General features: G+C 71.2%; 101 protein-coding genes, 1 tRNA gene, 1 other RNA gene, 1 pseudogene and 1 riboswitch. Of the genes and pseudogenes, 46 read left to right on the forward strand and 58 right to left on the reverse strand.

Annotation, left to right across the window (positions count from 1 at the left end):
* Positions 1-125: 125 nt before the first annotated feature.
* The 3 genes from serA to V6R91_RS24160 all read right to left on the reverse strand — a co-directional run bounded on the left by serA (position 126) and on the right by V6R91_RS24160 (position 2,768).
* Positions 126-1,745, reverse strand: a complete 1,620-nt coding sequence (gene serA / locus V6R91_RS24150; RefSeq protein WP_336397393.1) for a phosphoglycerate dehydrogenase — start codon at positions 1,743-1,745, stop codon at positions 126-128.
* Positions 1,746-1,908: 163 nt separating this feature from the next.
* The gene (locus V6R91_RS24155; protein WP_271063095.1) at positions 1,909-2,241 is read right to left on the reverse strand and encodes a hypothetical protein; all 333 of its coding nucleotides are present in this window, start codon (positions 2,239-2,241) and stop codon (positions 1,909-1,911) included.
* A gap of 17 nt (positions 2,242-2,258) precedes the next feature.
* On the reverse strand, positions 2,259-2,768 hold the full coding sequence (locus tag V6R91_RS24160; RefSeq protein WP_336397394.1) for a hypothetical protein: 510 nt from the start codon (positions 2,766-2,768) through the stop codon (positions 2,259-2,261).
* 69 nt (positions 2,769-2,837) lie between these two features.
* Here V6R91_RS24160 and V6R91_RS24165 point away from each other — a divergent pair, with 69 nt between their 5' ends.
* Entirely contained in the window at positions 2,838-3,812 is a 975-nt protein-coding gene (locus tag V6R91_RS24165) for a hypothetical protein (RefSeq protein WP_336397395.1), read from the forward strand.
* 186 nt (positions 3,813-3,998) lie between these two features.
* On the opposite strand, the gene V6R91_RS24170 is transcribed toward V6R91_RS24165, so the two are convergent.
* The 12 genes from V6R91_RS24170 to otsB all read right to left on the reverse strand — a co-directional run bounded on the left by V6R91_RS24170 (position 3,999) and on the right by otsB (position 19,090).
* Complete coding sequence (locus V6R91_RS24170; RefSeq protein ID WP_336397396.1) at positions 3,999-5,348, reverse strand: alpha-L-fucosidase; 1,350 nt, start codon at positions 5,346-5,348, stop codon at positions 3,999-4,001.
* Positions 5,345-6,799, reverse strand: a complete 1,455-nt coding sequence (locus V6R91_RS24175; RefSeq protein WP_336397397.1) for a sulfatase family protein — start codon at positions 6,797-6,799, stop codon at positions 5,345-5,347. The genes V6R91_RS24170 and V6R91_RS24175 overlap by 4 nt, the downstream gene beginning before the upstream one ends.
* The gene (locus tag V6R91_RS24180) at positions 6,799-7,698 is read right to left on the reverse strand and encodes a carbohydrate ABC transporter permease (protein WP_336397398.1); all 900 of its coding nucleotides are present in this window, start codon (positions 7,696-7,698) and stop codon (positions 6,799-6,801) included. Before V6R91_RS24180 ends, V6R91_RS24175 begins: the two co-directional genes overlap by 1 nt.
* A complete protein-coding gene (locus V6R91_RS24185; RefSeq protein WP_271062975.1) occupies positions 7,691-8,605 on the reverse strand; it encodes a carbohydrate ABC transporter permease in 915 nt (304 codons plus the stop codon). Before V6R91_RS24185 ends, V6R91_RS24180 begins: the two co-directional genes overlap by 8 nt.
* A 58-nt stretch (positions 8,606-8,663) precedes the next feature.
* Positions 8,664-9,935, reverse strand: coding sequence for an ABC transporter substrate-binding protein (locus V6R91_RS24190; RefSeq protein ID WP_336397399.1), 1,272 nt, complete (start codon positions 9,933-9,935; stop codon positions 8,664-8,666).
* Positions 9,936-10,152: 217 nt separating this feature from the next.
* Positions 10,153-11,463 carry a sulfatase-like hydrolase/transferase gene (locus tag V6R91_RS24195; RefSeq protein ID WP_336397400.1) on the reverse strand — a complete coding sequence of 437 codons (1,311 nt, stop codon included), beginning with the start codon at positions 11,461-11,463 and terminating at the stop codon, positions 10,153-10,155.
* Between the two features lie 74 nt (positions 11,464-11,537).
* Positions 11,538-12,803: an alpha-L-fucosidase gene (locus tag V6R91_RS24200; protein ID WP_336397401.1), complete on the reverse strand. Its 1,266-nt coding sequence runs from the start codon at positions 12,801-12,803 to the stop codon at positions 11,538-11,540.
* A gap of 270 nt (positions 12,804-13,073) precedes the next feature.
* Positions 13,074-14,102, reverse strand: coding sequence for a ketol-acid reductoisomerase (ilvC, locus tag V6R91_RS24205; RefSeq protein WP_067245754.1), 1,029 nt, complete (start codon positions 14,100-14,102; stop codon positions 13,074-13,076).
* A gap of 62 nt (positions 14,103-14,164) precedes the next feature.
* A complete protein-coding gene (gene ilvN, locus V6R91_RS24210; RefSeq protein WP_067245751.1) occupies positions 14,165-14,674 on the reverse strand; it encodes an acetolactate synthase small subunit in 510 nt (169 codons plus the stop codon).
* Positions 14,675-14,677: 3 nt separating this feature from the next.
* Positions 14,678-16,480, reverse strand: coding sequence for an acetolactate synthase large subunit (locus V6R91_RS24215; RefSeq protein ID WP_067245747.1), 1,803 nt, complete (start codon positions 16,478-16,480; stop codon positions 14,678-14,680).
* Positions 16,481-16,543: 63 nt separating this feature from the next.
* Entirely contained in the window at positions 16,544-18,277 is a 1,734-nt protein-coding gene (gene ilvD / locus V6R91_RS24220) for a dihydroxy-acid dehydratase (RefSeq protein ID WP_067245744.1), read from the reverse strand.
* A 9-nt stretch (positions 18,278-18,286) separates the two neighbouring features.
* Positions 18,287-19,090 (reverse strand): trehalose-phosphatase, encoded by an 804-nt coding sequence (gene otsB, locus V6R91_RS24225; protein ID WP_336397402.1) that lies wholly within the window; start codon positions 19,088-19,090, stop codon positions 18,287-18,289.
* Between the two features lie 142 nt (positions 19,091-19,232).
* On the opposite strand from otsB, the gene V6R91_RS24230 reads away from it, so the two are divergent.
* Positions 19,233-19,883 (forward strand): GyrI-like domain-containing protein, encoded by a 651-nt coding sequence (locus V6R91_RS24230; protein ID WP_336397403.1) that lies wholly within the window; start codon positions 19,233-19,235, stop codon positions 19,881-19,883.
* Between the two features lie 14 nt (positions 19,884-19,897).
* On the opposite strand, the gene V6R91_RS24235 is transcribed toward V6R91_RS24230, so the two are convergent.
* Positions 19,898-20,188 carry a DUF3467 domain-containing protein gene (locus V6R91_RS24235; protein WP_067245735.1) on the reverse strand — a complete coding sequence of 97 codons (291 nt, stop codon included), beginning with the start codon at positions 20,186-20,188 and terminating at the stop codon, positions 19,898-19,900.
* A 23-nt stretch (positions 20,189-20,211) separates the two neighbouring features.
* Positions 20,212-21,627 (reverse strand): alpha,alpha-trehalose-phosphate synthase (UDP-forming), encoded by a 1,416-nt coding sequence (locus V6R91_RS24240; RefSeq protein WP_336397404.1) that lies wholly within the window; start codon positions 21,625-21,627, stop codon positions 20,212-20,214.
* 161 nt (positions 21,628-21,788) lie between these two features.
* Here V6R91_RS24240 and V6R91_RS24245 point away from each other — a divergent pair, with 161 nt between their 5' ends.
* From V6R91_RS24245 to V6R91_RS24255, 3 genes are read left to right on the forward strand one after another with little or no spacing between them, the layout of a single operon-like run.
* Positions 21,789-22,868 carry a Bug family tripartite tricarboxylate transporter substrate binding protein gene (locus V6R91_RS24245; RefSeq protein ID WP_336397405.1) on the forward strand — a complete coding sequence of 360 codons (1,080 nt, stop codon included), beginning with the start codon at positions 21,789-21,791 and terminating at the stop codon, positions 22,866-22,868.
* Complete coding sequence (locus V6R91_RS24250; protein ID WP_336397406.1) at positions 22,865-23,443, forward strand: tripartite tricarboxylate transporter TctB family protein; 579 nt, start codon at positions 22,865-22,867, stop codon at positions 23,441-23,443. Before V6R91_RS24245 ends, V6R91_RS24250 begins: the two co-directional genes overlap by 4 nt.
* A complete protein-coding gene (locus V6R91_RS24255) occupies positions 23,443-24,981 on the forward strand; it encodes a tripartite tricarboxylate transporter permease (RefSeq protein ID WP_231821112.1) in 1,539 nt (512 codons plus the stop codon). Before V6R91_RS24250 ends, V6R91_RS24255 begins: the two co-directional genes overlap by 1 nt.
* 51 nt (positions 24,982-25,032) lie before the next feature.
* Here V6R91_RS24255 and V6R91_RS24260 read toward each other — a convergent pair whose 3' ends face one another.
* Together V6R91_RS24260 and V6R91_RS24265 are read right to left on the reverse strand one after the other, a co-directional pair.
* Positions 25,033-25,692, reverse strand: coding sequence for a response regulator (locus V6R91_RS24260; RefSeq protein WP_336397407.1), 660 nt, complete (start codon positions 25,690-25,692; stop codon positions 25,033-25,035).
* Positions 25,689-27,275, reverse strand: coding sequence for a sensor histidine kinase (locus V6R91_RS24265; RefSeq protein WP_336397408.1), 1,587 nt, complete (start codon positions 27,273-27,275; stop codon positions 25,689-25,691). Before V6R91_RS24265 ends, V6R91_RS24260 begins: the two co-directional genes overlap by 4 nt.
* Positions 27,276-27,439: 164 nt before the next feature.
* Between V6R91_RS24265 and V6R91_RS24270 the strand changes: the two genes are divergently transcribed.
* Complete coding sequence (locus V6R91_RS24270) at positions 27,440-28,444, forward strand: tripartite tricarboxylate transporter substrate-binding protein (protein ID WP_271061352.1); 1,005 nt, start codon at positions 27,440-27,442, stop codon at positions 28,442-28,444.
* Here the strand turns inward: V6R91_RS24270 and V6R91_RS24275 are convergent.
* Positions 28,437-29,726, reverse strand: a complete 1,290-nt coding sequence (locus tag V6R91_RS24275; protein ID WP_336397409.1) for an MFS transporter — start codon at positions 29,724-29,726, stop codon at positions 28,437-28,439. The two genes, V6R91_RS24270 and V6R91_RS24275, sit on opposite strands and share 8 nt — an antisense overlap.
* Positions 29,727-29,971: 245 nt before the next feature.
* Between V6R91_RS24275 and V6R91_RS24280 the strand changes: the two genes are divergently transcribed.
* Both V6R91_RS24280 and V6R91_RS24285 read left to right on the forward strand, forming a co-directional pair.
* Positions 29,972-31,171, forward strand: coding sequence for an aminotransferase-like domain-containing protein (locus V6R91_RS24280; protein WP_336397410.1), 1,200 nt, complete (start codon positions 29,972-29,974; stop codon positions 31,169-31,171).
* Between the two features lie 9 nt (positions 31,172-31,180).
* Entirely contained in the window at positions 31,181-31,465 is a 285-nt protein-coding gene (locus V6R91_RS24285) for a hypothetical protein (protein WP_067243547.1), read from the forward strand.
* Positions 31,466-31,477: 12 nt separating this feature from the next.
* Here V6R91_RS24285 and V6R91_RS24290 read toward each other — a convergent pair whose 3' ends face one another.
* The 3 genes from V6R91_RS24290 to V6R91_RS24300 are packed head-to-tail and all read right to left on the reverse strand — an operon-like array spanning position 31,478 to position 34,117.
* Positions 31,478-32,686 carry an acetyl-CoA C-acetyltransferase gene (locus tag V6R91_RS24290; protein WP_336397411.1) on the reverse strand — a complete coding sequence of 403 codons (1,209 nt, stop codon included), beginning with the start codon at positions 32,684-32,686 and terminating at the stop codon, positions 31,478-31,480.
* Positions 32,683-33,333 (reverse strand): CoA transferase subunit B, encoded by a 651-nt coding sequence (locus tag V6R91_RS24295; RefSeq protein ID WP_336397412.1) that lies wholly within the window; start codon positions 33,331-33,333, stop codon positions 32,683-32,685. The genes V6R91_RS24290 and V6R91_RS24295 overlap by 4 nt, the downstream gene beginning before the upstream one ends.
* 1 nt (position 33,334) lies before the next feature.
* Positions 33,335-34,117 carry a CoA transferase subunit A gene (locus tag V6R91_RS24300; RefSeq protein WP_336397413.1) on the reverse strand — a complete coding sequence of 261 codons (783 nt, stop codon included), beginning with the start codon at positions 34,115-34,117 and terminating at the stop codon, positions 33,335-33,337.
* Between the two features lie 102 nt (positions 34,118-34,219).
* On the opposite strand from V6R91_RS24300, the gene V6R91_RS24305 reads away from it, so the two are divergent.
* Genes V6R91_RS24305 through V6R91_RS24320 form a run of 4 tightly spaced genes read left to right on the forward strand, consistent with a single transcriptional unit; the run spans position 34,220 to position 37,061 of the window.
* Positions 34,220-35,014, forward strand: a complete 795-nt coding sequence (locus tag V6R91_RS24305; RefSeq protein ID WP_067243557.1) for an IclR family transcriptional regulator — start codon at positions 34,220-34,222, stop codon at positions 35,012-35,014.
* Between the two features lie 58 nt (positions 35,015-35,072).
* On the forward strand, positions 35,073-35,504 hold the full coding sequence (locus V6R91_RS24310) for a MarR family winged helix-turn-helix transcriptional regulator (RefSeq protein ID WP_336397414.1): 432 nt from the start codon (positions 35,073-35,075) through the stop codon (positions 35,502-35,504).
* The gene (locus tag V6R91_RS24315) at positions 35,501-36,736 is read left to right on the forward strand and encodes an MFS transporter (protein WP_067243551.1); all 1,236 of its coding nucleotides are present in this window, start codon (positions 35,501-35,503) and stop codon (positions 36,734-36,736) included. The genes V6R91_RS24310 and V6R91_RS24315 overlap by 4 nt, the downstream gene beginning before the upstream one ends.
* A gap of 49 nt (positions 36,737-36,785) precedes the next feature.
* Entirely contained in the window at positions 36,786-37,061 is a 276-nt protein-coding gene (locus V6R91_RS24320; RefSeq protein ID WP_067243552.1) for a hypothetical protein, read from the forward strand.
* Positions 37,062-37,073: 12 nt separating this feature from the next.
* Here the strand turns inward: V6R91_RS24320 and V6R91_RS24325 are convergent, their stop codons facing one another.
* Positions 37,074-37,541: a hypothetical protein gene (locus V6R91_RS24325; RefSeq protein WP_336397415.1), complete on the reverse strand. Its 468-nt coding sequence runs from the start codon at positions 37,539-37,541 to the stop codon at positions 37,074-37,076.
* A 79-nt stretch (positions 37,542-37,620) separates the two neighbouring features.
* Positions 37,621-38,289 carry an SIMPL domain-containing protein gene (locus tag V6R91_RS24330; protein ID WP_336397416.1) on the reverse strand — a complete coding sequence of 223 codons (669 nt, stop codon included), beginning with the start codon at positions 38,287-38,289 and terminating at the stop codon, positions 37,621-37,623.
* A 79-nt stretch (positions 38,290-38,368) separates the two neighbouring features.
* Between V6R91_RS24330 and V6R91_RS24335 the strand changes: the two genes are divergently transcribed.
* Both V6R91_RS24335 and ssrA read left to right on the forward strand, forming a co-directional pair.
* Positions 38,369-40,087, forward strand: a complete 1,719-nt coding sequence (locus V6R91_RS24335) for a carboxypeptidase regulatory-like domain-containing protein (protein WP_336397417.1) — start codon at positions 38,369-38,371, stop codon at positions 40,085-40,087.
* Positions 40,088-40,214: 127 nt separating this feature from the next.
* Positions 40,215-40,584, forward strand: a transfer-messenger RNA (tmRNA) gene (gene ssrA, locus V6R91_RS24340).
* Between the two features lie 111 nt (positions 40,585-40,695).
* On the opposite strand, the gene V6R91_RS24345 is transcribed toward ssrA, so the two are convergent.
* Genes V6R91_RS24345 through V6R91_RS24360 form a run of 4 tightly spaced genes read right to left on the reverse strand, consistent with a single transcriptional unit; the run spans position 40,696 to position 44,081 of the window.
* Complete coding sequence (locus tag V6R91_RS24345; protein ID WP_336397418.1) at positions 40,696-41,562, reverse strand: protein phosphatase 2C domain-containing protein; 867 nt, start codon at positions 41,560-41,562, stop codon at positions 40,696-40,698.
* 23 nt (positions 41,563-41,585) lie between these two features.
* Positions 41,586-42,641: a phosphogluconate dehydrogenase (NAD(+)-dependent, decarboxylating) gene (gnd, locus tag V6R91_RS24350; RefSeq protein ID WP_219085580.1), complete on the reverse strand. Its 1,056-nt coding sequence runs from the start codon at positions 42,639-42,641 to the stop codon at positions 41,586-41,588.
* 49 nt (positions 42,642-42,690) lie between these two features.
* Positions 42,691-43,260, reverse strand: a complete 570-nt coding sequence (locus tag V6R91_RS24355; protein WP_336397419.1) for a hypothetical protein — start codon at positions 43,258-43,260, stop codon at positions 42,691-42,693.
* The gene (locus tag V6R91_RS24360) at positions 43,257-44,081 is read right to left on the reverse strand and encodes an inositol monophosphatase family protein (RefSeq protein WP_271063048.1); all 825 of its coding nucleotides are present in this window, start codon (positions 44,079-44,081) and stop codon (positions 43,257-43,259) included. The genes V6R91_RS24355 and V6R91_RS24360 overlap by 4 nt, the downstream gene beginning before the upstream one ends.
* A 94-nt stretch (positions 44,082-44,175) precedes the next feature.
* Between V6R91_RS24360 and V6R91_RS24365 the strand changes: the two genes are divergently transcribed.
* The 3 genes from V6R91_RS24365 (at position 44,176) to V6R91_RS24375 (ending at position 45,498) form a co-directional block, all read left to right on the forward strand.
* Positions 44,176-44,251: transfer RNA gene (locus V6R91_RS24365), tRNA-Lys, on the forward strand.
* A 103-nt stretch (positions 44,252-44,354) separates the two neighbouring features.
* The gene (locus V6R91_RS24370; protein WP_336397420.1) at positions 44,355-44,726 is read left to right on the forward strand and encodes a hypothetical protein; all 372 of its coding nucleotides are present in this window, start codon (positions 44,355-44,357) and stop codon (positions 44,724-44,726) included.
* Between the two features lie 16 nt (positions 44,727-44,742).
* The gene (locus tag V6R91_RS24375) at positions 44,743-45,498 is read left to right on the forward strand and encodes a hypothetical protein (RefSeq protein WP_336397421.1); all 756 of its coding nucleotides are present in this window, start codon (positions 44,743-44,745) and stop codon (positions 45,496-45,498) included.
* Positions 45,499-45,682: 184 nt separating this feature from the next.
* Here V6R91_RS24375 and V6R91_RS24380 read toward each other — a convergent pair whose 3' ends face one another.
* Together V6R91_RS24380 and V6R91_RS24385 are read right to left on the reverse strand one after the other, a co-directional pair.
* Complete coding sequence (locus V6R91_RS24380) at positions 45,683-46,405, reverse strand: alpha/beta fold hydrolase (protein WP_336397422.1); 723 nt, start codon at positions 46,403-46,405, stop codon at positions 45,683-45,685.
* 127 nt (positions 46,406-46,532) lie between these two features.
* Positions 46,533-46,682, reverse strand: a complete 150-nt coding sequence (locus tag V6R91_RS24385) for a hypothetical protein (protein ID WP_336397423.1) — start codon at positions 46,680-46,682, stop codon at positions 46,533-46,535.
* 539 nt (positions 46,683-47,221) lie between these two features.
* Between V6R91_RS24385 and V6R91_RS24390 the strand changes: the two genes are divergently transcribed.
* The 5 genes and pseudogenes from V6R91_RS24390 (at position 47,222) to V6R91_RS24410 (ending at position 50,659) form a co-directional block, all read left to right on the forward strand.
* Complete coding sequence (locus tag V6R91_RS24390; protein ID WP_336397424.1) at positions 47,222-47,743, forward strand: NUDIX hydrolase; 522 nt, start codon at positions 47,222-47,224, stop codon at positions 47,741-47,743.
* A 28-nt stretch (positions 47,744-47,771) separates the two neighbouring features.
* Positions 47,772-48,104, forward strand: a pseudogene (locus tag V6R91_RS24395) (DUF7882 family protein); the annotation flags it as partial.
* Positions 48,105-48,651: 547 nt separating this feature from the next.
* The gene (locus V6R91_RS24400; protein ID WP_336397426.1) at positions 48,652-49,269 is read left to right on the forward strand and encodes an alpha/beta hydrolase; all 618 of its coding nucleotides are present in this window, start codon (positions 48,652-48,654) and stop codon (positions 49,267-49,269) included.
* An 80-nt stretch (positions 49,270-49,349) separates the two neighbouring features.
* Positions 49,350-49,619, forward strand: coding sequence for a hypothetical protein (locus tag V6R91_RS24405; RefSeq protein WP_442928175.1), 270 nt, complete (start codon positions 49,350-49,352; stop codon positions 49,617-49,619).
* Positions 49,620-49,654: 35 nt separating this feature from the next.
* Complete coding sequence (locus V6R91_RS24410; RefSeq protein ID WP_336397427.1) at positions 49,655-50,659, forward strand: adenosine deaminase; 1,005 nt, start codon at positions 49,655-49,657, stop codon at positions 50,657-50,659.
* Positions 50,660-50,665: 6 nt separating this feature from the next.
* On the opposite strand, the gene hflX is transcribed toward V6R91_RS24410, so the two are convergent.
* Positions 50,666-52,171: a GTPase HflX gene (gene hflX, locus V6R91_RS24415; protein ID WP_231821126.1), complete on the reverse strand. Its 1,506-nt coding sequence runs from the start codon at positions 52,169-52,171 to the stop codon at positions 50,666-50,668.
* A gap of 74 nt (positions 52,172-52,245) precedes the next feature.
* Between hflX and V6R91_RS24420 the strand changes: the two genes are divergently transcribed.
* Positions 52,246-52,887, forward strand: coding sequence for a class I SAM-dependent methyltransferase (locus tag V6R91_RS24420; RefSeq protein ID WP_336397428.1), 642 nt, complete (start codon positions 52,246-52,248; stop codon positions 52,885-52,887).
* Between the two features lie 21 nt (positions 52,888-52,908).
* On the opposite strand, the gene dapF is transcribed toward V6R91_RS24420, so the two are convergent.
* On the reverse strand, positions 52,909-53,781 hold the full coding sequence (dapF, locus tag V6R91_RS24425) for a diaminopimelate epimerase (protein WP_271060983.1): 873 nt from the start codon (positions 53,779-53,781) through the stop codon (positions 52,909-52,911).
* Between the two features lie 103 nt (positions 53,782-53,884).
* Between dapF and V6R91_RS24430 the strand changes: the two genes are divergently transcribed.
* Positions 53,885-54,523, forward strand: coding sequence for a ClpP family protease (locus V6R91_RS24430; protein WP_336397429.1), 639 nt, complete (start codon positions 53,885-53,887; stop codon positions 54,521-54,523).
* 1 nt (position 54,524) lies between these two features.
* Positions 54,525-55,127 carry a ClpP family protease gene (locus V6R91_RS24435; protein ID WP_271060982.1) on the forward strand — a complete coding sequence of 201 codons (603 nt, stop codon included), beginning with the start codon at positions 54,525-54,527 and terminating at the stop codon, positions 55,125-55,127.
* 47 nt (positions 55,128-55,174) lie between these two features.
* Here V6R91_RS24435 and V6R91_RS24440 read toward each other — a convergent pair whose 3' ends face one another.
* From V6R91_RS24440 to V6R91_RS24510, 15 genes are all read right to left on the reverse strand, one after another.
* Entirely contained in the window at positions 55,175-55,555 is a 381-nt protein-coding gene (locus tag V6R91_RS24440; RefSeq protein ID WP_271060981.1) for a helix-turn-helix domain-containing protein, read from the reverse strand.
* Between the two features lie 65 nt (positions 55,556-55,620).
* Positions 55,621-56,160, reverse strand: a complete 540-nt coding sequence (locus V6R91_RS24445; RefSeq protein WP_336397430.1) for a dihydrofolate reductase family protein — start codon at positions 56,158-56,160, stop codon at positions 55,621-55,623.
* Positions 56,161-56,203: 43 nt separating this feature from the next.
* Positions 56,204-56,647, reverse strand: coding sequence for a GNAT family acetyltransferase (locus V6R91_RS24450; protein WP_336397431.1), 444 nt, complete (start codon positions 56,645-56,647; stop codon positions 56,204-56,206).
* Positions 56,644-57,621 carry a tRNA (adenosine(37)-N6)-dimethylallyltransferase MiaA gene (gene miaA / locus V6R91_RS24455; protein WP_336397432.1) on the reverse strand — a complete coding sequence of 326 codons (978 nt, stop codon included), beginning with the start codon at positions 57,619-57,621 and terminating at the stop codon, positions 56,644-56,646. The genes V6R91_RS24450 and miaA overlap by 4 nt, the downstream gene beginning before the upstream one ends.
* On the reverse strand, positions 57,618-59,165 hold the full coding sequence (gene miaB / locus V6R91_RS24460) for a tRNA (N6-isopentenyl adenosine(37)-C2)-methylthiotransferase MiaB (protein WP_067243650.1): 1,548 nt from the start codon (positions 59,163-59,165) through the stop codon (positions 57,618-57,620). Before miaB ends, miaA begins: the two co-directional genes overlap by 4 nt.
* A 107-nt stretch (positions 59,166-59,272) precedes the next feature.
* On the reverse strand, positions 59,273-59,659 hold the full coding sequence (locus V6R91_RS36405) for a regulatory protein RecX (protein WP_442928176.1): 387 nt from the start codon (positions 59,657-59,659) through the stop codon (positions 59,273-59,275).
* Between the two features lie 404 nt (positions 59,660-60,063).
* Positions 60,064-61,116: a recombinase RecA gene (recA, locus tag V6R91_RS24470; protein ID WP_067243572.1), complete on the reverse strand. Its 1,053-nt coding sequence runs from the start codon at positions 61,114-61,116 to the stop codon at positions 60,064-60,066.
* Between the two features lie 272 nt (positions 61,117-61,388).
* Positions 61,389-61,613 carry a DUF3046 domain-containing protein gene (locus V6R91_RS24475; RefSeq protein WP_067243652.1) on the reverse strand — a complete coding sequence of 75 codons (225 nt, stop codon included), beginning with the start codon at positions 61,611-61,613 and terminating at the stop codon, positions 61,389-61,391.
* Positions 61,614-61,653: 40 nt separating this feature from the next.
* Positions 61,654-61,962 carry a helix-turn-helix domain-containing protein gene (locus V6R91_RS24480; RefSeq protein WP_025103227.1) on the reverse strand — a complete coding sequence of 103 codons (309 nt, stop codon included), beginning with the start codon at positions 61,960-61,962 and terminating at the stop codon, positions 61,654-61,656.
* 144 nt (positions 61,963-62,106) lie between these two features.
* Positions 62,107-62,595, reverse strand: coding sequence for a CinA family protein (locus V6R91_RS24485; protein ID WP_271060975.1), 489 nt, complete (start codon positions 62,593-62,595; stop codon positions 62,107-62,109).
* On the reverse strand, positions 62,592-63,176 hold the full coding sequence (gene pgsA, locus V6R91_RS24490; RefSeq protein ID WP_271060974.1) for a CDP-diacylglycerol--glycerol-3-phosphate 3-phosphatidyltransferase: 585 nt from the start codon (positions 63,174-63,176) through the stop codon (positions 62,592-62,594). The genes V6R91_RS24485 and pgsA overlap by 4 nt, the downstream gene beginning before the upstream one ends.
* Entirely contained in the window at positions 63,176-65,962 is a 2,787-nt protein-coding gene (locus tag V6R91_RS24495) for an FtsK/SpoIIIE family DNA translocase (RefSeq protein WP_336397434.1), read from the reverse strand. Before V6R91_RS24495 ends, pgsA begins: the two co-directional genes overlap by 1 nt.
* 83 nt (positions 65,963-66,045) lie before the next feature.
* Positions 66,046-67,722, reverse strand: coding sequence for a ribonuclease J (locus V6R91_RS24500; RefSeq protein WP_067243578.1), 1,677 nt, complete (start codon positions 67,720-67,722; stop codon positions 66,046-66,048).
* A gap of 106 nt (positions 67,723-67,828) precedes the next feature.
* Entirely contained in the window at positions 67,829-68,806 is a 978-nt protein-coding gene (dapA, locus tag V6R91_RS24505; protein ID WP_231821135.1) for a 4-hydroxy-tetrahydrodipicolinate synthase, read from the reverse strand.
* A gap of 28 nt (positions 68,807-68,834) precedes the next feature.
* On the reverse strand, positions 68,835-69,266 hold the full coding sequence (locus V6R91_RS24510; RefSeq protein ID WP_336397435.1) for an EF-Tu/IF-2/RF-3 family GTPase: 432 nt from the start codon (positions 69,264-69,266) through the stop codon (positions 68,835-68,837).
* Positions 69,267-69,309: 43 nt separating this feature from the next.
* On the opposite strand from V6R91_RS24510, the gene V6R91_RS24515 reads away from it, so the two are divergent.
* Positions 69,310-69,849: an NUDIX hydrolase gene (locus V6R91_RS24515; protein ID WP_336397436.1), complete on the forward strand. Its 540-nt coding sequence runs from the start codon at positions 69,310-69,312 to the stop codon at positions 69,847-69,849.
* A 22-nt stretch (positions 69,850-69,871) separates the two neighbouring features.
* Here the strand turns inward: V6R91_RS24515 and V6R91_RS24520 are convergent, their stop codons facing one another.
* From V6R91_RS24520 to V6R91_RS24530, 3 genes are read right to left on the reverse strand one after another with little or no spacing between them, the layout of a single operon-like run.
* Complete coding sequence (locus V6R91_RS24520) at positions 69,872-70,633, reverse strand: SDR family NAD(P)-dependent oxidoreductase (RefSeq protein ID WP_336397437.1); 762 nt, start codon at positions 70,631-70,633, stop codon at positions 69,872-69,874.
* Positions 70,633-71,109 carry a dihydrofolate reductase gene (locus V6R91_RS24525; protein ID WP_067243589.1) on the reverse strand — a complete coding sequence of 159 codons (477 nt, stop codon included), beginning with the start codon at positions 71,107-71,109 and terminating at the stop codon, positions 70,633-70,635. The genes V6R91_RS24520 and V6R91_RS24525 overlap by 1 nt, the downstream gene beginning before the upstream one ends.
* Positions 71,106-71,915 (reverse strand): thymidylate synthase, encoded by an 810-nt coding sequence (locus tag V6R91_RS24530; RefSeq protein ID WP_271061683.1) that lies wholly within the window; start codon positions 71,913-71,915, stop codon positions 71,106-71,108. Before V6R91_RS24530 ends, V6R91_RS24525 begins: the two co-directional genes overlap by 4 nt.
* Before the next feature lie 122 nt (positions 71,916-72,037).
* Here V6R91_RS24530 and V6R91_RS24535 point away from each other — a divergent pair, with 122 nt between their 5' ends.
* Genes V6R91_RS24535 through V6R91_RS24545 form a run of 3 tightly spaced genes read left to right on the forward strand, consistent with a single transcriptional unit; the run spans position 72,038 to position 73,548 of the window.
* Positions 72,038-72,502 (forward strand): TlpA family protein disulfide reductase, encoded by a 465-nt coding sequence (locus V6R91_RS24535; RefSeq protein WP_336397438.1) that lies wholly within the window; start codon positions 72,038-72,040, stop codon positions 72,500-72,502.
* Complete coding sequence (locus V6R91_RS24540; protein WP_336397439.1) at positions 72,499-73,077, forward strand: DUF4395 domain-containing protein; 579 nt, start codon at positions 72,499-72,501, stop codon at positions 73,075-73,077. The genes V6R91_RS24535 and V6R91_RS24540 overlap by 4 nt, the downstream gene beginning before the upstream one ends.
* A gap of 45 nt (positions 73,078-73,122) precedes the next feature.
* Complete coding sequence (locus V6R91_RS24545; protein ID WP_067243596.1) at positions 73,123-73,548, forward strand: OsmC family peroxiredoxin; 426 nt, start codon at positions 73,123-73,125, stop codon at positions 73,546-73,548.
* 84 nt (positions 73,549-73,632) lie between these two features.
* On the opposite strand, the gene V6R91_RS24550 is transcribed toward V6R91_RS24545, so the two are convergent.
* Positions 73,633-74,076: a hypothetical protein gene (locus V6R91_RS24550; RefSeq protein WP_271061686.1), complete on the reverse strand. Its 444-nt coding sequence runs from the start codon at positions 74,074-74,076 to the stop codon at positions 73,633-73,635.
* Between the two features lie 156 nt (positions 74,077-74,232).
* Here V6R91_RS24550 and V6R91_RS24555 point away from each other — a divergent pair, with 156 nt between their 5' ends.
* Together V6R91_RS24555 and V6R91_RS24560 are read left to right on the forward strand one after the other, a co-directional pair.
* Positions 74,233-75,234 carry an ATP-binding cassette domain-containing protein gene (locus V6R91_RS24555; RefSeq protein WP_336397440.1) on the forward strand — a complete coding sequence of 334 codons (1,002 nt, stop codon included), beginning with the start codon at positions 74,233-74,235 and terminating at the stop codon, positions 75,232-75,234.
* A complete protein-coding gene (locus V6R91_RS24560) occupies positions 75,231-76,061 on the forward strand; it encodes an ABC transporter permease (protein WP_271061688.1) in 831 nt (276 codons plus the stop codon). The genes V6R91_RS24555 and V6R91_RS24560 overlap by 4 nt, the downstream gene beginning before the upstream one ends.
* Before the next feature lie 67 nt (positions 76,062-76,128).
* On the opposite strand, the gene V6R91_RS24565 is transcribed toward V6R91_RS24560, so the two are convergent.
* The gene (locus V6R91_RS24565) at positions 76,129-79,290 is read right to left on the reverse strand and encodes an ATP-binding protein (protein WP_336397441.1); all 3,162 of its coding nucleotides are present in this window, start codon (positions 79,288-79,290) and stop codon (positions 76,129-76,131) included.
* Positions 79,287-80,033, reverse strand: coding sequence for a 4-hydroxy-tetrahydrodipicolinate reductase (dapB, locus tag V6R91_RS24570; RefSeq protein WP_219085596.1), 747 nt, complete (start codon positions 80,031-80,033; stop codon positions 79,287-79,289). The genes V6R91_RS24565 and dapB overlap by 4 nt, the downstream gene beginning before the upstream one ends.
* Before the next feature lie 61 nt (positions 80,034-80,094).
* Here dapB and V6R91_RS24575 point away from each other — a divergent pair, with 61 nt between their 5' ends.
* Both V6R91_RS24575 and V6R91_RS24580 read left to right on the forward strand, forming a co-directional pair.
* A complete protein-coding gene (locus V6R91_RS24575; RefSeq protein WP_271061690.1) occupies positions 80,095-80,571 on the forward strand; it encodes a GNAT family N-acetyltransferase in 477 nt (158 codons plus the stop codon).
* Positions 80,561-81,202, forward strand: a complete 642-nt coding sequence (locus V6R91_RS24580; protein ID WP_336397442.1) for a class I SAM-dependent DNA methyltransferase — start codon at positions 80,561-80,563, stop codon at positions 81,200-81,202. The genes V6R91_RS24575 and V6R91_RS24580 overlap by 11 nt, the downstream gene beginning before the upstream one ends.
* Before the next feature lie 34 nt (positions 81,203-81,236).
* On the opposite strand, the gene V6R91_RS24585 is transcribed toward V6R91_RS24580, so the two are convergent.
* The 3 genes from V6R91_RS24585 to V6R91_RS24595 form a co-directional block, all read right to left on the reverse strand.
* Complete coding sequence (locus tag V6R91_RS24585) at positions 81,237-81,839, reverse strand: histidine phosphatase family protein (RefSeq protein ID WP_067243616.1); 603 nt, start codon at positions 81,837-81,839, stop codon at positions 81,237-81,239.
* Positions 81,840-81,942: 103 nt separating this feature from the next.
* On the reverse strand, positions 81,943-82,980 hold the full coding sequence (locus V6R91_RS24590) for an aldo/keto reductase (RefSeq protein ID WP_067243656.1): 1,038 nt from the start codon (positions 82,978-82,980) through the stop codon (positions 81,943-81,945).
* A gap of 195 nt (positions 82,981-83,175) precedes the next feature.
* Positions 83,176-85,452: a polyribonucleotide nucleotidyltransferase gene (locus tag V6R91_RS24595; RefSeq protein ID WP_271062551.1), complete on the reverse strand. Its 2,277-nt coding sequence runs from the start codon at positions 85,450-85,452 to the stop codon at positions 83,176-83,178.
* 426 nt (positions 85,453-85,878) lie between these two features.
* Between V6R91_RS24595 and V6R91_RS24600 the strand changes: the two genes are divergently transcribed.
* The 9 genes from V6R91_RS24600 (at position 85,879) to V6R91_RS24640 (ending at position 96,717) form a co-directional block, all read left to right on the forward strand.
* On the forward strand, positions 85,879-86,940 hold the full coding sequence (locus V6R91_RS24600; RefSeq protein ID WP_271062552.1) for a LacI family DNA-binding transcriptional regulator: 1,062 nt from the start codon (positions 85,879-85,881) through the stop codon (positions 86,938-86,940).
* Entirely contained in the window at positions 86,937-87,881 is a 945-nt protein-coding gene (locus V6R91_RS24605; protein WP_336397443.1) for a carbohydrate ABC transporter permease, read from the forward strand. Before V6R91_RS24600 ends, V6R91_RS24605 begins: the two co-directional genes overlap by 4 nt.
* 2 nt (positions 87,882-87,883) lie before the next feature.
* Positions 87,884-88,711: a carbohydrate ABC transporter permease gene (locus V6R91_RS24610; protein WP_336397444.1), complete on the forward strand. Its 828-nt coding sequence runs from the start codon at positions 87,884-87,886 to the stop codon at positions 88,709-88,711.
* Between the two features lie 41 nt (positions 88,712-88,752).
* Positions 88,753-90,027 carry an ABC transporter substrate-binding protein gene (locus tag V6R91_RS24615; protein ID WP_271062554.1) on the forward strand — a complete coding sequence of 425 codons (1,275 nt, stop codon included), beginning with the start codon at positions 88,753-88,755 and terminating at the stop codon, positions 90,025-90,027.
* 91 nt (positions 90,028-90,118) lie between these two features.
* The gene (locus V6R91_RS24620) at positions 90,119-91,279 is read left to right on the forward strand and encodes an ADP-ribosylglycohydrolase family protein (RefSeq protein ID WP_336397445.1); all 1,161 of its coding nucleotides are present in this window, start codon (positions 90,119-90,121) and stop codon (positions 91,277-91,279) included.
* Positions 91,276-92,667: an ADP-ribosylglycohydrolase family protein gene (locus tag V6R91_RS24625; protein ID WP_336397446.1), complete on the forward strand. Its 1,392-nt coding sequence runs from the start codon at positions 91,276-91,278 to the stop codon at positions 92,665-92,667. The genes V6R91_RS24620 and V6R91_RS24625 overlap by 4 nt, the downstream gene beginning before the upstream one ends.
* Positions 92,664-94,640, forward strand: a complete 1,977-nt coding sequence (locus V6R91_RS24630) for an SUMF1/EgtB/PvdO family nonheme iron enzyme (RefSeq protein WP_336397447.1) — start codon at positions 92,664-92,666, stop codon at positions 94,638-94,640. Before V6R91_RS24625 ends, V6R91_RS24630 begins: the two co-directional genes overlap by 4 nt.
* The gene (locus tag V6R91_RS24635) at positions 94,637-95,845 is read left to right on the forward strand and encodes a CaiB/BaiF CoA transferase family protein (protein ID WP_336397448.1); all 1,209 of its coding nucleotides are present in this window, start codon (positions 94,637-94,639) and stop codon (positions 95,843-95,845) included. The genes V6R91_RS24630 and V6R91_RS24635 overlap by 4 nt, the downstream gene beginning before the upstream one ends.
* Positions 95,842-96,717 carry an HpcH/HpaI aldolase/citrate lyase family protein gene (locus V6R91_RS24640; RefSeq protein ID WP_271062519.1) on the forward strand — a complete coding sequence of 292 codons (876 nt, stop codon included), beginning with the start codon at positions 95,842-95,844 and terminating at the stop codon, positions 96,715-96,717. Before V6R91_RS24635 ends, V6R91_RS24640 begins: the two co-directional genes overlap by 4 nt.
* Here the strand turns inward: V6R91_RS24640 and V6R91_RS24645 are convergent.
* Positions 96,714-98,648, reverse strand: a complete 1,935-nt coding sequence (locus tag V6R91_RS24645; RefSeq protein WP_336397449.1) for a GDSL-type esterase/lipase family protein — start codon at positions 98,646-98,648, stop codon at positions 96,714-96,716. The two genes, V6R91_RS24640 and V6R91_RS24645, sit on opposite strands and share 4 nt — an antisense overlap.
* A 139-nt stretch (positions 98,649-98,787) precedes the next feature.
* On the opposite strand from V6R91_RS24645, the gene V6R91_RS24650 reads away from it, so the two are divergent.
* The 4 genes from V6R91_RS24650 (at position 98,788) to V6R91_RS24665 (ending at position 101,618) form a co-directional block, all read left to right on the forward strand.
* On the forward strand, positions 98,788-99,408 hold the full coding sequence (locus tag V6R91_RS24650) for a DedA family protein (RefSeq protein WP_271062520.1): 621 nt from the start codon (positions 98,788-98,790) through the stop codon (positions 99,406-99,408).
* A gap of 10 nt (positions 99,409-99,418) precedes the next feature.
* Positions 99,419-99,595, forward strand: a complete 177-nt coding sequence (locus tag V6R91_RS24655; protein WP_336397450.1) for a DUF5302 domain-containing protein — start codon at positions 99,419-99,421, stop codon at positions 99,593-99,595.
* Between the two features lie 116 nt (positions 99,596-99,711).
* Positions 99,712-100,950 (forward strand): hypothetical protein, encoded by a 1,239-nt coding sequence (locus V6R91_RS24660; protein WP_336397451.1) that lies wholly within the window; start codon positions 99,712-99,714, stop codon positions 100,948-100,950.
* A 75-nt stretch (positions 100,951-101,025) separates the two neighbouring features.
* A riboswitch (FMN riboswitch) is annotated at positions 101,026-101,171 on the forward strand.
* A gap of 12 nt (positions 101,172-101,183) precedes the next feature.
* On the forward strand, positions 101,184-101,618 hold the full coding sequence (locus tag V6R91_RS24665) for a 6,7-dimethyl-8-ribityllumazine synthase (protein WP_336397452.1): 435 nt from the start codon (positions 101,184-101,186) through the stop codon (positions 101,616-101,618).
* The last annotated feature ends 163 nt before the right edge of the window (positions 101,619-101,781 follow it).

A 101,781-nucleotide genomic window follows, 5' to 3' on the forward strand; every position in this document is an offset into this window, starting at 1 on the left:
CCCCCCGCCCCCGCCCGCCCCCCCCCCCCCCCCCCCCCCCCCCCCCCCCCCCCCCCCCCCCCCCCCCGCCCCCCCCCCCCCCCCCCCCCCCCCCGCCGCAGCTCCGGCGGGCCGCAGGACGGTCGTCAGACCTCGGTGATCTCGATCTGGCGGAAGACGTCCGCGTCGATCTCCGCCCGGACCTCGTCCAGAAGCTCCTCCGCGACCGGGGAGTCGAGCGTGAGCACGCTCAGCGCCTGGGCCCCGGCCGCCTCGCGGGCGATCTGCATCCCGGCGATGTTGATCCCGGCCTCCCCGAAGCGCTGGCCGTAGACCGCCACGATGCCGGGGCGGTCGGTGTAGACCATCACGACGTGGTGCTTCTCGATCGGCAGCTCGACCGCGAACTCGTTGATGCCCACCAGCTTCTCGACCTGCTTGGGTCCGGTCAGCGTGCCGGACACCGCCAGCTGCGATCCATCGGAGAGCGCTCCGCGCAGAGTGATGACGTTGCGGTACTCCTCGGACACGTCGTCCTGCAGCAGCCGCACCGCGACACCGCGCTGCTCCGCGAGCAGCGGCGCGTTCACGTAGGACACCGTCTCGCTGACGATGTTCGTGAAGACGCCCTTGAGCGCGGCGAGCTTGAGCACGCTCACGTCGTAGGCGTTCAGCTCGCCGTGCACCTCGACGTCGAGGCTGGTGAGCGGCGACTGGGCGAGCGCGGAGAAGATCTGGCCGAGCTTCTCCACGAGCGGGATGCCCGGGCGCACGTAGGGGTCGATCACGCCGCCGGCGACGTTCACCGCGTCGGGGACGAGATCGCCGCCGAGCGCGAGTCGCACCGAGCGGGCGACCGAGATCCCGGCCTTCTCCTGCGCCTCCTCCGTGCTCGCGCCGAGGTGCGGGGTGACGACGACGTTCGGGAGGTCGAGCAGGGCGCGGGCGCTCCCGCCCTCGGCCGGGGGCTCGGAGGTGAAGACGTCGAGGCCGGCGCCGGCGATCTCGCCCGCGACGAGGGCCTCGTGCAGGGCCTCCTCGTCGATCAGGCCGCCCCGGGCGACGTTGATGACGAAGGCGGTCTTCTTCATCGCCGCGAACTGCTCGGCGCCGATCATGCCCGTGGTCTCGGGCGTCTTCGGCATGTGGATGGTGAGGAAGTCGGACTCCGCGACGAGCTCGTCGAGCGAGACCAGCTGGACGCCCATCTGCTGGGCGCGCGCGCTGGTGACGTAGGGGTCGTAGGCGATGACGCGCATGTCGAAGGCCGCGAGGCGGGCCGCGACCAGTGCGCCGATGCGCCCGAGGCCGACGATGCCGACGGTCTTCTCGAACAGCTCGGCACCGGTGAAGGAGCTGCGCTTCCACGCGCCCGAGGACAGCGAGGCGTGCGCGGCGGGGATGCGGCGCGCGAGGCTCAGGATGTGCCCGACGGTGAGCTCGGCGGCGGAGACGATGTTGGAGGTCGGCGCGTTCACCACCATGACGCCTGCGGTGGTCGCGGCCTTGATGTCGACGTTGTCGAGGCCGACGCCCGCACGGGCCACGACCTTGAGCTTCGGCGCGTGCGTGAGGGCCTCGGCGTCGATCCTCGTGGCGGAGCGGATGAGAACCGCATCCGCCTCGGCGAGCGCGTCGAACAGCGCCGGGCGATCGGTGCCGTCCACCTGGCGGACGTCGAAGTCCGGCCCCAGGGCATCGACGGTGGCCGGAGAGAGGACTTCGGCGAGGAGGACGACGGGCTTCGGCGCGTTCTGATCGGGCACGGTGGGTATCCTTCGGTGCGGGCACACGGCGCGGGGCAGCGCGCAGAGCGGTTCGGGGCCGATGCGCCGCACTCCGTCGGGGGCGCGATCGGTCACACTCTACCGGCTCGCGCGCCCCTCCCCCGACCGTGTGACGACGCCCGCGGCGTCCGGCCGCGAAGGATCAGGCGCCGCCGCCGGAGAGCGCCTTGACCGTGTACCCGACCACGTCGACCCAGAAGACCGCCACGACCCCGAGCCCCGCGAGCAGCACGATCGCGAGCACGCCGAGACCGCGGCGCCGGGTGATCAGGATCGAGACGACGAAGACCAGCACGGGCAGGAGGATCGCGATGACCAGCGCCGCCCACGACGTGGCGTCGATCCCGAGACCCGCCACGGTGACGAGGTAGGCGATGGCGTTCCACACGGCGTAGGCGTAGAACAGCCCGGCGATCCCCAGCAGCGTGTAGAAGAGCCACCGCGGACGCCGGAGGTCCTGGGCCGTCGTCGTCATCGCGGTTCCTTCCCCAGTCACGATCCCACCAGCCCGAACATCACGAACGGCCAGGGCACGAGCAGCACCATCCCGATCACGAGGGCGAGCACGCGGATCCACGACGCCTTGCCCCGGGTCAGCACCCAGGCGGCGACGAACCAGAGCAGCGGCGCGGCCACGGCCAGCCACACGGCGGGCGTGTACATGGGCGCCGGGACGAGGAGCCCGGCGAGCGGGCTCAGCCTCATGCCGCCCACGATCCACCCGACGGCGAAAAGGAGGTAGACGCCGCCGATGATCCCGGTGACGAGGAGCATCGCGTTGCTGAGCCCGGCGGGCTCCCCCACCTCGCCGTCCTCGCCGCCGTCCTCGGCGGTCGCCTCGGTCGCACGCTCGGTCGGCGGTTCCGTCGCGGGCCGGTCCGGCTCGGTCCGGACGTCCTCGCTCCCCCGGCCGACGGCCTTCCAGCCCGCCGGCAGCACGGGGGCCGGACCGTCGGGCTCGTCGCCGTCCCAGCGGAGCGCCTCATCGGGGTCGGGTGTCATGCACCCAGCGTAGCGACGCCGCGCGCGGCACCACTAGGCTCGGTGTCGCACTCCGGGGAAGGGACCACCGTGGCCGAGAAGAGCAGCAAGAAGGACGCGTCCGTCGAGCCGACAGCGCAGGCGAAGGGCGCCGCAACGGCCGGCGCCGCAGACGCCCCCGCGGACCCGCCGGCGAACTGGAAGCCGACGGCGACCGCCAAGGCCACCGCGACGCGGTTCCGGTGGATCGCCGGCGCGCTCTGGGCGCTCGCGATCATCGGCGAGGCCGTGGCGATCTTCTGGCTGCTGCGGCAGCGCGTCTTCGTCGGCGAGGACGGCACGCTGGTCCGCAACCCCGACACGGGCCTGCTCGAGGAGCAGGGCGTCACCGCGCAGTTCCCGCAGTGGGCCTTCATCACGCTGCTCGTGATGCTCGCGGTGATCGCGGCGCTGTCGATCATCGGCTCGATCCTCTGGAAGAAGGCGAACCGGCTGGATCCGGCGCGCAAGTCCGACACCGTGCGGTTCTTCGTGCAGAACCAGCTCGGCGCGATCATCGCCGTCGTGGCGTTCCTGCCGCTGATCATCCTGATCTTCCTCAACAAGGACATGGACAAGGGGCAGAAGACGACGGCGGGGATCGTCGGCATCGCCCTGGCCGCTCTCGCCGTGGTCCTCGGCATCGACTTCAACCCGCCGTCGGTGGAGAAGTACACCGCCGACCAGTCCACGGTGATCCAGCTCCTCGGCAAGGACGAGGTGGTCTGGGTCGACGGCGGCTCGGTCTACCACGTGTGCGACGAGGTGTCCGACATCCAGACCGGCAGCGAGAAGCGCACCGGCACCACCGCGGAGGCCGTCGAGGCCGGCAAGATCCGCCTCACGCTGAAGTTCGCCTCCGAGATGCGCACGTGCGGCCTGGCGGTCCCGGAGAACTCCGACGAGATCACCGACGCCCTGCGGGCGATCCAGGGCGGGCAGGTCGACACCCCTCTGCCCACTCCGGTCTGGGGCGACCCGGCCGACGCGCCGATCCAGATCGAGGACGCCGCTCCGGCGGAGTGACCCTCGTCCCGCGACGCGTCACCCTCGGGTCCCCGCGACGCGTCACCCTCGGGTGAGGACTCCTCGTCCCCGCCGAGACCCCCTCCGCACGCCGAAACCCCCTCCAGGATCGCGCTGCCGGAGGGGGTTTCGGCGGTCTGAGGGGGTCTCGCGAAGGGGAACGACGAGAGACGACGACCGGAGGGCTCAGACGCCGGGGGCGGTGAGCACCGCGACGGGCTCGGACCGGAGAGCCTCCGGGACGGACACGATCCGCGCCGCCCCCTCCGTGACGACCTCCGCCGCCGACCCGTCCGCCCAGCGCAGGGCGGCGCCATCGAGCTCCGACGGCATCTCCGCCTCGCCGTGCGCCGGGTCGAGCAGGTGCAGGTGCACCGCGTCCGCGGAGCGGGTGTAGGCACGCGGCGCGCCCGTCCGCTCTCCCGCGCGAATCCACGGCCGCGTGCCGTAGACCGCGTCGCCGTTGCGCCGCAGCCAGCCGCCCAGCTCCCGCATCGCGCGGCGCTGCAGCTCGGGGATCGCGCCGGACGCGTCCGGCCCGACGTTGATCAGCAGGTTGCCGTTCTTGGACACGACGTCCACGAGCAGACGGATCAGCGCGGCGCCGGACAGGGAGTGCCGTTCGTCCTCGGCCTGATTGAACCCGAACGAGTAGCCGAGCCCGCGCGTCGACTCCCACGGCTCGTCCACGATGTCCGGGACGTGCGTGTACTCGCGGGTGAGGAAGCCATGGTAGGGAACGCCCCAGCGGTCGTTGACGACCCCGTCGGGAACGGCGTCGAAGTACCTCCGCAATAGCGCCGCCACCGCGTAGTCCTCCGAGCCCTTGCCGCCGTCGGGCCACTCGATGTCGTTCCACAGCACGTCCGGCCGGAAGCGCGCGACGAGCTCCTCGAGCTGGGCCGCGGCGTACCGGGCGAAGGGAGCGTCGTTGCGGCGGTACCGGAAGAGATCGGTGTCCGACTCGATGGGCGGGAAGTCGCTCACGTGCCAGTCGAGGGCCCCCGAGTAGTAGACCCCGAAGCGCGCCCCGGCGCGGCGGGTCGCGTCGTGGAATTCCGCGATGAGGTCGCGACGGGGGCCGCGCCGCAGCGCATTGAACCCGGTGGTCTCCGTCCCCCACAGGCAGAATCCCTCGTGGTGCTTCGTCGTCGGGACGACGTAGCGCGCTCCCGCGTCGACGAGCTCGCCGACGAAGGAGTCCGCATCGAAGGCCGACGCGTCCCACAGGTCTGCGAGGTCCTCGTACGAGGTGCCGGGCCCGTACAGGCTCTGATGGCGCTCCCACGTCGGGCTCCCGGCGATCCGCACGGTGTTGCCGTACCACTCGGCGTACTGGTGCCACGCGTACGCGTCCTCGGTCGGGATGTTCACGCCCTCGCCGTGCTGCACCGCCCAGGCGGGCACGGAGTAGAGCCCCCAGTGCACGAAGAAGCCCAGCTTGGCGTCCCGGTACCACTCCGGAACGCCCTGGGTCGGATACTGCGGCGCGGCGGCGCCGAAGTCCGGTCCCGTCCGCTGCTCGAAGTTCATCATGCCGGGGTGTCCTCCTCGTGTCGTCGATTCGCGGCGGGCGACGCCTGCGCATGCCCCGTGCCGAAGCCGGTCGCGGCGACGTACTCGTCGTACATGCGGGCAGCGCGCCCGCGCTGCTCCGCCCAGCGGTCCTCCCTCTCGCCGGGGTCGGCGGCGAGGTCGTAGAACTGCCCGTCCGGGGCGCCCGGGGCGACGGGTGCCCCGACGGGATCGCTGAAGCCACCGGACCCGGTCGAGAAGATCGCCTTCGCCGGCCCGGAGCGCAGCGCGAGCGCCCCGTCGAACGCCTGCTGGCCGATCAGCCGAGGCGCCGGGCGCGGGTCTTCCGCCCGGAGGCCGGGAAGGATCACGCCGTCGCCGCCCACCGCCGTCGCTCCGGCGAGCGCGGCCGCGGTCGGGAGGACATCGAGCAACGAGACCGGTTCATCGATCTCCGCCCGGTCGATGCCGGGGCCGGCGAGGATCAGCGGGACGCGGTGGCCGCCCTCCCAGATGTCGGCCTTCTGGCCCCGCCAGGCGCCGTTGGGCCGATGCCGTTCGACGTCGCCGTCCTCGGGAAAGATCATCGGCGCGCCGTTGTCGCTCGTGAAGACCACGACCGTGTTCGACAGCTCCCCGATCTCCTCGAGGGCCGCCAGGAGCTCCCCCATCATCCAGTCGACCAGGTGGACGGAATCCCCGCGCGCGCCCGCCCGTGACGCTCCGCGGACGAACGCCGGAGGCACGCACGGCCGGTGCGGCGCGGCCGAGGCGACGTACGCGAAGAACGGCGCCCCACCCGCCTGCGCGCGGATCCAGTCGGCGGCCTCGCGGGCGAAGCGGACGTCGACCTGGTCGTCCTGCCAGTCCTCGACCTGCAGGCCGGGGCGCTGCGAGGTGATGAGCGGGCTCTTCTCCCGGTCCGGCACTCCGAGCGTGCGGTCCTGGTCCAGGAAGCAGTAGGGAGGCATGTCGAGCGAACCGGTGATGCCGAAGAAGCGGTCGAAGCCGTGATCGAGCGGCCCGTCCCGGAACGGCTTCGCATAGTCGATGTCTCGGCCGTCGCCCTGCATGTCGGACACGAACTCCCCGTCGAACGCGGAGGGCCTGGACCCGTCGTGCAGCGTCCAGCCGAGGCCGAGGTGCCACTTCCCGAAGGCGCCGGTCCGGTAGCCCGCGTCCCGCAGCACCGTCGCGAGGGTCGTCTGACCGTCGCGCAGGATGGATGGATCCGCGCCGCCCAGGACGCCTTCCTGGAGCGGGCTGCGCCAGGGGTACTCGCCGGTGAGCAGGCTGTAGCGGCTGGGAGAGCAGACCGCCGACGACGCGTGCGCGTCGGTGTAGCGGACGCCGCGCGCGGCGAGCGCGTCGATGACCGGCGTCGGGATGGCCTCGGCCCCGTAGCAGCCGAGGTCGCCCCACCCCAGGTCGTCCGCCAGGAAGACGAGGACGTTCGGGCGCCGCGCGACCATCAGCGTCCCGCCAATCCGACCGTCGCGATGCCCTTCACGAGGTGCTTCTGGAGCAGGATCACGACGAGCATCGTCGGCGCGATCGAGATCACCGAGGCCGCGATGATGAGGTTCCACGCGGCGCCGTGCTCCCCCACGAACGTCGACAGGCCCAACGGCACGGTCCCGAGCTCCCGGACGTCGTTGACCGCGATGAGCGGCCACAGGAAGCTGTTCCAATAGGTGATGAAGGTCCAGACCGCCAGCACCGCGAGCGAGGGCTTGGCCAGGGGCAGGATGATCTTCCAGAACGTCCGCCAGTTCGAGCAGCCGTCCATGCGGGAGGCCTCGACGAGCTCGTAGGGCAGCGTCGTGAAGAACTGCCGGAGCAGGAACGTCCCGAACGCACCGAAGGCCCACGGCAGGATGAGCGCCTGCCAGGTGTTGATCCAGCCGAGCTTCTGCATCAGCAGGAACATCGGGATGACCAGCACCTCCTGCGGGATCATCATCGTCGCGAGGTAGGCGAGCATCGTCTGGTCGCGGCCGCGCCAGCGCAGGATCCCGAAGGAGTACGCGGCCAGGGAGGACACGACGAGCACGATGATCGTGCCCAGGACCGAGACCATCAGGCCGTTCAGGATGTATTTCATGAACGGCGCGGCCGTGAAGACGTCCACGTAGTTCTGCCAGCGCAGCTCGCTGCCGAACAGCGAGGGCGGGCTCTGGAAGATCTCGCCGTTCGGCTTCAGCGACGACGTGATCGTGAAGATGATCGGGAACAGGAACAGCAGCGTCACGACGAGCAGCAGCACCTCGCTGCCGACCGCGAACGTGCGACGCCCCGTCGCGCGGCTGCTCCGCACGGCGCTGCGTGCAGTGCCCGCGCGGGCGGCTCGGGTCATGGTCGACTCACTCATAGTGCACCCACTTCTTCTGGCCGCTCCACTGGATGAGCGTCACGACGAGGATCAGGCCGAACAGCACCATGGCGGGCGCCGCGGCGGCGCCCAGCTGCCCGCCCTGGAACGCCGTCTGATAGACGTTCATCACGACGGTGATGGTCGAGGTGCCCGGGCCTCCCGCGGTCATGATGTAGGGCTCGTTGAAGATCTGGAACGCCTGGATGAGCGTCACGGTCGAGGCGAAGAAGATCGCCGGGGTCATGAGCGGGATCTTGATCTGGAAGAGCTGGCGGATCCGTCCGGCCCCGTCCAGGGAGGCGGCGGCGAGCACGTCGTCCGGGAGCTGGTCGATCGCCGCGGAGAAGATCAGGAGGTTGTAGCCGAAGCCCTGCCAGATGATGACCGCGACCACCGCCACGAGTGCGGTGGAGCTCGATCCCAGGACGTTCGGGAGGTCGATGCCGAACGCGCCGGCGAGCCAGTCGACGACGCCTCCGGGCTGGTAGAGCAGCTTCCAGATGATCGCCGTCGCGACCGACGGGGTCACCACGGGGAGGAAGAAGAGGACCCGGTAGAGCTGACGGAACCGGCTCGTGGAGATCCAGAACGCCATCGCGACCGTGAGCACCAGGTTCAGCGGCACCACGATGGCCGTGAAGACGATCGTGTTCACGAGCGCCGCGGGGAAGTCGCTCCCCGGGGCGAAGAGCGCCGCGTAGTTGTCCCCGCCCGCGAAGCTCACGTCGCCCCACGTCGGCCAGTGGAACAGGCTAGTGACGATCGCGAGCACCGAGGGGAACGCCACGAACACCGTGAGCCCGATGGCACTGGGGCTGAGGAACGCCAGGGCGGCGCCCTGCTCCCCCTGCCGCCTTCTCTTGCGGCGTCCGCGCTGCGGCGTGCCGGCGGTGATGGCCGTCATGGGTACCTTTCGATCGGCGGAGCGGGGACCCGCTGGTCCCCGCTCCGGCGCTTCGTGCTTACTTCGAGGAGCTCTGGACCTTCTCCAGCGCCTCGTCCGGGCTGGTGCTGCCGGTGTAGGCGAGGATGAACTCGCGAGCGATCAGCTTCGTGGTCTGGTCCCAGGCCGCCGTGCTGATGAACGGGGTCGCCATGTCGCTGGACGCGGTCATCACGGCCTTCGCCTGCTCGGAGTATCCCGGGGTCTTCGTGTCGACCGTGGCGGCGAGCGCCTCGTAGAACGCGGCCTCCGGAGCCAGGCGCGCCGGCGAGGTGCCGCCCTCGGCCGCCGCGGTCTGCGCCTCCTCGCCGGTCAGGACGGCGATCGCCTTGGCCGCCTCCTCCTTGTGCTCGCAGGTCTTCGAGATCGCGAAGCCGGAGTTCGCGGAATAGGTGCCGCCGCCGTTCGCGCCCTGCGGGAGCGCCACGACGCCCACGTTGAAGGTGGCGTCCGTCGCGTCGGAGGCGATGTTCCACGTGCCGTCGACGGCCATGCCGACGTTGCCGGCGACGAACTGCTGCTCACCCCACGGGACGTCCGACGCGCTGGCGGGGACGAGGGCGACCTTCTGGTCCGTGGCCAGTCCGCTGTACCAGGAGAAGCTCTCCTTCATGTCGGCGTTGGTGAGGTCCAGCTCTCCGCCGTCGGTGATCGGCCGGGCGCCGTTGTTCGCGAGCAGGAGGGAGAACATGTGCAGGTCGGAGAAGGACTCGCCGAAGCCGGGCTTGCCGGTCTTCTCGGTGAGCGTCTTGGCCGCGGCCTCGAAGTCCTCGATCGACCAGTCGTTGGTCGGCTCGGGGATGCCCGCGGCGGCGAACATGTCCTTGTTGTAGTAGAGGACCAGGGTGCCGAGCCCGTAGGGAACCGCGTACTGCTCGCCGTCCACCTGGAGCGCCTTGAGCGCGCCCGGGTTCCACTCGGACTCGTCGAATCCGGCCTTCTCCATCAGCGGGCCGATGGGCTCCAGCGCGTCCTTGAACGCCGGCAGGCGCAGGCTCTGCATGCTGACGATGCAGGGAGCCGTGCCCGCGGCGAGCTGCGACTGCAGCTTGGTGAAGTAGTCCGCGAACGGGACGGTCGACAGGTTGACCGAGATCGCGGGCTCGGCGTCGGTCACATCCGCGGCCAGGCCCTTCCACACGTCGTTGCGCGAGCCCTGATCCCAGAAGCCCCACTCCAGCGTGACGTCGCCGCCGTCGGCGGATCCGCCGTCGGACGAGCACCCGGCGAGGGCGCCGACCACAGCGGCCGCGGCAACAGCGGCCGCCGCGGTCCTGGTGAACTTTGACATGGCTTCTCCTTCATCGCAGAGGGCGGTCGGCCTCGGGGGTCCCGGCCGATCGATGTGTGGACAGACGACCTTCGGATGTCCGTGAGAAGACTACCCGAACATCGGATGTTTGACGAAATAATGCTCTGCAGGTTTCATCAACCCCAGGGAAACACGGGGGCCTGTGCCCGAGAAGGCAGTGAAAGGGCGAGCCGCGGACACAGATACGTCGGAGCACTCACCGGCCAGCTCCCGGCATCACCGAGACCCAGTCCCCGTGGTGGCGCCGGAAGCGGTCGAGCTCGCGCTGAAGTCGTTCGACGACATCGGGCCGTGAGGAGGCCAGGTCCCGCCGCTCCCCCGGGTCGGCCGCCAGGTCGAACAGCGCCGTCTCGACGGCGGGCGGTCCGTCCATCCCCTCGCGGGCAGAGGAGACGAGCTTGTAGTCCCCCTCGCGCACTGCCCACTGCCCGTCGTAGGTCCAGCACAGAGGGCGGACCTCCTCCGTGCGCTCGCCCCGCCAGCGGGGCAGGACGCTGCGTCCGTCCAGGTCGTCGCCCACGTGCTCCTCGCCGTCCACGGCGTGCAGCACGGTCGGCAGCAGATCCATCATCGCGCCGGGCTCGTCGTCGACCCGCGGGGCGAGACTCCCGCACCAGCGCACGATCGCCGGGACGCGGATGCCGCCTTCGAAGACCGATCCCTTCGAGCCGCGCAGCCCGCCGGTCGACCCGCCATGATAGGAGACCTCCTCGCCATCGAGCCAGTTGCGGCTCTCCCGGGAGGGCCCGTTGTCCGACGAGAAGAAGACGATGGTCCGTTCCTCGAGCCCGTGGGCCTCGACCCGGTCGAGGATCACCTGGATCGCATCGTCCATGGCGGTGATCATCGCCGCCATGATCCGCCGGTCCTCGGGCAGGTGGGCGTACCGCTCGACATACTCCTGCGGGGCGTGCATCGGATAATGCGGCGCATTGAAGGGGACGAAGCAGAAGAACGGCCGGTCGGCGTGGCGGTCCACGAAGTCGGCCGCCCGACGGCCGATCTCGGTCGTGAGGTACCGGCCGTTCGCCCAGACCTCGTCCTCGTTCTCCCACAGGTCGTGGATCGGGTTGTGCTGGCCCCAGTAGTAGATGTGCGAGTAGTAGTCGACGCAGCCGGCGCGGAAGCCGAAGTACTCGTCGAACCCGTAGCGGGTCGGACCGTACTCCGCCGCCGCGCCCAGGTGCCACTTGCCGAAGATCCCCGTGGCGTAGCCGCGCTCACGCAGCGCCTCCGCCAGTGTGCGCTGCGGCGGGAGACCCGGCGTCCGCCGCGTCCCCGCGAGGATCGACTCCACCCCCGCGTGCGCCGGGTAGAGCCCCGTCAGCAACGAGGCCCGGGACGGCGAGCACACCGGCGAGTTGGCGTACCAGTCCGTCATGCGCACGCCCTCGGCCGCCAACCGGTCGAGCGCCGGGGTCCGCACGTCGGGCGAGCCGTAGCAGCCGAGATCCCCCCATCCCAGGTCGTCCGCGTAGATCACGATCACGTTCGGCTGGGCGGGCATCCAATGTTCCTTCCTCGCAGACCGGGGGGCTCGTCCAGTCTGGCACAGACATCGGATGTCTTTGCGCCGGCAGATCAGTCGTCGCCGACGGTGAGCTCGATGACGGGCACGAGCACATCCGGGCGACGGATCGGGAGGTGCACGCTCAGCGACCCCTCCGCCTCACCCGCAGGGGTCATCAGATCCGCCTGTCGCGCGGGGTCGCTCGCGGAGGTCCGCAGCCACGACCCGTCGTTCAGCAGACGCGCGAACGACACCTTCCCCGCCAGGCCCGGCAGATGCACGACGCCGAGCGGCCAGCGGAACAGGTGCAGGTAGAGACGATCCCCGCGGCGCGTGTAGACCCCTTCCCGAGGAGGGGTGAGCGGTGAATGACCGGCACCGACGATCGCCCGGCGGTGAAGGCGTAGCCATTCGCCGATCTCGGCGAGCACCTGTTCGTCGCGACGGGAGATCGCGCCGCGGCCGTCCGGTCCGATGTTCAGCAGCATGTTGCCGCCCATCGCGACCGAGTCCGCCAGCATCTGCACCAGCAGGGTCGCGGACTTCTGGTCGTGATTGTCGCGGTGGTAGCCCCACGACCCGTTGATCGTCTGACACGCCTCCCACACCTGGGGCTCCCCGTCCCGCATCAGGGGCGCCGTGGGCTGGTACTGCTCCGGCGTCACCAGATCCGCGGGGATCCCCAGGCGGTCGTTCACGAGCATGTCCGGCCGGAGCCGCCGACACAGGGCCAGCAGTCCCTCGGCGTCCCAGTCCTCCGGCCCCTTCCCCGCCCAGCCGTCGCTACTGTCCGGGTAGGTGAAGTCGAAGAAGAGGTAGTCGACGTCGCCGTAACGCGTCAGCAGCTCCTCGACCTGGCCGTGCAGGAAGGCTCGGTACCGGCCCATGTCCCGCTGTTCGTTGCGCCCGTGCTCGGCCTGCGCACCGCGGAGGGGATGATTCGCGTCGACGGTGAAATCCGGGTGATGCCAGTCCAGCAGCGAGTGGTAGAAGCCGACCCGCAGGCCCTCGTCGTGCACCGCGTCCACGAACTCCCGCACCAGGTCCCGCCCGCACGCCGACACCGACGTGAAATCCGTCAGCGCCGAGTCCCACAGGCAGAAGCCGTCGTGGTGCTTCGTCGTGAGCACGACGTACCCCATGCCGGTGGCCTTGGCGCGGCGCGCGATCTCCCGGGCATCGAAGAGGTCGGGGTCGAAGTTCTCGAAGTACGCACGGTACTCCTCCGAGGCGAGCCGCTCGTAGCTCTGGACCCACTCGTGTCTCGCCGCCGTGCTGTACAGGCCGAAATGCACGAACATCCCGAAGCGCGCCTCGTCGAACCACCGCTGTCGCATCTGCCCCTCCTCCGGACTCACCCCATCCTGGCATCGACATCGGATGTCTGGAACGGTCCGATCTGCGCACGTCGGTCGTCGAGGGAACGCAGCGACGCGAAACGCGGTGACCGCCGGAGCGGGTCACCGCGTTTCGTCTCGTCGCTGCGCTCCTCGCTCAACGACCGGGAGGGGAAGGGTCAGCGCGCGGCGCTGCCCTCGACCCAGGCCCGAAGGGCCGGCGGGCGCTCTGCGCCCCGACCAGCACCGTCCTCGCGGACCACGTCGAGGTCAGCGCGCAGCGCTGCCCTCGACGTAGTCCTCGTCCGTCTGCTGCCAGGCGAACAGGGCGCGCAGCTCCTTGCCCGTGGCCTCGATCGGGTGCCCCTGCTCCTTCTCGCGAAGGGCGAGGAACTCCGCCGCGCCGTTGTCCTGATCCTCGATGAAGCGCGTGGCGAAAGCGCCGGACTGGATGTCGGCCAGCACGTCCTTCATCCGCTCCTTCACCCCGGCGTCGATGACGCGCGGGCCCGAGACGTAGTCGCCGAACTCGGCCGTGTCGGAGATCGACCAGCGCTGCTTGGCGATGCCGCCCTCCCACATGAGGTCCACGATGAGCTTCAGCTCGTGCAGCACCTCGAAGTAGGCGATCTGCGGCTGGTAGCCGGCCTCGACCAGCGTCTCGAAGCCGGCCTGGACGAGGTGGCTCATACCGCCGCACAGCACGGCCTGCTCGCCGAACAGGTCGGTCTCGGTCTCCTCGGTGAAGGTCGTCTTGATGACGCCGGCACGGGTGCCGCCGATCGCCTTCGCGTAGGACAGCGCGGTGGCCCAGGCGTTGCCGGAGGCGTCGCGCTCGACCGCGATGATGTCCGGGATGCCGCGGCCGGCGACGAACTCGCGACGCACGGTGTGACCGGGCGCCTTCGGCGCGACGAGGATGACGTCCACGCCCTCGGGCGCGTCGATGTAGCCGAAGCGGATGTTGAAGCCGTGGGCGAAGGCCAGGGTCTTGCCCGCGGTCAGGTTCGGCGCGATCGCGTCGGCGTAGATCCCGCGCTGGTGCTGGTCCGGCGCCAGGATCATGATGAGGTCGGCCCAAGCGGTGGCGTCCGCGACGTTCTTGACCGGGAAGCCGGCCTCCTCCGCCTTGGCGATCGACTTCGAGCCCTCCTTGAGGGCGATCGCGACCTCGACGCCGGAGTCGCGCAGGTTCATCGCGTGCGCGTGACCCTGCGAGCCGTAGCCGACGATCGCGACCTTCTTGCCCTGGATGATGGACAGGTCCGCGTCGTCGTCGTAGAAGATCTCGGTGCTCACTTTGTCTTTCTCCTTGATAGTGGTTGGTTCGGGGTCCCAGGGCCCCTGAGCGTGTGGGAGGGTCAGCCGCGCAGGACGCGCTCGGTGATGCTCTTGCTGCCGCGGCCGATCGCGAGCAGCCCGGACTGGGCGAGCTCCTTGATGCCGAATGGCTCCAGGGCCCGAAGCAGCGCCTCGACCTTGCCCTTGTCGCCGGTGACCTCGATCACCAGCGCATCGGGGGCGTAGTCGACCACCGACGCGCGGAAGAGGTTGACGACCTCCAGTACGTTGGAGCGGTTGGCGTTGTCCGTGCGGACCTTGACCAGCACGTGCTCGCGGTGCACGGAGGCGGCCGGGTCCAGTTCGACGATCTTGATGACGTTGATGAGCTTGTTCAGCTGCTTCGTCACCTGCTCGAGCGGCAGGTCCTCGACGTCCACGACGACCGTGATGCGCGAGATGCCGGGCACCTCGGTCACGCCCACCGCGAGGGACTCGATGTTGAAGCCGCGACGGGCGAAGAGCCCGGCGACGCGGGTCAGCAGACCGGGGGTGTCCTCGACGAGGAGGCTCAGCACATGGGTGGACACGTCTCAGTCCTCCTCGTCGAACGCCGGCGCGTGGTCGCGCGCGTACTGGACATAGCTGTTGCTGACTCCCTGCGGCACCATCGGCCACACCATCGAGTCCGCGCTCACGACGAAGTCGATCACGACGGGGCGGTCGTTCGTCTCGAGGGCGAGGGTGATCGCGGCGTCGATCTCCTCCTCCTTCTCCACGCGGATCCCGAGGCAGCCGTAGGCCTCCGCGAGCTTCACGAAGTCGGGAACGCGGACCGAGCCGTGGCCCGTGTTGAGGTCCGTGTTGGAGTGACGGCCGTCGTAGAAGAGCGTCTGCCACTGCCGGACCATGCCGAGCGAGGAATTGTTGATGATCGCGACCTTGATCGGGATGTTGTTGATGACGCAGGTGGCGAGCTCCTGGTTGGTCATCTGGAAGCATCCGTCGCCGTCGATCGCCCACACCACGCGGTCGGGCTCGGCGACCTTCGCGCCCATGGCCGCCGGCACCGCGTACCCCATGGTGCCCGCTCCCCCGGAGTTGAGCCAGGAATTGGGGCGCTCGTACTTGATGAACTGCGCCGCCCACATCTGGTGCTGCCCGACCCCGGCGGCGTAGACCGCCTCGGGTCCGGTGAGCTCGCCGATGCGCTGGATCACGTGCTGCGGCGCGAGCAGGCCGTCCGTCGTCGGCGAGAAGCCGAGCGGGAACTCGGTGCGAAGGCCGTCGAGATACGACCACCACTCCTCGATGTCGGGCTTCTGACCGCCGGTGAGGCCGCGGAACGCCGCGTCCAGGTCCGTCAGGACGTCCTTCACGTCGCCCACGATCGGCACGTCGGCGGTGCGGATCTTGGAGATCTCGGCCGGATCGATGTCGACGTGCACGACCTTCGCGTTCGGGGCGAACAGCGCGGCCTTGCCCGTCACGCGGTCGTCGAAGCGCGTCCCGACCGCGAGCAGCAGGTCCGCCTCCTGGAGCGCGAGGACCGCGGGAACCGTCCCGTGCATCCCCGGCATGCCGAGGTGCTGCGGATGCGAGTCCGGGAAGGCGCCGCGCGCCATGAGCGTCGTCACGACGGGCGCGCCCGTCGACTCGGCGAGCTCCTTCAGCTCCGCCGAGGCACGGCCGCGGACGATGCCGCCGCCGACGTACAGCACGGGCTTACGCGACTCGGCCAGCAGCGCGGCGGCCGCCTGGATCTGCTTTCCGTGCGCCTTCGTCACCGGGCGGTACCCGGGCAGGTCGTACTTCGGCGGCCAGACGAACGGAGCCTTGGCCTGCTGGGCGTCCTTGGTGATGTCCACGAGGACCGGGCCGGGGCGCCCGGTGCTGGCCACCTCGAAGGCGGCGGCGATGGCGCCGGGGATGTCCTCGGCGCGCTTGACGAGGAAGGAGTGCTTCGTCACCGGCATCGTGATGCCCACGATGTCGGCCTCCTGGAACGCGTCGGTGCCCATCAGCGTGGAGAACACCTGGCCGGTGATCGCCACGATCGGGATCGAGTCCATGTAGGCGTCGGCGATCGCCGTGACGAGGTTGGTCGCGCCGGGCCCGGAGGTGGCGATCGTGACGCCCACCCGGCCCGAGGCGGTCGCATAGCCCTCGGCGGCGTGACCGCCGCCCTGCTCGTGACGGACGAGGATGTGGCGGACGCCGGTGGAGTCCAGCAGGGGGTCGTAGACCTCCATGATGGCGCCGCCGGGGATGCCGAAGACATCCGTGACCCCGAGGAGCTCGAGGGAACGGACGACGGCTTGGGCTCCCGTCAGTTCGGGAGCGGCTGCAGGACGGGCGGGCGGCCGTGGCACGGCCGGCGCGGAGTCAGCGGTCATGGGATTCCTTGCGATCGATGATCGGATGACGGGGTGGGCGCCGCCGGACCGGCGGCGCGGGCCTCAGCCCGTCGTGGCTCCTTCGGCGGCGGAGCGCACGAGTCGGGAGTACTTGGCAAGAACGCCTCGGGTGTAGCGCGGAGGAAGCGGCTCCCAGCCTTCCCGGCGGGAGCTCAGCTCGGCCTCCTCGACGAGTAGGTCGAGAGTCCGAGCCGCGATATCGACCCGAATCAGATCACCATCGCGCACGAAGGCGATGGGACCGGCGTCCACCGCTTCGGGTGCTATGTGGCCGATGCACAGGCCGGTTGTGCCGCCTGAGAATCGTCCGTCCGTCAAGAGTAGTACATCTTTTCCGAGCCCCGCGCCCTTGATGGCCGCGGTGATCGCCAGCATCTCCCGCATGCCGGGGCCGCCCTTGGGCCCCTCGTAGCGGATGACCACGACGTCGCCGGCGCTGATCTCTCCGGCTTCCAGCGCGTCCATCGCCGCGCGCTCGCGCTCGAACACCCGCGCGGGCCCCTCGAACACGGCGGCGTCGAAGCCGGCCGTCTTCACCACGGCGCCCTCCGGCGCGAGGCTGCCGTGCAGGATCGTCAGGCCGCCGGTGGCGTGGATCGGGTCGTCGAAGCGGCGGATGACGGTGCCGTCGACCGGCTGCGGGTCCAGCTCGCGCAGGTTCTCGGCGAGGGTCTTGCCGGTGACGGTCAGCGCGTCGCCGTGGAGCAGCCCCTCGTCCAGCATCGCCTTCATGATGACCGGGATCCCGCCGTGACGGTCGACGTCGTTCATCACGAACTGGCCGAACGGCTTGAGGTCGCCGACGTGCGGCACCTTGTCGCCGATCCGGTTGAAGTCGTGCAGGGTCAGGTCCACCCCGGCCTCGCGGGCGATCGCGAGCAGGTGGAGCACGACGTTGGTCGAGCCGCCCAGCGCCATCGCGAGCGCCACGGCGTTCTCGAACGCCTCGGGCGTGAGGATGTCCCCGGTGGTGATCCCCAGGCGCAGCAGGTTCACCACGGCCTCGCCGGAGCGGTGCGCGAACTGGTCACGGCGGCGGTCCGCGGACGGCGGCGCGGCGGAGCCCGGAAGGCTCAGGCCGAGCGCCTCGGCGACGGACGCCATCGTGTTCGCCGTGTACATGCCGCCGCACGCGCCCTCACCCGGCGCGAACGCGCACTCGATCCGCTTGAGGTCCTCCTCGCTCATCCGGCCGGACAGGCACGCGCCGACCCCCTCGAAGGAGTCGATGATCGTGATGTCCTTCTCGGTCCCGTCGGACAGCTTCACCCAGCCCGGGGCGATCGACCCGGCGTAGAGGAAGACGCTGGAGAGGTTGAGCCGGGCGCTGGCCATGAGCATGCCGGGGATCGACTTGTCGCACCCGGCGAGCAGGACGGATCCGTCGAGGCGCTCGGCCATCATCACCGTCTCCACCGAGTCGGCGATGACCTCGCGGGAGACGAGGGAGAAGTGCATCCCCTCGTGCCCCATCGAAATGCCGTCGGAGACGGAGATCGTGCCGAACTGCAGCGGGTATCCGCCTCCCGCGTGCACGCCCTCCTTCGCCCCCTGGGCGAGCCGGTCCAGGCTCAGGTTGCACGGCGTGATCTCGTTCCAGCTCGACGCGATGCCGATCTGGGGCTTGTCCCAGTCCGCGTCGCCCATGCCGACGGCACGGAGCATGCCGCGCGAGGTCGTGGCCTCGATGCCGTCGGTGACGACGCGGCTGCGGGGCTTGATGTCGATGTCTGAGCGCGCGGCGAGCGCGCCGGTGGAAGGCTCGTTCGGGGACATGCTCGCAGTCTATTCCTGCGCCGACGCCCGCTCGTGCGCGAGAACGCCGAGGAGCAGGCCCATCCCTTGTGGATCCTCCACACGAAGGACCGCGGCCGTCTCGCCCGGGCCTACGCGGACTCCGACGTCGTCGGGGCCGAGCGTGCGCATGGCGTCCTCGTCGGTGACGTCGTCGCCGGCGAACAGCACGGCGGTGGCGCCGTAGTGCTCCCGCAGCCGCGCGATCGCGGCGTCCTTGCCCTCGCTGCGCCAGGAGAACTCCCGGATGTGGTGACCGGTGCGACGCCGCCAACGCGGGATCCGCTGCGCTGCCCATTCGTCCACGAGGGTGAACGCCCGGTCCTCGTCCTCCTGCGTGGCACGCCGGGCGTGGACGCCGAACCCGAGGCTCTTGGGCTCGAAGTCGATGCCCGGGATCGGGCGGATGAGCTCCTGCACCTCGGCCTCGGTCTCGCGGCGCCCGTCCGGCTCGGCGAGCGCGGCGTCGTCGTCATCGTCGCCGCCGTCCTCTCCCGGGAACCAGTACTGCACGCCGTGCGACCCGGCGAGCGCCAGCAGCGAGTCGTCGGCGTGCTCCGCGATCTCCCGGAGGTGGTGGAGGCTGCGCCCCGAGACGTATGCGACCGTCGTGTCCGGCAGCGCGGCGAGCCGCGCGACCGCCTCGGCCACCTCCGGGAGCGCGCGCGCCGACATCGGGTCGTCGACGTGCGGAGACGCCGTCCCGTCGAAGTCGAGGGCGACGAGCAGCCGCGGAGTCCGGGCGAGGGCACTCAGCGCATGGTCGGCGGTCTCGGGCGTCCAAGGGCGGGTCATCGTTCCTCCGTGTTCGCAAGCGGTCGGTTCCAGTATCCCGTGCCGGTCCCGCGACGCGTCCGAGGACCCCACGCTCACGGACTCTCACATCCCCGCGCACGGTGACGTTGCGGCCGGGCCCCCGCTGTGCTCGGCTGTCCTCATGAGCTCTGAGCGCACCGTCGCCGACCGCCCGGCCGGGAAGGTCGATCTGACCAAGACCCTGGACGCGTACCGGGCGCGCCGCGGCGAGTTCCGTGTCGTGGACGTGCCGCCTCTGCAGTACCTGATGGTGGACGGACACGGCGATCCCAACGCCTCCCCCGACTACGCCTCGGGGATCGAGGCGCTCTATCCGCTCGCCTACGCCCTGAAGTTCGCCAGCAAGCGCGCTCTCGGGCGGGACTACGTCGTCCCACCCTTGGAGGGACTGTGGTGGGCGGAGGACATGGAGACGTTCACCGCGCGCCGCGACAAGTCCCAGTGGGACTGGACGCTGATGATCCTCACCCCCGACTGGATCGGACGGGAGGCGTTCGAGGAGGCTCTCGCCGCCGTTCGTGCGAAGAAGGCCCCGCCCGGCATCGACGACGTGCGTCTGGAGACGCTCGAGGAGGGGCTCTGCGTGCAGACGCTGCACCTCGGGCCGTACGACGACGAGGGGCCCGTCCTGGAACGGATGCACGACGAGATCATCCCGGGCGAGGGACTGCGACGGACCGGCATCCATCACGAGGTCTACTTCAGCGACGCCCGGCGGACCGCGCCCGAGCGTCTGCGCACACTCCTGCGCCAGCCCGTCGAGCGCGTCTGAGGACGACGTCCCGACTATCGACGGCCCTGCTCGGCCTCCCACGCGCTGTACTGCTTCTCCAGCGCCTTCATGATCTCCCACACCTGCGCGGCCGGAACGCGCACGCGGCTCACGAGCTCCGCATCGGCGACCGTCTGCCCGGCGTTCTCCGGATCCGGACGCATGGGCTGAGAGAGGGCGAGGAAGTCGAGCACGAAGGTCTCGCTGGTGTGCCAGACGCCGGCGAAGTCGGCGTAGTGGCCGGCGACCCGGTCGTCGGGGACCTTGACGTTGAGTCGGGGCGGGGAGGACGCGGGCTGGCTCATCACCCCATGCTATGAGGCCTGTCTCAGCCGCGGGCGGCGCGCACCTCCCCGAGAGCCGTGAGGAACGCGGAGGACCACGCCGTCACGTCGTTCTCCAGCACGCGCTTGCGCAGCGCCCGCATGCGACGCCCCTGCTCGGCCGCCGGCATCTCCACCGCCGTCATGATCGCGTCCTTGAGCCCTTCGATGTCGTGGGGGTTGACCCGCACGGCCTGGCGCAGCTCGTCCGCGGCACCGGTGAACTCGCTCAGCACGAGCACGCCGCGGTTGTCGGCACGCGTGGCGACATACTCCTTCGCGACGAGGTTCATCCCGTCGCGCAGAGCCGTCACGAGCATCACGTCGGCGGCCAGGTAGAGCGCGACCATCTCCTCCCGGGGGTGGCCCTGGTGCAGGTAGCGGATGGCGGTGTGGTCCATGGTGTCGTGGTTGCCGTTGATCCGGGCGACCGCGAGCTCGATCTCGTCGCGCAGGTGCACGTAGGCGTCCACCCGCTCGCGGCTCGGGCTCGCGACCTGGACGAAGGTGCAGTCCTCGACGGAGAGGCGGCCCTGGTCGAGGAGCTCGCCGAACGCCTTGATGCGATGCCGGATGCCCTTCGTGTAGTCCAGCCGGTCCACGCCGAGCAGGATCCGCTTGGGGTTCCCGAGCCCCTCCCTGATCTCCGCGGCGCGCGCCTGGATGTCCGGACGCGCCGCGAGCTCGCGGTACGGCCGGGTGTCGATCGAGATGGGGAACGACCGGGCGACGACCGGACGCGTCCCCCCGCCGGGCACCGGCACGGAGACCGTGGACGCCTTGATCTCGTGCTTCAGCCTCCGCCGGACCGCGGTGAGGAAGTACGTGGCGTCCTGGGCCCGCTGGAAGCCGATGACATCGGCGCCGAGCAGTCCCTGGAGCACCTGGTCGCGCCAGGGAAGCTGCGCGTAGAGCCCGTGGGCGGGGAACGGGATGTGGTGGAAGTAGCCGATGGTGAGATCGGGTCGCAGCTCGCGCAGCAGCTGCGGGACGAGCTGGAGCTGGTAGTCGTGCACCCAGACGGTCCCGCCTTCCGAGACCGCCTTCGCCGCCGCCTCGGCGAAGCGCCGGTTCACGCGGACATAGGCGTCCCACCACTCCCGGTGATACTGCGGCGGCGCGATCACGTCGTGGTACAGCGGCCAGATCGTGTCGTTCGCGAAGCCCTCGTAGTACTCCTCGACGTCGGTCGACGAGAGCGTGACCGGGATCAGGCGGATCCCGTCGATCTCGAACGGGGCGAGGTCCAGGTCAGGCTGCCCCGCCCACCCCACCCAGGCGCCGTCCACGTCGTGCATGACGGGTTCGAGAGCAGCGACGAGCCCCCCGGGTGAGCGCCGCCAGGACTCCTCGCCGTCCCCGCTCACCACCCGGTCGACGGGAAGGCGATTGGCGACGACGACGAACTCGGCAGCGGGCATGGTGCTCCTCCTCGGGGTCGGATTCCGCTTCCCAGGCTAGCGAGCGCCGGCCGTCCGGTTGACGCAACTTACGAAAGCTATGCGCGCCGCCGCCCTGCGACGCACCCTGGGTGAGCGGGTCATCGAGGATCCGCCTCGTTCATCCTCTGAAAGGACAGATGATGCACTCAGAGCCCCGCGCCGACGCGGGCCTGCAGAACGACCCGGCGGTGGCCGTGTACACCGGGGTCCTCCCCGCGGAGAGGCCTCCCCGCCGCTGGCCCCGGATCGTCGGGCGCGCCGCGTTCGCCGTGATCGCGGTGTCCTCCATCGTGGCGGCCACGGCCTTCTCCTTCACCTCCGGCAGCACCGGCGCAGACCCGCGCTCCTCGCTGACGCTCATCGCGCCGGCGGGCGTCGGCGGAGGGTGGGACGGCTTCGCCCGGGAGCAGCAGCAGGCCATGCGGATCGACGGCATCGCGAACAACGTGCAGGTCGTGAACATCCCTGGCGCCGGCGGAACCATCGGCCTCAGCGCCTTCACGGGCATGGAGCCGACGGCCAACACGCTGCTGGCCACCGGCGCTGCCATGCTCGGCGGGATCGTGCTGAACCGCTCCTCGGTCGATCTCTCCGACGTCCGCCCGATCGCCCGCATCGCCGAGGACTACTCGGTGTTCGTCGTGCGCGCGGATGCGCCGTGGGACACGGTGGACGACTTCGCCGCGGCGTGGGACGCCGACCATCGCGGGATCCGCTTCACCGGCGGATCCGCCGGGTCGATCGACCACCTGCTCATCGCCCAGTTCGCCCAGGTGCAGGACATCCCGCCGGCGGAGATCACGTACATCCCGAAGTCCGGGGGCGGCGAGGCGATCCAGACCCTCATGTCGGACACCGCGGACGTCGCCGTCACGGGCTACAACGAGGTCGCCGACCAGGTCGAGGCCGGCCGGGTGAAGGTGCTGGCGATCTCCGCGCCGCAGCGCCTGCCCGGCGTCGACATCCCGACGTTCGAGGAGGAGGGATACGGCGTGAACCTCGTCAACTGGCGGGGCCTGCTGGCCCATCCCGGCATCTCGGACGAGCAGTTCGAGGCCGTGCGTCAGATCGTCCGGGAGACGGCCGAGTCCGACGCGTGGGCGGATGCGCTCGCCCGGAACAAATGGGTGGACTCGTACCTCGACGGCGAGGAGCTCGAGAGGTTCCTCGTCGAGGACCAGGAGCGCACCGCCGCACTCGTGAAGGAGCTGGGACTGTGACCGCTGTCGACACCGCTGCCGCCGCCACGGCCAGGACCTCGTGGTGGGCCGGGCGTGCGGGGCTCGTGATCCCCGCCATCCTCTTCGCCTTCTCGACCTATCTCACGGTCGGGATCCTCACGATGCAGGTCCCCGAGGGCGCCTCCGCGCCCGGGCCGGCCTTCTTCCCGACGCTCATCGCGATCGCTGGGTTCGTCGTCTCGGTCCTGCTCGCGTTCCGGTACATCCGCACTCCGGAGCCGGCCGAGCCCGCGACCTACAGCGAGTTCGACGAGGTGTCGGACTCCGCCCGCGCCGAGGCGGAGGCCGCGGCCCGGGTGAAGTACCGGTTCTTCTCCGACTGGGTGTGCGTGGCGTGGGCGGCCGGCGGGTTCCTCGCGTTCTCGCTGCTGCTCGTGCCCGCGGGATGGATCCTCGCCGGCGCGCTGCTGTTCTGGTGCGTGGCGCGGGCGATGGGCTCCCGCAAACCCCTGCTCGACGCGGTCATCGCGCTGATGATGTCGAGCCTCGTCTACCTGGCGTTCGGCGTCGCGCTGGGTCTGGACCTGCCGTCCGGCGTCCTGGGAGGTCTGTGATGGATGCGATCGGAATGCTGATGGAGGGGTTCGCGCACGCGTTCACCCCGATGAACCTGCTGTTCGTCGTCGTCGGCTGCCTCCTCGGCACCGCGGTCGGCGTGCTGCCCGGGCTGGGGTCGTCCATGGCCGTGGCGCTGCTGCTGCCGATGACGTTCGCGCTCGATCCGACGGCCGCGTTCATCATGTTCGCGGGGGTGTACTTCGGCGGGCTGTTCGGCGACTCCACGATGGCGATCCTGCTCAACACCCCGGGACAGGCGTCGTCGATCGCCTCCACGTTCGAGGGGCACAAGATGGCGCGCGCGGGCCGGGCCCCCCAGGCCCTGGCCACCGCGGCCATCGGCGCCTTCATCGGCGGCATGGTGTCCTGTGTCGTCGTGGTCTTCCTGGCCCCGGCTCTCGCCGCGCTGTCCAGCGCGTTCGGACCGGCCGAGTACTTCGCCCTCGCGCTGTTCGCCTTCATCGCCACCTCCTCGGTGGTCGCCGACTCCGTGCTCAAGGGCATCGCGGCGCTCATCCTGGGCCTGGGGCTCGCGACGATCGGGATCGACTCGGTCTCGGGGGCGGAGCGCTTCAGCTTCGGCGTCCCGCAGCTGTTCGACGGCGTCTCGCTCGTGACCGTGACGGTGGCGATCCTGGCGCTCGGCGAGGTGTTCCACATCGCCAGCCGGATCCGCCGCGACCCCACGTCGCGGATCCTGCGCAGCAAGGGACGACCGTTCCTCAGCCGAGCGGAGTTCCGGGAGGCGATGCCGGCCTGGCTGCGCGGGACCGGGATCGGGCTGCCATTCGGCGTGATCCCCGTCGGGGGTGCGGACGTGCCGACCTTCATCGCCTATTCGGCGGAGAAGGCGTTGGACAAGCGGCGCAAGGACCCGCAGTTCGGACGCGGTGCGATCCGCGGTCTCGCCGCCCCGGAGGCGGCGGGCAACGCGACCACCGGGACGGCGATGGGCGCGCTGCTCGCGCTCGGGCTGCCCGTGTCGGCCACGGCCGCGATCATGCTCGCCGCCTTCCGTCAGTACGGACTGCAGCCGGGACCGCTGCTGTTCGAACGCGCGCCCGAACTGGTGTGGGGGCTGCTCGCGAGCTTCTTCCTGGCCATGGTCGTGCTGCTCATCCTCAACCTGCCGTTCGCGCAGCTGTGGGCGAAGCTCCTGCTGATCCCGCGCCCGTACCTCTACGGGGGCATCGCGCTGATGTGCGGCCTGGGCGTGTTCGCGACGTCCTCGTCGTCCTTCGAGCTCCTGTTGCTGCTGGGCGTCGGCCTGCTCGGGTTCGCCATGCGCCGCTTCGGGGTCCCGCTGGCGCCGCTGCTGATCGGCATGGTGCTCGGCCCGCTCGCGGAGACCAGCATGCGTGACGCGCTGCTGAGCTCCGGCGGGGACTACGGGACGTTCGTCGCCGGTCCGATCCCGCTGGTGATCTACGCACTCCTGCTCGGGGCGCTCGCGATCTCGGTGGTGGGCCGGATCCGGACCCGGAAGACGGCCGCTCCCGTCGCCGCGCCCGAGAAGGAGACCGCCGACGCCTGAGCCGTGACCCGGACCCCGCGTTCCCGTTCGCCGGAACGCGGGGTCCTCGCGTCACGGGAGCAGGTAGCGCCGCTCCGGGCGCCCCGCTCCGTAGCGCAGCCGCACCTGGACCTCGCCGCGCTCGTGCAGGTGCTCCAGATAGCGCCGGGCGCTCACCCGCGAGATCCCGATCCGGTCGGCCGCCTCCTGCGCGGACAGGTCCTCCTCCGCGGCGGCGAGCACCTCGCGCACGGCCCTCAGCGTCTCCTCGGCCAGTCCTCGTCCGGACCGGCCGGCGGCGGGGCCCGCGCCGAACACGCGGTCGACGGCGGCCTGGTCGGCCAGCCCCTCCCCCGGCGCGTCGTGCAGGTGGACCCGGTAGCGGGCCAGACGGTCGCTGAGCTCCTGACGCTCGAACGGCTTGACGAGATAGCCCGCGACGCCGCCGCGCAGCGCCTGCGCGACCGTGCGCTGCTCGCGCGCCGCGGTGATGACGATGGCGTCGAGCTCGGGACGGATCTGCCGCAGCCTCGGCAGGAGGGCCAGGCCGTGCCCGTCGGGCAGGTGCAGATCGAGGAGGACGAGATCCGGGGCGCGTTTGGCGACGGCGTCGAGCGTCGCACTGACGGTGTGCGCGATGCCGCACACGCGGAAGCCGGGCTCGTCGGCGACGAAGCCGGCGTGCAGGCCGGCGACGGTCGGGTCGTCGTCGACCACGAGGACGTCGATCACGGGTTCTTCTCTCCTTCGGCACGGTCTCCGGCGCGGCGAAGGAGCGTGGCGGTGAACACCGCGCCGTCCGTGTCCGCGCCCGTCACGTCTCCCCCGTTGCGGCGACAGACGTGCCGGACGAGGGCGAGGCCGTATCCCCGCCCTCCGGGGTCCGCGGCCTCCTTGGTGCTGACGCCGCGCGCGATCAGCAGCTCCGGATCCACGCCGGCGAAGCCCGGACCGGAGTCCTGCACGGTGACGGTGATCACCCCGTCCTCGTCGCGGACGTCGACGTCGACCTCTGCCGCCTCCTGCCCGGAGACGGCGTCGAACGCGTTGTCGATGAGGTTGCCGACCACCGTGATCAGGTCGTTCGACAGCGCAGGGGCGACGGCGCCGAGCTGTGCGTCCTCGTCCAGCAGCAGGCTCACCCGTCGCTCCGCCGCGACCGAGGACTTGGCGATGAGCAGCGCGGCGAGGGGCGGGTCCGCGATCTGCTCGGTCACGGCGTCCACCATGGCCGAGCGGGTGAGGGCGATGCCGGAGATGTAGCGGAGAGCCTGCTCCGCCTCCCCCGTCTGCAGCAGCCCCGAGACGGTGTGCATCTGGTTGGCGAACTCGTGCGTCTGGGCACGGAGCAGGTCGGTCGTCGTCCGGCTCGCCCCGAGCGCCTCCTCCAGCGCCAGCAGCTCGGTGCGGTCGCGGAGCGTCGTCACCGTGCCCACGGCCCGATCACGGGCACGGATCGGGCGGCGGTTGACCACGAGGAGGCGATCGGCCACGACGAGGGGCGCGTCCGATCCGGGTTCGTCGGCGTTCGGTGCGAGGGCGAGCCGGACGGCGGGATCGGTGTCGATCTGGTCGAGCCGCTGCCCCTCCCTGACGCTCTGCCAGCCGAGGAGCTCTCGCGCCGCCTCGTTGAGCACCGAGACGCGGCCGTCCGCGTCCACGGCCACCACACCCTCCTTCACCCCGCGGATCAGCGCCTCGCGGTGCTCGACGAGCTCGGCGATCTCCCCCGGCTCCATGCCGAGCGTCTGCCGCTTCAGCCGGCGCGACAGGAGGTAGGAGCCGCCGACGCCGATGGCCCCGAACACGGCGAGCGTGACGAGGAGGTCCGGGACCGCCGCACGGATCCGCTCGGGCCACTCCGGGTAGTCCTGGACCGCGACGGCCACGCCGATGAGGGCTCCCGTCTCGTCGAGGACCGGGGCCCGGGACAACAGCACCGGGTGCGCCTCGAGCGAGGCGGTGCCGGTCCACGACCGGTCCGGTTCCGCCCCCGCCATCTCGGGCGGTGCCGGTTTGCCGCTGCGGGTCGGGTCTGTCGAGGCGACCACGCGCCCCTCCGCGTCGACGATCGCGGTCTCCGACAGCCCCGCGACGCCGCGGGCCGATTCGGCGGCGACGAGCAGCGCCTCGGGAGGGGCGCCCCCGGCGTCGGCCTCGGGCAGCAGCGCCCGCAGCAGCGGCGAGGCGGCGAGCGACTCGGCGGTGGAGAGGGTTCGACGGCTCTCCTGCTCCTCGAAGGTCCGCAGCGACTGGCCGAGGGACAGGTAGAGGACGCCGGAGAGGGCACCCGCCAGCACCACGAGCTGCAGCACGAGCAGCTGCGCGGCGAGGCTGAGGCGGACGGGCCCGCGGGGTTCGGCCAGGAGTCCCTCCCGATAAGGTGTGCCCAGGCGGGACGTGGGTGCGGTTGTGCTCCACCCTAGATCGACCGGGCGTCGAGCGGGGCGCATCCCGCCGCGAGCAGGAGGAGGCGACGATGCGACGACCCGCGTCCTCCGCCCTCCCCGCCGCGTCGTTGTCCCGGCGCACGCTGCTGCGCGGCGCGGTCGCGGGGGCGACGGCGGCGGCCCTCGCCGGGTGCGCTCCGCTCGGACCCCAGGAGATCGACTCCCCCGCACGACGGATCCTCGTTCCCGCCGCCGTCGGGGGCGGCTACGACCTCACCGCGCGCACGGCCGCGAAGATCCTGCTCACGGAGGGCATCGTCGCCCCGTTGCCCGACGTGTTCAACGTCCCCGGCGGAGGCGGCGTCCCGGGCCTCGTCCGGACGATCGCCGCCGCGGGCGAGGAGCATCTGGCGCTCGCGATGGGGCTCGGGATCGTCGGAGCGGCGTGGGCCTCGGGGATGACGGACGAGCTCGCCGCGCTCACCCCGCTGGCCCAGGTCGCCACCGAGCCGGGGGTCGTCCTCGTGCCCCCGGACTCGCCCTTCCGCACGCTCGACGCAGCCTTGGCGGCCTGGCGCGCCGACCCGGCGGCGCTGCGGGTCAGCACCGGATCCTCCCCCGGGGGCCCCGATCACCTCCTCGTGGTGCAGGTCGCCAGGGCCGCCGGCGTGGCCCCCTCCGCGATCCGCCTCTCCGCCGCCAGCGGTGGCGGAGAGCTGCTCTCCCGCCTGCTGACGGGCGAGGCGGACCTGGCGTTCGGCGGAGCCGGAGAGCTGCGCAGACAGCTCTCCGCGGGAGTCGTGCGAGCGGTGGCCGTCTCCTCCGCCGAGCGCGTCGCCGGACTCGACGTCCCCACCTTGACGGAGTCGGGCATCGACGTGGTGTTCCGCAACTGGCGGGGCTTCGTCGCACCGCCCGGGATCGGGGCCGCGGCGCGCGAGCGGTGGATCGACGACCTCTCCCGCATGCGGCGCGCCCGCGCCTGGCGGGACGCGCTCGTCGAGAACGGATGGGACGACGCGTTCGTGACCGGCGCGGCGTTCGGGGAGCGGATCCGGCAGCAGCTCGGCGTCGTCGCCGCGACCCTCAGCTGAGCGCCGCGGCCCCGTCTCGGGCCGACCGGCGCGGGCCCCGCGCGCCGCGGTTCACCAGCGCGTTGGCGATCCCGGCGGCGACGACGACCGCCGCGGCCGCGATCGGCAGCAGCAGGGCGGTCGCGATGCCGATCTCCTGCGCGACGTTCCCGGTGACGGCCGCGCCGACCGCCTGCCCGACGATCACCGCCGACCCCAGCATCGTCATCACCGTCGCCGACCGCCCCGCGGGGCTCAGCGCGGCGCCGAAGCTGTACTGGGTCACGAGCGTGGGCCCGATCCCGATTCCCATGACGGCCAGTGCCAGGACCATTCCGGCCACGTCGGACACGGTGAGCAGGATGAGCGCTCCGCCCAGCAGGATCCCGGCGAAGACGAGCCAGCGAGCCCGCAGGGAGAACCGGGCGGGAAGGAGGACGACGCCGAGGGCCAGCACCGCCGAGCCGATGCCCATCACCCCATAGAGCAGGCCCGCGGCCTCGGGATCTCCCCGTTCGGTCATGAACGCCGTCAGAGAGGTCAGCATCGTGCCGAAGAACAGCCCGACGCCGAAGATGCCGAGGACCACGACGAGCAGACGGGGCCGGAACAGCTCCCGTGCGGAGGACGGCGCCCGCCCGTCCTCGGTCCGCTCCCGCGAGACGTGCGCGGCCGAGGGGTGCAGGGCGAAGGCCCCGACCGAGAGCACCGTGAGCGCGGCGCCGATGACCAACGGTGCCCAGGGCGCGATGAAGGAGGCCAGCAGCCCCACGAGGAACGGCCCGATGATGAACACCGTCTCGTCCGCCGCCGACTCGTACGCCATGGTGGACGACACCGATCGCGCTCGGCGCTCCTCGGGTACGCGCTCGCCGATGAGGGTGACCAGACGCGAACGCGACAGCGGCGCCACCTGCGGAGCCGTCGCACCGATGGCGAAGGCGCTGGCGAGAAGAAGGGCCTCGGGGACGCCGAGATACACGGCGGACACGAACAGCCCCAGCGCCGTCGGATTCGCCACCGCGAGGACGAGCAGCACCCGCCGCTGCCCGAACCGGTCGGCCGCTGCACCCAGCAACGGGCCGAAGCAGGCGGTCCCGATCCCGACCGCCGCCGAGGTCAGTCCGCCCAGGGACAGCGAACCGCGTCCCGCCACGGCGAGGGTGAGGACGCCGACGACCATCATGGCGAAGGGCATCCTGGCCAGGAAGGCGATGACGAAATACGGCAGGCCCGCGAGCCCGAAGACGCTCGGGGGTCGGGAGTCCGCGGCGAGCGAGGGAGAGTCTGTCTGCGTGATCATGGCGTCCGTCCGGGTGCAGGGCGGACGGCGAGGACACGTCCACGACGTGGCCCTGACCGATTCGGCCCTGGATCGAGGTGGCAGAGTGCCGCCGCATCCGTCGGGAAGCCGACGGCCGGTGGATGCACAGCTGGGTCGCGAGGGACGCGACCCGACCATTCTAGCGTTCCCGACACACGCGCTCCCGGGCGGTGTGCGGTGCCCTAGGGTGAGGGGATCATTCTCCCCGTGACGAAGGCCGGACGATGACGAGTGCCCCTCCCTCCCCCTCCACAGCATCCCTGCCCCCGCGCTCGACGCGCGTCGGGGGCGCGAAGACCTCCCCCGTCCGCGACCTCCTCGCGCTGACCGCGCGCCCCGAGGTCATCTCGTTCGCCGGCGGCCTGCCCGCCCCCGAGCTGTTCGACCTCGACGGGATCCGCGCCGCGTACGACGAGGTGCTGCGCACACCCGACGTGCTGCAGTACTCCCTGTCGGAGGGGGATCCGCGACTGCGGGAGCTGGTCGCCGAGGGATACCGGGCGGACGGGCTGGAGACGAGTCCCGCGGACCTCCTCGTGACGACCGGGTCGCAGCAGGCCCTGGGGCTGCTCTCCACCGCCCTGCTGGACCCCGGCGACGCCGTCCTCGTCGAGGAGCCCTGCTATCTCGCGGCCCTGCAGACTTTCTCGCTCGCCGGGGCCCGGATCGTCAGCGTCCCCTACGCCGGCGAGGAGCTGGACCTGGAGGCCCTGGACCGGCTCGCCGCCGCCCACGCGCCGCGGTTCTTCTACACCGTTCCCACGTTCCAGAACCCGACCGGCCGCACGCACGACGAGAGCGCCCGCGCCCGGATCGCCGAGATCGCCCAGCGCCACGGGTTCCGCATCGTCGAGGACGAGCCGTACCGACAGCTCCGCTACTCCGGCTCTCCCCTGCCGTCCCTGGCGGCGTACGCCCCCGAGCACGTCATCAGCCTCGGGAGCTTCTCGAAGGTGATCGCCCCGGGGCTGCGCATCGGCTGGCTGCGTGCGACTGCCGACGTGCGACCGTCCGTGACGATCGCGAAACAGGCCGCGGACCTGCACACCTCCACCATCGACCAGGCGGCGGCTGCGCACTACCTCGATTCCGGGCGCGCCGCCCCGGCCCTCGAGCGGATCCGCGCCGCCTACGCCGAACGCCGGGACGCGATGCGCGCGGCGCTGCCCGAGGCGCTTCCGCCCGGGAGCACCGCGAACAGTCCGGACGGCGGCATGTTCCTCTGGGTCCGGCTGCCGGAGGGCCGCGATGCGACCGCCGCCCTGCGGACCGCGCTCTCCCACGACGTCGCGTTCGTCCCCGGCGCTCCCTTCTTCGCCGGCCCGCCGGACGAGCGTGCGCTGCGGCTGTCGTTCACGACCTACTCCCCGGAGAAGATCCGCGAGGGCGTCCGCCGCCTCGGCAAGGCGCTCGCCGACGGGTAGCGTGGAGGGATGCGAAACTACCTCTTCGGCAGCGGACTGTTCGCGGCGGTGACGAGCGGCATCGCCCTGCTGCGGGGCTCCCGGGACACGCCGGTCACCTGGCGGGCCTTGCTCGCATGGCTCGCCTGGGGGATCTCGCTGGCGCTCGCCATCGGCGCCGTCGTCGACATGCGCCGCGACGCGCGCGGGATCCCGGTGCCCGACGACTCCCCGGTCGCCGCCACCCAGCGCAAGCGTGCGGAGAAGGCGGAGAAGATCGCCGCCAAGCAGGAGAAGAAGGCCGCCAAGCGCTGATCCCTTGGCGGGTCAGCGGGTGAGGATCAACGCCTCGCCCTGGCCGCCGCCTCCGCACAGCGCCGCCACGGCGGTCCCGGAGCCCCGGCGTGCGAGTTCGTGCGCCAGGTGGACCGCGAGTCGCGCGCCGCTCGCCCCGATCGGGTGCCCGATCGCGATGCCGCCGCCGTGGACGTTGACGACGTCATCGGACAGGCCGAGCTCGCTCTGGGAGCGTGCGACCACCGCGCCGAACGCCTCGTTGATCTCGACGAGGTCCAGGTCCTCCACCGTGATGCCCTGCTTCTCCAGCGCCTTCTCGATCGCACGTGCGGGCTGCGCGTGCAACGAGTTGTCCGGGCCCGCCGTCTGCCCGCTCGCTCCGACCGTCGCCAGCACGGGCCATCCGCGCTCCGCGGCGTGGGCCCGGGTGGTCACGACGAGGGCCGACGCGCCGTCCGAGATCTGCGAGGAGTTGCCAGCGGTGATCGATCCCCCCTCGGCGAACGCCGGACGGAGGACGCCGAGGGTCTCCGTCGTGGTCTCCGGACGGATGCCCTCGTCACGGGTGAGCACGAGCGGGTCCCCCTTGCGCTGCGGGACGGTGACCGGGACGATCTCGGCGTCGAAGACCCCGGCCTCGGTCGCCGCGGCGGCGCGCTGGTGCGACCGTGCCGCCACGGCGTCTTGTGCCTCCCGCGTCACCTCGAAGCGGGCGTTGTGCCGTTCCGTCGACGATCCCATGCTCTCCCGGTCGTACGCGTCGGTCAGGCCGTCGTACGCCATGTGGTCCAGCACCTCCACGGAGCCGTACGCCCATCCGTCCCGCGACCCCATCAGCAGGTGCGGCGCCCGCGTCATGGACTCCATTCCCGCGGCGACGACGGTGGTCGCGTCTCCTGTGCGGATCATTCGCGCCGCATCGATCACGGCCGTGAGCCCGGAGAGGCACACCTTGTTGACGGAGTGCGACGGCACGTCCCAGCCGATGCCCGCCCCGATCGCGGCCTGGCGGGCGGCGTTCTGTCCCGATCCGGCGGCCAGCACCTGCCCGACGATGACCGCGTCGACGTCCTCCGGCGCCACCCCGCCCTGCGCGAGTGCACCGCGGATCGCGAACGCACCGAGCTCCGGGGCGGTGAACGGGGCGAGCTGTCCCTTCAGGCGTCCCTGCGGGGTCCGCGCGGCGGCGACGATGACGACGTCGTCCGGTCCTTCTGCCTGCGCTGCGGCGTCGTTCATGCGTTCTCCACTCCCTCGGCGATCACGAGCGGCGGCTCGGTCGCATCGATCACATCCTGCACCGAGACCCCGGGAGCCGTCTCCACGAGGACGAGACCGTCCTCGGTGACGTCGATCACCGCGAGGTCCGTGATGATCCGGTCGACGACGCCCTTGCCGGTCAGCGGCAGCGAGCACTCGTCGACGATCTTGGCCGAGCCGTCCTTGGCGACGTGCTCCATGAGCACGATCACCCGGCCGGCTCCGTGCACGAGGTCCATCGCGCCACCCGGCCCCTTCACCATCTTCCCTGGGATCATCCAGTTCGCCAGGTCTCCGCCCGCAGACACCTGCATCGCGCCAAGGATGGCCGCGTCGATCTTTCCCCCGCGGATCATGCCGAAGCTCATCGCCGAATCGAAGAAGGACGTCCCCGGCAGGGTCGTCACGGTCTCCTTCCCCGCGTTGATGAGATCGGGGTCCACCTCCTCCTCCGTCGGGTACGGGCCGACGCCCAGGATGCCGTTCTCCGACTGGAGGACCACCGTCACACCCTCCGGCACGTGGTTCGGCACGAGCGTCGGGAGCCCGATCCCGAGGTTCACGTAGGCGCCGTCCCGGAGCTCCCGAGCGGCGCGAGCGGCCATCTCGTCGCGGCTGAGCGCCATCTCAGGCTCCTTCCTTCGTCGTGTCGCGGACGGTGCGGCGCTCGATGCGCTTCTCGATGCCCGTCCCGACCTCGACGACGCGGTGCACGTAGATCCCGGGCAGGTGCACGGCATCGGGGTCCAGCTCCCCGGGCTCGACGAGCTCCTCCACCTGTGCGATGCAGATCCGCCCGGCCTGCGCGGCGAGCGGGTTGAAGTTCCGCGCCGCCTTGTTGAAGACGAGATTGCCGTGACGATCGCCGCGCAGCGCGTGGACGAGGGCGTAGTCGGTGACGATGGCCTCCTCGAGCACGTAGTCGTGCTCGATGCCGGCGGGGGCGAAGCGCCGCACCTCCTTGACGGGCGACGCGACGGCCACTCCCCCGGCGCCGTCGTACCTGCGGGGCAGCCCGCCCTCGGCGACCTGGGTGCCGACGCCGGTCTGCGTGTAGAACGCCGCGATCCCCGCTCCGCCCGCCCGGAGCTTCTCGGCGAGGGTGCCCTGCGGGGTCAGCTCCAGCTCCAGCTCGCCGGAGAGGAACTTCCGCTCGAACTCCTTGTTCTCGCCGACGTAGGACGAGGTCATCTTGCGGATGCGCCCGGCGCCGAGGAGGAGCCCCAGGCCCCAGTCGTCGACGCCGCAGTTGTTGCTGACGATGCTGAGGTCGCGGGTCCCGCGGGCGTGCAGCGCCTCGATGAGCGCCATGGGGTTCCCGGAGAGGCCGAAGCCGCCGACCGCCAGCGACGCACCGTCCGGGATGTCCGCGACGGCCTCCGCGGCGGAGGCCCAGGTCTTGTCGATCACGCCGCACTCCTTCGTCGGTATCCCTCCACCGTGCGCGTCGCGATGAGCACCCGACAAGCGGATGATTGCGATGTGGACCCGCGTGTCGATACCGTCCATATCGTGGAACGCAACGACGCATCCCGTCGCACGGTGCCCGGAACCCAGGCGGTCGCCCGCGCGGCGGGCCTGCTGCGCCTCGTCTCGGCCTCCGCGGAGGGGGCCTCCCTGCAGGAGCTCTCCCGCGCCGCCGGACTCAGCCGCCCGACCGCTCACCGGCTGCTCTCCGCCCTCCGCGCGGAGGGGCTCGTCGACCAGGATGCCGAGACGGCGCGCTGGATGCCCGGCCCGGAGCTCTATCTCATGGGAACGGTGGCCGCGGCGCGGTACGACGTGACCGAGCTCGCCCGCGACATCGTCCGGTCACTGGCGGTGAAGACGGAGGAGAGCGCCTTCCTCTCGGTGCGCCGCGCCGACGAGACGGTGTGCCTCCTGCGCGAGGAGGGGTCGTTCCCGATCCGCTCCTTCGTGCTCAGCGAGGGCGTGCGCTTCCCCCTCGGCGTCGCCAGTGCCGGGCTCGCGATCCTCGCCTTCCTCCCGGACCACGATGTGGATGCCTACCTGGATCGCCACCCGGAGCTGCCCGAGCGGTGGGGCCGCGCGCACGGCGCGGGTCCGCTGCGGGCCCGCCTGGCCGACACCAAGGCGCGCGGATACGCCGTCAATCCCGGCCTCATCGTCGAGGGCAGCTGGGGCATGGGCGCCGCGGTGTTCGACCGGGACGGCCGCGCCGAGTGGGCGCTGAGCCTCACCGGCGTGGAGTTCCGCTTCGGCCCGGATCGGCTCCCCTCCCTCGGACGCACCCTCCTCGCACACGCCCACCAGCTCTCGTCGCGCCTCGCCGCCGCCCGGCGTTGACCTCTCATGGGTTCGGACTCCGGCCCCATTTACATACCATTTGATATATACTTGCGGTATGAATCGCGCCGAGATCATCCCGTCGATCGTCTTCTCCGCGCACGCGCTCACCCGCATCGCGGCCCACGCGACCGGCAACGAGGCGCCCGCCGCGCAGTGGCGCGCGCTGAGCCTGCTGGACGCCCAGGGCCCCCTCCGCGTCGGTGAGCTCGCGCGGGCGAGCCGGACGACCCAACCCGGGATCACCCGCCTGATCGGGCAGCTCGAACAGGACGGTCTCGTGACGCGCTCCCCCGATCCGGAGGACTCGCGGGCGACGGTCGTGACGGTCACCGAGGCCGGACGGGACGCGGTCCGCTCCTGGCGCCGCCAGATCCAGGAGGCGCTCGAGCCACGGTTCTCCGATCTCGACGACGACGACTGGACGGTCCTCGCCCGCGCCGCCGCCCTCCTGCACAGTCGCACCGTCTCGGAAAGGACCCCCCGTTGAGCAGTTCCCCCTCCGCCGCACCGACCTCCATCTGGCGTCAGCCTGCCCAGGTCTGGGCCGTCGCCTTCGCCTGCGTGGTCGCCTTCATGGGCATCGGCCTCGTGGATCCGATCCTCCCCGCGATCGCCGACGCGCTGCAGGCCTCGCCGGTCCAGACCGAGCTGCTCTTCACCAGCTATCTGCTCGTGACCGGTCTCGCGATGCTCGTGACGAGCTGGATCTCCAGCCGGATCGGGGCCAAGTCCACGCTGCTCGTCGGGCTCGGCCTCATCGTGGTGTTCGCGCTGCTGTGCGCCGTCAGCGGGAGCGTCGACGCCGTCATCGGCTTCCGCGCCGGGTGGGGGTTGGGCAACGCGCTGTTCATCTCCACCGCGCTCGCCACGATCGTCGGCGCCGCCAGCGGCGGCAGCAGCGCCGCGATCGTCCTGTACGAGGCCGCCCTCGGCCTCGGGATCGCCGTGGGCCCGCTGCTGGGCGGACTGCTCGGCGAGCAGAGCTGGCGCGGGCCGTTCTTCGGCGTCGTCGCGCTCATGGCGATCGCCTTCATCGCGGTGCTCGTGCTCCTGCGGGGACCGGGCGAGAAGCGCGCCCCCGTCCCGTTCTCGGCGCCGTTCACGGCGCTGCGTCGCCCCGCCCTCGCCGTCCTCGCCGTGGCCGCCCTGTTCTACAACATCGGCTTCTTCGTGCTGCTCGCCTTCTCGCCGTTCCCGCTGGGCTTCGGGGCGATGGGCATCGGACTCACGTTCTTCGGATGGGGCGTCGCCCTGGCGATCACGAGCGTGTGGCTGGCACCGCTGCTCCTGCGCCGCATGCCGCTGACGAGGATCATCCTCGTCGTCCTCCCGCTGCTGGCGGTGGATCTGATCGCGGCGGGGCTGCTGGTCTCGTCCCCCGCCGCTCTGGTGGTCTGCATCGTCGTCGGCGGTCTGCTGCTGGGAGTCATGAACACCGTGCTCACCGAGGCGGTCATGGAGGCGACGGATCTCCCCCGCGCGGTCGCGTCGTCCGCCTACTCCGCCGTGCGGTTCCTCGGCGGCGCCGCGGCCCCTCCGCTGGCCGCGCTGCTGTGGCACGCGTTCTCCGCCACCGTGCCGTACCTCTTCGCGGCCCTCTCGGTGCTCGTCGCCGCCCTCGTCGTGCTCCTCGGGCGCCGAGCGTTGCGCCACATCGACCGCGGATCGCACGACGCCGCCGAGGACGCGGAGGCGATCCTCGTCGGCGACGCGGCCTGAGCCGCCCCACCGGCCCGGCACTGTCCGTGGAGACCTCTACCCTGGAAGCATGCTGATCGGTCTCATCCGCCCCGTCGAAACCCGTACCGCCACCGTGCAGGGCCACGAACTGGACGAGATCCAGGACCTGCTCGCCGCCCAGACCCCCGAGGGCTGGGAACTGGCGTCCGCTCCCGTCACCATGGCGAAGAAGGACACGGTCCTGACCGCTGAGGGGCTCATCGTGCGCCGTGACGGCCTTCAGGAGATCGAGGCGGAGGACCTGGCCGCGCTCGAGGCGAAGGTGCCCGCCGGTCACATGCTGATCTCCGTGCGCGAGGCCTGACGCGGCTCCCGGTCACTCGACCTCGAGGTCCTCGACCTCCAGATCGTCGTCGAGCTGACAGCGGATCGCCGAGCCTGGATACTGCTCCGGCGCGACGTAGAGCAGCGCCATCGCTCCGTCGTCGAACACCACCACGCCGTCGAGCGAGATGTCGGCGGCGAGTTCGGCCTCGCGATCCACGGAATCCTCGTCGTCGCCGTAAGCGGCGGCGGTCAGCTCGGCCACCACGTCGTGCTCGCGGGCGTCGAGGACCTCCTCCGTCAGCCGGGCGAGCGCGTGACGGACGGTCTCCTGCATCCGCGCGAGGTCCGGATCGGCCGGCTCGCGCTCGTCGTCGTCCGCCTCGTCGTCGTCGTCGACGTCCAGGTCCTCCTCGTCATCGACGGCGAACTCCACGGTCACGTGCCGGTCCCCGGGGAGCACGGCCGTCGCGGTCAGCGCGCCGTCCTCGTCGGCGTCCACGTCTTCGAGATCGATCATTTCGCCTCCTCGCGATGCCATGATCGCACCGCCGCCGCGCTCGCGGAAGTGCCCGCGTGGACGATTCGGACGAGACCGCTCAGCGTGCGAGGAAGCGGGCCTCCACGGTCGCCGCGACGACGATGTCCTCGGCCTGGAACTGCATCGCGGCATCGCCCGCCGGTGCCGCGAACGCCGCCGCGGCACGCAGCCCTCCGCGCTCCTGCACGACCGGCGTCGGGCGGGACGAGATCATGCCGGTATCGGCCACCTCGATCGGCTCCACGCGTTCGTAGCCCAGGGCCGTCGCGTACGCGGTCGCGCGGGACACGGCGACGCCGACTGCCTCGGCGGCCACCTCCTGCTCGACCCGTCGACGGGTCTCCGGAGTGAGCTTCCAGACCGTGGCCCCGATGGTCACGCCCTCTCCCACGGACACCTCCGTCACCCAGACGGACATCTCGGAGAGGTCGGAGAACGTGGCCGTGAACTCCACCGTCGCGTGATAGACCGGGGCGAGGCGCTTGCCTTCGCTGTTCCACGGGCGCTCCGCACGGACCCCCATGCGCGTGCTGGACCACTCGGCGATCGCGCCGCTCTCCTCTCGGGCCGCGATCCCGTCGCGGACCGGAGCCGCGAGCGCCAGGGCACGCTCGACGACGTCCTCCCGGTGCGGGCCCTCGATCGTCACGGAAAGGTGCACGGTGGCCTGCTCGGGGGCGATGCGGACCTCGTGCTCGCCGCGCACGGTAATGGTGAGTTCGCTCATGCGGCGACTCTACGTCAGACGCTGTCATGAGAGGAGCCGAGGATTCCCCGGGCCCGGTTCGCCGTGACAACATACCGGTATGCGACGAACGACAGCGATGACGGGAATCGGCCTTCTCGTCGCGACGGCAGCCGTGGGCACCGCCCTCTCCGCCTCCGCCGCGACCACCACGTCCTGGGCGTCCTGGGACCCGCTGGAGGGCGGGCCCGGCGCGTACACGGGCGCCGTGACGATCGCCGACCAGCCCCCGCTGCGGGCGACGCTCGACTCGAACTCGCGCGGCGGCGTGGGCGTGTTCTCCGGCGGCAGCACGTGGCTCTCCGCGGACACGCCGGTCGGCCAGAAGTACGGCAGCAGCCGAGACCAGCCGTATCTCAACCTCCGCCCCCAGGCGGACGGTCCGACCACCCCTTCGGTCACCACCTATACGTTCGACACCCCGGCTCCCGGCGCCGGATGGGCCTTCGTGCTCGGCGACATCGATGCGGACCAGGTGCAGATCTCGGCCGAGGGACCCGACGGCCAGGCGCTGACCTCGGACGAGCTCGGATACCGCGATTCGTTCAACTACTGCGACCCGGCGCTGTCCGGGAAGCCGTCCTGCACGGGCGACCCCGCAGACGTCCCCGCATGGGACCCGACGACCGCGACCCTGACCGGCAACGCGGACGCGATCGACACGGCCGGAGCCGCGGCCTGGTTCGAGCCGAATGCGCCGATCTCCTCTCTCACCTTCACGTTCACCCAGCGGTCCGGCTTCCCCGTGTACCAGACGTGGTTCGCGGCGTTGAGCCGGGACATCGCCGGCACCGTGTCCGACGCCGACAGCGGCGAGCCGGTCGCCGACGTGACGATCCGTCTGCTCGGCCCGGACGGGGCCGTCATCGGGGAGACCACGACCGGCCAGGACGGCACCTACCTCTTCCCGGAGAACCTCGCCTCCGACGGGTACACGGTCGAGATCGTCCCGCCGCCCGGTCGCGTGGCCGACGTCCCCCGGCGTGCCGTGGACCTCTCGGAGTCCGACGGCGTCGCCGACTTCACCCTGGGGGATCCCGCATCCGTGACGGTGCCGGTCTCGGGCACCGTGACCGACGAGGACGGCAACCCGGTGCCCGGCGCCGTCGTGACGCTCGACGACGGCACCACGGCGACGACCGGCGACGACGGCGCCTATGTCTTCCCGGAGGTCGGACCCGGGGAGCACCGCGTCACGATCACGCCGCCGGACGGCTACACCCCGATCCGCGTGCCCGAGCCCTTCACCGTGCCGGAGCAGGATGCGCGGCCGATTCAGGACGTCGACTTCGTCCTGCAGTCCCCCTCCTCGATCTCCGGCTCCGTCGTGATCGACGGCGACGGGGTCGCCGAGGTCGTCGTCGACGTCGAGGGGCCGGTCGACCCGGATCCGGTCGTGACGGACTCGGAGGGCCGCTTCGAGGTGCCGGGCCTGGTCCCCGGCGACTACCTCGTGACGATCGATCCGCCGGCCGGTTACGTGGTCCACGGTGAGCCCACCCGTGAGGTGACGATCATCGACGGCGACGTCACGGGGATCTCGTTCGACGTCGTCCCCGCGCCGGGACCGACGCCCACCCCGACGCCTTCGCCGACCCCCTCCCCGACGCCGGGACCGACGACCTCGCCGTCGCCGACCGTCTCGCCGACTCCCGCCCCGGCGCCCGGCGGCGCGCTGCCCGCCACCGGCGCGGACCCGGCGGCGCCCCTGGCGATCGGCGGGTTCCTGCTGCTCCTCGGCACCGTCGCGCTCGTCGCCGTCCGCCGCCGACGGGCCTGACCCGGACGCATCCGTCGCCCGCGGAATGGCGCGGGCGGCGGATGCGTTGTAGTCTGTGATGCTCGGGTGCTTCGGCGCCCCTGACAACTCCACAGCGCGACAGCGGCTCCTTCGCGAGAAGGACCACGGGGCTGATCGGTTTCGACAGCGCCTGTGAATCCACGAGAAGCGGGCCGAGGATGCAGGGTTATCTCGTGAACGCTCCCTGCAAAACAATAAGTGCCAATGCAAAGCGCACTGACTTCGCCCTCGCTGCGTAAGCGAGCCCGATAGTCCGTCAGACCGTATGTGATCCCGGTACGGATTCTGGCGTCATCTAGGGATCTTGCTGTGCGGTGGCGTCCGGACACCGCACGGGACTCTTCCCGGACTGGGCCTGTCGACTTAGGTGTCTGTGACAAAGGTCGGGGCCGAGCAGAACGTCTGCACAGACTGCGCCCGGAGAAGGCGTGGAGACTCAGCGTTGGACGGGGGTTCGATTCCCCCCAGCTCCACCAGCCGCTGTCGCTGTGGAAGGCCCCTCGGCCCCGTGCAGACGGGACCGAGGGGCTTCTTCATACCGGGCCATCGGCCTGGCGCTCCGTCGTCCGGTCCATGTCGTCTCGCTATCAATCGGGCGTCGCGCCGCCGCGCGGCGAGGAGAGGGACGCCGGGGGCTCGAAGGACGCGACCACGATCGTCAGGTCGTCGAAGGGCTTTCCGCGGAACGTGCCGCGTACGCGCAGACGCTCCTCCCCCGTGCGGATCTCGGCGGCGAGCTCTTCCAGCTCGCCCGACGCGGCGCGGGCCGCGAAGGAGGCGAGATCATGCGCCCCCACCAGTTGGAAGCCTCGCGTGCCGCCGTCGGACGCGGCGAGCACGGCCACCGCTCCCCCGTCGCCGATCCGGCGTCGACCGGTCAGAGCCTCCCCGGCCGCGGCCGGGTCGGTCTGGGCGCACCAGAAGCCGCCCTGCACGTTCCGGGTCTCCTCCAGGGCGCGGAACCGCGTCGACCAGACCTCCTCGGGCGTCGGCGGGCGGGGCCCCGCCGTCTGAGCCAGGATCTCGGCCGTGCGACGCGTCACGGCGTCCTCGATGCGTCGGTCCGTGACCTCCTCAACACCTCCGTCCGCATCCAGGACCACGATCGAGGCGTCGCACAGCACGAGGTGCTCCACGTCGTCGCCGTCGACGCGCCAGGCGGCGGCCGTGGCGCTCGGCGACCCTCCGATCAGCGAGCAGCCGTCGCCGTGCGAGGCGGTCACGATGCGGATCGCCTCGGCGAGCGCGTCCGTCATCGCGACCCGGCGGTCCTCCAGGAGCTCGCCGAAGGCCGCCGCGAGGCTGCGGGCGTACCAGGCGACGCTGTGCACGCAGCCCCGGCGGACCGAGGCGTCCAATCCCGCTCCGTCGACGACGACCCCGATGCCCGGGCGCAGGACGACCGCGTCCTCGTTCTCCCGATCCGGCCCCGCGGGCCACGACACCGCGAACATGCGCGGTGCCCCTCGTCGTGCGCTCACCCGGCGTCGGCGCTGCGTCCGCCCGCCTCCAGCACGTCGCCGGCCGGGCGCTCCTGATGTCCCCCGAACTGCAGCCGCATCGCAGAGAGCACCTGGTTCGCGAACTGGTCCTCGCCGCGCGACGCGAAGCGGCCGAACAGCGCCGCGGACAGGACCGGGGCGGGAACCCCCACGTCCACCGCCGCCTTCACGGTCCAGCGGCCCTCTCCGGAGTCCGAGACCCGCCCGGCCAGCCCGTCCAGCGTCGGATTCTCGTGCAACGCCGCGGCGGTCAGGTCCAGCAGCCAGGAGGAGATCACCGAGCCGCGACGCCACAGCTCCGTGACCTTCGCCGTGTCGATCGGGAACTGGTAGAACTCCGGCTGCTCCAGCGGGGCGACCTCCGCGGAATGCTCCGCCTCGCGGACGCCCGCGTCGGCGTTGTGCAGCAGGTTCAGCCCCTCGGCGAGCGCCGCCATGGCGCCGTACTCGATGCCGTTGTGCACCATCTTCACGAAGTGGCCCGCGCCGGACGGCCCGCAGTGCAGGTAGCCGAGCTCCTCCGGGGCCAGCTCGCCCTCGCGCCCAGGTGTGCGCTCCACGTCTCCGGCGCCGGGGGCGACCGTGCGGAGGATCGGCTCGATCAGCGTGACCGCCTCCTCCGGACCGCCGACCATGAGGCAGTAGCCCCGCTCCAGGCCGAACACCCCGCCGCTCGTGCCGATGTCCACGTAGTGCAGGCCGCGCGGGCGCAGCGCCTCGGCGCGGCGGACGTCGTCGTGATAGTTGGAGTTCCCGCCGTCGATGATGACGTCTCCCGGCTCCAGCACCGCCGCCACCTCGTCGACCACCTGGCCCGTGATCCCCGCCGGGATCATCACCCACACGACGCGGGGGCCGTCGAGCTGCGTCGCCAGGTCCGCGATGCTCTCGGCCCCGACCGCTCCCTCGGCGACGAGTTCGGCGACCGCCGCCGGGTTGACGTCGTACACCACGCATTCGTGCCCGTCGCGCAGCAGCCGCCGCACGATGTTCGCACCCATCCGGCCGAGTCCCACCATGGCCAGTCGCATCACGGTCCTCCTTGTCGTCGCTCCGTCCGGCGCCGCCCGCCGGACGGTCTCAGCGTGGTGCCTCGATCAGCACCAGTCCCTGCCGCGTGTCCGAGAACGTCACCCAGCCGTCGCCGAAGAGGTAGGTCGATCCGTAGCCGTCCGCGTCCTTCTCGAACGCGAAGTCCGGGTCGATGGTGATGTAGACACCGCGGTCGCTGTCCTCACGGATCCACCCCTGCTCGACGAGCTGCTGTTGAAGCGCCGTCGCGCGCTCGGCGTCGATTGGCGCCCATCCGTACATCTGCCCGCGGTCGGATGCGTGGGTGAAGTCCGCCCAGAGGCAGAGGAGGCCGTCGGGGACCACCTCCGGCCCGACCGAGAACTCGCGCTGTTCCGAGGTCCAGCCGAGCTTCTTCAGCGCATCGACGGTCGTGGCCGAGATCAGGGTGTCGCACGTGGGCGGTCCGGTCGGCTGATCGGACGGGGTCGCGGATCCGGCCGTGTCCTCGGACGGCGAGGAGGGCGCCCCGCTTCCCGTGCCCGCGCCCGAGGCGGAGGGGCTGCAGGCGCTCAGCATCGCCATCATCCCGACCGCGAGAACGGCCGGGAGGAGTCTGCGCGGCGCCCGCGCCGTCATGCGGTGTCCGCCGGTGCCGACGGAGGTCCGCCGAGCAGGCCCAGGAAAGCGTCGTGCAAGCGCCCGTTGGTGGCGAGCGCGGAGCGTCCGGACAGAGTCTTCCGCCCGTCGAACGCCGTCGCGCGGCCTCCCGCCTCCGCGACAATGGCGAAGGCGGCGGCGATGTCGTACTCCTTCACGTCGAACTCGGCCACCATGTCGATGCGCCCCTCGGCGAGCAGCATGTAGGAGAAGACGTCTCCGTAGGCGCGGTCCCGCCAGACGCGACGGCTCAGCGTCACCAGGTCGTCGAGATGGCCGGCCTCGTCCCACTGGGCGATGCTCTGGAAGCTCACGCTCGCCTCGTCGAGGGAGGAGACGTCCGAGACGTGGATCCGGCGAGGCTCGACCTCCGTGCCCGTCCACGCGCCGAGGCCCGCGCCGGCCCACCAACGCCGCCCGAGGGCGGGCATGCTCACCACGCCGACGAGCGGCTTGTGATCCACGGCGAGGGCGATCATCGTGCCCCACAGCGGAACGCCGCGCAGGAAGTTGGCGGTGCCGTCGATCGGATCGATGATCCACTGGCGGTGCGTTCCGCCCTCTGCTCCGTACTCCTCGCCGAAGATGCCGTCCTCGGGACGCTCGGCCTGGAGAATGGCACGGATCGCGCGCTCCGTCGCCAGATCAGCGTCGGTGACGTGGGAGTGGTCCGCCTTGAGCGACACCGTCAGATCGGCCGCGTCGAAGCGCGGGAGCGACTGGGCGTCGGCGGCGTCGGCGAGGCGGAGGGCGAGCTCGAGGTCACCCCGGAAGTCGGCGGCAGCGGGGGTTTCAGACACGTCCTCAGGATACCCGGCGGGTCGGACCCGGCTCGATTTCGCGTCCTACGGATCCCCTGCTAGTGTTGTTCCTCGGCCGGGGAACACCGGCCACGCACCTCTAGCTCAATCGGCAGAGCAACTGACTCTTAATCAGTGGGTTCTGGGTTCGAGTCCCAGGGGGTGCACCACACCAACGACGGAAGGCCTGCTCGGGCGTGAATCCGAGCAGGCCTTCCGTCGTTTGCGAGTGATAGTCGGAGGCCCCGGACATACGGCGACCATAGCGGGACAATGAAATCCGTCGCCAAGCTCGCCTCGCAGCTTGTCGAGGAGTTCTCGGCCCTTGCGAAGGTACGTCACCTCAGCCACGGGGGACGTCCACCCGCGTTCATCGTCGAACTGCGCGTTGAACTCGCGCGCCCATGCTTCGATCTCCGCGATGAGCTCAGCGCTGAGCCGGTCCAGCCCGAACTCGAGTCCGTGGAGGTCGTGTCGCAGAGAAAGCACCGCTCTACGCGGAAGCACGTACGACGTTCGTCCAGCCGCCCAGTGTTCACCGGGGTGCTGGCTACGGTGCTCGAGGCCGGTGTGCGAGCTCATGCGACTATCGCGGCGGGGGGGAGCCGCGCCGACGCTTTGATCGCGGGCACCGGCCACCCGTGACCAAGAAGGAGACGCAATGCGCATCAGCAAGATCATGGCGGGCACAGCACTTCTCGCCGCTCTGGCCCTCGCTGGCTGTTCCACGGCAGCACCGGCAACCGGACAGACCCCGAAGCCCTCGGCAACGACAGCTGCGAAACCTGCCGAAACGCAGAAGCCCGCGGAGACACAGAAGCCGGCGGAGACGGACAAGCCCGCGGATGATGGCCCAACGCCCGGAGACTGCCCCGTTCTCAGCGCCGGGGGCATCATCGAGGCGGAAGAGTTCATCGACTGCGCCAAGGAGGCCCGACGCGGGTCCGCGGGGTACGCGGCGAAGGCGACCGCGGGGACGGTGGTGAGCACAATGAAGGTGAATCCTTCTGACGGGGCATACTCGCTGGAGAACGAGCTCGGTTCCACGATCCGGATCGGTGACAGCTTCTGGGTAAAGCCGACCGGGGGTGACTGGGTCGTGGGAGATCCCACCTCGTCGGACGAGAAGGTCGCCGCGCTCAGCTCAGGAGCTCAAGCGATCGACCAGTTCGATCCCACCAATCGGTTCACCATCGCCAAGGGCACGCTCAACATCGTCGGGACTCAGGAGGTTCTCGGCCAGCAGGTCTTCGCGGTCACCGGTCGGCATGAGACGGCGGGGGTGATGGTCGATATCTCCATGCAGGTCACGGCGGACTACGCCGTCCTGGGAGTCACGGAGGCCACCCCTGACCTGACCGCGACGACCGAGGTCACGGAGTGGAACGCGAAGCAGGACATCCAACCGCCGATGTGAGCTGAGTCCCGACCGTGAACCGGTGGTCGCCTTCAGCGACCACCGGTTCCGCACGCGCGGTCACACGACCGCGGATGCGGGCCAAGGACGAATCCGATCGCCACCGTACGGCGGTGAAGGCGCCTCTGGGAGGGGATCTCGTGGTGCTCCTCGGCCGGACCCTCTCGGGGAGCACCACGAGATCCTAGGCGTCGAGGAGACTCAAGGCGAGCTCGGCAGGCCGGGTGAAGTTGGCTTCATGGCTTCCCGGGGTCGTAATCGGAGTCGCGACTCCGAGTCGTTGTGGGAATCGCGACGCGAACTCCCACTCTCCGGGAGGCAGCGCTCTGTCGTCCTCTGACAACACGTAGCCTGCAGGAACACCCAACGCCGCAGGGTCGACGGCCGCCACCGACTCGGTCAGGTACTGCATGGGCTGAGGAGTGAGGAGTCGGTGCACGACTCGCTGCACGTCGTCGCTCGCGTCCTGCATGAACGCTGACGCGAAGATATCGAAAGGCAACGACACACTGTTGTCGCCTGACGCGGCTGCCAGCCTCGTGAAGGTCTCCACGTAGGCAGGAGGCACTTCATCGAGCAGAGGAACGCCGTCGTTCGGCACGAAGGCGCTCCAGTAGACGAGCTTCGCAAGCCGGGAGGCCAATCGCGGCGCGGCTCCGGTCATCGGATACCCGCCCCAGCTGTGTCCGACCAAAGTCACGTCCCGAAGATCGCGCCGCTCAATAAGGTCCACGAGGAAGTCGACGACATCGGACAACGAGTGCGAGCGCGGGTCGTCGCCGTCTGCGAGACCTGGCAGCGTGGGGGTGAGCACGAGATGTCCTCTGGCCCGCAGCTCTTGAGCCACTGGCCGCCAGGCCCATCCTCCGTGCCATGCGCCATGAATGAGGACGAATATGCGGGACATGTAGCTTCTTCTCTTCCTGTGTGCGTGGACCGCTTGAGTCGCGTTCGTGAGGCACCCCTGAGGTCCACGAAATGCTTCCTCGCAGAGGGGCCATGCGACGACCGTTCCGGCATAGGGGCGCGAGACGTTAGGCGGCGACGGTGTGCGCGCTGAGGAAGACCACGATCCACAGTGCGGTTCCCAGCGCGAGCGGGATCACGGTCACGAACCGGCGTCCCGCCCGTGGCCATCGGAGAGCCGCAGCCGTGAACACGACCAGCAGCACAGTTCCGGCCATACCAGCGACCGTCGTCGGCCAACCAGTCTGAACACTGACCGTCCCGCCACCGGCGCGATCCCATTCGCAGAGGATCCCTGCGGGAACGGCCGTCAACGATGCCTGACGCAGGGCATTGTCTATTGACGCCGCGTCTTCCGGCGTAGGGAGATAGAAGCAACTCCCTACGACATTGTCGCCACGATCGACGTATTGGCTTCCGGCCATGACGAGAACCGGAAACACGCACAGGACCGCGGCGAGGAAGAGAAGCCACCAGGTGGGCCTTCGCGAGGCGCGCGGTATTGTACGTGTCATAGTTTCGGGACACTAGCAGGCGACCTGGGCCGGCACATCGTTGCCGTCTTTCGGTTCCCGGGTGCGCATCGGCGAGGCGCCCTCTCCGGGGCAGGGCCCCTGGTCGTCTTCCGAGCATCGCTCAGACGACGAGAAAGCCGTCACGGCCCCGTACGGGGCTGCTGCGGATCGAACGAGGCCGCCGTCGGCCCTCCCGGCGCCGCTGCCGGGCCGACCACGATCACCTGTGTACCCTTCAGCGCATGCTCCCCCACATCGACGACCCGCAGGTGACGGATCTGATGACGCGTGCCCCTGAGTTGCGCAAGCACCTCACCGTCACGGGCTACACGACCGACCCGACGGGTTCGGAACTGCTCATGGTGTTCCACCGGAAGCTCGGCCGCTGGCTTCCGCCGGGCGGTCATGTCGAAGTGGACGAGTTTCCTTCCGACGCTGTTCTCCGAGAGGTGTGGGAAGAGACAGGCGTGCGCGCGGCCCACCGAGCAACAAAAGCACTGGATCTCGGGCTACGGGGCGTGCTCGACGTTCAGCTCCCTTCACCGCTGACGATGAGCGCCCAGCTGATCCCGCCGGGTCCGCGGGATACGGAACACATCCACATCGACATGATGTTCGAGCTCGTCGCCGACCCCGGGGAAGCGGTCACGTACGAGACACGAGAGGTGTCCGGGGCGCGCTGGTTCACCCGCGCCGAGATCCTGCGAGAAGACCTCACCTTCGACGCCGTTACGGCGTACGCACGAGATCGCATGATCGACTGACGCCGACGCACGTCCCCACTACGGCAACGATGACCACCTGTTCGAGATGGACGACCGTCTGGTCGCGCATCTGCGCTTCGAGATCCTGAAGTACCTGCGCCGCGCCGACGCCCTCGGCCTGACCGTCATGCAGGCGAGCCCCTACCCTCCCGGACAGACCACCGTCTGGAACCACCCCAGCATCTCGATGTGTTTCGAGCTCGACGCGGCCGAGCCTCCCGTCCTCGACCGCACGTTCACGAAGGCTCTGGCCTCGGCGGCGTCCACGCCGAATGGCATCGTGGTCTCGAACGGGCAGTTCGTTCCGCCGGAGGATGCCCACGCCCACACACTGACGGCGACAAGCCCGCCCGCGACGTGAGATCGGAGCATGTGTGAATCGGCTGGCCGTCTCGGCCAGGATGATCCGATACGCGACGCCTCGGGGCCGATCGAACGCAGAGACGCCACAGGGGCATGACCGAACGGAGCACTCCCCTGCAGGAACGCCCAAGGGCCTGTCCGGCGGATCCTCCGCGGGCTCATACGGAGGTCGCGCCCACCCGTGCAGCACCGACGAGCCCGTCTGGTTGTCCAGCGGAAACTCGCGGGTCGCGGTGATGGGTCGCGGTGATATGGTTGCCGGGTCGTGAAGGAATCTGAGGAGGTGGTACCCGTGAACGATGTGTTGTGGGTGCTCCTCGATGGGGTCACGGTCGGGCGATAGGTCGTCCGGGAGCGCCGCCGACCAGCAGCTCTCCCCAAAAGGTATGACCATGCACTTCACCTCTGCACAGAATCTGAACGAAGGCGTCACTGAGCGTGAGTTCACCCTCGATGACGTCCCCGGAATCCTCTGGACACCGCCACACGCTTCCGCATTCGCACCGGTTCCACTCATCCTGATGGGCCAGCCAGGCGGGATCGGGATGCGACGAATGTATCCTCGCCTGGCCGCTCGCGCGCGGAGCTTCGCCGCGCATGGACTGGCGGCGGTCTCCGTCGAGCTGCCCGGCGCAGGTGACCGACACCCGTTGCCCGGCGCGGATCGCGCTCGCGCGGACCTCGTCCGCGCGATCGCCGCTGGCGAGCGTCCGGGAGAGGACATCATCGATCGGCTGGTGCTCCCGCTCGTCGACAGGGCGGTGCCGGAGTGGCAGACCACTCTCGACGAAGTCCTCGCGCTTCCCGAGATCGGCGACCGGGTCGGATTCTCCGGCGGGGTCATTGCGATCGGCACACGCCTCGCCGCCATCGAACCACGCATCACGGCGGCCAGCCTCTTCGCCGGCAGCTACGTTCCCCGCACCATCATGGAGGACGCCCGTCGAGTCACGATCCCGGTGCACGTTCTCCTGCAGTGGGACGATGAGGGCAACGACCGGCAGATGGCCCTCGATCTCTTCGACGCTTTCGCGTCGCCCCAGAAGACGCTCAACGCCAACCTGGGCGGCCACACAGGGGTCCCGCAGTCCGCGGGCGAAGACGCCGGGCGCTTCCTCACCCGCTACCTGCTTCCCCCTCGCTCGCAGACACGCCCGTCATGAGCGATACCGAACGGAGCACTCCCCTGCAGGAACGACCGGAGATCGTCTGTATCTGTGGATCCGCACGGTTCGCGACAGAGATGCGCGAGGCGAACCGAGAGCTGACCTTCGCGGGGATCATCGTTCTCGCGCCCGGGGAGGCGAACGGTCCGGTCACGCCGCTGCAGAAGGCCGTGCTGGATGCTCTGCATCTGCGCAAGATCGACCTGGCCGACCGCGTGCTGGTCGTGAACCCCGGCGGATATGTGGGCGACTCCACGCGCCGTGAGATCGCCTATGCCCGCGCACAAGGCAAGGCCGTCTCGTTCACGCTCCCCGAGGACCAACCGACCTACGAAGCGGGACGCTGACCACGAACGGCGCGGCGAGCGGCTACGGTGACCCCATGCCCACTTCGGATCCGATGACGACAGCCCCGGCCGCGAAAGAGAACCCGCCGTTCTGCGAGCTCCATGTGCACATCGAGGGAACCCTGGAGCCGGCGACGATCTTCCAGCTCGCCCGGGCGAAGGGGCTCACTCTGCCGTACGCCTCCGAGGAGGAGCTCCAGCAGGCCTACCGGTTCACGGATCTGCAGTCGTTCCTCGACCTGTACTACGACAACATGCGGGTGCTCCAGACGGAGGACGACTTCTTCGCGCTCGGCGCGGCATACCTCCGTCGCGCCCACGCCGGCGGCGTGGGCCACGCGGAGATGTTCGTCGATCCGCAGGCGCACGCGAAGCGCGGGATCCCCGAGGCGGTGGTCCTCGCGGGACTCCATCGGGCGATCGCGGAGGTCGGCGGCCAGACCGGCATCACCGCGTCGATCATCGTCTGCGTCCTCCGGGACGACCCGGTGGAGGACGCCGCCCGCATGCTGGATCGCGTCCTCGACACCGGCTTCGCGGTCACCGGCCTCGGACTCGACTCGGCCGAGGTCGGATACCCGCCGTCGCTCTTCGCGGGCGTGTTCGACCGCGCCAGGGACGCCGGGCTGCGGCTCGTCGCGCACGCGGGAGAGGAAGGACCGGCCGACTACGTCTGGCAGGCCCTGGACGTCCTCGGGGCCGAGCGCATCGACCATGGGAACCGCGCGCTGGAGGACCCCGCGCTGGTCGCACGGCTCGCCGCCGACCGCGTCCCGCTGACGATGTGCCCGTTCTCCAACACCCGCCTCCGGGTCATCCCGGAGCTGTCCGACTTCCCCCTCCGGCAGGCGCTCGACGCGGGGCTCCAGGTCACGATCAACTCCGACGACCCGGCGTATTTCGGAGGCTACCTGGACGACAACCTGCGAGCGCTGGCCCGCACGTTCTCGCTGACCGCGGACGAGCTCGCGGAGCTCGCGCGCACCAGCGTGCGCGCGAGCTTCCTGAGCCCCGATCAGAAGCGCCGCCTCGGCGCCTGACCCGCGTCAGACGGCGAACGGAGCCAGCTCCGCGGCCAGACGCTCCGACACGTGGGCGTGGATCGCCGTCCCCGCCTCCTCGTGCTCGGCCGAGACGAGCAGGCCGGTCTCGTGCACGGCGGCCACGAGATCGCCGCGGTCGTAGGGGACGACCGCACGGATCTCCACCGCCGGCTTCGGCAGGGTCTCGTCGATCGTCGCCCGCAGCTCCTCGATCCCCTCGCCGGTCCGGGACGACACGAAGTGCGCCCCCGGGACGAGGCCCCGCAGCACGAGCCGCTCGTCGTCGTCCAGCAGATCGGCCTTGTTGAAGACAACGATCTCCGGCAGGTCGCGCGCGCCGACGTCGCCCATCACGTCGCGAACGGTCTGGAGCTGACCGGCGGGGTCCGGGTGGGACCCGTCGACCACGTGGACGATGACGTCGGAGTCCGCGACCTCTTCGAGCGTGGATCGGAACGCCTCCACCAGCTGATGCGGGAGGTTCCGGACGAACCCGACCGTATCCGTCAGCGTGTAGACGCGGCCGTCGGCCGTCTCCGTCCGCCGGACCGTGGCGTCGAGCGTCGCGAACAGGGCGTTCTCGACGAGGACGCCCGCGCTCGTGAGCGCGTTCAGCAGGCTCGACTTGCCGGCGTTCGTGTACCCGGCGATGGCCACCGACGGGATCGTGTTGCGCTTGCGCTCCGCGCGCTTGGCCTCGCGAGCGGGAGCGAAGTCGCGGATCTGCTTGCGCAGGATCGCCATCCTCGTCCGGATGCGTCGGCGGTCCAGCTCGATCTTCGTCTCACCGGGTCCGCGCGACCCCATCCCGGCCCCGCCGGCGCCGACCTGCCCACCCGCCTGGCGGCTCATGGACTCGCCCCAGCCGCGCAGCCGCGGAAGCATGTACTCCATCTGGGCCAGCTCGACCTGGGCCTTGCCCTCTCGGCTCTTCGCGTGCTGGCTGAAGATGTCCAGGATCACCGTCGTGCGGTCGATCACCTTGACCTTCACGACGTCCTCCAACGCGCGGCGCTGGCTGGGCGCGAGCTCGGTGTCGGCGATGACCGTGTCGGCGCCGAGCGCCGCGACGATGTCACGCAGCTCCTGCGCCTTTCCCCGCCCGAGGTAGGTCGCGGGATCCGGGTGCGGGCGGCGCTGGAGCACGCCGTCGAGGACGACGGCACCGGCGGTCTCCGCCAGCGCCGCGAGCTCGCGCAGCGAGTTCTCCGCGTCCTCCTGCGCGCCCTGGGGGTACACGCCCACCAGGACCACGTTCTCCAGACGGAGCTGTCGGTACTCGACCTCGGTGACGTCTTCGAGCTCGGTGGACAGCCCGGCGACGCGCCGCAGCGCATGCCGGTCCTCGAGGTCCCACTGCTCGCCGTCCGCAGAGGAGTATGTCGCCGTCGCCTCGTCCTGCAGCGCCTGTGCGGCGCCGAAGACCCGCGGCTGCGTGCGCTGCTCCCCCGCTTTGAGGACGCGCTCGATCGCGTCGTCGTGATCGTCGTTCGTCGTGGACTGCGTCATCCGCACCTTTCTGTCGCTCTCCGTACCGGAAGAGCGCCTTAACCTTAGCCCCGGCTCTCCGCTACGCTCACCGTATGGGGTCCGACCACTACTTCACTGCGGCCCCCGCAAGCCCTGAGAACCTGCGTCGGATCCGGGTCACGCTTGCGGGCCGTGAACTCGAACTCACCACCGCCTCCGGGGTGTTCAGTCCCGATCATCTGGACGCCGGGACGTCCGTGCTGCTCGCGAACACCCCGCCTCCCCCGCCTGGCGGCAACCTCCTCGATCTCGGCTGCGGATGGGGTCCGATCAGCATCTCTCTCGCGCTGAGCGCCCCGCACGCGACGATCTGGGCCGTCGACGTCAACGAGCGCGCCCTGGATCTCGTGCGCCGCAACGCCGCCGAACTGGGACTCGATAACGTCAACGCCGTCACGCCCGACGATGTTCCCGACGACGTCGTCTTCCGCACCATCCGCTCCAACCCTCCGATCCGCGTCGGCAAGAACGAGCTGCACGGGCTCCTGGAGCGCTGGATCCCGCGGCTGGACGAGCGCAGCGACGGCTGGTTCGTGGTCAGCCGCAACCTCGGATCGGACTCCCTGCAGCGCTGGCTCGCCGCGACCTTCTCCCCCGGCTACAGCGTGTACCGCGCCGCCACGGGCCGTGGCTTCCGCGTCCTCAAGGTGCGCCGCCACGGCACGCCTCCCACCGAGGGCATCCCGGTCATCTGACCTTCACCGGGACGAGCAGCGTCAGGCGAGGTCGATCTCGCCCTGGAACACGATCTGCGCCGGACCGGACAAGGCGACGTGCTCGCCGTCCTCCGCGGGGAACATCCGCACGCCGAGGACCCCGCCGGGAACCTCGACCCGCCAGGCGTCCGGTGCCGCGGACCCGGCCCAGTGCCGCACGGCGAGAGCCGTCGCCGCGACACCCGTCCCGCAGCTCAGCGTCTCTCCCACGCCTCGCTCGAACACCCGCATCCGGACGCGTCCGACCCCGTCCTGGACGAGGGGATCCGCCGGGACGACGAACTCCACGTTGGCCCCGGCCTCGGGGGCAGGGGCGAGTTCCGGCGACCGAGTGAGGTCGAGGCCGTCCAGCTCCTCCTCCGAGGCGAGGGCGACGACGACGTGCGGGTTCCCCACGTCGATCCCCTGCCCCGGCCGGGGAACGCCGAGGCCGTGGGCACGAGCGAGCGGTTCACCGCCTGCGAGACGCCAGCGCCCCAGATCCACCTGATAACCGGTCTCGCTGCGCATCACGTCGCGCACGCCCGCACGGGTCCCGATCGGCAGCGTCGCGCCGTGCTCCAGCTCGGCGAAGCCGGAGCCCAGCAGATAGTGCGCGAAGACGCGGACGCCGTTCCCGCACATCTCGGCGATGGAGCCATCGGCGTTGCGGTAGTCCATGAACCACTCCGCCGCCGGCTCCTCCGCGAGAGCCGCCGCCCCCTCGGGGAGCGCGCGCGAGCGCACCACGCGCAGCAGCCCATCCGCACCGATGCCGAAGTGCCGGTCGCACAGCGCGGCGACCTGCTCCGGCGAGAGGTCGAGCTCTCCGTCCGGGTCGGCGATGATGACGAAGTCGTTCCCGGTGCCGTGACCCTTGGCGAATGCGACCATCGCCCCAGTCTACGGGCCGGTCCTGGACCGCCATCCGCTCAGGGTGGATCAGCCCACGGCGGATCAGGGACCGCGCCGATCCGCCGCGTCGCAGGCTGGTCGCATGACAGAAGACGCTCCACGCAACCTGTTCGACGCGGACACCCGTCGCATGCTCTACGCCCGTCGGATCCTCGTCCTCGACGGCCCCCTCGACGACGACAACGGTGTGCTGCTGATGACGCAGTTGCTCGCCCTCGCCGCCGACGACGACCAGGCCGACATCACCCTGTGGATCCACTCCCCTGGCGGCTCGGTCCCGGCCATGCTCGCGATCCGGGACCTCATGCGCGCTGTCCCGTGCGACGTCGGCACCGTCGCGTTCGGGCTCGCCTGCAGCGCCGGCCAGTTCCTGCTGTCCGCGGGGACACCGGGGAAGCGCCGAGCGCTCCCGCACAGCCGCGTCCTGCTGCACCAGGGATCCGCGGGGATCGGCGGCACGGCCGTGGACGTCGAACTGCAGGCCGCAGACCTCCGCCAGACCCGGGACACGGTGCTCGGGCTCATCGCCGAGGACACCGGCCAGCCCCTGGACCGGGTCTTCGAGGACTCCCTGCACGATCGCTGGTTCAGTGCCCAGGAGGCGCTCGAGTACGGCTTCATCGACGAGATCACGTCGTCGTTCCCCGTCATCATGCCGAAGATCGCACGCCGCGCCGTCGGCCTCGTCGCCGAACCCGCCCCGCTTCGGGAAGGAGCCTGACATGGCCCAGTTCCTCATCCCCAACGTCGTCGCCCAGACGCCCCGCGGCGACCGGGTCATGGACGTGTACTCGCACCTGCTCGCCGAGAGGGTCATCTACCTCGGCACGCCGCTGGACTCCGATGTCGCCAACTCCCTCGTGGCCCAGCTCCTGTACTTGGACGCCCAGGGCGGCGACCGGGACATCCAGCTCTACATCAACTGCGAGGGCGGGGATCCCAGCGCCATGCTCGCCGTGTACGACACCATGCGCTTCATCCGCTCCGACGTCGCGACGTTCTGCATGGGTCAGGCGGTCTCCGTGGGGGCCGTCCTCCTCGCCGCAGGGGCGAAGGGCAAGCGCGCTGCCCTCCCGCACTCGCGGATCGTGCTGCATCAGCCGGCCGGACAGGGACGGGGCGCGATCCCCGACCTCATCCTCCAGGCCGACGAGATCGTGCGCGTGCGCAGCGAGCTCGAACGGATCCTCGTCGCGCACACCGGCCGGGCGGCGGAGGATCTCCGCTCCGACACCGATCGGGACCTGGTGCTGACCGCGGACGCCGCACGGACGTACGGGATCGTGGACGAGGTGATCGCCGAACGCCGGGAGCTCGCGCCCTGATCACGCTCGCGCGATGGGGCCGGCCGGTGTCCCGGTCGGCCCCGTCGTCACGCCGCGAGGGCGAACGCCGCCCGCGAGAACGTCGCCGCGGTCACCGCCGCGGGGACGGCGCGGGGAGCCATTCGCTCCGCGACGCCGAGCGTGAGATCCAGCAGCGTGAGGTCGAGGGCGCCCGCGACAGCGGCCAGCATCTCGCTGGACGGCTCCTTGATGCCCCGCTCCATCTCCGACAGGTACTGCGGGGAGACGCCGGCACGCCGCGAGGTCTCCACCAGCGTCTCGCCCCGCTCCATCCGCTCGGCGCGGAGCAGGTCGCCGACCACCTCCCGCCAGAGCGGCTCGGGCTCCCGCAGCGGCGCGACGGGACGAGGCGAGTCGGGGACGGATGCGTCGGGCTCAGGCGCGGGGCGCGGGGCGTTGTCGGTCATGGCCACATGCTAGGCCTGCGGCGGCGACGGCATCGAGCGGATCCGCTCAGAGCAGAACGCTCCGGTCAGACGTTCTCCCGGCCCGTCAGCACCCGGTATCGGCCGCACAGGAAGGCCCGGTTGCGCGCCACCTCCTGCAGCTCGAGGTCGAGCCGGCGCGGAAGCAGCGGCATCCCCGCGCCGAGCGTGACCGGAGCGTACTGCACCCAGACCTCGTCCAGCAGTCCCGCATCGGCGAACTGTCCCGCCAGATCCCCGCCGCCGACGATCCACACGTCCTTGTCTCCCGCGGCCTCGACCAGCTCGGCGTGGACGGTCGGGATGTCTGCCTGCGTGAGCCGCACATCCCCCCGCGTCGGAAGGTCGAGATCGCGATGCGTGAACACCCAGGTCGGCTGACGATAGCTCCACCGCCCCTCCTCGTTGCGCATGACCCACTCGTATGTGGAGGCGCCCATCGCGAGCGCGCCGATCCCCTCGACGAAACCGGGATAGGCCATGGGCCCTTCCATGTCGATGTCCTGTGAAAGCAGCCAGTCGAGCGAGTGGTCGGTCGTCGCCAGGAAGCCGTCCAGCGAGGACGCCGTGAAGTAGTGAGTCGCCATGCGCCCATCATCCCCGGGGCCACGGACATCTTCGGCCGTGCGGTCAGGACCCCAGGCTGTCGGCGATCAGCCGCTTGCCCATCATCGCGACGTCGACCGGCTCGTAGTCCAGCCCTTCGTAGAACCGGAGGACCTGCTCGTTCTCCCGCCGGACCATCAGCTGGACCTTGGGGCAGCCCATCTCCGTCAGCAGCCGCTCCGCCTCCGTGACGAGGAGCCGACCGATCCCCTGCCCCCGTGCGGCGCCGGCGGTGGCGAGGTAGTACAGCCACCCGCGGTGCCCGTCGTACCCGGCCATGACGGAGCCCACGATGCGGTCCGTCGGATCGACCGCGACGAGGAAGAGCTCGGGCTGTACGGACAGCTTGCGGAGGATGTCCGCACGCGGATCGTTCCACGGTCGCGTGAGCCCGGCCTCCTCCCAGAGCGCGACGACGGCCTCGGTGTCGCTCGGTTCGAACGCGCGGAGCCGTGCTGCCGCCGTCATCGGGGCCTCTCCTCGGCGACAGCCTCCCGGAGGAACGAGGCCGTTCCCGCGAGAGCGTCGTGCCAGCGGACGTCCTCGTACCGCCGGAACCAGGACACCTGACGGCGCGCGTACCGCCGGGTCAACGCCTGGGTCTGGGCGATCGCGTCCGCCTCCGACAGCTCCCCGGAGCCCTGCGCGAGCGCCTGGGCGTACCCGATCGCGCGACGCGCGGTGATCCCCGATTCCAAGCCGTGCTCGCGCAGCTGCTCCACCTCGGCCATCAATCCCTCCTGCCACATGCGCTCCACGCGTCGATCGAGCCTCTCCACGAGAACCGACCGCTCCACCGTCAGCCCGAGGATGCGCGTCCGCGGATGCCACGGCACGGGGCGGTCCGGCAGAGCCGCGCCGTGGGTCGCGCTCCCCTGCTCCAGGACCTCCAGGGCCCGGACGATCCGACGCCCGTTCCGCGGGTCGATCCGCTGCGCGGTGACCGGATCCCGCTCGGCCAGCTGCGCGAACAGCGCCGCCGGCCCCTTCTCCACCAGCTCCGACTCCCAGCGCGCACGCACCGTCTCGTCCCGGGGCGGGAACCGGAAGTCGTAGAGCACGCTCGACACGTACAGCCCCGATCCGCCGACGAGGATCGCGTCGGCACCGCGGGCATGGATGTCCTCGATCGCCGAGCGGGCCAACGGCTGGTACCACGCCACGGCCGCCTCCTCGGTGACCTCCCGGACGTCGAGGAGATGATGCGGGATGCCGCGCCGAGCGGACACCGGCAGCTTGGCCGTGCCGATGTCCATCCCGCGGTACAGCTGCATGGCGTCGGCGTTGACGACCTCCGCCCGCACCCCGTGCGATGCCAGGGCCTCGGCGAGATCCAGGGAGAGCTCGCTCTTCCCGGTCCCGGTGGCTCCGACGACCGCCCACAGCCGAGGCGCACGCCCACCGTGGCCCGAGCCGACCGCGTCCGATCCCGGAAGGGTCACACGCCGACGCGCAGGGTCGGCAGCCCGAGGGAGACGGGGCGGGCCCCCGCGCCGTCGGCGGGCGCCGGAACCCCGCAGCTCTCCGCCTGCGCCCGGTCCCATGCATCCCCGCCGCGGGTGCGACGGATGCGCAGCGGCTTCCCGTCCGGGGAGTCCGCGAGGAGGTGGAACGGCGCGGCGTGCGTCACCGTGACGGTCACGACGTCACCGGGCCTCGGGATGTCGGAGCCCTCCGGAACCTCGAAGTGCACGAGACGGTTGTCCTCCGCGCGCCCGGTGAGGCGATGGGTCTCCGCGTCCTTCTTGCCCTCGCCGACGGAGACCAGCACCTCGATCTCTCGTCCCTGCTGCTTCTGGTTCTCCTCGAGGGAGATCCGCTCCTGCAGGGCGATCAGGCGGTCGTAGCGCTCCTGCACGACCTCCTTGGGAACCTGGTCCTCCATGGTGGCCGCCGGGGTGCCCTCGCGGATCGAGTACTGGAACGTGAAGGCGTTCGCGAACCGCGCCTGCTCGACGACGCGCATCGTGTCCTCGAAGTCCTCGTCCGTCTCGCCGGGGAAGCCCACGATGATGTCCGTCGAGATCGCGGCGTGCGGGATGCGCTCGCGGACGCGGTCGAGGATCCCGAGGAAACGCTCGCTGCGGTAGGAGCGGCGCATGGCGCGGAGGATCCGGTCGCTGCCGGACTGCAGAGGCATGTGCAGCTGGGGCATGACGCTCGGCGTCTCCGCCATGGCGTCGATGACGTCGTCGGTGAACGCCGCCGGATGCGGGCTCGTGAAGCGGATCCGCTCCAGCCCCGGGATCTGCCCGGCCGCACGCAGCAGCTTTCCGAACGCCTGTCGATCACCGAACTCGACACCGTACGAGTTCACGTTCTGCCCGAGCAGCGTCACCTCGATCGCGCCGTCCTCGACGAGGAGGCGGATCTCGTTCAGGATGTCTCCCGGGCGGCGGTCCTTCTCCTTGCCGCGCAGGCTCGGGACGATGCAGAACGTGCACGTGTTGTTGCAGCCGACCGAGATCGAGACCCACCCGCTGTGGGCCGAGTCCCGCCGCGTGGGCAGCGTGGAGGGGAAGACCTCGAGGGACTCGAGGATCTCCATCTCGGCCTCGCCGTTGTGCCGGGCGCGCTCCAGCAGACCCGGGAGGGAGCCCATGTTGTGCGTCCCGAACACGACGTCGACCCACGGCGCCTTGTCGAGCACAGCGTCCTTGTCCATCTGCGCCAGGCAGCCGCCCACCGCGATCTGCATGCCCTCGTGCTTGTCCTTGCGGGACTTGAGGTGACCGAGGGTGCCGTAGAGCTTGCCCGCGGCGTTGTCGCGAACGGCACAGGTGTTGATGATGACGACGTCGGCCTCCGCGCCCTCGTCCACCCGCACGTAGCCGGCGCTCTCCAGGGAACCGGACAGACGCTCGGAGTCGTGCACGTTCATCTGGCACCCGAAGGTGCGGACCTCGTAGGTGCGCGGGCGTCCCGCGTCGTCGAACGCTGCGATCGAGGGCGCGATGATCGTCGGCTCACTGGCTGGAGTGCTCATGATGTCAGCCATTCTACGGTCGGTCGGAGCACCCGGGTCCGCCCTCCGAACGGATCCGGATCGATGTACCGCCGCCCGGCCCCGCGGGCGCCCGATGCTCGACGGCGTCAGTCGGAGTCCTCGAAGCGGACGCGTCCGCGTGCTCCCGAGGAGCGGGTGTTCTCCCGCAGTGCCGTCCTGGCCGCCGTCATCGCGACACCGCCGCCGTAGCCACGCCGCGCGAGCTGCCCGACCAGGCGCCGCATCGCGGTGTCCTCGTCGTATCGCGCGAGCGATGCGGCCTTGCTCCGGGCGAACTCCAGCGCGCGATCGGCGTCGTCGTCCTCGAGCTCGGCCAGCGCCGCATCAGCGGTCTCCCGAGGGATGCCGCGTTGCTGGAGGGTTCGACCGATCGCGACGCGCCCCTGCCCCTTGCGCTGGGACCCCGCGGTCACGAGGTACTCCGCCAGCGCCGCATCGTTGAGGTAGCCGCGCTCTTCGAACTCGGCGATCACGTCCGCCGCGTCGTCCGCCGGGACGCCCTGCTCACGCAGTGCCTCCCGCGCTTCCCGGCTGGAGAGTTGCTTTGTCCTCAGCCGACGCACGAGGTACTCGGTCGCCTCTTCGACCCCCGGGCCAGCCTCGTCGGTCGCATCTCTCCGGGAGAAGCGGTCCGCCCGCTCGTCCGTGGCGAGCGGTCGCGGCGACTCCCCCAACGTCGACCGACGAGACGGATGCGCGGGGTGTCGCGAGCTCGGTGCCCTCTGCGGCTCCTCCGCCGTCGCCGCGTTCGGTCGGCGGGCGCCGCCGAACAACGGGATGACGGGAGCGAGCCGGTCGTCCTCCGACGGCCCGCCCCCGCTATGCATGACCCACCGCACTCATCGAGTCGCGTCGAGACATGGTCATCGCTTCCGGATCAGGCGGGACGCCGCTGCGCCAGCTCGTCCGCGGGCGCGGCCTCCGGAGCCGCTGCCCCGCCGACGCCCAGCTTCTGCTTGATCTGCGTCTCGATCGCGGCGGCGATGTCCGGGTTGTTGATCAGGAAGTTCCGGGCGTTCTCCTTGCCCTGCCCGAGCTGGTCGCCGTCGTAGGTGTACCAGGCCCCGGACTTCTTCACGATGCCGTGGTCGACGCCGAAGTCGATGAGGCTGCCTTCGCGCGAGATGCCCGTGCCGTACAGGATGTCGAACTCGGCCTGCTTGAACGGCGGAGCCATCTTGTTCTTCACGACCTTCACGCGGGTCCGGTTCCCGACCGCCTCGCTGCCGTCCTTCAGCGTCTCGATCCGGCGGATGTCCAGACGTACCGAGGCGTAGAACTTCAGCGCCTTACCACCCGCGGTGGTCTCCGGCGAACCGAAGAAGACGCCGATCTTCTCGCGGAGCTGGTTGATGAAGATCGCCGTGGTCTTCGTCTGGTTCAGGCCACCGGTGAGCTTGCGCAGCGCCTGCGACATCAGGCGGGCCTGCAGACCCACGTGGGAGTCGCCCATCTCGCCCTCGATCTCAGCCCGGGGAACCAGGGCCGCGACCGAGTCGATGACGACGAGGTCGATCGCGCCGGAGCGGATCAGCATGTCGGCGATCTCCAGCGCCTGCTCACCCGTGTCGGGCTGGGAGACGAGCAGCTGATCGATGTCGACGCCGAGCTTCTTGGCGTACTCGGGGTCGAGCGCGTGCTCCGCATCGACGAACGCCGCGATGCCTCCGGCGCGCTGGACGTTGGCGATCGCATGCAGCGTCAGCGTGGTCTTACCGGAGGACTCCGGTCCGTAGATCTCGATGATGCGGCCGCGCGGCAGTCCGCCGACGCCGAGGGCGACGTCGAGGGCGATGGAACCGGTCGGGATGACCTCGACGGGAGCACGCTCGTCGCTGCCCAGTCGCATGACCGAACCCTTGCCGAACTGCTTGTCGATCTGAGCGAGGGCCGACTCGAGGGCCCGTTCGCGGTCTGCGGGTGATGGCATGGGATGCTCCTTCTTGCTCGCGTACTGCCGCCTGTAGGCTGTCGCGGCTGCCCCGGCTGGGGCGACTCTCCGACAAGGCGCATGACCTCTTCGGTCCGTCTGCCACGGTATGCGGGGCCACCGACATTCGCGTCGGCTCCGGGATCATCCGTGGACAACGACACCTCGTTGTCATCTGTGCAGAACGATACCCGCCTCTCGAACACAGCTTCGATGACACGCCGACGATCGACTGCCGTGTCATCGAACACGCCGAGAACGCGACGAGGGCGTCAGGAGCGCTTCGGCTCCTGACGCCCTGCTCCGTAGCGGCGGTGCGCCGGAACGTCCGTCTCCTCGCACAGTGCAAGCCAGATCTCCCGCGGCGGGACGCCGGCCGCGAGCGCTTCGGACGCCGTGCGCGTGCCGAGGGTGGTCAGGACCAGGTCGTCCAGCAACGCCGTCGCCCGGGCTCCGAACTCGCCGTCGACGGCGCGGAGGAACTCGCTTCTTCGCACGCGGAGGTGCTCCACGCGTCGATACACCGACCCCGAGGGGTCAGCGCAGCGACAGCTCCGGCTCGACCGAGGCCACGAGGTCGTCCGGAACGACGTCCGGGAAGACCTGGATGCCCTCGAGCACCGAGATGCGGTCGCCCACCTCGCGCATGATCGTCGAGATAGGCACGTCGAGCGCCTCCGCCACGGAGGCGAGGATCTCGCTCGACGCCTCCTTCTGACCGCGCTCGACCTCGCTGAGGTAACCGAGGGCGACCGAGGCCTTGCTGGCGACCTGGCGCAGCGTGCGACCCTTCTGCAGTCGGAAGTCCCGCAGCACGTCGCCGATCTCCTGTCGTACAAGGATCATCGGAACCCCCTCTCCTCAAGGCCCGTGTCGGATCTCGCGTCCGAACGGATCGTCAGTCTAACCCGACCTGTTGTCATCGAATCTACTTTTTCATCCTGTGCTTTGAATGTGAGCACACAGGACTCAACTTCGGTGTCGTCGCTCTTATTCCTCGCTCCCGGAAAGGACGTCGGAGACGGCCGCGATCGCCGCCTCGACGCTCGCCGCGCGGACCGTGGCCCGGTCCCCGTCGAACCGGAACGCCCGGCTCGTCGACCGCTCGCCGATGCTCACGCCGATGTGCACGGTCCCCACGGGCTGCCCGCCCTGCGGCGTGGGCCCGGCGACGCCGGTCGTCGAGACGCCGACATCCGCCGCGCGTCCGTCGACGGCCAGTGCCGAACGCACCCCGTCGGCCATCTGTCGCGCCACCTCGGGGTGCACCGGCCCGTGCGCGGCGAGGAGCTCTGCGTCGACGCCGAGGACGCTGTGCTTGATCGGGGTCGCGTAGGCGACCACTCCTCCGCGGAGGACGTCGGAGGCGCCGGGGACCGCCACGAGCTCGGCGCAGAGCGCTCCGCCGGTCAGCGATTCCGCGACGGCCACGGTCCACCCGCGCCGTCGAAGCTCCGCCAGCAGCGCCTCGGCGCTCATTCCCCGGTCCGCCCGCTCCGCGCCCCGCGCACCTGAGCCACCACGTAGTCGATGCCGCTGGCCACCGTCAGCACCAGCACCACGACCATGAGGACCATGGTGACCACCGTCCACGGCGTCATCCCGACGAACACGTGGAGCGGCAGCAGCGCCCATCCGAGAGCGACGCCCTGGACGGCCGTCTTGACCTTGCCCATCCACGCCGCCGCGACGACGTGCTCCTTGGCGATCACCAGACGGTGGACCGTGATCCCCCACTCCCGCACCAGGATGACCACGACGATCCACCAGGGCACCTCACCGAGGATCGCGAGCCCGAGGAATCCCGCACCGGTCAGCAGCTTGTCCGCGATGGGGTCCCAGAGCTTTCCGAAGTCGCTGACGATGTCGTACTTGCGCGCCAGGTACCCGTCGACCCAGTCCGTCGAGATCGCCAGGATGAACAGCGCGCCGGCGATCCACCGGAGGACGAGGTCGTGAAGGCCCGCCGTGCCGCCCATGAGCAGGAGCACGAAGAACACGACGGCGAGCGGGATGCGCGCCACCGTGATCGCGTTGGGCAGCTGCCGCGGGATGGCCATCAGTCGCGTCCCGTCAGTCCCCAGGCGTCCTCGTCGCCTTCCGATTCCACCACCGGAAGGTCGCGATACTGCTCCTCCAGAGGATCGGCCCCGTACGGGTCGTCCGCCGCCGGTGCTCCCGCCGCGGGCGCAGACGCGGGCGCCGACGGCGCGGCGGGCGGCTCGTCGCCCCGGAGCCGGGCGAGGACGCCGGGAAGCTGCTCGGCCGTGACGAGGACATCGCGCGCCTTGGAGCCCTCGGAGGGGCCGACGATCTCGCGCGATTCGAGGAGATCCATGAGGCGGCCGGCCTTCGCGAAACCGACACGCAGCTTGCGCTGCAGCATCGACGTCGAGCCGAACTGCGTCGACACGACGAGCTCGGCGGCCGCGAGGAGAAGCTCGAGGTCGTCGCCGATGTCCTCGTCGACCTCCTTCTTCTTCGTCTCGATGGCCTCCTGGACGTCCGGACGGTACTCCGGGCGGGCCTGGCCGGTGACGTGCTTGACCACGGCGTCGATCTCGCTCTCCTCGACCCACGCGCCCTGGAGGCGGAAGGGCTTCGAGGACCCCATCGGGGAGAACAGGGCGTCACCCTGTCCGATGAGCTTGTCCGCGCCCGGGGCGTCGAGGATCACGCGGCTGTCGGTGACGCTCGTCACCGCGAAGGCGAGCCGGGACGGGACGTTGGCCTTGATCAGACCGGTGACGACGTCGACGCTCGGCCGCTGCGTCGCCAGCACCAGGTGGATGCCCGATGCACGCGCGAGCTGGGTGATGCGGACGATGGAGTCCTCGACGTCGCGCGGGGCGACCATCATGAGGTCCGCCAGCTCGTCGACGACGACGAGCAGGTACGGATACGGCTTGAGGACCCGCTCGCTGCCGGGCGGCACCTCGACCTCCCCCGCACGCACGGCCCGGTTGAAGTCGTCGATATGGCGGAACCCGAACGATGCGAGGTCGTCGTACCGCATGTCCATCTCCTTCACGACCCACTGCAGCGCCTCGGCCGCCTTCTTCGGGTTCGTGATGATGGGCGTGATCAGGTGCGGGACGCCCGCGTAGCTGGTGAGCTCGACCCGCTTCGGGTCGATCAGGACCATCCGCACGTCCGACGGGCGGGCGCGCATCAGCAGGCTCGTGATCATCGAGTTCACGAAGCTGGACTTGCCCGAGCCTGTGGAGCCGGCCACCAGCAGGTGCGGCATCTTCGCGAGGTTGGCGACGACGAAGTTTCCGCCGACGTCCTTGCCGACGCCGATGGTCAGCGGGTGCGTGCTCTTCTGCGCGGCCGTGGAGCGCAGGACGTCGCCGAGGGACACCGTCTCGCGGTCCGCGTTGGGGATCTCGATGCCGATCGCGCTCTTGCCGGGGATCGGCGACAGGATCCGGACGTCGTTCGACGCCACGGCATAGGCGAAGTTGTTGCTGAGCTGGAGGATCTTCTCGACCTTCACGCCGTGGCCGACCTCGACCTCGTACTGCGTGACCGTCGGGCCCCGGGAGAAGCCGGTGACCTTCGCATCGACGTTGAACTGGGTCAGGACGTTGGTGATCTGCTCGACGACGCGATCGTTCGCCTCGGAGCGCGCGACGGCCGGCGGTCCGGCGCTCAGCGTCCCCGGGGACGGCAGCACGTACGGGGCGACCGGGGCCTGCGGGCCGCGTTCGCCGGGACCGTCCGTGCCGAAGCCGTCGAAGCCCGCGAGCTCCGGATACTCCCCGGTGTCCGATCCGTCGTCGAGGAGGGCCGTGCTCTGCTGCTCGGCGAGGGCGTCGGCCACGGAGCGCACGTCCGACAGCACCTCGGTCGCCGCGTCGTACGGGTCGTCGCGGATGACGGCCTGGTCGTACGCGGGCGTCTGATCCCCGGCCGTGTCGGTCGTGGGCAGCAGCTCCGTGAGGTCCTGGGAGCCCCGCATCGACGTCGGGACCGTGGGCGTGTCGTCGGGGTCCTCCTCGCGACCGGTCTTGTTCCGGCGCCACCAGGGCAGCGCGTCGTCGTCCTTCGGCCCCTCGACCTCGACGTCCTCGTCGGCAGGAGCGTTCTTCTCCTTCTTCTCCTTCGGCGTCCGCTCCGCGTCGAACATCCAGGCGTACAGGTCGCCCAGACGCGAGCCGATCCGGTTCGGCGGGGTCTTGGTGAGGATGAGGACGCTGAGGGCGGCGAGCAGGCCCAACACGATGTAGCCGACGACGGGCGACAGCATCGCGAGCGGCTCGGCGACCAGCCAGCCGAACAGCCCGCCGGACTCGCTGAGCGCCGGCATCCCCTGACGCGGGTGCGGTCGGGCACCGGCCACGTGGCAGAAGCCGGCGAGCGCGAGCGTGAACAGGCCGAACCCGATGCCGATGCGGCCGTTGTCGTGCACGGACGACGGATGACGGAAGAGCCAGCCGGCCAGGAGGATCAGGAGGACCGGCATGACGAACGCGACCCGTCCGACGAGCAGGCCGACCGAGTACGCGCTGATGTTGGACGCGACGTCGTTGCCGATGAAGAACCACTCGTTGACGGCCCCGGCGATAGCGAGCAGCACGAGCAGGAACGGGAAGCCGTCCCGACGCTGCTCCTTCTCCAGGGCCTCCGGCCCGAAGGCGCGGAAGAGTCCCCCGACGCCATGGGCCAGCCCGAGCCACGCGCGCACGGCGACGTTGAGCTTGTCGGGCTCGTCGATGTACTTCTTCGGCGCGGCCGCGCTCCGGCGCTTCGGCGCGGAGGCCGAGGCCGAACCGGAGCGGGAGCGCGTCGAGGACTTCTCGGACGCTTGTCCGCTCTTGGTCGCACTCGTACTCCTGGGCATGCCTCCACGCTACGGCCGCGGGCCGACATCCGCCCGCAGTGACGCGGGTTTCCCGGGATTTCCGGGCTTCTGCGGAGCCCCGGTCACGCCTCGATGACGAGCGGCACGATCATCGGGCGGCGACGCAGCTTCTGGTTGACCCAGCGGCCGATGGTGCGACGGACGACCTGCGAGAGGGCGTGGGTGTCGCGCACGCCGTTGCCCGACGCCTCCTTCAGGGCGGCGACGATCTTCGGAGCCACGTCGTCGAACACCGCGTCGTCCTCGGCGACGCCGCGGGCGTGGATCTCCGGGCCCGAGATGATCCGCCCGGTCGCGGAGTCCACGACCACGATGACCGAGACGAACCCCTCCTCGCCGAGGATCCGCCGGTCCTTGAGGTCCGCGTCGGTGATCTCGCCGACCGTGGAGCCGTCCACGTACACGAAGCCGAGGTCGAGCTGGCCGGCCACACGAGCGACGCCGTCCGCGAGGTCGATCACGGTGCCGTTGGCGGCGATGATCGTGCGCTCCTCGGGGATCCCGGTGTCCTGCGCGAGCTTGGCGTTCGCGATCAGGTGGCGGTACTCCCCGTGCACGGGAAGGACGTTCCCGGGCTTCAGGATGTTGTAGCAGTAGAGCAGCTCGCCCGCCGCGGCGTGCCCCGAGACGTGCACGCGCGCGTTCGCCTTGTGGACGACGTTCGCGCCGAGCTTCGTCAGCCCGTCGATGACGCGATAGACCGCGTTCTCATTGCCGGGGATCAGGCTGGACGCCAGGATCACCGTGTCGCCTTCGCCCGGCTCGATCGCGTGGTCGAGGTTCGCCATGCGGCTGAGCACGGCCATGGGCTCGCCCTGCGACCCGGTCGACATGTAGACGATCCGGTCGTCCGGCAGGTCGCGCGCCTTCTTGTAGTCGATGAGGACGCCGTCGGGCACCTTGAGGTAGCCGAGCTGCTCGGCGATCGTCATGTTGCGCACCATGCTGCGCCCGAGGAACGCGACGCGGCGGCCGTGAGCGTGGGCCGCGTCGATCACCTGCTGCACCCGATGGACGTGGCTGGAGAAGCTGGCGACGATGACCCGGCGCGGCGCCTTGCCGATCACCTGGTCGAGCACCGGTCCGATCGAACGCTCCGTCGGCGTGAAGCCCGGCACGTCCGCGTTCGTCGAGTCGACGAGGAACAGGTCCACGCCCTCCTCGCCCAGACGCGCGAAGGCGCGCAGGTCCGTGATGCGGCCGTCCAGCGGGAGCTGGTCCATCTTGAAGTCGCCGGTCGCGAGCACCATGCCCGCGGGCGTGCGGATGGCCACGGCCAGAGCGTCCGGGATCGAGTGGTTCACCGCGACGAACTCGAGGTCGAAGGGACCGACCCGCTCCTCCTGCCCCTCCTGGACGGTCAGGGTGAAGGGCTTGATCCGATGCTCCTTCAGCTTGGCCTCGACCAGTGCGAGGGTCAGCCCGGAGCCGATCAGCGGGATGTCGTTCTTCAGGCGGAGGAGGTAGGGCACCGCACCGATGTGGTCCTCGTGGCCGTGGGTGAGGACGACGCCGACGATGTCGTCCAGGCGGTCTTTGATCGGCTCGAAGTCGGGCAGGATCAGGTCGACGCCGGGCTGGTGCTCCTCGGGGAAGAGCACGCCGCAGTCGACGACGAGGATCTTGCCGTCGAACTCGAAGATGGTCATGTTGCGACCGACCTCGCCCAGCCCGCCGAGAGGGGTGACCCGGAGGGTTCCGGCGGCGAGCGGGGCAGGATCTGCCAGGGGAATGGACATGCGGTCTCCTCAGTCGGACACCCGTGTGCCCGTTCGTTGCCTTGCGCCCCGCCGGGCCCGCCACCGTGCCGCCCGAGCGGGCGGCACCGCGCGAGCCGCGCAGGGGCTATCGAGTTGTGCCGTGCACCTTGGGCAGGGCGCCGCCGGCGGCGGCGTTGCGGTCGGGACGGAAGTCGGAGAAGTCGGCGCCGGGCACGTCGGAGACCAGGGCCAGCTCGTCCTCGATGATCGCGGCCTCCCACTCCTCCGGGCCGACCAAGGGAAGGCGGACACGCGGGCTGCCGATGCGACCGAGACCGTGCAGCACGTACTTGGCGGCGACGGTGCCGGGGACGTGCGTCATCACGGCGCGCACGAGCGGCTCCAGCCGACGGTGCTCGGCGGTCGCGGCGGCGAGGTCGCCGCGGTTGACCGCGTCGACGATCGTCCGGTACGGCGCCGAGGTGATGTTGGCGGTCACGCCGATCAGGCCCGTGGCACCGATCGACAGGTGCGGGAGGACGTTCGCGTCGTCCCCCGAGAAGTACATCAGGTCGGTCTGGTTGAGCACCCGGCTGACCTCGGAGAAGTCGCCCTTCGCGTCCTTGACCGCCAGGATGTTGGGGTGCTTGGCGAGCCGCAGGATCGTCTCGTACTTGATGGGCACCCCGGTGCGGCCCGGGATGTCGTAGAGGATCACCGGCAGGTCGGTGGCGTCGGCCACCAGGCGGAAGTGCGTGAGGATGCCGGCCTGGGTCGGCTTGTTGTAGTACGGCGTCACGATCATGATGCCGTCGGCGCCGGCCTTCTCGCTGGCCTTGTAGAGCTCGATCGCGTGCGCGGTCTCGTTGGACCCGCCTCCGGTGATGATCTTCGCGCGACCGGCGGAGACGTCCTTGCCGACCTCGACCAGACGGAGCTTCTCGGCGTCCGTGAGGGTGGAGGTCTCGCCGGTGGTCCCGGTGACGACGATGCCGTCCGCACCGTCCGAGATGACGCGGTCGATGTGCTTCTCGACGGCGGGCCAGTCGACCTCGCCGTCGGCCGTCATCGGGGTGATGAGGGCGACGAGCACCTGTCCGAAGGGATTGGGAGCGTGCGTCATGCTCTCAGCGTATCGGTTCGCCCGAGGCTCACGCAGACGGGGACGACGCCCGGATCACATCGCCGCGCTCGACGGCGGGCCTGCCGCGGAGGAGGATCCCGGCGTTCGTGCCGGCCCCGACCTCGGTCGCCTTCTTGCGGAACATCTCGATCCCGGTCACGCGCGACGCCGCGACCGGAGCGCCGCCGCGGAGGATCTCGACGTCCTGATCGACCCGCATCGTGCCGGAGAGGACCGTGCCCGTCGCCACGATGCCGCGACCGGTGATGGTGAAGACGTCCTCCACCCGGAACTCGCCGGTTCCGGAGCCGGTGTCGAGCGTGACCGGCACCGTCGGTTCCGCGGGCGCGGCGTCCACGGGGTTCGTCAGGGCCGCCAGGCGGGCGGCCTCTGCCTCGTTGTAGCGGCGCAGCGTCTCGCTCGCGTCGTCGCGGTCCCTCTTCTTCCCGAACCAGCCCATCCTCCGATCCTACGGGCGTGCCAGCGCCCCCTAGGCTCGCTGCATGGCCTGGCAGACCCGCAGCACCCGCACCGTCTATGAGAACCCCTGGATCCGTGTCCGCGAGGACCAGATCGTCGGGCCCGCCGGCGAGGGGATCTACGGCGTCGTGGAGATGCGCCACCCCGCCGTCTTCGTCGTCGCGGTGGACGACCGCGAGCGGGTGTGCCTGGTCCGCCTGGATCGGTACACCACCGGGTCCTCCCTCGAGGTGCCCGCCGGCGGCAGCGACGGCGAGGACCCGCTCATGGCCGCACGCCGGGAGCTGCTCGAGGAGACGGGATTGACGGCGTCCGAGTGGACCCATATCGGCTTCATGAACGCGCTCAACGGGATCACGGTCGCCCCGGAGCACGTCTTCCTCGCCCGGGGGCTGGCGCAGGCGCGGACGGACGACGACGCGCAGCGGGAGGAGGGCATCGACGAGGTGTCGTGGGAGCCGTTCGACGAGGTGCTGCGCATGATCGCCGACGGCCGGATCACCGACGGCGAGACCATCGCGGCGATCGCCTACGCGGGGATCCGCCTCGATCGGTTCCGGTGACGGCTGCCAGCGCTGCTCTGCGTCAGACGCGGCCCCTCCGGGCGACGCGCGCGGTCACGGAGGCCGGCAGCACCCTGGTGAGGGCGACGATCGCCTTGTAGCGGAGGGACGGGATCGAGACCGCTCTACCGCGGGCCGCGTCGCGCAGCCCCTCGCGGACCACGTCGCGGGCGTCCAGCCACATCGCCCGGGGCACGCCCTCGTGTCCCAGCGCGAGGCCCATGCGCTCGTGGAAGCTCGTGTGGGTGAATCCGGGGCATACGGCGGTGACCGACACGCGGTCCTCGGCGTACTCGGCGTTCGCCCAGCGGCTGAAGCCGATCAGCCACCCCTTGCAGGCCGAGTAGGTGGAGCGCGAGATGAAGCCCGCGACGGAGGCGACGTTGACGATCCGTCCGCCGCGTCCGCGCATGACGCCCAGGGCCGCGTGCATCAGCCGCATGGAGGCCTCCACGTGCACGCGCAGGTGGCGGACCTCGTCCGCGATGTCGTTGTCGGCGAACTGCAACGGCAGTCCGAAGCCGGCGTTGTTGACCAGGAGGCCCACCGGGCGCCCGGCGTTCGCGAGCCGGCGCTCCACGCGGGCGAGCTCCCTCGGGACGGACAGGTCGGCGGGGAGGACCTCCACGACGACGCCGTAACGCTCGCGCAGCGGCGCCGCGACCGCGTCGAGGTCGTCGCGCGAGCGGGCGACGAGGACGAGATCGGATCCCCGTGCCGCGAGCTGACGCGCGAACTCCGCGCCGAGTCCGGCACTCGCCCCGGTGATCAGCGCGGTCGGCATCAGCGCTCGTACCCGAGGAAGCGGTATCGGATCCCGGTCCGCGAGGTCTGCCACTCCCCTTCGTCGACGAGTCGCCACCCCTGGCGCGAAGGCGCGAAGGCGTCGCCCTCCACCACGAGATCGAGCTCGGTGACCTCCAGCCGGTCCGCGCCGCCGATCGCCTGCGCGTAGATCTCCGCGCCGCCGATGATCCAGATCCGGTCGCGGCCACGGGCGGCGTCCGCCAGGTTCGCGACCCGCTGCGCTCCCTCGGCGCTCCAGTCCTGTTGACGGGTGACGACGATGTTCTCCCGCCCGGCGAGCGGCCGGAACCGCTCCGGCAGCGACTCCCAGGTCTTGCGTCCCATGACCACAGGATCCCCGAGCGTGGTCTCCTTGAAGTGCGCCATGTCCTCAGGGACCCGCCACGGCATTCCCCCGGAGGCGCCGATCACGCCGCCTTCCGCCTCGGCCCAGATCAGGCCGACCCAGGTCATACCGCCACCGCCGCGCGGATCGCCGGGTGATGCTCGTACCCCTCGACGACGAAGTCCTCGAAGCGGTAGTCGAAGATCGACTCGGGGATGCGGGCGAACCGGAGGGTCGGGTACGGGTACGGGTCGCGGCTGAGCTGCTCGCGCACCTGCTCGACGTGGTTGTCGTAGATGTGGCAGTCGCCGCCCGTCCACACGAAGTCGCCCGGCTGCAGCCCCGTCTGCTGCGCGATCATCAGAGTCAGCAGTGCGTAGGAGGCGATGTTGAACGGCACCCCGAGGAACAGGTCGGCGCTGCGCTGGTAGAGCTGGCAGGACAGGCGCCCGTCCGCGACGTAGAACTGGAACATCGCGTGGCACGGCGCCAGGGCCATGTCCGGGATGTCGGCCGGGTTCCACGCGGAGACCAGGAGCCGCCGTGAGTCCGGGTTGTCGCGGATCTGCTGGACGACCTGCTGGATCTGGTCGATGTGGCCGCCGTCGGGCGTCGGCCAGGAGCGCCACTGCACGCCGTACACCGGTCCGAGCTCGCCCTCGGCGTCCGCCCACTCGTCCCAGATCGTCACGCCGTTCTCCTGGAGCCAGCGCACGTTCGAGTCCCCGCGCAGGAACCAGAGCAGCTCGTAGGCGATGGACTTGAAGTGCACCCGCTTCGTGGTGATGAGAGGGAAGCCCTTCGACAGGTCGAACCGGATCTGCCGGCCGAACGCGCTCGTCGTCCCCGTTCCCGTGCGATCGTCCTTGCGGGTGCCGTGCTCCAGGACGTCCCGGAGCAGGTCTTCGTACGGCGTGGGGATCGCGGCGCTCATGCGCATCACGATACCCGCGCCGGACCGCGGCGGGGCCCGAGACGCCCGCTCCGGATCCGTCCGCGCGGGTCATCCGGCGTCACATCCGGTCCCGGTCCGCCACACCGGCGTACCCTCGACGCATGTCCCTCCCGCTCGTCCTCGTCGTCACCGCGACCCTGCTCGCGGTGACGGTGGCGATCGGTCTGCTCGTACGACGCCGCGACGGACGCCGCAGAGACGTCCGCGGGGATCGTCGCGACACGGACGCCGCGGAGCTCGCCCCCGGCGGACTCGGCGACCGGGCGACGCTGGTCCAGTTCAGCACCGAGCTCTGCGCGCGCTGCCCGCAGGCGCGCCGCGCGCTCGACGGTGTGGCCGCGCAGCGGGAGGGCGTCGTGCGCACCGAGGTCGACCTGACCCACCGCGCGGATCTCGCCTCCCGTCACGGGATCCTGTCGACCCCGACGACGTTCCTGCTCGACCCGGACGGCACGGTGCGCTCCCGCTTCCACGGCGTCCCCCGCCCCGCCGAGGTGCTCGCCGCCATCGACGAGCTGACGCCGCCCCCCCCCGCGCCGACGGCGAAGGAAAGGAGGGCGGCATGACCGTCCCCGACGGCATCGACCCCCGCGGACCGCGCTTCGCCGCCGCGATCACCTCCGCGCTGCTGCTCGTCGCGACCGCGCTGGCCATGGCCTCCGGTCCCGTTCCCCCGGACGGAACATCCGACTGGATCGCATTCGCGCCGCGGTCGAACGCCGTGTTCGCTCCCACCGTCTCGTGGGTCGACGTCGCCGCCGCCCGGAGTGCTCAGCCCGGCTTCCTCCTCGCGCTCGTCGTGGCGCTCCTGTTCGCCTGGAGCCTGATCTCGCCCCGCACGCAGCCGTGGGCACTGCTGTTCCGCGCCGCCATCCGTCCGCGGCTGTCTCCCCCGACCGACCTCGAGGATCCTCGCCCGCCGCGGTTCGCCCAGGGGGTGGGGCTCGTCGTCGTGGCCGTCGGCCTGGCGCTGCACCTGCTCGGGGTTCCGTGGGCGCTGCCCGTCGCGACCGCCGCGGCCTTCGTCGCCGCGTTCCTCAACGCCGTCTTCGGGCTCTGCCTCGGCTGCCAGCTCTACCTGCTCCTGCAGCGCGCAGGGGTCCTGGGGCGCCGCGCCGGAGGTTCCTCGGCCGCTGCCTGATCGCTAGGCTGACAGCACATCTGTCCCCGAACCGGAGGAACCGTCATGCCTGTCACGAGCGAAGCCGCAGCCACCTGGACCGGAAGCCTCACGGAGGGGTCGGGCACCGTCTCGTTCTCCTCGTCCCACCTCGGCACCTTCCCCCTCGACTGGAAGGCCCGCTCCGAGGGCTCGGAGACCACCACGACCCCCGAGGAGCTGATCGCGGCAGCCCACTCGTCCTGCTTCAGCATGGCCCTGTCGCACGCGCTGGCCGGCAACGGCACCCCTCCGGAGCGCGTGGACACGACCGCGTCGGTCACCTTCAAGCCGGGCACCGGCATCACGGGCAGCCATCTCAACGTCAACGCCTCCGTCCCGGGGCTGGACGCCGAGACGTTCCAGCGCCTCGCCGAGGAGGCCAAGGCCGGCTGCCCGGTGTCCCAGGCGCTGTCCGGCATCGAGATCACCCTCGAGGCCACCCTCGCCTGACCTCCCTCATCGAGTGGTCAGTTTCTGCGGGTTCGCGCGTCGTCGGCCCACAGAAACTGACCACTCGATGCGAGGGGAGCACGATCAGCGGGCGGAGCGCTCCATCCGGATCGCGGCGCGCACACTCGCACGGGCCGCCTTGCGGTCGCCCGCCAGATCCTGCACGATGCCGAGACGCAGCCGCGCCCGCCAGTCCTGCGGCGCCGCCGACGCCTCGCTCTCGTACCGCTGCACGAGCCCCGTGGCCTCGGCCTTCACGACCCGTCCGCTGGGCAGCATGTGCACGTCGTCGTCCGGGAGCGTCCCCTCGGCACGCAGCGTACGGGTGAGCCGGTCGGCGGAGAACCCGAACTGGAGCTCGCGCACCAGCGCCCACAGCCCGATCAGCGGCAGCACGACGAGAGCCACGCCCATCAGCACCCCCACGGGCTGCCCCGACACGAAGAGCGCGATCGCCCGCTGCCCGACCAGCACGATGTAGAGCAGGAGGCAGGCGGCCATCAGGGCCACCCCGATGCGGGAGCTCATCCCTCGATTCTAGGCGGGACGCCGCACGTCAACCGCCGTCGCGACGGAGACCACCGACACCGCTCCGACGGGCAGGGGAACCCCGATCCGTCACCCGGACAGCGGCAGACAGCGAAGCGACAGCGCGGCGACAGGGGCGTCGCGCACGCTCGAGGCATGACGAACTCTCCTACCGACTGGGCCGTGGAGGCCGACGGGCTCGTGAAGGTGTTCGGCGACAACCGGGCGGTCGACGGCGTCGACCTGCGCGTGCGCACCGGCACCGTGTACGGCGTCCTGGGCCCGAACGGCGCCGGCAAGACCACCACCATCAACATGCTGGCGACGCTGCTGCGCCCGGACGGCGGTCATGGCCGGATCTTCGGTCACGACGTCGTCAGGGAGGCCCACGTCGTTCGCCAGCTGATCGGCGTGACCGGCCAGTTCGCCTCTGTCGACGAGGCGCTGTCCGCCAGCGAGAACCTGATGATCTTCTCGCGCCTGCTGGGCCTCAGCCGCGCACAAGCGCGAGCGAAGTCTGCGGATCTGCTCGAGCGGTTCGGGCTGACGGAGGCCGCCCGGCGTCCGCTGAAGGCGTTCTCCGGCGGGATGCGGCGGCGGCTCGACCTGGCCGCGTCCCTCATCGCCCAGCCGCCGCTCATCTTCCTGGACGAGCCGACGACCGGGCTCGACCCGCGCACGCGGGGCCAGATGTGGGACACCATCCGGGAGCTGGTTCGTACCGGGTCGACGGTCGTCCTGACGACCCAGTATCTGGACGAGGCGGATCAGCTCGCCGACCGGATCGCCGTCATCGACCACGGGCGCGTTGTGGCCGAGGGCACCGCGGACGATCTCAAGGCCTCCGTCGGGACCTCCTCCCTGCACCTGCGGGTCCAGGAGGCGTCTGACATCCACGACGCGCTGAGCGTGGTGGAGAGGGTGCTCGGCGCCCGCGCCTCCCTCAGCCCGGAGGCGTCCCGGATCACGGCGCCCATGACCGACCCCGATCGACTGGCGGACCTCCTGATCACGCTGCGCGAGGCCGGGATCGGCCTGGCGGAGATGAGCGTGCAGAAGCCGACGCTCGACGAGGTCTTCCTCACCATCACCGGCCGCCCCGCGGCCGACGACACCGACGCGGCAGCCGCCGCGGACAAGGAGCAGGTGCACGCATGAACGCTCTCGCCCCCGTCGCCGAACGCATCGTCCCCGCGAGCGACCGGCAGCTGAAGAACCACGCCGGTCTCGGCCTGACCCTCCGCAACACCGTCACGATGGCGGGGCGCGGCCTGGTGAAGATCCGGAGGACTCCCGAGCAGCTGTTCGACGTCACCCTGCAGCCGATCCTCTTCACCCTGATGTTCACGTACATCTTCGGCGGAGCCATCTCCGGAGACGTCGCCTCCTACCTGCCGGTCATCATCCCCGGAATCCTCGTCCAGACCGTCATCACGACCTCGGTCGTGACGGGCACCCAGCTGCGCGAGGACATGGACAAGGGCGTGTTCGCCCGATTCCGCTCCCTTCCGATCGCGCGCATCGCTCCCCTCTCCGGGGCGCTCCTCGCGGACACCGTCCGCTACGGCATCGCGACCGTGCTCACGTTCACGATGGGCTATCTGATGGGCTTCCGTCCTGAGGGCGGGATCGGCGCGGTCATCGTCGCCGGCCTGCTCGTCGTGGTCTGCTCCTGGGCGGTGAGCTGGATCTTCGCTTTCTTCGGCGTGATCGCCCGGACGGCGTCGAGCGTGCAGGGGATCTCGATGATCATCCTGTTCCCGCTGACGTTCCTCTCGAACGCGTTCGTCCCGGTCGACACGATGCCGACGTGGCTGCAGTGGTTCGTGAACGTCAACCCCGTGTCCCACCTCGTCACGGCGGTCCGCGACCTGGTGAACGCGAGCACGTTCGGCGTGGACGCGTGGATCTCGCTCCTCGGCGCCGCCGTCATCGTCGCCGTCTTCGCGCCGCTCACGGTCCGCGCGTACATGCGGCGCGCCTGAGCACCGCCGTCGTGGGGCCGCGTCGCGAGAGCGGGCGTCCCCACGGCCGCCGCCCACCCCGGCCGTGTCACCCGCCGAGCACGGCGACCGCGCGCGGAACGAGGTCGGCGAGCGGGACGCCGGCGATCGCGTCCTGCGCCCGTGCGACCGCATCGGCCCCCACGATGCGCTCCGCGCGCTCCCGGTGACGACGGATCCGCAGGCTGGGCAGGTCCTGGCGCGCGCCGAGCCGCTCGGCCAGCACCAGGGCCTCCACCGCCCTGGTGCTGCGCCCGGGCTGCGTCAAGGCCCAGGAGGACCAGCCCAGCAGGACCGTTCCGAGAACCGGCCGGTCCGTGGCCTGAGGACGCAGGCGGTAGCCGGCGACGGCCCGGCCTCGCAGGCGTCGCACCCACTTCTCGATCTCCTCGGCGCCGAGATCCAGCCCCTCCGCGGCCGCGGACACGTATCCGGCGACGGCCATGAGGAACCACGGCGACCGGCGCTGCTGCGGAGAGCGGAACATCCGCATGGCGCGGTCGAGGGCCTCCCGCGCATCGTCCATCCTGCCGGACAGCCGGTACACCTCTCCGAGGCCGTACCACCCCACCGCGGAGATCTCCAGGGCGTCGGCGGTCAGCTCTCCTCCGCGCACGAGGGAGGCGAACACCTCCTCCGCCTCCTCCAGACGGTCCAGGGCGAGCAGGACGCCGCCGCGGACCCACTCCGCCTGCCGCAGCGGCTCCTCGGCGTCGTACTGGCCGTAGCGGTGGTGGGCCCGCTGGAGCCAGACGATCGCCTCGGCGGGCCGGGCGCTCTGGCTGGCGAGCTGCGCGGCCGAGTCGGCCGCCATCGCTGCTCCCCACGGCTCGTCCAGGGACTCGGCGAGCGCCCATGCGCGTTCCGCGGCGGCGAGCGCCTGGCGCGTCTCGCCGAGGTTCTCGGCGAAGTGCGACAGGAGGAGCTCTCCGGCCAGTCGGGCACGGGGATCCGTCACCGTCGTGACACGGCGGAGGACGTCATAGGTGTCCGCCTCCCGCGTCGCGGCCGTCACCGTCGCGCACAGCGCACCCCACACCGGGCTCAGCCGCTCCCCCTCGGTCCTCGCGAGCCCGCGCAGACCCACGATTCCGCGGAGGCCTCGGGGATCGTCGCCGATGAGGCATCCGAGGGTCGCGAGGAGGGTGGCGATCGCCCGCTCGTCCACGGAGACGTCCGCCGACACGCTTCGCGCCGCCGTCAGCATCGGGGCGCCCATCGCCGCGATCTCCGCGTACGACCCGCGCATGAACCAGGATTGTCCGACGACCGCGTAGATCCGCACGGCCTCGGCATGGCGTCCCTCAGCGAGAAGACCCCGCAGCACGTGCACGAGATTGTCGTGCTCGGCGCCGATCTCCCGCTGCGCCTCGGGGCGCAGACCGCCGGGGAACCGGAGCGCGGGCGGCCCGTGATCGGCGATGAGGGCGAGAGCCCATGTCGTGACCGCCTCCTCCGCCGCGGCCACGGCGCCCGAGCCCGCCTCGGCGAGGCGGACGAGGCCGAACTCGCGAACGGTCTCCAGCATGCGGAACCGCATCCCGGTCCGGTGCTCGCTCGCGACGAGAAGCGACTGCTCCACCAGCCGGTCGAGCATATCCGCCGCGTCCTCGACGCCCAGCAGGGCGGAGGCGGCGACGCCGGAGAAGCCGCCGGGGAGCACGGACAACGCGGCGAGCGCCGTGCGCGCCCCGTCGTCCAGGAGGTCCCAGCTCCACGAGATCACGGCCTCGAGGGTGCGATGGCGCTCCGGCGCGGAGCGGTCCCCCTTCGTGAGTAGCGCGAAGCGGTTCTGCAGGCGCACCTCGATCTGCTCGGCGGTCATCGTCCGCACGCGCGCGGCAGCGAGCTCGATCGCCAGAGGCAGGCCGTCCAGATGAGCGCACAATCGGGTCACGGTGGCCAAGGACAGCTCTGCGCCCGGCCGGACGGCCCGCGCACGTTCGAGGAAGAGTCGGACGGCCGGCGAGTCGACGGACTCGGCGATCGCCAACGGGGCGAGGGGCAGGATCTGCTCGGCCGCGATCATCACCGGCGCCCTGCTGGTGGCGAGGATCTGCAGCGAGGGCACGGTCGCGAGCAGGTCGCTGCACCATGCGGCGACGCCGCCGATCACCTGCTCGCAGTTGTCCAGCACGAGAAGCGCCTCACGATCGGCGAGGGCCGCGACCATGCGGGCACGCAGATCCGGACGAGCGCGGGGATCGGAGAGGCGTCCGCCCGGCGCGGTCTCGCTGATGCCCAGGGCGGCGGCGACCGCGGGGCCGACATCCGCGTCGGTGCGGACACCGGCGAGCGGGACGACGACCACCATCGACGCATCGCTCCGCGCGGCGACGGCCTGCGCGAGACGGGTCTTGCCCAGCCCGCCCGGCCCGAGCACGGTCACGAGGCGGGCACGTCGGAGCATCTCCTCGGCTTCTCGCACGGCCTCGTCCCGGCCGATCAAGACGTTCGGCTCGGCGTCGACGCCGATGCGCACCGGGGCCGCGCGCTCCTTCGGCGCGCCGCGCAGCAGCCGGGCGTTCAGCTCGACGAATCCGGCGCCGGGCGAGCTGCCCAGCTCGTCTCGGAGCCGCCGGGCGTATGCGGCGAACACCGCGAGGGCATCCGCGGTGCGCCCTGCCGCATCCAGCGCCTCGACGAGGGCGATGTGGAGCGGTTCGTCGCGGGGGCTTCCCACCGCGAGCGCCTCCAGGACCGCGACCGCCTCGGCGGGGCGGCCGGCCCCGCGCAGGGCCGCGGCGCGCGCACGGCGGATCCGATCGCGGAGACCGGCCGCATCCCTGACGAGCGCGTCCGCTGCGGGCACATCGGGCAGATCGACCGCGGGCTCTCCGCGCCACAGCGCGTCGGCCTCGTCGAGGATGTCGAGGATCCGGCCGTGATCGTGCTCCGCCGCCTCGGTCGCCTCGAGCAGTTCCCGGGCACGGTCGAGATCGGTGGCGGCGGCGCGTGCATACCCGCCGGGAACGCTCGCGACGATGTCCGCGCCGCCGTGCGCACGCAACCGGGAGACGAGGGTCTGCAGCGCCGCTCGCGGGTTCTGCGGAGGGTGGTCTCCCCACACATCGTCCGCGAGAGAGGCCAGGGACCGTGACTCCCCCACGCGAGACAGTGCCAGCGTCGCGACGAGCGTCCTCATCGCGACGCCGCCCGCGTCGCGCCCCGCGATCCGGATGGGCCCGAGGACCGCGATCCGGTCGGTCATGCGCTCGGAACGATCCCCAGGTCGATGATGCGCTCGAGCCCCACGATCACGCCGCGCGCGTCCCGCGCGTACGGGAGGGCGAGCCGGATCCCCGGCGCGTACGCCTCCGCGGAGTCAACCGTGTCATGCCGGATGGTGAGCGATTCGCCGGGGCCGGAGAGGATGACCTGCTGCTCGGCCACCACGCCGGGACGCCGCAGGGAGTGGATCGGCACCCCGGCGACCTGCTGACCGCGGGCACGCTGGTCCACGTGCGGCGCGTCGACGGGACCCTGCCCGGCCCGGGCCTCGGCGATGAGCTCCGCGGTGCGGACGGCGGTGCCGCTCGGGGAGTCGATCTTCGTGTGGCGGTGGGCCTCGATGATCTCCGCCGACCCGAAGAAGGGCGCGGCGATCGCGGCGAGCGCCGAGCCCAGCACCGAGCCCACCGAGAAGTTCGGGATGAACACCGCGCCGGTGCCCGCGGCCTCGACCAGCGGGCGGACCAGCGCGATGCGCTCCTGCGACCAGCCGGAGGTTCCGACGAGCACGTTGACCCCCCGCTCCACGGCGGCACGGACGACATCCACGCTCACCGCCGGAGTGGAGGCGTCGACGACGAGATCCGCCCCGTCGAGCTCATCGAGATCGCTGCGCGAGGTCAGGACGGCGTGCACGTCGAAGCCGTCCTGCTCGTCGATCACCGAGCGGATGATCGCCCCGAGCTTGCCGGTCCCGCCCACCAGGGCCACGCGCGTGGTCATGTCTCGATTCTATTCAGCGCGGCACGCCGGAGGCCCCCGCCGCGCGGCGTACCGTCTAGGCATGCTCGTGTTCCGTCCTGCTTCCCCCGAGGACCCCGACGCCCAGGAGATCCTGTCGGCGTACTTCGCGATGCGCGCCGCGGAGTTCCCCGGCGGCACCTACTCCCCCGCCGCGCCCTCGCCGTCCGCCTTCACCGAGCCCGCCGGCGTGCTGCTGCTCGCGGAGCACGACGGCGTCGTGGTCGGCTGCGGCGGCATCCGCCTGCTGGAGCACCTGGAAGGGCGCGTCTACGAGGTCAAGCACGTCTTCCTTCGTTCGGAGACCCGCGGCCGCGGATGGGGAAGGCACTTGCTCGAGGAGCTGGAACGGCGGGCACGCGCGTGGGGAGCGACCGCGCTGGTCCTCGACACGCACCACACGCTCGCCTCGGCAGGCCACCTCTATCTGCGCACCGGCTTCGTCGAGATCCCGGCGTACAACGACAATCCGAACGCGACGCGGTGGTATCGCAAGGACCTCGTCGGCGATGAGCACTGAGCGACACGCGGCCACGCGCGCCTTCTACGACACGGTGGCCGAGGAGTACGCGTCGCTCCTGCCCGACCTCCGATACGAGCGCCCGCTGGAGCACGCGATGCTCACGGAGTTCGTCGATGCGCTGCCCGACGACGACGCCCCGGTGCTCGATGCCGGATGCGGCACCGGGCGGATGCTCACGCACCTCTCGGCGCAGGGGATCGCTCCCCTGCGCGGCCTCGACCTCTCCCCCGAGATGGTCGCCCACGCCCGCGCCTCGCACCCCGGCCTCCGCGTGGAGGTGGCGGACCTCGCCGCCCTTCCTCTCGCTCCGCGGACGGCTCGAGGCGTGCTGTGCTGGTATGCGATCATCCACAGCACCCGCGACGAGGTGGGGGCGATCCTGGACGAGTTCGGCCGCGTGCTCCGGCCGGGTGGCGCGCTGCTGCTCGGATTCCAGGCGGGCGCCGGCGAGCGGGTCGTCGACGGACGCGCCTACGGTCATCCGCTCACGCTGCACGGCGTGCTGCACGAGCCGACGGAGATCGCACGCATGCTCGCGCAGCGGGGCTTCACGGTGATCGTCACCGCCCACCGCGCCGCACACGGCGAAGAACGCCACGCCCAGGGGTTCGTCCTCGCCCGGCGCTGAGCACGGTCGCCCCCGGCGACCGGCGCCGTCCGGCTCAGACCGGAAGCGGATCGGGCATTCCGGTGCGCAGTTCGAACGGCAGGTGGCTGAGGTCGTTGTGGGCGACCAGGCTCCACGGTCGCCCCTGCTTCTGCGAGATGACCGTGAGGCCGCAGTGCGCCTGGTTCAGCGTCATCCAGCGCCACTCCGGGGCTTCGAGCACCTCACGGACGAGCCAGGAGATGACGAAGTTGTGGGTGATGAGGACCTCGTGGACGTCTCCCTGCTTGCGCACGAGGAACTCGCTCACCGCGTCGCCCATCTGTGCGCGCCCGGCTTCGATCTCCGCCTCCGTGACCGACCCGAAGAACGGCTCGAACGCGGCCGGGGTGTCCTCGGTCATCCCCGTGGGCACGCAGTCGAAGAGCAGCGCGGAGGGCTGCGCGGTCACGGCGGGGAGGCGCTCGGCGATCGCCCGCGCGGTCTCGGCCGCCCGCAGCAGCGGCGAATGCCAGACCGCGTCCAGCGGAAGCCCCGAGAGCCGGTCTGCGATCAGCTCGGCCTGCCTCCGCCCGCGGGGCGAAAGGGGTCCGTCGTCGACGCCGTGCTCGGCGTCCTGATGTTCACCGTGTCTGACCAGATAGATGTAATGCGTCACAACCGCTCGCTTCGTCGCCGACGGTTCTGTCGGAGCCCTTCCAGCCTACGTCACCCGGCCTCGGCGGCTCCGGAGGGTTTCGGGATGAGACGCTCTTCCGCCCTCAGCTGGCGGCGCGCGCCAGCTCCGCCAGCTGGGCACGGCTCAGCGCCACGCCCACGCCCTGCACGATCTCGTCGACGTGCTGGATCGAGAAGGCGTTGACGATCGGGGCCACGACGGTCCGCTGGGCCAGCAGCCACGCGATCGACACCGCTGCGACGGGCACCTGCAGTTCCTCCGCCGTGAGATCCAGGGCGCGCAGCACCTTGATTCCCCGGCGGTTGATGTTGCTGCGCAGTTGCATGCCTCGCACGCCATGGCGCGCGTCCGCCTTCGACCGATGCCGCCCGGACAGGAACCCGTGCTCCAGGGCATGCGACGGGGTGACGGCGAGGCCCTGCGCACCGGCGACCAGCCGGAGGTCGCCTTCGAAGACGGTTCGTCGCAGCATGTTGTACGGCTCGTCGATCGCCTCGATGCGCGGATAGCCCGCGGACGAGAGGATCCGCGCCTCGACGAGTCTCTCTGCGGAGAATCCGAACGCGCCCAGCGTGCCGACCTTGCCCGCGTCGACGAGCCATTCCGCCGTCGCGAGGGTGTCCTCCAGCGGGCTGCCGTCGTCCTGGCTCGCGTCGAGGTACAGCACGTCGATGCGCTCGACGCCGAGCCGTGTCAGCGATGCCTCGACGGCGCGCACGAGGTTGACCGAGCCGAGACCAGGGTTGTCCGGGTGCGCCCCGACGCGCACGGCGAGGACCGTTCGGTCCCGGCGCCCCCGCGTGCGCAGCCAGCGTCCGATGATGTGCTCGCTGCGCCCCGCGGCGAAGCTGTCCGCCGTGTGCACCGCGTTGCCGCCGATCTCGGCGTACCGATCCAGGATGGCCTCGCTGCTCGCGGTGTCGGTGTTCCACCCGAACTCCGCTCCGCCCAGCATGAGCGGGAAGACCTGCAGTCCGCCTTCCCCCAGCGGTACACGCACGGCCTCGCCGATCCCGGGGCCGATCACGGGGATCGGGGCCGACGGGTGGACCATCGCTGCGCTCTCCTCCGCGGCCGGGCGCTCGGTGGCGCTGCCGGTGCCGACACTGAAGAGACGCATGCGTTCACCCCCGAATGCGATGCTGCGCTTGTCGCGCACCCCCCGGTGCGCACTTCCGAGCGTAGGGGAGGCATCGGACACTCCCGTTCATTGCGGCCAACGGCAGGCGAACTTCCCATAACGTTTCGGTCACAACAACGACGAAAGACCCGTGTTGTCCCCCGTTCGGGGGACAACACGGGCCTTTCTGACGACTCAGTCCTCGGACGGCGCCTCCGCGGCGGCCTCGCCCTCGGCGGGGGCGTCGTCGAGCACCGGCTCGAGCGACAGCTTCCCGCGGTCGTCGATCTTCGTGATGCGCACGAGGATCTTCTGCCCGACGCCCAGCACGTCCTCGACGTTCTCGACGCGCTTGCCGCCGGCGAGCTTGCGCACCTCCGTGACGTGCAGCAGGCCGTCCTTGCCCGGCAGCAGCGAGATGAACGCGCCGAAGGTCGCGATCTTGACGACCGTGCCGAGGAACTGCTCGCCGACCTCAGGGTTGGTGGGGTTGGCGATCGCGTTCACCTGGGCACGGGCCGCCTCGGCCGAGGGGCCGTCGGTCGCGCCGATGTAGACGGTGCCGTCCTCCTCGATGGAGATCTGCGCGCCGGTCTCGTCCTGGATCGCGTTGATCGTCTTGCCCTTCGGGCCGATCAGCTCGCCGATCTTGTCGACCGGGATCTGCACGCTGATCACGCGCGGCGCCGTCGGCGCCATCTCGTCGGGAGCGTCGATCGCGGCGTTCAGAACGTTGAGGATCGTGAGGCGCGCCTCCTTGGCCTGGGTCAGCGCGCCGGCGAGCACCTCCGAGGGGATGCCGTCGAGCTTCGTGTCGAGCTGGATCGCCGTGACGAACTCGCTCGTGCCCGCGACCTTGAAGTCCATGTCGCCCAGGGCGTCCTCGGCACCGAGGATGTCGGTGAGGGCCGCGTAGCGGGTCTCCCCGTCGACCTCGTCGGAGACCAGGCCCATCGCGATGCCGGCGACCGGCGCGCGCAGCGGCACACCGGCGTTCAGCAGCGACAGGGTGGACGCGCAGACCGAGCCCATCGAGGTCGACCCGTTCGACCCGAGCGCCTCGGAGACCTGGCGGATGGCGTACGGGAACTCCTCGCGGCTGGGCAGCACCGGCACGAGGGCGCGCTCGGCGAGGAAGCCGTGCCCGATCTCGCGACGCTTCGGCGACCCGACGCGGCCGGTCTCACCGGTCGAGTAGGGCGGGAAGTTGTAGTGGTGCATGTACCGCTTGCTCGTCGTGGGCGAGAGCGAGTCGATCTGCTGCTCCATCTTGAGCATGTTCAGCGTGGTGACGCCCAGGATCTGGGTCTCGCCGCGCTGGAAGATCGCGGATCCGTGCACGCGAGGGATCACCTGCACCTCGGCGTCGAGCGGACGGATGTCCGCCAGGCCGCGGCCGTCGATGCGGACGCCCTCGGTGAGGATGCGCCCCCGGACGATCTTCTTGGTGACGGACTTGTACGCCGCCGAGAACTCGCCCAGCGCGGACTCGGGGAGATCCCCGGCCTCGACAGCGGCGGTCAGCTCGCCCTTGACGCGGTCCTTGATCGCGTCGTCGGCGTTCTGGCGCTCCTGCTTGTCGGCGATCTGATAGACGTCGTTCAGCTCGGCGAGGGCACGCTCGGACACGAAGTCGTAGGTCGCCTGCTCGTACGGAAGGAAGACCGGGTAGACGCCCGGCTCCTTCGAGGCAGTCTCGGCGAGCTTCGCCTGCGCCTCGACGAGCTGCATGAGGAACGGCTTGGCCGCCTCGAGTCCCTCGGCGACGACGGACTCGCTGGGCTTGGTCGCGCCGCCCTTGATGAGGTTCCAGCTGCCCTCGGTCGCCTCGGCCTCGACCATCATGATCGCGACGTCCTTCGAGCCGTCGGCCTTGGTCACGACGCGGCCGGCGACGACGAGGTCGAACACGGCCTCCTCGAGCTGCGCGGCGGTCGGGAACGCGATCCACTGGTCGGCGGTGTCGCCGTGACCCGGGATGAGCGCCAGGCGCACACCCGCGATCGGACCGGAGAACGGCAGACCGGAGATCTGCGTGGACGCCGAGGCGGCGTTGATCGCGAGCGCGTCGTAGAACTCGCCCGGAGCGATCGAGAGGACGGTGATGACGATCTGGACCTCGTTGCGCAGGCCGTCGACGAACGACGGGCGCAGCGGACGGTCGATCAGGCGGCACACCAGGATCGCCTCGGTCGAGGGACGGCCCTCGCGACGGAAGAACGAACCGGGGATCTTGCCCGCCGCGTAGGAGCGCTCCTCGACGTCGACGGTGAGCGGGAAGAAGTCGAAGCCCTCACGCGGGTGCTTGCCCGCGCTCGTGGCGGACAGGAGCATCGTCTCCTCGTCCAGATAGGCGGCGACCGCGCCCTGCGCCTGCTGGGCGAGGCGACCCGTCTCGAAACGGATCGTGCGGGTGCCGAAGCGGCCGTTGTCGAGCACGGCCTCCGTAGCGGTGATTTCAGGACCTTCCAAGAGGTCTCTCCTTCTTTGTTTAGACTCGCCCTCCCGTGTGGAGTGCGAGCATCTCGAAGGAGCGGAGACGGGCAGATATGGGCGCACGGGAAGGACCCGCGTCATCCGCCTGCGCTGGCCACCAGTGGAGGGCCACCCTACGATCACCCGTCGGGGAGTCCACCACAGGGGACCAGCTTCCTGCCGACCCGCTCCGTGAAGGCTCCCTCATGGCGAGAGAGCCCTGTTCAGTTGTGGATTCCGCAGAGGAATCCTCGTCCAGCCTAGCAGCAGCCCGCTCCGGCCCACAGGCTGCCGGACGGAACGATCTGGCGCCGTCACCGCCTTCCTGCTATGGTCCTTTTTGGAAACGTTTCCAAGATCCATCCGACCAAGTTTGGAAACGTTTCCGGACATCGGCCGATCAGCGCAGACGGAGGAACCGGCATGACCGAGAAGCCCACACGGGTCACGCTCGTGGAGGTGGCCGAGCGCGCCGGGGTCTCCTTGGGGTCGGCCTCCCGCGCGCTGCACGGCGGCGGCGCCAGCGACGTGATGGTCGAGCGCGTGCGCGCGGCCGCGGACGAGCTCGGGTACCGCCCCGACGCGAGCGGCCGATCGCTGCGGATGAAGCGCACCCAGCAGATCGCCTTCGCGGTGGCCGACATCGGCAACCCGGTGTACGTCGAGATGCTCTCGGCGATCCACTCGGCGCTGGAGCCGCACGGCTACCGCGTCGTCGTGATGGGGACAGGACCGACCGCGCGCAGCAGCGCCGACCTCATCCGCAGTCTCAGCACGGGCATCGTCGATGCGATGATCATCGCGCCGCTGCGCACCGACGACGCCCTCGTCCAGGAGATCCGCGACGCCCCGGTGCCGATCGTCGTGATCGGACGCTCGCTCGCGGACGCGGGCATCGACTCCGTGTCGACCGACTCCGCCGAGGCGATCGGCATGGCCGTCCGCCATCTCGTGGGGATCGGACGCCGACGGATCGCCTTCGTGAACGGCCCCCTGGACACCACGCCCGGCGAGGCCCGCCAGCGCGGATTCGACACAGCCACCGTCGAGGGCTTCGGCGCCGAGCGGGGCGAGGTCGTGGTCGCCGAGGACTTCACCGTCGCCGCCGGCCTCGCGGCGACGAGCGCACTGCTGGAGCGGAGCCGGGACGCCGGATCGCTCCCCGACGCCGTCGTCGCGGCGAACGACCTGCTGGCGATCGGAGCGATCCGGGCCGCCCGGAGGCTGGGGCTCTCGGTCCCCGAGGACCTCGCCGTGACCGGGCTCGACGACACCGAGTTCGGCCGTGTCTTCCAGCCCAGCATCACGAGCGTCTCGCTCGGGACGACCCAGCGCGGCCTCGCCGCCGCGGAGCTGGTGCGCGAGCTCGTGGACCCGGAGCGCCCGGCCGCCCGGGCGGCCGCCCAGATCCGCGTCGCCCCCGAACTGCGTGCCCGCGAGTCCACCGGCGCGCCCGAGCCCGCATCGAGCGAGGAGGCCCGATGACCCCGACCGCGACGACCGATCCGCCCGTCAGGGCTCGTCGGTCCCCCCGCCGGATCACCGGCATGGAACGGGCCCGCCGCCGCGAGGCCATCGCACTCGTGATGCCGTCGCTGCTGCCGATCCTCGTCCTGAGCGTCGCGCCGCTCGTGGTCGGGATCGCCCTGGCGTTCACCGACGCGCGGCTGGTCCGTCGTCCGGAGTACACGTTCGTGGGAATCGACAACTTCCTCCGCCTGGCGGGCAACGGCTTCTTCTGGGAGTCGTTCCGCATCGGCATGGTGTGGGCGGTGTCGGTCACGCTGCTGCAACTGGTCGCCGCCATGGGGCTGGCGCTGCTGCTGAACTCGAACCTGCGCTTCCAGGGTCTGACGCGGGTCCTCGCTCTGATCCCGTGGGCGATGCCCCCGGTCGTCGTCGCGATCATGTGGCGGATGATCTACTCCCCCAACGCCGGGCCCCTCAATGCGTTCCTCGGGGCGCTGGGGCTCCCCGATGACACGAACTGGCTGGGCAGCTTCTCGCTCGCTCTCCCGGCCGTCGTGATCGTCGGAGTCTGGGTCGGGATGCCGCAGACCACCGTGACCCTGCTCGCCGGCCTCCAGCAGGTCCCGTCCGAGCTCTACGAAGCGGCGTCGGTGGACGGCGCGGGGTCATGGCGGCGATTCGCCACCGTGACGCTGCCGAGCCTGCGTCCCATCATCGTCTCGATCACGTCGCTGAACTTCATCTGGAACTTCAACTCGTTCTCGCTCGTCTACGTCCTGACCGAGGGCGGACCCGGCGGGAGGACCATGCTGCCGATGCTCTTCACCTACCTGGAGGCCTTCAAGAACCGCAACATCGGCTACGCCGCCGCGATGGGCGTCGTCCTCGTGGTCGTGGTGGTGGCCCTCCTGGCCCTGTTCCTGCGCTCGCAGTTCCGCGCCGAGAAGGAGAGCTGATCGTGAGGATCCTCGCCCGCACCGGTCAGTACGCGGCACTGGTGCTGTACATCGTCTTCCTCGGCTTCCCGTTGCTGTGGCTCATCTCCGCATCGCTGAAGTCGTCCGGCGAGCTGAACTCGCTGACCGTGAGCCTCATCCCCCGGGACTGGGCGTTCGACAACTACGGCCAGGCGCTGTCCAAGCAGGGGCTCATCCGCTCAGCCGGCAACAGCGCCGTGGTCGCCCTCGCCTCGACCGCCCTGGTCGTGCTCATCGCCCTCCCCGCGTCCTACGTGCTGGCGCGCATCAAGGGCCGCATCCGGGTCACCGGCGTGGCATGGATCCTGGTGAGCCAGGTCTTCCCGGTGATCCTCATCATCCTCCCGCTGTTCCTGATCCTCCGCTCGATCGGGCTGACCGACAGCCTGGTGGGCCTGACCCTCGTGCACACGACGTACACGCTGCCGTTCGCGCTGTGGATGCTGCAGGGCTACGTCGCGGCCATCCCGCTGGAGCTGGAGGAGGCGGGATCGATGGACGGCGCCGGCCGGCTGGATGTGCTGCGACGCATCGTGTTCCCGCTGCTCGCGCCCGGAGTGGTCGCCACCGCCATGTTCTCGTTCGTGTCCTCCTGGAACGAGTTCTTCTTCGCCCTGGTGCTGCTCCAGTCTCCGGAGAACTACACGCTGCCGATCACCCTGCAGATGTTCATCGGAGGCGAGGGCAAGGTCGCGCTCGGTCCGCTCGCCGCCGGCGCGGTCCTGGCCGCGATCCCCAGCATCGTCTTCTTCTCGATCATGCAGCGCAAGCTCGTCGGCGGCCTGATGGCCGGCGCGGTCAAGGGCTGACGAGAACGCCGTACCCCACGTAACCCCGAAAGGAAACGCTCATGAACACCCGTGGTGCATCCATCGCCGCATGCCTCGCGATCAGCGCTCTGGCCCTGGCGGGCTGCTCGTCGGCCGAGCCCGACTCCGACGGACCGGTCACGCTGACGTTCCAGTCCCTGTCGGATCAACCCGCAGCCATCGCCGCCACCGAGGAGATCGTCGACTCCTGGAACACGGACAATCCCGAGGTCCAGGTCGAGATCGTCCAGGCCGGCTGGGACGGGATCTACGACAAGCTCATCACCCAGTTCAACGGCGGTGCCGCGCCGGACATCATCCACTATGAGGCGGCGGGCATCGTGCCCTTCGCCCGCGACGGCTACCTCGCCGATCTCGGCGAGCACATGTCCGACGAGCGGCGCAAGGACATCCCCGAGGGTGTGCTCGACGCGGTGACCGTGGACGACGCCGTCGTCGCGTACCCGACGGAGCTGCAGTCGTACATGGTCTTCGCGAACAAGACGCTCCTGGATGCGGCCGGGGTCCAGATCCCCTCCGGCGACACCATGACCTGGGACGAGCTGCGCGAGATCGCCCGGGCGACGACCAAGGACGGGGCGTACGGGCTCGGATGGGGGCTGAAGAGCCCCACCGCGGCGTTCATGGCCATGGCCCCGCAGTTCGGCGGGGAGTACTTCGAGGGCTCCGGTGCGGACGCGTCCATCGTGGTCGGTGAGGGCGAGATGGCTCTGCCGGTTCTCGTGGACGAGATGGCCCACCAGGACAACTCGATCCTCCCCGTCAGTCTCACCCAGTCCGGCTCGGAGGTGCTCGCGTCGTTCTACGCCGGGCAGGTCGCGATGACCGTCCAGGGCTCCTTCCAGGCGGCCAACATCGCCAAGGACGCGCCGGAGGGCTTCGACTGGGTGGTGCTGCCCCCGCTGGAGGGCCCCGAGGGTCCGGACCAGGCGGCGAACCCGCAGACGCTGTCGGTGAACATCGACTCCGAGCACGTGCAGGAGGCCGCGGAGTTCATCGAGTACTTCACCGCCGCGGACAACCTCGCCGCGCTGAACAAGGCCGATGCGCTGATCCCGGCGACGACGTCGGCGCAGCAGGCGATGGCGGACGAGCTGGGGGCGGAGTCCGGCTGGGATCGCATCCTCGCATCGGGCCAGCACATGGCCTCGGCGCCCTACCTGTTCGCCGACGCCTATGCGCAGTGGAAGGACACGGTCGCCACGCCCGCCTACCAGAAGTTCCTCGCGCAGGAGATCGACGCGGCACAGCTGGAGAAGGACCTGACCGACGGCTGGGATCAGATCACGAAGTGAACCGAGGTCGGCCGGGCCGCCCGGCCCGGCCGACCAGACCCGGACGGGTCGACGGCGCCATCCGCGCCGATGAGAGCAGCAGGGAGAACTGATGGACTGGCTCGAGGACCGATCGGTCGCCGTCATCACGGGTGCCGCGGTGGGCGACGCCCTCGGCGGCGCCGTGGAGGGGTGGACACCCGAGCAGATCGAGGAACGCCACGGAGGACGAGTGACCGGCATCGTCGGACCGTGGTTCGAGAACTGGCGCGATGCCCGACCGATCGCGCCGTATCACAAGGGCGACGGGCACGTCACCGACGACACCCTGATGACCAGGGCGCTGGTGGAGGTCTACGCCAAGCGCCGCGCGCATCTCGACGCGTACGCCGTGGCCGAGGACCTCGTGCCGCTCATGATCGGCGAGCCGCGGTGGATCCCCGAGCTGGAGTCGACCGCCCTGCTGCTGCAGCGCGTGTTCCTCGCCGAGAAGTGGATCGTCGCCCGCCTCCACTACGGTCACGTGGATCCGCGCGAAGCGGGCGTGGGCAACATCGTCAACTGCGGCGCAGCGATGTACATCGCGCCGGTCGGCCTCGCCAACGCCGGGGACCCCGCCGCCGCCTATGCCGAGGCGATCGACGTCGCCGGGGCCCACCAGTCCAGCTACGGCAGGGAGGCCGCGGGCGTGTTCGCCGCCATGGTCGCCGCCGCGATCGCCCCCGGCGCCGTACTGGACGACGTCGTCGGCGCCGGGCTCTCGCTCGCGCACGACGGCACCGCGGCGGCGCTCCGCGCGGTCGTCGACGTGTTCGGCTCCGGCGATCACCGTCCGCAGGACGCCGCCGCGGAACGAGCGCTGGGCGCCCGCGTGCGGGACGCGGTGGCCCCCTTCGACTCGGTCGGCGACGCCTACCGGCAGATGGCGATGGACGCGCGTCGCCCCTCCCGCACGCGCTCGATCGAGGAGCTGCCCGCGGCGCTGGCCTTCGTGCTCGCGCACCGCGGCGACTTCCGCGGCGCCGTGCTCGGCGCCGTCAACTACGGACGGGACGCCGACTCGATCGCCGTCATGGCCGGGGCGATCTGCGCGGGTCTCGGCGGGACCGCGGTCGTGCCCGACGAATGGCTGGACCCGATCGAGGAGGCCAGCCGCATGGACATCCGCGCGACCGGGGTCCTCATGGCCTCCGCCGCGCGCGACATCCTCGCCGACGACCGCGCCCGCGCCGATCGTCGCGCTCGCGCCCTCGAGGAATGGGGGCAGGCGTGAGGCTCACCTGGGCGCAGCCGGAGGACCTCCTCCCTCACGAGCTGGTGCAGTCCGCCCGCGAAGGCCGCGAGGTCGCCGACATCCGCGACCGATGGGTCGCTGCGGGCGGCGACCCCGCCCCGGCCGTGAGCGGAGCGGGGCCCGTCCCCGCCTCGGATGAACTGCGCGGACTCGCGCGGACGCTCCTCGCAGAGCTCGACGCGCGGCCCGTTCCGATCGATCCCGCCGAGCCCCAGGACGACGGCGGCATCGCCGCCCTCCTGCCGGACCCGCTCGCCCTCCCGTCGGTCCCGGAGGCCGACGTCCTGCGGGACCGGGTGGCCGGCGCCTGGACCGGACGGGCCGCGGGATGCCTTCTCGGCAAGCCGGTGGAGAAGATCCCGCGCGAGGGGATCGAGGAGATCCTCCGCACGACCGGGCGCTGGCCGCTGGACCGGTGGTTCACCGCCGTCGGCCTGCCGGACGATGTCGCCGCCCGCTGGCCGTGGAACCGCCGCAGCGCGCCCACGTCGCTGGAGGAGAACATCCACGGCATGCCGGAGGACGACGACCTCAACTACGCGCTGCTCGCGCTCGGGATGCTGGAGGCGCACGGCGCCGCGCTGGAGACCGAGGACGTCGCCCGGTCCTGGCTGGACGCGCTGCCCGCCGGGCGGGTGTTCACGGCGGAGCGCGCGGCGTACCGGAATCTCCTGGACGCCGTGCCGGTGACCGCCACCGCCACCACCCGCAACCCCTTCCGGGAGTGGATCGGCGCCCTCATCCGCGCCGACGTCTACGGCTGGGCTCACCCGGGGGATGTGCGCGAGGCCGCACGCCTCGCCGGGATCGACGCCCGGCTCAGCCACACCCGCAACGGACTCTACGGCGCACGGTGGGCCGCGGCTCTCGGTGCGGCGGCCCTCGTCGCGGACGACGTCCGGACCGTGCTCGACGCCGCCGATCGCGTCCTCCCCCCGGCCAGCGCCCTCGCCGCCGCCGTCCGCCGCGGCCGCGCCCTGGGAGCCGACGGGGACGCCTCGGAGCCGGCGGTCCGGGCGGCCCTCGACGCGCTGCACGCCGAGTACGGACACCTCCACTGGGTGCACGTGCTGAACAACGCCGCCGTCATCGCCTACGCTCTGGAGGCCGGCTGCGGCGACCTCGGCACCAGCATCGCCATCGCCGTCACCGCGGGCTGGGACACCGACTCCGCCGGAGCCACCGTGGGCGCCGTCGTCGGGGCGGTCCGCGGCGCCTCCGGCATCGACCCGCGCTGGTCCTCGCCCCTGGACGGACGGATCGCGACCTCGCTGCCCGGCGGCGAGCAGCGCATCGACGACCTCGTCGACCGCACGCTCGCCCTGATCGCCTCGCCCTCGGGCCAGACGGGAGGGGACCGCTCATGACGTACGCCTTCGACCCTCTCGTCCCCCGCGACATCGACCGCCCCTCGCCCGTGGACGTCACCCGTCCGCTCGACGAGGAGGCCTCGCTCGCGATGGACGAGGCCAAGATCTTCGCCGCCCCGGCGGACCCCGCCGAGCGGCCCGCCTGGCGACGGAGGCTCCACGAGTGGCGCGAGGACTCGCGCCGTCGACACGCCTACCGCGGCGAACGCTACGCCCACCCCGACGCGCGCTGGGCGGCCGGATGCTCCACGGTCGCGCAGGTCTGGCTCTGGGACGAGCTGCTGTTCGACTTCACGGCGCAGCGGTTCACGCCCGAGCGCCTCGTCGAGGACGCCCGGGAGCGCTTCGGCGGCCTCGACGCGGTCGTCCTCTGGCATGCCTACCCCGTGATCGGGATCGACCAGCGCAACCAGTGGGACTTCTACCGCGACGTCCCCGGCCTCACCGACCTGGTGGAGGACCTCCATCGTGCCGGGCTCCGCGTCTTCGTCGACTACAACCCCTGGGACACCGGCACCCGCCGGGGCCGGGACGACGCGACCGAGCTCGCCGCGCTCGTGGCCGACCTCGGCGCCGACGGAGTCTTCCTGGACACACTGAAGAAGGCGGATCCGGAGCTCGTGGCCCGGCTTGACGAGGCCCGCCCCGGGATCGTGCTGGAGGGCGAGTCCAAGCTCGCCGTGGCACGCATCGAGGACCATGCCGCGTCCTGGGCGCAGTTCTTCGCGGACTCGGACGTGCCCGGCGTGCTGCGCGCGCACTGGTACGAGCGACGCCACATGCAGCATCACATCCGGCGCTGGCACCGCGACCACTCCGAGGAGCTGCAGTCCGCGTGGCTCAACGGCGTCGGGGTGATGGTGTGGGAGGTCGTCTTCGGCGTGTGGGTGGGCTGGTCCGCGCGCGACAGTGCGACCGTGCGCCGGATGGTGCGGATCCAGCGCGCGGCGCGGGAGCTGCTGATCGAGGGCGACTGGACGCCGCTGGCGCCGCTGGCGGACGCGGCCGAGGAGGCGGGTGTGTACGCGTCGCTCTGGGAGCGGGGCGGGGTCCGTCTGTGGACCGTGGTCAACCGCGGCGACCACGAATGGACCGGACCTCTGCTCTCCGGCGCGTCCTCGCCGGTCGTCACCGTCCCCGGCCGCGGCATCGCGGCGGTGGCCGAGGCAGACGACGAGTCCCCGGACTGGTGGCCAGGACTGGCGCGGGCGATCGCCGAGGCGGACCACGACCGAGACGACGACGCCCGTTTCCCGCACCGGCCCGCGCGGCGGATCGCCCCACCCGCTCTTCCCCGGGACGATGACGCCCCGGACCCGGGCCCCGGCGTCGATCTGCCCGAAGGCCCGTATGCCCTCACCGTCCGGTACCGGGCACGGGAGACCGGCATGTACCAGGGCGCGCCGTACGTCGACGAGTGGAAGCCGCTGCCGCCTCGGCTGCACGACGCCCGCACGCTGCAGCGCGAGGGCCTGCTCGCCGGTCGCGTGCGTGTGGCCGCCACCGAGGTCACCGCCGGGGAGTTCCGGAGGTTCGTCGAGGAGTCCGGCTACCGGCCTCTCGTGCCGACGCGGTTCGCGGGCGACGAGGGCGATCCCGACGCTCCTGCCGTTCTCGTGGACCTGGAGGACGCCCGTGCCTACTGCGCCTGGCGAGGTGGTCGCCTGCCGACCGAAGACGAATGGCAGCTGGCCGCCGACGACCCCGGGTTCCGCCGCAGCGAGCCGGCCGTCTGGAACTGGACCGAGAGCGAGCACAGCGACGGGCGCACCCGCTTCGTCATGCTCAAGGGCGGGAGCGATCGGGGCGCGACGGGCTCGGACTGGTACGTGGAGCAGGGACGACAGAGCGCCGACTATGCGGTGAAGCTCCTGCGACCGGGACTCGGGCTGGGCCGCAGCACCGCGATCGGGTTCCGGTGCGCCTGGGACCTCGACGAGAACGTGGCACCGCACGAGGAGGAGCGATGAGCGTCACGACAGACCCGTCGCGGGGACCTCTCGCCGGTCTCCGCGTGATCGACGCGGCCACGCTGTTCGCCGGGCCGATGGCCGCGATGCACCTCGGCGACCTGGGTGCCGAGGTCGTCAAGGTGGAGCACCCGCGTCGCCCGGATCCCGCACGCACGCACGGCGTGGCCAAGGACGGCGTCAACCTCTGGTGGAAGACGCTGGGACGCAACAAGCGCACCGTCACGGCCGACCTGTCCACGCCGGGCGGCCGGGAGGTGATGCTCGCTCTGGCCGCGGAGGCGGACGTCGTCATCGAGAACTTCCGCCCCGGCACCCTGGAGCGGTGGGGTCTCGACTACGACACGCTGGCCTCGGCGAACGAGCGACTCATCCTCGCGCGCGTCAGCGGCTTCGGACAGATCGGCCCCTACCGGTCCCGGCCCGGCTTCGGCACCCTCGCCGAGGCGATGAGCGGGTTCGCGGCCATGACCGGGGAGCCCGACGGACCGCCCACGCTGCCCCCGTTCGGTCTCGCCGACGGAGTGGCCTCGCTCGCCACCGCCTTCGCGATCATGGTCGCCCTGTCCACGCGCGACCGCACCGGCCGGGGCGAGGTGGTCGACCTCGCGATCATCGAGCCGATCCTTGCCATGCTCGGGCCGCAGATCACCCGGTGGGACCAGCGCGGCGACGTACAGCCGCGCACCGGCAACCGCACCAGCAACAACGCGCCGCGCAACACCTACCGCACGCGCGACGGGCTGTGGGTCGCCGTGTCCACCTCGGCCCAGTCCATCGCCGAACGGGTGATGGAGCTCGTGGGTCGGCCCGACCTCATCGCGCAGCCCTGGTTCGCCACCGGGGTCGAGCGCGCCGCCCACGCCGACGAGCTGGACGAGGCCGTGGGCACGTGGATCGCCGCGCACGACCGCGATGACGTCGTGGAACGGTTCGCGCAGGCGCAGGCCGCCGTCGCACCGATCTACGACGCCTCGGACATCGTCGACGATCCGCAGTTCCAGGCCCTCGGCACGATCCACCCGATCGTCGATCCGGAGCTCGGCCCCCTGCGGATGCAGGGCCCGCTGTTCCGATTGTCCGGGTACGACGCGGTCATCGCGCACACCGGCAGGGCGCACGGCGCCGATACCGACACGGTGCTCGCGGAGCGGGGGTTCTCGCCGGAACGGATCGCGGCGCTGCGCGAGGAGGGGGCGATATGACCACCGAGGATGCCCCGCCCGTGCTCACGCTGCTCTACGCCGGCGGGGATCACGAGGACCGGGTCCGCAAGGCGTGGGCGTCCGGAGCCGATGTCGTGATCGTGGATCTCGAGGACGCGGTGGCGCCGTCGCGCAAGGCGGCGGCGCGGCGCACGCTCGGGGTGCTGTGCGCTGAGCTGCCCGCCCGGCCGGTCCAGGTGCGGATCACCGCAGAGGGATCCCCGTGGCACGATGCCGACCTTGACGCGGTGCGCGCGCTCCCGCCAGGCGTCGAGGTCCGGGTCCCCAAGCTGGAGTCCGCCGCCCAGGTCCAACGGCTCGCGGCCGCGCTGCCCGAGCGCCGCCTGCATCTGCTCGTGGAGAGCGCCCTCGGTGTGGAGCGGGCGTACGAGATCGCTGCGGCGGACCCCGCCGTCGCATCGATCGGCCTGGGCGAGGCGGACCTGCGCGGCGACCTCGGCGTTGCCGACGACAGGGCCCTGCTCTGGGCGCGCAGCCGCATCGTGGTGGCCGCGCGCGCCGCGGGTCTGCCCTCTCCGGCGATGTCGGTGTACGCCCACACCCGGGATCTGCGGGGCCTCGCCGCCTCCTGCGCCGAGGGCCGGGCCCTGGGCTTCCTGGGTCGCGCGGCGATCCACCCCGTTCAGCTCGACACCATCCGGGACGCCTTCGTCCCGGATGCGGAGGAGGCCGCGCGTGCCCGGGCGGTGCTCGCCAGGGTCGCGGAGGCGGCGGATGCCGGCGAGGGCGCGCTCGCGCTGCCGGACGGCACCTTCCTCGACGCCGCGATGGTCACCGGAGCGCGCCGTACCGTCCTGCTCGCCGAACGCGCGCAGCCCGCGGGAACGGCCCGCCCCGCGGCGTCCCGCTAGACCTCGGCCCCTTCGCGCATCTGCGCGGAGCGCCCGAGCCACACGTAGTGGTCGTGCTTCGCCCGGCGTCCGTCCCCCGCGGCCTTCCCGCGCAGGCGGCGCCACACCCACGGCAGCGCGTGCCTGCGCCACCACTGGCCCCTGGTCAGCCGCTCGTGCTCGTGCAGGACCTCGTCCAGGGCCCCGAGCGCGTCCGCGTGCGGCACCCCGAGAGCGTCGCCGACCCGATAGGCGAGGAAGCGATGCCCCCGCGAGGACAGGTGGACCAGGTCCTCCCCCCAGTTCGCGCGCTCGCCGAGCTGCGGGACGAGATCGGTGTCGATGAGGATCGCCCCGGTGCGCTCTGCGACCCCGGCCAGGGCGCTCGCGAACGCCGCGAACCGGCGCGCGTAGATCGCCGACTCCGCGCGTCGCGGGAGGAACGGCGTGACCAGCACCACGTCGGCGCCGTCCGCCCGCAGCTGCGAGACGGCCTCCTCCAGCCGGCGCGCCAGACGCGGGACGTCGACCCGCTGCTTCACGAGGTCGTTGGCGCCGACGAGGATCGACACGAGGTCCGGCTTCAGCGCCCGCGCACGCGGCAGCTGGACGTCGCACACATCCTCCACCCGCTTGGAGCGGATCGCGAGGTTGGCGTAGTGGAGACCGCCGCGCGCGGCGAGCAGCAGCGCCATGCGGTCCGCCCAGCCTCTCAGGGAGCCGTCCGGGGCGGGATCGCACAGCCCTTCGGTCAGCGAGTCGCCGAGGGCGACGTAGCGCCGCCATGCCGGAGCCGCCGCGCCGCGACGCGACGGAAGCTCCGGTCGCCGCTCGCGCGGGGCCCGCGCCGAGGCGTCCGCCGCGCGCAGGACGCCCGCCTCCTCGAAGTGCGCCAGCAGCTCATCGCACACGGCGGTCCACGAGCGTCCTTCGACCGCGGCCCGGCCGGCGTCGCCGAAGACCCGTCGCCGCCCCGCGTCGGCGACCAGATCCGAGACCCTGCCGCGGAGGTCGTCGAGATCCCCCGGCCGATAGAGCCAGCCGTCGACGCCGGGGCGCACGAGGTCCCGCGGCCCGCCCCGCCCCGTGGCGACCACCGGCACCCCGCTCGCCTGCGCCTCCTGCAGCGTCTGCCCGAACGTCTCGCTCTCCCCGGGGTGGACGAAGACGTCGAAGGAGGCCATCGTCTCCGCCAGAACCGTGCCCGACAGGTGCCCGAGGAACGCGGCGTCGGGGAGCAGCGCCTGCAGCCTCGGCCGGGACGGCCCGTCCCCCACGATCACCAGCCGGACTCCGGGCATCCCCGAGAGCACCCGCAGGTCCTCGACCTGCTTCTCCGGGGCGAGGCGACCGACGTAGCCGAGCAGGATCTCCCCGTGCGCGGCCGGACGCCGTCGGGACGGATGGAAGCGCTCGGCGTCGACGCCCCGCCCCCATCGGCGCACACGGTCCACGCCCAGCCGCGCGAGCTGATCCGCCGACTCGGACGACGGGGCGAGGGTGAGGGTCGCCCGGCGGTGCAGGCGCGCGATGTGCGCCTCGGCGAGCGCGGTGGTGAGAGCCACCCCGTAGCGCGCCGTGTACGCCGCGACATCGGTCTGGTAGGCGGCGACGACGGGCACGCCGAGCCGCTCCGCCGCCAGCACGCCGCGCCATCCCAGCGCGAACGGCGACGCGAGGTGGACGACGTCGGGAGCGAACCGCTCCAGCGCGCGGGTCACCCGCAGGGTGGTGGACGCCCCGACGCGGACGGAGCGATAGCCGGGAAGCGCCATGCTGGGAATCGCCTCGACCGTGGCGTGTCCGGACCGTCGCGGCATCTCGCGCGCCGCGGGGGCGATCACGTGGGCCTCGTGGCCCGTGCGCTCCAGATGCCGGAGGATCTGCAGCACGGAGCCGGTCACGCCGTTCATGTGCGGGAGGAAGGATTCGGTGACGATCGCTACTCTCACGGTCTCAGGATGGCGGGGCGGATGCGCCCCGGACGCGCGAAACCGGCCGGATCGCCCAGTGTTCACCGGATGCATGCGCGCCGGACACCGGCTATCCGCCCGTTGGTTTCCGTTCACCCGGCGCGGCGACAGTGGATCCGTGCTCCCCGAGGGATTGGACGCCGTGCTCACCGGTCCGTGGGGACTGGCGCTCATGGCGCTGCTGGTCGTGGGCGACGCCTTCTTCGTCGTCGTGCCCGGCGAGATCGCGGTGACGGCGCTCGGCGCGCTCGCGGTGTCGCACGGCTCGCCCGCGCTGTGGGCGGTCGTCCTCTGCGCGGCGGCGGCCGCCGCCGTCGGCGACGTGGCCTGCTATCTCATCGGACGCGGCGTCGGGGTCGAGCGGTGGCGGTGGATGCGCACGCGCCGGGTCCGGGCGGCACTGGAGTGGGCGCGCGGCCGCCTGGATCGAGGGACCGCCACGGTGCTGTTCACCGCCCGGTTCGTCCCCTTCGCGCGGTTGGCGGTCAACCTCGTCGCCGGCGCGTCCCGGATCCACCCGCCGCGGTACCTGGGACTGGTGATCCTCGCGGCGACAGGGTGGGCGGCCTACCAGGCGGCGATCGGAGCAGCGATCGCCGCGGTCGTCCCGGGCGGACCACTGGTGGCGATCGTGGTGTCCGTGGCGCTGGCGGTCGGGATCGGCCTCCTGATCGACGTCGCCGTCACGAGAGCGCGGCGCGCCCGACGGCCCTCCCCTCCGCGGCGGGGCGAACAGTAGGCTGGCGCGCATGAGTACCGAAGACAATGCCGTCCCCTCCGAGGAGATGAAGCGCAAGTTCAAGGAGGCGCTCGAGAAGAAGAACGCGCGGCACCGCAACGGCGAGGCGCACCTCGACGGCGACTCCGCCGTCCACGCGACCGTGGCCCCGCAGATGAAGCGCGAGTTCCGACGCAAGAGCGGCTGAGACACCGTCGGCGAGGAGGGAGGACCAGTCCGTCCGGTCCTCCCTCCTCTCTGTCTCCGGCGGACGGCGAGCGGCCCGGGTGGCGATCCGCGCACGGGAGGATTAGCGTCGAGCGGGTGAGCACTGCACGATCGACCGCCCGCGGGCGTCACGCGCGCGCCGTCGGAGCGCGCCTGGCGAGCGCGCTCGTGCTCGCGGCCGGGCTCCTCGTCGCCGCCCCCGTGGCCGGGCACGCCGAGGACTATCCGACGTGGGAGGACGTGCAGAGCGCCCGCGGCGACGAGCAGGCGACCCAGGCGCAGATCACGCGGATCGAGACGGCGCTGAGCGCTGCACAGTCGCAGGCCGCCACCACCTCGCGGACCGCCCTCGACGCGGCCACCGCCGCGAAGACCGCACGCGCCGAGGCCGACGCCGCGGCCCAGCGCGCCGAGCTGCTCGCGGCGCAGAGCGAGGACGCCGCCCGAGCCCTCGACGAGACCCGCAGCGCATCCGGAGCCCTGGCCGCCGGTCGCTATCGCGCCGAGTCCGCCGCGCCGACCGCCGTGCGGCTGTTCACCGCGGCCGATCCCGATGAGCTCCTCACCCGCCTCGGCGTCCTCGACCGTCTCGACGAGACCTGGGCGACGCTCGCCCGTCGCTCGCAGGCCGATGCCGCCCTGGCTTCGTCGCTGCGCGATCAGGCAGCCGAGGCCGAACGCGCCCGCACCGCTCTCGCCGCCGACGCGGAGAGGGCGGCGCAGAAGGCCGCAGAGGCGGCGGACGCCGAGGCCACGACGGTCTCCGCACTCCGGGGACACGTCGACACGCTCTACGCCCAGCTGGCCGCGCTGAAGGACACCACCGCGGAGACGGAGCGACGGTACTGGATCGGCCAGCAGCTCGAGAACGAGCCGCCGGCGACGCCTCCTGCCGCTCCAGCCCCGGCGCCCGGAGCCGATCCCGCACCGGCGCCTGCCCCTGCCCCGGCACCGGAGCCCGAACCGGCTCCCGCGCCCGCCCCGGAGCCCGCGCCCGAACCGGCACCGGCACCGCCCGAGGTGATCGTCGATCCCCAGGGCGCCCAGGACTACGCGCGCGGCGCCCTCGCCGGATGGGGGTGGGGCGGGGACCAGTTCGAGTGCCTGGTGCTGCTGTGGAACCGCGAGTCCGGCTGGCGCGCCGATGCCATGAACCCGTCCAGCGGCGCCTACGGCATCCCGCAGGCGCTGCCCGGCGAGAAGATGGCGAGCGCGGGCCCGGACTGGCGGACCAACGGGCGCACACAGGTGGACTGGGGGCTCGGTTACATCGCCGACCGCTACGGCTCCCCGTGCGGTGCGTGGCAGCACTCCGAGAACACCGGCTGGTATTGAGTCCCACCGGCTGGTGCTGAGCACTGGGCCATGGCGCCGCCGACAGGATCGCACGGCCGCCGATGGTAGCGTCGTAGCCGTCCTCAGGGCGGGGTGGAAATCCCCACCGGCGGTGTCGCGGCGTTGCCCGCGCGAGCCCGCGAACGGTCCCCATGGCGGGGACCGCCGACCCGGTGCGAATCCGGGGCCGACGGTCACAGTCCGGATGAGAGAGGACGGAAAGAGGTTCCCTCATGTCCAAGATCGCCATCGTCGCCGCGCAGTGGCACGCCGAGATCGTCGACGAGGCCGTGACGGCGTTCATCGCCCGTCTCGGCGAGCTCGGCCTCGACGACGTCGACGTGTTCCGCGTCCCCGGCGCCTTCGAGATCCCCCTGCACGTGACGCGTCTCGCCCGCAGCGGCCGGTACGCCGCCGTCGCCACCAGCGCACTGGTCGTGGACGGCGGGATCTACCGGCACGACTTCGTCGCCGGCACGGTCGTGGACGCGCTCATGCGGGTTCAGCTCGACACGGACGTCCCGGTGTTCTCAGCGGTGCTGACGCCGCACCACTTCCACGGGCACCAGGAGCACAGCGACTACTTCAGCCGGCACTTCGCCCTGAAGGGGCGCGAGCTCGCCGACGCCGTCTCCGGCACCCTCACGAGCCTCGATGCGATCGGCTAATCGGGGTCCGATACCGACGATCGGGGCGCGGGGGGGGGGGGGGGGGCGCGCCCCCCCCCCCCCCCCCCCCCCCCCCCCCCCCCCCCCTCGGCAGGGGGAGGGGGACGCGGCGGGGCTGCCGGTCATGGTGTGGATCCACGGGGGCGGGTACACCGACGGCTCC

This window comes from Microbacterium sp. CCNWLW41, assembly GCF_037083505.1.

Coding starts and splice junctions, on each gene's coding strand:
- V6R91_RS24155 (WP_271063095.1), bottom strand. CDS start 2,241: ATGACGACGACGGCCCAGGACCTCCGGCGTCCGCGGTGGCTCTTCTAC.
- V6R91_RS24160 (WP_336397394.1), bottom strand. CDS start 2,768: ATGACACCCGACCCCGATGAGGCGCTCCGCTGGGACGGCGACGAGCCC.
- V6R91_RS24170 (WP_336397396.1), bottom strand. CDS start 5,348: ATGATGAACTTCGAGCAGCGGACGGGACCGGACTTCGGCGCCGCCGCG.
- V6R91_RS24175 (WP_336397397.1), bottom strand. CDS start 6,799: ATGGTCGCGCGGCGCCCGAACGTCCTCGTCTTCCTGGCGGACGACCTG.
- V6R91_RS24180 (WP_336397398.1), bottom strand. CDS start 7,698: ATGAGTGAGTCGACCATGACCCGAGCCGCCCGCGCGGGCACTGCACGC.
- V6R91_RS24185 (WP_271062975.1), bottom strand. CDS start 8,605: ATGACGGCCATCACCGCCGGCACGCCGCAGCGCGGACGCCGCAAGAGA.
- V6R91_RS24190 (WP_336397399.1), bottom strand. CDS start 9,935: ATGTCAAAGTTCACCAGGACCGCGGCGGCCGCTGTTGCCGCGGCCGCT.
- V6R91_RS24195 (WP_336397400.1), bottom strand. CDS start 11,463: ATGCCCGCCCAGCCGAACGTGATCGTGATCTACGCGGACGACCTGGGA.
- V6R91_RS24200 (WP_336397401.1), bottom strand. CDS start 12,803: ATGCGACAGCGGTGGTTCGACGAGGCGCGCTTCGGGATGTTCGTGCAT.
- V6R91_RS24215 (WP_067245747.1), bottom strand. CDS start 16,480: ATGACCGCTGACTCCGCGCCGGCCGTGCCACGGCCGCCCGCCCGTCCT.
- ilvD (WP_067245744.1), bottom strand. CDS start 18,277: ATGTCCCCGAACGAGCCTTCCACCGGCGCGCTCGCCGCGCGCTCAGAC.
- otsB (WP_336397402.1), bottom strand. CDS start 19,090: ATGACCCGCCCTTGGACGCCCGAGACCGCCGACCATGCGCTGAGTGCC.
- V6R91_RS24230 (WP_336397403.1), top strand. CDS start 19,233: ATGAGCTCTGAGCGCACCGTCGCCGACCGCCCGGCCGGGAAGGTCGAT.
- V6R91_RS24235 (WP_067245735.1), bottom strand. CDS start 20,188: ATGAGCCAGCCCGCGTCCTCCCCGCCCCGACTCAACGTCAAGGTCCCC.
- V6R91_RS24240 (WP_336397404.1), bottom strand. CDS start 21,627: ATGCCCGCTGCCGAGTTCGTCGTCGTCGCCAATCGCCTTCCCGTCGAC.
- V6R91_RS24245 (WP_336397405.1), top strand. CDS start 21,789: ATGCACTCAGAGCCCCGCGCCGACGCGGGCCTGCAGAACGACCCGGCG.
- V6R91_RS24255 (WP_231821112.1), top strand. CDS start 23,443: ATGGATGCGATCGGAATGCTGATGGAGGGGTTCGCGCACGCGTTCACC.
- V6R91_RS24270 (WP_271061352.1), top strand. CDS start 27,440: ATGCGACGACCCGCGTCCTCCGCCCTCCCCGCCGCGTCGTTGTCCCGG.
- V6R91_RS24275 (WP_336397409.1), bottom strand. CDS start 29,726: ATGATCACGCAGACAGACTCTCCCTCGCTCGCCGCGGACTCCCGACCC.
- V6R91_RS24280 (WP_336397410.1), top strand. CDS start 29,972: ATGACGAGTGCCCCTCCCTCCCCCTCCACAGCATCCCTGCCCCCGCGC.
- V6R91_RS24285 (WP_067243547.1), top strand. CDS start 31,181: ATGCGAAACTACCTCTTCGGCAGCGGACTGTTCGCGGCGGTGACGAGC.
- V6R91_RS24290 (WP_336397411.1), bottom strand. CDS start 32,686: ATGAACGACGCCGCAGCGCAGGCAGAAGGACCGGACGACGTCGTCATC.
- V6R91_RS24295 (WP_336397412.1), bottom strand. CDS start 33,333: ATGGCGCTCAGCCGCGACGAGATGGCCGCTCGCGCCGCTCGGGAGCTC.
- V6R91_RS24310 (WP_336397414.1), top strand. CDS start 35,073: ATGAATCGCGCCGAGATCATCCCGTCGATCGTCTTCTCCGCGCACGCG.
- V6R91_RS24320 (WP_067243552.1), top strand. CDS start 36,786: ATGCTGATCGGTCTCATCCGCCCCGTCGAAACCCGTACCGCCACCGTG.
- V6R91_RS24325 (WP_336397415.1), bottom strand. CDS start 37,541: ATGATCGATCTCGAAGACGTGGACGCCGACGAGGACGGCGCGCTGACC.
- V6R91_RS24330 (WP_336397416.1), bottom strand. CDS start 38,289: ATGAGCGAACTCACCATTACCGTGCGCGGCGAGCACGAGGTCCGCATC.
- V6R91_RS24335 (WP_336397417.1), top strand. CDS start 38,369: ATGCGACGAACGACAGCGATGACGGGAATCGGCCTTCTCGTCGCGACG.
- V6R91_RS24345 (WP_336397418.1), bottom strand. CDS start 41,562: ATGTTCGCGGTGTCGTGGCCCGCGGGGCCGGATCGGGAGAACGAGGAC.
- gnd (WP_219085580.1), bottom strand. CDS start 42,641: ATGCGACTGGCCATGGTGGGACTCGGCCGGATGGGTGCGAACATCGTG.
- V6R91_RS24355 (WP_336397419.1), bottom strand. CDS start 43,260: ATGACGGCGCGGGCGCCGCGCAGACTCCTCCCGGCCGTTCTCGCGGTC.
- V6R91_RS24370 (WP_336397420.1), top strand. CDS start 44,355: ATGAAATCCGTCGCCAAGCTCGCCTCGCAGCTTGTCGAGGAGTTCTCG.
- V6R91_RS24375 (WP_336397421.1), top strand. CDS start 44,743: ATGCGCATCAGCAAGATCATGGCGGGCACAGCACTTCTCGCCGCTCTG.
- V6R91_RS24380 (WP_336397422.1), bottom strand. CDS start 46,405: ATGTCCCGCATATTCGTCCTCATTCATGGCGCATGGCACGGAGGATGG.
- V6R91_RS24385 (WP_336397423.1), bottom strand. CDS start 46,682: ATGGCCGGAACTGTGCTGCTGGTCGTGTTCACGGCTGCGGCTCTCCGA.
- V6R91_RS24390 (WP_336397424.1), top strand. CDS start 47,222: ATGCTCCCCCACATCGACGACCCGCAGGTGACGGATCTGATGACGCGT.
- V6R91_RS24400 (WP_336397426.1), top strand. CDS start 48,652: ATGCGACGAATGTATCCTCGCCTGGCCGCTCGCGCGCGGAGCTTCGCC.
- V6R91_RS24405 (WP_442928175.1), top strand. CDS start 49,350: ATGCGCGAGGCGAACCGAGAGCTGACCTTCGCGGGGATCATCGTTCTC.
- V6R91_RS24410 (WP_336397427.1), top strand. CDS start 49,655: ATGCCCACTTCGGATCCGATGACGACAGCCCCGGCCGCGAAAGAGAAC.
- hflX (WP_231821126.1), bottom strand. CDS start 52,171: ATGACGCAGTCCACGACGAACGACGATCACGACGACGCGATCGAGCGC.
- V6R91_RS24420 (WP_336397428.1), top strand. CDS start 52,246: ATGGGGTCCGACCACTACTTCACTGCGGCCCCCGCAAGCCCTGAGAAC.
- dapF (WP_271060983.1), bottom strand. CDS start 53,781: ATGGTCGCATTCGCCAAGGGTCACGGCACCGGGAACGACTTCGTCATC.
- V6R91_RS24430 (WP_336397429.1), top strand. CDS start 53,885: ATGACAGAAGACGCTCCACGCAACCTGTTCGACGCGGACACCCGTCGC.
- V6R91_RS24435 (WP_271060982.1), top strand. CDS start 54,525: ATGGCCCAGTTCCTCATCCCCAACGTCGTCGCCCAGACGCCCCGCGGC.
- V6R91_RS24440 (WP_271060981.1), bottom strand. CDS start 55,555: ATGACCGACAACGCCCCGCGCCCCGCGCCTGAGCCCGACGCATCCGTC.
- V6R91_RS24445 (WP_336397430.1), bottom strand. CDS start 56,160: ATGGCGACTCACTACTTCACGGCGTCCTCGCTGGACGGCTTCCTGGCG.
- V6R91_RS24450 (WP_336397431.1), bottom strand. CDS start 56,647: ATGACGGCGGCAGCACGGCTCCGCGCGTTCGAACCGAGCGACACCGAG.
- miaB (WP_067243650.1), bottom strand. CDS start 59,165: ATGAGCACTCCAGCCAGTGAGCCGACGATCATCGCGCCCTCGATCGCA.
- recA (WP_067243572.1), bottom strand. CDS start 61,116: ATGCCATCACCCGCAGACCGCGAACGGGCCCTCGAGTCGGCCCTCGCT.
- V6R91_RS24480 (WP_025103227.1), bottom strand. CDS start 61,962: ATGATCCTTGTACGACAGGAGATCGGCGACGTGCTGCGGGACTTCCGA.
- V6R91_RS24485 (WP_271060975.1), bottom strand. CDS start 62,595: ATGAGCGCCGAGGCGCTGCTGGCGGAGCTTCGACGGCGCGGGTGGACC.
- pgsA (WP_271060974.1), bottom strand. CDS start 63,176: ATGGCCATCCCGCGGCAGCTGCCCAACGCGATCACGGTGGCGCGCATC.
- V6R91_RS24495 (WP_336397434.1), bottom strand. CDS start 65,962: ATGCCCAGGAGTACGAGTGCGACCAAGAGCGGACAAGCGTCCGAGAAG.
- V6R91_RS24500 (WP_067243578.1), bottom strand. CDS start 67,722: ATGTCCATTCCCCTGGCAGATCCTGCCCCGCTCGCCGCCGGAACCCTC.
- dapA (WP_231821135.1), bottom strand. CDS start 68,806: ATGACGCACGCTCCCAATCCCTTCGGACAGGTGCTCGTCGCCCTCATC.
- V6R91_RS24510 (WP_336397435.1), bottom strand. CDS start 69,266: ATGGGCTGGTTCGGGAAGAAGAGGGACCGCGACGACGCGAGCGAGACG.
- V6R91_RS24515 (WP_336397436.1), top strand. CDS start 69,310: ATGGCCTGGCAGACCCGCAGCACCCGCACCGTCTATGAGAACCCCTGG.
- V6R91_RS24520 (WP_336397437.1), bottom strand. CDS start 70,633: ATGCCGACCGCGCTGATCACCGGGGCGAGTGCCGGACTCGGCGCGGAG.
- V6R91_RS24525 (WP_067243589.1), bottom strand. CDS start 71,109: ATGACCTGGGTCGGCCTGATCTGGGCCGAGGCGGAAGGCGGCGTGATC.
- V6R91_RS24530 (WP_271061683.1), bottom strand. CDS start 71,915: ATGAGCGCCGCGATCCCCACGCCGTACGAAGACCTGCTCCGGGACGTC.
- V6R91_RS24535 (WP_336397438.1), top strand. CDS start 72,038: ATGTCCCTCCCGCTCGTCCTCGTCGTCACCGCGACCCTGCTCGCGGTG.
- V6R91_RS24540 (WP_336397439.1), top strand. CDS start 72,499: ATGACCGTCCCCGACGGCATCGACCCCCGCGGACCGCGCTTCGCCGCC.
- V6R91_RS24545 (WP_067243596.1), top strand. CDS start 73,123: ATGCCTGTCACGAGCGAAGCCGCAGCCACCTGGACCGGAAGCCTCACG.
- V6R91_RS24550 (WP_271061686.1), bottom strand. CDS start 74,076: ATGAGCTCCCGCATCGGGGTGGCCCTGATGGCCGCCTGCCTCCTGCTC.
- V6R91_RS24555 (WP_336397440.1), top strand. CDS start 74,233: ATGACGAACTCTCCTACCGACTGGGCCGTGGAGGCCGACGGGCTCGTG.
- V6R91_RS24560 (WP_271061688.1), top strand. CDS start 75,231: ATGAACGCTCTCGCCCCCGTCGCCGAACGCATCGTCCCCGCGAGCGAC.
- V6R91_RS24565 (WP_336397441.1), bottom strand. CDS start 79,290: ATGACCGACCGGATCGCGGTCCTCGGGCCCATCCGGATCGCGGGGCGC.
- dapB (WP_219085596.1), bottom strand. CDS start 80,033: ATGACCACGCGCGTGGCCCTGGTGGGCGGGACCGGCAAGCTCGGGGCG.
- V6R91_RS24575 (WP_271061690.1), top strand. CDS start 80,095: ATGCTCGTGTTCCGTCCTGCTTCCCCCGAGGACCCCGACGCCCAGGAG.
- V6R91_RS24580 (WP_336397442.1), top strand. CDS start 80,561: ATGAGCACTGAGCGACACGCGGCCACGCGCGCCTTCTACGACACGGTG.
- V6R91_RS24590 (WP_067243656.1), bottom strand. CDS start 82,980: ATGCGTCTCTTCAGTGTCGGCACCGGCAGCGCCACCGAGCGCCCGGCC.
- V6R91_RS24600 (WP_271062552.1), top strand. CDS start 85,879: ATGACCGAGAAGCCCACACGGGTCACGCTCGTGGAGGTGGCCGAGCGC.
- V6R91_RS24605 (WP_336397443.1), top strand. CDS start 86,937: ATGACCCCGACCGCGACGACCGATCCGCCCGTCAGGGCTCGTCGGTCC.
- V6R91_RS24615 (WP_271062554.1), top strand. CDS start 88,753: ATGAACACCCGTGGTGCATCCATCGCCGCATGCCTCGCGATCAGCGCT.
- V6R91_RS24620 (WP_336397445.1), top strand. CDS start 90,119: ATGGACTGGCTCGAGGACCGATCGGTCGCCGTCATCACGGGTGCCGCG.
- V6R91_RS24630 (WP_336397447.1), top strand. CDS start 92,664: ATGACGTACGCCTTCGACCCTCTCGTCCCCCGCGACATCGACCGCCCC.
- V6R91_RS24635 (WP_336397448.1), top strand. CDS start 94,637: ATGAGCGTCACGACAGACCCGTCGCGGGGACCTCTCGCCGGTCTCCGC.
- V6R91_RS24640 (WP_271062519.1), top strand. CDS start 95,842: ATGACCACCGAGGATGCCCCGCCCGTGCTCACGCTGCTCTACGCCGGC.
- V6R91_RS24655 (WP_336397450.1), top strand. CDS start 99,419: ATGAGTACCGAAGACAATGCCGTCCCCTCCGAGGAGATGAAGCGCAAG.
- V6R91_RS24665 (WP_336397452.1), top strand. CDS start 101,184: ATGTCCAAGATCGCCATCGTCGCCGCGCAGTGGCACGCCGAGATCGTC.